This is a genomic window from Falsiroseomonas sp. (assembly GCF_041690465.1).
Classification (GTDB): domain Bacteria; phylum Pseudomonadota; class Alphaproteobacteria; order Acetobacterales; family Acetobacteraceae; genus Falsiroseomonas.
In genome coordinates this window covers 1-100,402 of the sequence record NZ_JAWLHG010000019.1, presented here as the reverse complement: position 1 = coordinate 100,402, position 100,402 = coordinate 1, and the positions used below count along the sequence as shown (strand labels likewise).

Below are 100,402 nucleotides of genomic sequence, written 5' to 3'. Positions count from 1 at the left end.
ACCCTCCACGGCCGGAAGCTCTTCCTCATGCCGAAGAGCGAATCACCCCGCGCCCTACCTGTCGAGCCTCATCACCCGTTACAAGGACAGGCTCCTAGGCAACCGCCGGCCGCCCGTAGCCGCGCGCGCGGATCAGCAGCGTCGCGATGATCGCCACATTCGCCGCGTTCCACGCGATGCCGTTGAGGAAGGCGGCGAGATAGCTGCCGGTCAGGTCGAACACCAGGCCGGAGAGCCAGCCGCCCAGCGCCATGCCGATCAGCGTGGCGAACAGCACGATGCCGACGCGCGTGCCCACCTCCTTCGCCGGGAAATGCTCGCGCAGCGTCACCGCGTAGGAGGGGATGATGCCGCCCTGCACCAGGCCGAACAGCGCCGAGAGCAGGTAGAGCGAGGTCAGCCCGTCGAAGAACAGGAACAGCGACAGCGCGAACATCTGCAGCACCGAGCCGAGCAGCACCGTGGAAAGCCCGCCGATCCGATCGGCGATGAAGCCCGACGCCAAGCGCGAGACGATGCCGCAGGCCAGCATCAGCGAGAGCATCTCCGCCCCCCGCGCCACGCCGTAGCCGAGGTCGCCGCAATAGGCGACGATGTGGACCTGCGGCATCGCCATCGCCACGCAGCAGCCGATGCCCGCGATGGCCAGCACCGCCGTCAGCCCGTTGCGCGACAGGCCGAGCGGCCGGTCGCTGCCGCCTTCCGCCGGCATCGCCGCACCGCCGCGGGAGCCTGGCGGGCGGGCGCGCAGCAGCAGCGAGAGCGGCAGCATCGTCACCAGGCAGATCACGCCGATCACCACATGGGCGGTGCGCCACCCATGGTCGGCGATCAGCCAGGTGAGGATCGGCGGCCAGACCGCGCCGGCCAGGTAGTTGCCCGAGGCCGCCAGCGCCACCGCGATGCCGCGCCGCCTTCGGAACCACAGCGAGGCATCGGCCATCAGCGGCCCGAAGGCGGCGGAGGAGCCGAGGAAGCCGATCATCACGCCCTGCACCAGGGCGAAGACGGCAAGGCTCGGCGCCATCGCCGCGGCGACGTAGCCGGCGGCGAGCATCACGGTGCCGCCCAGCAGCGGCACCATCACGCCGAAGCGGTCGGCCAGCCTGCCCATCATGATCCCGCCCGCGCCGAAGCCGAGCATGGTAAGCGTGTAGGGCAGCGAGGCGCCGGCGCGCGTGGCGCCGAATTCCGCCTGGACATGCGGCAGCACCACGACCACCGACCACATGCCCACGCCGCCCACGGTCGCAAGCGCCACCACCGCGGCGAGGCGGATCCAGGCGGTGCGCGAATCGATGAGCTGTTCGCCGGTCATGCCTCGGGTCCGAACGTCACGAAATCCTCGAGCGGCTCACGCGCCGTCACCAAGCGGTTGGCAGGCTCGTCCGGATCCGCGTGCCCGAGCGACATGCCGCAGACCAGGATGCGGTCCTCCGGCAGCGACAGCTCCCGCCGCACGATGTGGTGGTAGTCGCAGAAGGCGGCCTGCGGGCAGGTGTCGAGGCCATGCCCGCGCGCCGCGAGCATCACGTTCTGCAGGAACATGCCGCAATCGAGCCAGGAGCCGATCTCCATGTCGCGGTCCATGGTGAAGAACAGCCCGACCGGCGCGCCGAAGAACTCGTAGTTGCGCCCATGCTGCGCGCTCATCCGCGCCGTGTCGCCCCGGCCGATGCCGAGCAGCGCATAAAGCCCCCAGCCCGTCGCGCGGCGCCGCGCCAGGTAAGGCTCCCGCCAGGCGCGCGGGTAGTAGTGGTATTCGCGCGCGCCCTTCTCGCCGGCCGCATGCGCGGCGCGCAGCGCAGCGGAAAGCCGCGCCTTCTCCGCGCCCATGGTCACCCGCACATGCCAGGGCTGGATGTTGGAGCCGGACGGCGCGCGGGACGCGGCGGCGAGGATTTTCTCCAGCGTCTCGCGCGGCACCGGGTCGGGGCGGAAGCCGCGGATGGAGCGGCGCGAGGCCATCGCCTCCAGCACATGCATGGCGCGGTTCAGCCCGGGATGCGGTCGGCGATGGCGCGCGCTACGTCGGCCGTGCCGGCGCCGCCGAATTCGGCGCTGACGAGCCCGCCGGCGAAGGCGGCATCCACCGCGGCGTCCAGCTCCGCCGCCGCATCGCTCCAGGCCTGCCCGGCGCCGCGGCTGCCCAGCCAGTCGAGCATCAGCGCCGCCGAGAGGATCGTCGCCGTCGGGTTCGCCAGCCCCTTGCCGGCGATGTCGGGCGCGGTGCCGTGGCTCGGCTGGAACACCGCGTGGTCGTCGCCGATATCGGCCGAGGGCGCATAGCCCATGCCGCCGATCAGCCCGGCGCCGAGATCGGAGAGGATGTCGCCGAACATGTTCTCGGTCGGCAGCACGTCGAACTCCCAGGGGCGTCGCACCAGGTCGAGCGCCATCGCGTCCACGTAGTGCGCGTCCGCCGCCACGCCGGGGAAGCCCTGCGCAACCTCGGAAAAGACCTTCCGCATGAAGGCCATGGAGGTGAAGACGTTGGCCTTGTCCACCAGCGTCACCTTCCCCGGCCTGCCGCGCCGCTGGGCGCGTCGTTCGGCGAGCCGGAAGGCGAAGCGGGAGAGACGTTCGGTGGTGGCGCGCGTGATCACCATGGTGTCGCGCGCCTCGCGATCCTCGATCACCTCGCCGCGGCCGCGCGACCAGAACAGGCCCTCGGTGCTCTCGCGCAGGATCACCAGGTCGATCTCCTGCGCACGGGGATGGGCGAGGGCGAGCGGCACGCCCGGTATCGCGCGGATCGGCCGCACCCCCGCGTACAGCCCGAGCCGGAAGCGCAAATCGAGCTGCGGCGCGATCTCGGTCCCGTCGGGGTAGCGGATGCCGGGCCAGCCCATGGCGCCGAGCAGGATGGCGTCGGCGGCTTCGGCGCGGCGGAAGGTCTCCTCGCTCATCGCCGTGCCCGTCGCCTGATAGCAGAAGGCGCCGGCCGGCAGCGTCTCGGTGGCCAGGCCCAGCCCATGGCGGCGGGTGAGCTTCCCGAGCACGCCGAGCGCGGCCTCGGTCACCTCCACGCCGATGCCGTCGCCGGGCAACACCGCCACCCGGACCGCATTGCCCGTCACTGCCATGGTTGCTCCGTATGGCGCCCTCGGCGCGCATGAAGGCATGGGTGGAGGGGGGCGGCAACTCGTCAGCGATTGCACGCGCAACGGGCAGTCTTAAAAATTGGATTTCCTCTTCCGGTTGATAGAGGATTCGTTCATACTCGCCACCATGGGTCGCACGCTCCGTCCGCTTCTTCTCGCCACCACTGCGCTGCTGGCGCCGGCCCTCGCGCAGGCCCAGGCGCCGGATGCCCGCCCGCAGGGCGGATCGGTCGTCGCCGGACAGGCGACGATCAGCCAGACCGCCACCCGCACCCAGGTGAACCAGGCGACCGACCGCGCGGTGATCGAGTGGCGCGGCTTCGACATCGGCGCCGGCCACCAGGTGGATATCCGCCAGCCCGGCGCGGCCTCCTGGTCGCTGCAGCGGGTGACCGGGCCGGACCCCTCCGCCATTGCCGGGCGGCTGACCTCGAACGGCGGCGTGGCGATCGTCAACCGCGCCGGCATCGTGTTCCAGAATGGCGCGCAGGTGGACGTGGCGGGGCTGATCGCCACCACCTCCGACACCACCAACCAGAACTTCATGGCCGGGCGCATGGCCTTCGACGGCGCGCCGCGCCCCGGCGCCCGCGTCGAGAACCGCGGCACCGTCACCGTGCGCGAGCAGGGCCTTGCCGCCCTTGTCGGCCCGGTCGCCGCCAATTCCGGCACCATCCGCGCCCGCCTCGGCCGCGTCGCCGTGGCGGGCGGCGAGGCCTTCGCGCTCGATCTCGCCGGCGACGGGCTGCTCTCGCTCGACGTCACGCGGCAGGTGACCGCCGCCCCCTCCGGCGCCGCCGCGCTCGCCACCAACAGCGGCACCATCGAGGCCGAGGGCGGCCATGTCCTGCTCACCGCCCGCGCCGCCTCCGGCGTGCTGGAGACGCTGGTGGAGGCCGGCGGCCGCATCACGGCGGCCGCCATCACGGCGAATGCGCCGGGCGGCGGTGTGCGCGTGCCCGCCGGCGCGGTGCTGGACGCCTCGGCAGCCAATGGCGGCGGCCAGGTCACGGTCGGCGCCGGTGCCACCAGCCGACTCGGCGCGCCCACGCAGCTCGCCGCCCGCACCACCGTCGCGCGCGGCGCCACGCTCCGCGCGGATGCGACCCGGCGCGGCACCGGCGGCCGCGTCATCGTGCACAGCGACGCCCGCACCGAGATGCGCGGCGCGATCTCCGCCCGCGGTGGCCCCGAAGGCGGGCGCGGCGGCGCGGTCGAGGTCTCCTCCCGCGGCGGCCTGCTGGTGGACGGAACGCTGCGCGCCGGCGCCGACGGCGTGGTGCTGATCGACCCCGAGGAACTGCACATCGTCGATTTCCCCTCCGGCGCCACCGAGCCGGAGGAGATCGCGGCCTCCACCGTCGCCACCACCGAGGGCCACCTGATCCTGCAGGCCGAGCGCCGCATCCGCGTGCTTGCCGCAGTGAACCGCGATGCCGGCCCGCTGACGCTCGAGACCACCAACGCCACCGCCGAGCCCGGCGACGGCATCTCGATCGAGGCGCCGCTCTCCGTCCTCGGCGACCTGCGCCTGCGCACCGCAGGCGACATCACCCAGGCCGAGTTCGGCGCCGGCATCAACGCCACCACCCTCTTCGCCGAGGCGCGCGCCGGCGCGGTGCGGCTGGAGGCCTTCGACAACCTGATCCTCGGCCTCGATGGCGGCTTCGCTGCCGGCCGCTTCGACATCGCCTCCGTCACCGCGATGGCGGTGGATGCCCCCGTGCAGGCCGAGGCGATCCGCCTGACGTCGCTCGAAGGCCTCTCGCTCTACGCCCCGCTCGCGGCCGGCAGCGTGGAGCTGGTCGCGCTCGGCGCCACCGGCATCACCCAGGCCGGCTTCGGCGCCGGCATCGCCACCGATCTGCTGCGCCTGGAATCGCCCTTCGCGGAGATCCGCCTCGACGGCGCCGGCAACCGCATCGCCGCCCTCGGCGACACCACCGCCATCGCCGGCCTGACGCTGCGCAATGCCGGGGCGCTGCACATCGCCGGCACCATCAACGGCTTCGACGCCAGCATCGCGCTGACGCTCGATGCCGGCGACCTGACGCAGGATGCCGACGTCTCCCGCGTCTATGCCGAGCGGCTGAACCTCGCCACGCCCGGCGGCTCGGTCCGGCTGGACGCGCCGAACAACCTGGTCTCCCGCCTCTCTGGTTCCGCGCGCGACACCTTCGCGCTCGATGCCGGCCGCACGCTGCTGCTGGAAGGCCCGGTCAGCGCCGCCGCCGTCACGCTCACCGCCCGCGGCGACCTGCTCCAGGAGACCGACGCGCTCGTCATCACGCCGCTGCTCTCGGCGCGCGCCATCGGCGGCTCCGTGCGGCTCGAGGACCCGCTGAACGAAATCGCCGCGCTCGGCGCCTCGGGCGCGGACGGCGTCTTCGCGCTGGCCACCTTCGGCGGCCTGTCGCTCACCGGCGCGCTGTCAGCGCCGGAAGTCTCGCTCCTCGCCGGCGGCAGCGTGACGCAGGCCGGGGGCAGCGTGCAGGCCGGGCTGCTGCGCGCCACCGCGCTGACCGGGGAGGTCGCGCTCGGCGGCGCCGGCAACGTCGTCGCGGAACTCGGCGCCTCCGGTGCCGCCGCGGGCTTCGCGCTGGCGAGCGATGGCGCGCTGGCGGCAACCGGCGCGCTTGCCGCCGGCGGCGCGCTGCTGCTGGAGGCAGGTTCGCTCCGCCTTGCCGCACCCGTCGCCGCGCCCTCGGTCACCTTGCGCGCGCTGGCCGGCGGCATCGCGCAGGAGGGCGGCACGATCGCCACCGCGGCACTGCGCGCCGAGGCGACCGGCCCGGTGCAGCTCGACGCCGCCGGCAACGCCATCGCCGCCGTCTCCGGCACCGCCGCGCCGCTGTTCCGCGTGGCGACCTCCGGCGCGCTGGCCGCCGACGACATCGCCGCAGCCGAGGTCGCGCTGCTGGCCGGCGGCGCCATCACCCAGGATGCGGCCGGGCCCGGCATCGCCGCCGAGCTGCTCTCGGTGGAATCGGGCGGCCGCGTGGAGCTTGCCGCCGCGGCCAATGCGGTGCGCGCCCTCGGCCGCGTGGTGGCGCCAGGCGGGTTGCTGCTGCGCACCACCACCGCGCTGCAACTCGCCAATGTCGCCGATCCGATCAGCGTTCCCTCGGCCGAGCTGCATCTCGGCGGCGACCTCACCCAGCTCCCCGGCGCCGCGCTCGCCGCCGGCACGCTGCGGCTCGCGGCCACCGGCGCGGTGACGCTCACCGATCCCGGCAACGACCTGCCGCGCCTGCTCGGCGCCGAGGCCGCCGGCGCGCTCGCGCTGACCACCTCCGGCGCGCTGGCGCTGGAAGGCGTCGTGCGCAGCGGCGATGTCGTCACGCTGACCGCGCTCGGCGGCATCACCCAGCCCGCCGGCATCATCGAGGCGCCGGTGCTGATCGCCCGCTCGGTGTTCGGCGGCGTGGCGCTGGAGGGCGAGAACCTGCTCGGCGCCGCGGGCGGCGGCGCCGCCGGCACCTGGCGCCTGCGCCATGCCGGCACCGGCGCGCTGCGCCTCGCCGGGCTGATCGCGGCGCCGGAGGTGCTGCTCGACCTCGGCGGCGGGCTCGACCAGGCGGCGGGCGCGCTGCGGGCCGATGTGCTGGGCCTCGATGTCGCAGGCACCGTCATGCTCGACGGCGCCGACCACCGCGTGGCTGCGCTGTCGGGCCGTGCGGGCGAGTTGTGGCTGGCCGCCGGCGGCGAGCTCGACGTGACCGGGGCGCTGGAGGTCGGCGGCCCGCTCGGCCTCTCGGCCGACCGCATCGGGCTGGCCGCGCCGGTTTCGGCTTCCGGCGCCGCGGTACTGGTGGCGCTCTCCGGCGATATCGCCCAGGCGCCGAGCGGCGCGGCGCTCCGCCTCGGCGGCGGCTTACAGGTGCATGCCGCCGGCGCCGTGGCGCTGGACGGCGCCGGCAACCAGCTCGGCCGGCTCGCCGCCGGCACCGCGGGCGCGGGCTTCGCGCTGGCCAGCGACAGCGCGCTCACCGTCACCGGCCCCGTCGCGGGCGAGACCGTGCTGCTGCGCGCCGGCGGCCAGATGACGCTGGACGGCGCCAGCTTCGAGGCCGGGCGCGCGGTGCTGCTGGCCGCGCCCGCCGGCATCGCCGCCGGCGCGCAAACCACGCTCGCGCCGCTCGATCCCACCCGGCTGCCGGTGCTGATCCTCGACACCCGCCGGACCGGCGGCCTGGCCACGCTGCCCGATGCGGTGCAGCCGGACCTGCCCGGCCTGCCGGCGGGGTCGCAGCCGACCCAGCTGGCGGCCTTCGGCCCGGCCAGCAGCGCCGCGGCCGGCGGCGCGGCCTTCGACATCCAGGCTGGCGCCTCGCCGGTGTTCCTGCTGCTCGATGGCGGCCCCGCGGTCGGCACGCTGGAGGCCGGGCGGCTCGGCGTGCTCGGGCGCGGTGCCTCGGCCTTCCTGGCCGGCGTGCTGGGCGGTGTCGGCGGGGCGGAGGCGGCGGCGCTGGTGACGCTCGCGGCCAGCGACACCGGCTACCGCTTCAACGACTGCCCGATGGGCGTCGCGAATTGCGGCCAGACGCCGCCCCCGCCCCCCGCGCGCGCCCCGCCGCCCCCGCCCCCGCCCGCCCCGCCACCCCCCCCCCCGCCACCCCCGCCGCCGCCTCCACCCCCGCCCGACCCGCCGCCGCCCGGGCCAGGGCCGGCGCCCACGCCCAGCGGCGAGGCGCCACCCGCGCCGCCCTTCCGCGTCGGCCTGTCCGGCCTCGCGACACCGGATGCCGCCGGCGGGCCCGTGGGCGAGGCCGGGCTGCCGGTCGCCTGGCTCCCCTGGCCCCCGGCGGCGCCGCTCCGCCTGGAGGAATAGCCCGCGGTCGGGGGCGTGCATTGCCGGGTCCTGGTCTGGTCCCCCGCCCGAACCCGGGCCGGCGCGGCACGTTGGTGCGACCAGATACCAAACACCGGGGGAGCCACCATGCCGCCCAACGGCCAGCGCAAACCGAACAACGAGCAGGACATTGCCAGCGCGGACAGCTTCCCCGCCAGCGACCCGCCCTCCAACACCGCCGAGCGCGGCACCCGCGCGGTGCCGATGTCCGAGTTGGTCGGCGAGCACCACGCCGCGGTGCCCGGCGCCGTCATGCTCTCCCGTCGCTTCCCGGACGGCGAGGCCGCCAAGCTGATGCTCGAGACGCTGGTGCGGCAGGTTCCGGTCGATCGCGACGCCGCCACGCTTGCCGAGCATGGCACCGAGGTCGAGCTGCGCATCGCCGCACCGCCCGGCGACGCCGCGCGCATCCGCGCCCTGCTCGATCGCGCCTGAGGGGCGCCGTCCGCCGCATCGCTCACGAGAGCGTGTGCGATGCACGGACGCCACAACCCGAACGAAAAGCGAACGTTCGATCGGTTCACCCTTGAGTCGATCGGCTCCGTCCTCCTAGCCTCGCCTGGCAAGCGAGGGAGGGGCGGCCCATGCAGGCATGGCGCGAGCGGGTCCATGGTCTGACGCAGGGCGCCCTCAGCGTTCTCGCCTGGATGGCGGTCGCCCGCGGCGCGGTGGCGCAGGTGGCGCCGCCGCTGCTGTCACCCGACGCGGCGGCGCTGGCGGAGCGGCTGGCTCTGCTGGAAGCCAGGGGGGCGACCGGCAATGCCCGGACCTTCGCGATGCTGCTGATGATCGGCGTGCTGGTCGCCTTCATGGTCGGGTCGTATTTCCTGATCCGGCACCTCGCGACCCAGGCGGCGGCGACCGGCCAGAAGCCGGGCGAGGCGAGCAGCTTCTCCGGCCGCTACTTCGACCTGCCGCTCGGCGCGCCGGAAGGCTCGGTCCGCGCGCTGGTCTCGATCTTCATCATCACCTTCGGCTTCCTGCTGCTGGCCTTGCAGAACGAGCTCGGCCTGACATCGGGCGAGGCGGTTGCCGGCTTCCTCGGCACCGTCATCACCTTCTATTTCTCGTCCCGCAACGCCGAGCAGTCGCGGCAGATCGTGGAGGGCGCGCGGGAGGCGGTGGAGCGCGCGACCACGGCGGCGCAGAATGCCGGCACCGCGGCCAGCAACGCCTCCGCCGCGGCCACCGATGCCGGCAGCGCGGCGCGCAGCGCGGCGGGCACGGCGGTGGTGGTGGCCGGCACCGCCGGGACCACGCCGGAGCAGCAGGCCCGGCTGGCCACGCTGCGCGACGCGCAGACGAAACTCCAGGCGCTGCGCGGGCTGATCGCGGTGGCCGGCACGCTCGGCGTCGGCACCGGCGCGGTGGCCGGGGCGGACCGGGCGCTCGCCCGCGTGGACGGGCTGCTGGCGCGCATCGGCCCGGTGGTCGGCGGCAGTGCCAGCGTCGAGAGCATCGGCAGGCTGGCCGAGGAGGCCGGCAGCGCGCTGCGCGAGCTCGGCGATCTCGGCCCGGTCGGCAATGCGGTGTCGGATGCGATGGCGACCGTCGGCCGCGTCGCGGCGCAGAGCACGCCGATCGCCAATGTGCTGACCGGCATGCTCGGCGGCGGCGCGGTGGCCGGGCCGGCCGGGTTGGTGGCCGCGGTGGTCGTCGGCGGGCTGCAGCTGGTGAAGGAGAAGGAGAAGTTCGACCGCTGGAAGGCGGCGATGCTCGACACGCCGCTCGATCTCGGGCTGCTGCCGACGACGGTGGATGCCGGGCTCGCCACCGCTGCGCTGCGCCGCGCGCCGCTTTTGTCCGAAAGGCTCGGCACCGCCGAACCGGCCATCGCGCTCGCGGTGTGGGAAGCGGTCGGCACCCGGGCCGGCCAGGTCCCCGCCCCGGCGCGGGAGGTGGCGGAGGCGGTGCTGGCCGGCGGCGGCGGGGAGGGCGGTGCCGCGCTGCGCGCGCAATTCGCCGGCAACCCGGAGGTGCTGGCCGATGCGATCGAGGATCTTCGCGCCGCCATGACCGGCGTGGCGGCGTTGCAGGGCCTGGACCTGCAACGCATCACCGTGGCGGGGGCGGAGGTCTCCACCATGGCGCTCGCCGGCGCGGTGCGCGCCGCCCGCCAGGACAGCCGCGTCGCCGCGGAGCTGGAGCGGATGGTCTATCTGGTGGAGGCGCTGGGCAAGGCCGATCCGGCGACGCTGGAAGCCGTCTCCGCCCGCCTCGGCGCCACCGACTTCCTGCGCGGCGCCGAGGCCGAGGCCGCCGCCAAGGCCCGCGCCGCCGAGCAGGCCTCCACCACGCCGGAAGAGGGAGGCTGACGCCATGCGCCGGATTTTGTCCGAAACCCGCAGGCGGCGCTGGTCGCCCGCCCTGCTGCTGCTGCTGCCCCTGCTGCTCGCCGCCTGCGGCGGCGGTCCCTCGCGGGAGGCGGTGCAGCTGGCCGGCGAGCTGCGCCGCACCCCGCCCGGCCCGGCCACCGATGCCATGGCCGACCGCATGTTCGACTGCTCGGAGGTGGACCGCGCCTGCGTGACGCTCTGGCTCTATCGCGGCGCCGCCTGCGCCCGCCTCGCCGAGGCGCCGGAGACGGCGGAGGGCGCGCGCCCCCTGCGCCGCACCTGCGCGGTGGAGGCCTTCACCCGCGCCCGCGCCCTGCTGCCCAGGGACGCCACCCCGCAGGAACGGCAGGAGGTGGCGATCCGCCTTGCCGATGTGCATGAGCGCCGCCGCGACCGCGCCACCGGCGATGCGCGCGTGGCGGAGAATGCGGCCATCCTCGCTGCGGTCGCGCCGCTGCGCGGCACGCCCGCCGCGCCCTACGCCGACCATTACGAGGCCGGCGTCGCGCTGAACCGCGTGCAGGCCGGGGAGGTGCTGCCGCCGGCGCGCTGCGCCGTGCTGCGGGAAGCGAGCCGGCAGGCCGCCGGCACGCCCGGCGGGCCCGGCCTGCCGCCGCTCGGCGACCGGCTCGACCAGCGCCGCGCCGCGATCGCGGCGCAACTCGCCCAGGAAGGCTGCACCTGATGTCCGCCGCGACCGCCGATCCCGCCACGCCCGTGCTCACCCGCACCTGGTGGTTCACCCAGCCGATGATGCGCGGCGAGGAGGTCTTCCTCGCCCAGCGCCTGCTGAACGAGCGTGCCGGCGCCGGCCTCAAGCCCGATGGCCTGTTCGGCGCCGCCACCCGGGCCGCGATCAAGGCCTTCCAGCGCCGCCGCGGCCTGGTGGAGGATGGCGTGCTCGGGCCCGTCACCTGGGCCGCGCTGGTCGGGGCGGCGCAACCCCCGCTGCGCAGCGGCGTCGCCGCCGTGCTGGACGGCGCGACTCTCGCCGCCCTGCAGGAGCCGCATGGCCGCTACCCCGACAGCGTCACCTGGCGCCTGACCCGGGACGGGCTGGAGGTCGCCGGCAAGATCGAGGCGCCGAGCGCAGCGGAGGTGGCGATGGCGGAGCGGGTTTTGTCCGAATACGCCGATGCCATCGTCACCGCCTCCGTCCGCTTCCCGGTCCCGGCGGAGCTGGTGGTGGCGACGATCTGCACCGAGAGCTCCGGCAATCCGCGCGCGAAGCGGCTGGAGCCGGGCTGCGACCTGGAGGATCCGTCGCGCACGCCGCGCCGCGTCTCGATGGGGCTGATGCAGACGCTGCTCTCCACCGCGCAGGAGGCGCTGGGCGACGAGACGCTGACGCTGGCCGCCCTCGAGAACCCCAGCACCTCGATCCGTGCCGGCATGGCCTATATCTCGCGCCAGGGCCGCTCCACGCGCTTCGACCCGCCGCTGGTGGCCTGCGCCTACAATGCCGGCTCGGTGCGCTACCAGGGCGCGGCGGCGAACCGCTGGAAGATGGCGCAATACCCGATCGGCACCGCGAAGCATGCCGACCGCTTCGTCCGCTTCTTCAACGGCGCGATGCAGGCGGTGGCGAAGGCCGGGCCGGGGGCGATCGCGGATCCGGGCGAGACCTTCGTGGAGCTGCTGTCCTGACCGGCCCCCGCCTCACGCGCCAGCGCCGCGACGTGGGGCCACCTCGGCCGCCACGGCATCGAGGAGTGTCCGGCCGAACGTCGCATCCGGCTCGAGGTAGTTGCCCTCCGCCCACTCGTTCCATGCCTTGAGGAAGACGATCCGATGTTGCGGCGGATAGGCGGCGACCAGATCGGTCGCCTTTCCCAGATACCGCCGCAGGAGTGCGGGCGAGAAGCCCTCGAACACATGGCCGCGCCTGCCTGCCCGGGGTGTGTTGTCCCAGCCCGTCAGCACACCGGGCAGGAAGCGCTTCTCGCGGGGGAGTGTGCCGAACGCCTGCTCCACGACATCGTGGAAATCGAACCTGAGCGGCCCACCCAGGGCCCCCCACAGCCGTCGGGCGATGCGCCGCCGCAAGGGCTGGGTCCGGAGACTGAAGAGATAGTCGGCCGGCCCGAAATTCGTCACCGCGTCGAATTGCCGCAGCGACGGATGCGCCATGTCGTAGCTCATCGCAATGAGGTACAGCCCGCCCAGCCCCGCGCTCGTCGCGAGTTGCCGCCAGTGGGCGGTGAAGGCCTCGGCATCCGGAAGCTCCGCCGGCCGGTAGACGAGGAACACCGGCCTGCCCTCCACCCGGACATGGCGTTCGTCCCGGAACGCCGGCAGGACAGTCTCGAAATGCGCCGCTTCGTCGTCGCGGCCGGGGTAGGTCTGCTCCATCAGCATCTGGCCTGGGGCGCCGTGCCAGACCCCCGTCCAGGAATCGTTTGCCCAGGCCAGGCAGAACGGAAAATCCGGCCTGCCGCTCTCCACGACGTCCTGGAAGGGCCGCTCCAGCAGGCGACGCCCTCGGCCGAACCAATAGTGCCAGTAGCAGAACCCCTCGATACCCGCGCTTCGCGCCAGGTCGGCCTGCCGCTCCCGGATGGCGGGATCGCGCAGGTCGTAATAGCCCAGTTCCCCCGGCACCCGCGGCTGCTGGTGCCCGGGATAGAGCGGCTTGGCCTTTGCGACATTGGTCCACTCCGTGAAGCCCTCTCCCCACCAGGCATCGTTCTCGGGGATCGGATGGAACTGGGGGAGGTAGAATGCGAGCAGCCGCGCGTTCAGATCGCCAAGTTCGCCCCAGAACGGCTGTCCTTCATCTGCAGGGCCGGGCAGGGCGGTCTCGTTCAACGGCGGCCTCCGGGACCCCGGGCGAGGCGGATGAACAGCAGAGCGCCCGATGGCGCAATCGGTTGTGAGGTCCGGAAGGCCAAAGTGCAGCGCAGGACCAGAACAAGTACCCGGCCTTCTTCCTACGGCGCGCGCAACTTGAAGCGGTCAGACCAAAGCTGCCGCAGAGTGGAAGGACTGAATCGTCCGCTCGCGATTCGAAGGTTGGTTCGCAAGCCCGGCGTCAAGAATCTCCCACCCGCGCTCGCTTCGCGGGCGCATCCTTCCCTGAAGAGCGCGCGCTGCAAGACGCCGAACGCAGCCCGGGGTGGGGCCCGCCCCCGCTCAGCCCGCCACCGGCAGCCCCTTGCTGGTGCTGTATTCGAAGTGCAGCGCCTCGCCGGGGAAGACGCGCGGGTGGATCGCATGGGCGGCCATCGCGGCCTCGCTGAACCCCTGAAGGATCAGCTTGAGCTTGCCCGGATAGGTGGCGATGTCGCCGATGGCGTGCACGCCGGGGATGTTCGTCTCGCAGGTCGCGGGCGCCACTTGCACATGCTTGTGCTCGACATCCAGCCCCCATTCGGCGATCGGGCCGAGCTCCATCGAGAGCCCGTAGAAGGGCAGCAGGATGTCGGCCGGCACGGTCCTCACCTCGCCCTTCAGCGTGGCGAGCTCCACCCCCGTCAGCCGCCCGCCTTCGCCCTGCAACCCGTGCAGCTGATAGGGGATCGCCATCTCCACCTCGCCGCGCTCGGCGGCGGCCCTGAGCTGCGCGGCGCTTTCCGGCGCGCAGCGGAACTTGTCGCGCCGGTGCACCACCGTGACCTTGGCGGCGATCTGCTTGAGGCTCAGCGCCCAGTCCACCGCGCTGTCCCCGCCGCCGGCGATCACCACGCGCTTGGCGCGGAAATCCTCCCGCCGCGTCACCAGGTAGCGCACGGCGCCGGTGGCCTCGTACTCCGGCAGGTGTTCCAGCGGCGGGCGGTTGGGGCCGAAGGCGCCGGCGCCGGCGGCGATGATCACCGCCTTGCAGGCGATGGTGTCGCCCTCGCTGGTAGCCAGCTCGAACCCGCCATCCAGCCGCGCCAGCCGCTCGACCCGGCGGGAGAGCAGCATCAGCGGGTGGAATGGCCGCGCCTGCTTCTCCAGCGCCTCGATCAGGTCGGCGGCGGCGATCTCGGGATGCGCCGGGATGTCGAAGATCGGCTTCTCCGGGTAGAGTGCGCTGCACTGCCCGCCGGCGGCATCGAGCGCATCCACCACCACCGTGCGCATCCGCAGCATGCCGCATTCGAAGACGGCGAAGAGCCCAACGGGCCCGGCGCCGATGATCGCCACATCCGTCTCGACCCTGGCCGTCATCGCCTGCGCATCCCTTCCCGCGTCCATCCGGTGTAGCGGCCGGGGCTGCCGCGATCAAACCGCGAACCCGGCGCTTGTGCCCGCCGCCCCGGGGAGGGCAGATTGCCCCCCGATCCCCGCATGCAAGCGCCCGTGACCCTGACACTCGCCGATACCGCCGCGACCGAGGCGCTGGCCGCACGGATCGCCACGCGCGCCCGGCGCGGCGATGCGCTGCTGCTGGAAGGCCCGCTGGGCGCCGGCAAGAGCACCTTCGCCCGCGCCTTCCTCCGCGCGGCCAGCGGCGATCCGGCGCTGGAGGTGCCCTCGCCCACCTTCACCCTGGTGCAGGAATACGCGCTTCCCGCCGGCCCCGCCTTCCACTTCGACCTGTGGCGACTCGACGGCCCCGCCGACCTCGCCGAGCTCGGCTGGGACGAGGCGCGGGAGGGGATCGTGCTGGTGGAATGGCCCGACCGCCTCGGCGCGCTGCGCCCGGAGGATGCGCTGACCATCACGCTCGCCCCGGGCGCAAATGACGACCAGCGCATCGCCACCCTGAACGGTTGGCCCGGTCGCATGGCGGGGATCGCATGAGGGAGGGTGCCGAGGACTTCCTTGCCGCCCATGGCTTCGCCGCGGCAGGCCGCGAGTCGCTGCCCTCGGATGCCTCCTTCCGGCGCTACGTCCGGCTGCATGGCGGCCCGCGCCCGGCGCTGCTGATGGATGCGCCGCCGCCACAGGAGGATGTGCGGCCGTTCCTGCACGTCGCGTCGCATCTCTCAGCGGTCGGTCTTTCCGCGCCCGAGGTGATCGCCGCCGACGCCGCGCGCGGCTTCCTGCTGCTGGAGGATCTCGGCCGCGACAGCATGGCGACGCGACTCGACGCCGGCGCCGATCCGCTGCCCCTCTACCTGGACGCGGCCGAGGCGCTGGCCGCGCTGCACGAGGCACCGCCACCCGACGGCCTGCCGGAATGGGGCGCGGCGCGCATGGCGGAGACGGCGGCGGCCACCTTCCTCGACTGGTGGTGGCCCGAGACCTTCGGCGCCAAGCCCGCGCCCGCGGTGGTGGCGGAGTTCCACGCGGCACTGGAGGAAATGCTTGCGCCCGTCGCCGCGCGCGGCTTCGTGCATCGCGACTACTTCCCCGCCAATCTGATGCCGCTCGACCGCGCGCCGCCGCGGCGCGCCGGCATCATCGACTTCCAGGACGCGGCGTACGGCCATCCCGCCTACGACCTCGTCTCGCTGGTCGAGGACGCACGGCGCGACGTGGACGACGCCGTGCGGGCGGAGGCAATCGCGCGCTACCTCGCGCATCGCCCGGCGCTCGACGCGCGGGATTTCCGCGCCGCCATGGCGGCCTGCGCGGCGCAGCGGCATCTGCGCGTCGCCTCGCTCTGGGTGCGGCTGGCGCGGCGCGACGGCAAGCCGCGCTACCTCGTGCACGGCCCGCGCTGCTGGGCGCTGCTCGACCGCGCGCTGGCGCATCCGGCGGCGGCGCCGCTGGCGCGCTTCCTCGATCGCCACGTGCCGCACGCGCTGCGCGCCAATCCCGCCTCTCTCCAGGAACACGCGGCATGATCGCACCCACCCACGCCATGGTGCTCGCCGCCGGGCTCGGCACGCGGATGCGGCCGCTGACCGATGACCGGCCGAAGCCGCTGCTGCCGCTCGAAGGCCGCTCGCTGCTGCACCATGCGATGGACCGGCTGCGCGATGCCGGCATCGGCAACGTCGTGGTCAACGCCCACTGGTTCGCCGAGCAGGTGGCCGATGCGGCCGCCGCGCATGGCACGCGCCCGCCGCCCATCGTGCTGCGCGAGCCGGTGCTGCTGGAGACCGGCGGCGGCGTGAAGGCGGCGCTGCCGCATCTCGGACGCGATCCCTTCGTTGCGGTGAACGGCGATGCCTTCTGGCTGGACGGCCCCAACGCCGCGCTGCGCCGCATGGCCGCCGCCTTCGATCCGGCGGAGATGGATGCGCTGCTGCTGCTGGTGCGCACCGCGCATGTGGATGGCGAGACGGGGCGCGGCGATTTCCTGCTCGATCCGCTCGGCCGCGCCCGCCGTCCGAAGGAGCGCGAGATCGCGCCCTATCTGTTCGGCGGCGTGCAGATTCTCTCGCCAGTGCTGTTCGAGGATACGCCGGACGGACCCTTCTCGCTCAACCGCGTCTACGACCGTGCGATCGAGAACGGAAGGCTGTTCGGGCTGGTGCATGACGGCGCCTGGTTCCATCTCTCGACGCCCCGCGACCTGGCCCGCGCCGAGACGATGCTGCGCGCCGGGATGCTGCCCGTGCTGTTCTGATGCGCGCGGCATGGATCGAAGGCATGACGGGCGGTCAGCGAAGCTGGCCGAGGCCGCGTATGCGGCCCGCGGCTCATGCCGCGGAGCCAAGCGCGCGGCTTGCGGCACTGCCGCAAGGCCGAAGCGAAGCGAAGGCTCGCCGCCCGGCGTCTGAGGGTCACCCATGAGACTCTACGACATTCCGGCGCATCTGCCGTTCCTGGATTGCCTTGCGGCGGGCGTGCTCGACGGGCTTCGTGATGCGCCGCCGGAGGCGCTGGCGCGCGCTACCATCCTGCTGCCGACCCGCCGTTCCGCGCGCGCGTTGCGCGATGCCTTCCTGCGCGCGGCGAGCCATAACGCCCTGCTACTGCCGCGCATGCGCGCACTCGCCGGCCTCTCCACCGAGGATGCCGACGAACTCGCGCTCCCCGCGCTGCTCGACCTGCCACCGGCGGTCGCACCACTGACGCGGCAGGCGGTGCTGACCGGCTTCGTCATGCGCCTGCCGCCGCGCCATGGCGGCCCGACCACGCCGGAACAGGCCTGGGCGCTGGCCGGCGAGCTCGGCCGTCTGTTCGACGAGGTGGCGCTGGAGGAGAAGGACCCCGAGCTCCTCCAGGCCGCCGACCCGCTGCGCTTCGCCGAGGCCTGGCTCGAGCGCCTGGAGAAGCTGGTGCCGGCCGAGCAGGCGACGCATTGGCAGATCACCACCACCTTCCTGCGCGGCATCGCCAACCAATGGGCCGCCTGGCTGACGGATCAGGGCCTGCTCGATATCGGCCTGCGCCGCGTGCTGGCGCTGCGCGCGCAGGCCGAAGCCTGGCGGCGCGACCCCCCGAGGGAGCCGGTGATCGCCGCCGGCATCGGCGTCGGCGGCACCATCCCGGCCGCGGCCGAGCTTCTCCGGGTTGTCGCGGGCCTGCCGGATGGCGGCGTGGTGCTGCACGGGCTGGACCGGGCCGCGCTCGGCCGCATCTGGGCGGCGGTGGAGGGCGCGCCGACGCATCCCTTCTCCTCCCAGGCGCGGCTGCTGAAGGCGATGGGCGCCGACGAGGCGCGCATCCGCCCCTGGCCGGGCTGCGCGTCCATCGCGGCGCAGCGCGTGCCCCAGGCGCGCGCGGTCCTGATCGAGATGGCGCTGCGCCCGCCCGAGGGGCTGGACGAATGGACGCAGCCCGCGACCGAGCAATGGCGCCCCGGCCTTGCCGGCCTCTCGCTGCTCGCCGCGCCCGATGCGCAGACCGAGGCCGCCGCCATCGCGCTGACCCTGCGGGAGGCGCTGGAAGTGCCCGGCGCGCGCGCCGCGCTGGTCACGCCGGATCGCGACTTGGCGCGTCGCGTCTCGGCCGAGCTCACGCGCCACGGCATCCTCGCCGATGACAGCGCCGGCGAGCCGCTCGGCACCACGCCGACCGGCGCCTTCCTGCGCCTGATCGCGCGGATGGTGGCGGAGGGCTTCGCGCCGGTGCCGCTGCTCGCCGCGCTCAAGCATCCGCTCTGCTGCGCCGGGATGGAGCGCGCCGAGTGGATCGGCGCGATCCGCCTGCTGGAACGCGAGGCGCTGCGCGGCCCACGGCCGCAGGGCGGCCTGCCCGGCCTGCGCCGCGCCGCCGCCGCCGGCCTCAAGCGCGCGCCCGAGGCGCTGGCGCGGGTGGAGGCGGCGCTCGATGCGCTGGACTCGGCGCTCGACGGCTTCGCGAGGATGGATGGCGCCGCGCGCCCGCCGGCCGACCTGCTCGCCGCGCATCTTGCCGCCGCCGAGGCGCTGGCCGCGACGCCGACGCAGCCTGGCGGCCTGCGGCTCTACGCGGCCGAGGAAGGCGAGGTGCTGGCCAGTCACCTGGCGGAACTCGCCCCCGCCATGGCGCTGCTGCCGCCGCTCGATCCGCGCGCCTGGCCGGCGCTGTTCGACGCGACGCTGGAGGGCATCGCCACCCGCACCCGCCGCACCGCGCGCGGCCGCGACGCCGCGGCGCATCCGCGCATCGAGATCCTCGGCCTGCTGGAAGCGCGGCTGCTGTCCTTCGATCGCGTCGTGCTCGGCGCGCTGGACGAGACGGTCTGGCCGCTCGCCACCGATCCCGGCCCGTGGATGAGCCGCCCGATGCGCGCGCAGTTCGGCCTTCCGGAGCCGGAGGCGCGCATCGGCCGCGTCTGCACCGACTTCCTGCTGACCGCCTGCGCGGCGCCCGAGGCGGTGCTGTCGCGCGCGTCGCGGCGGGGCGGCGCGCCCACCGTGCCGGCGCGCTGGCTGACGCGCATCGAGACCTTCCTCGACGGCCAGGCGCTCAGGCTGCCGGCGAGCGCGGCGGCGCATTGGGCCGCGGCGCTGGATCGGCCGGCGCGGGTGACGCCGGTGGAGCGTCCGCGCCCCGCGCCGCCGGCCGCGCTGCGCCCGCGCGAGATCAGCGTGACCGAGGTGGCCGACCTGATCGCCGACCCCTATGCCTTCTATGCCAAGCGCATGCTGCGGCTGCGCGCGCTGGAGGAGCTGGATGCCGATGTCGGCGCGATCGACTACGGCACCATCGTGCATGCCGCGCTGGCGCGCTTCGTGGAGGGCATCGCACCCGCCCCCGGCGGCTGGCCCGGCGAGGATCGTGCGCGGGAGATCTGGGATGCGGCGGCGGAGACGGCGCTGGCCGACCAGGGCCCGCGCCCCGGCCTCGCCGCCTTCTGGCGCCCGCGCCTCAGGCGCATCGGCGAGTACGTGCTGGAGGTGGAGGCCAAGCGCCGCGAGGGCGGCCACATCGCCGCCTCCTACACCGAGCGCAAGGCGGAGATGCGGCTCGCGCGGCCGCGTGGCGAGGTGCTGCTGAAGGCGCGCGCCGACCGCATCGACCGCTTCGGCAACGGCACGCTGGAAGTGCTGGACTACAAGACCGGCGATCCGCCGAAGCCGGCCGCGCTGCTCGACGGCAGCGCGCCGCAGCTGCCGCTGGAAGCCGCACTCGCGCTGGAGGGCTGCTTCGAGAAGGTGCCGCAGGCCGCGGTGCGCGCGCTGACCTACTGGAAGCTGACGGGCGGGCAGGAGGCGGGCGAGGAGAAGCAGATGGTCTCCGAGCCGGAGGATGTGGCGAAGCTGGCGGCGGAGTCGCTCGACCGGCTCGGCGCGCTGGTGGATCGCTTCCTGCTGGGCGACGCGCCCTTCCTCGCGCGCCCGCATCCGGACCGCGCGCCGCGCGGCGGCGACTACGACCATCTCTCGCGCATCGCGGAATGGGCGGATGCGGAGGACGGCGAGTGAACGTCCCCCTTTCCCCCCGCCAGGAAGCCGAGTTCGAGCAGGGACGCGGCTCCGATCCCGCCGCCTCGGCCTGGGTCACCGCCTCGGCGGGATCGGGCAAGACCAAGGTGCTGACCGACCGCGTGCTGCGGCTGCTGCTGGCGCCGGAGTGCCGGCCGAACGCGATCCTCTGCCTCACCTTCACCAAGGCCGCCGCCGCCGAGATGGCCACGCGGCTCGCGCGCGAGCTCGGCCGCTGGGCGGTGCTGCCGGAAGCCGCGCTGGCGGCGCGGCTTTCCGTGCTGCTCGGCCGCGCGCCGGCGCGGGAGGACCTGGACCGCGCGCGCCGCCTGTTCTGCCGCGTGCTGGAACTGGCGGGCGGGATGCGCATCAGCACCATCCACGCCTTCTGCCAGTCGCTGCTGCGCGCCTTCCCGCTGGAAGCCGGGCTCTCGCCGCAATTCGGCGTGGTGGAGGATGCCGAGGCCGCCGCGCTGCTCGCCGATGCGCAGGAGGAGGTGCTGGCCGGCCCGCTGACGCCGCGCGCCGCGCTGGAAGCGCTCGCCGCCCTGGTGCCGCCGAGCGCCTTCGGCCAGCTCGTCGCCGCGCTGACCAGGGACCGCGAGCGGCTGGCCGCGGCGCTGCGCGCGACCGGCTCGCTGGACGGGCTCTCCGCGGCCATCGCGCGGCACCTCGGCATCGCGGAGAGCGCGCATGAGGCGGCGCTGATCGAGGCGGCCGCGGCGGCGCATGACGCGGAGATCGTCACCGCCGCGCGGCTGCTGCAGGCCAGCCGCAACGCCAACGACCAGGCGCGCGGCGAGAAGCTGATGGCCTGGGTCGCGCTGGATCCCGCGCGGCGCGTGGCGCAGTGGAATGGCTGGTGCGAGATCTTCCTGACCAAGGAAGGCACGGCGCGCGCGACGCTCGCGACCAAGCAGGTCGGCGAGCGCCAGGCCGAATGCATCGCGATCCTGCAGCGGGAGGCCGAGCGGCTCTGCGCCGTCGAGGGCAGCCGCCGCGCCTGCCGGCTGCTGGCGGCGACGCGCGCGCTGCTCGGCCTGGGCGCGCCGGTGCTGGATGGCTACCGCGCGCGCAAGCAGGCGCGGGGGCTGATGGATTTCGACGACCTCATCCTCGCCGCCGAGGGCGTGCTGAAGGATCCCGGCAGCGCCTGGGTGCTCTACAAGCTCGATGGTGGCTTGGAGCATGTGCTGCTGGACGAGGCGCAGGACAGCAACCCCGCGCAATGGGGCATCGCCGCCGCACTGACCGAGGAGTTCTTCGCCGGGCAAGGCGTGGAAAAGAGGGGCGCGCCGCCGCTGCGCACCATCTTCGCCGTGGGCGACGTCAAGCAATCCATCTACGGCTTCCAGGGCGCCGATGCCTCCGGCTTCGGGCGCTGGAAGAGGCACTTCGCCGAACGCTGCACCGCGCTGCATGGCGATCTGCGCGACGTGCAGCTCAAGGTCTCCTTCCGCTCCACCGCGCCGGTGCTCGCGCTGGTGGACGCCGTCTTCGCCGCCGGCCCCGCCCGCGCCGGGGTGGTGGAGGATGGCGCCACGCTGGAACACCGCGCCGACCGCCTCGGCCATGCCGGCACGGTGGAGCTCTGGCCGATGCTCGACGCCGCCGAGCGCGAGCCGCCGCCGGCCTGGGACGTGCCCGACGAACCCGCCCATGCCGAGGGGGCCGATGCGTTGCTGGCCGAGGCCATCGCCGCCCGCATCAAGGGCTGGCTCGATGCCGGCGAGATGCTGCCGGCGCGCGGCCGCGCCATGCGGCCGGGCGATATCCTGGTGCTGGTGCGCAAGCGCACCGGCGGCCTGGTGCCGCGCCTGCTGCGCGCGCTGAAGGAGAAGGGCGTGCCGGTCGGCGGCGCCGACCGCCTGAAGCTCGCCGAGCAGATCGCGGTGCAGGATCTGCTCGCGTTGTGCGACGTGCTGCTGCTGCCCGACGACGACCTGCAGCTCGCCGCGCTGCTGAAATCGCCGCTGGTCGGACTGACGGAGGCGCAGCTCTTCGCCCTTGCTCATGGCCGCCCCGGCAGCCTCTGGTCGCGGCTGGCGGCCGAGCGCGGGCGGGATTCGCCGGAAGGCCGGGTGGCCGAGTGGCTCGCGCGGCTGATGAACCGCGCCGATCTCGTCACCCCGCATGCGCTGCTGGCCGAGGTGCTGGGCGAGCATCGCGGGCGGGAGCGCCTGCTCGCGCGCCTCGGCCCCGATGCGGCCGATCCTCTGGACGAGCTGCTGAACGCCGCGCTGGAGCATGAGCGGCGCAACCCGCCGAGCCTGCAGGGCTTCGTCCACTGGCTGCGCCGCGGCGGCGCCGAGGTGAAGCGCGAGCAGGAAAGCGGCGACGTGGTGCGGGTGATGACCGTGCACAACGCCAAGGGCCTGCAGGCGCCGGTGGTGATCCTGCCCGACACCGTCGGCCGCGGCCGCGACGACCGCTCCGTGCGCTGGCATGTCGAGGAGGGCAAGCCGCCGCTGCCGCTCTGGGCGCCGCGGCAGGAGGCCCATGCGCCGGCCTTCACCGACCTGCTGGAGGCCGAGAAGCGCGCCCGCGCGGAGGAGGAGCACCGCCTGCTCTATGTCGCGCTGACCCGCGCCGAGGACCGGCTGCTGGTCTGCGGCTGGCAGCGCAAGCCACCGAAGGGCCGCGACTGGCCGGAAGGCTGCTGGTACGACCTGGTGGAGGCCGGCTTCCAGCGCCTGGGCGCCGCCGCGCTGGATTTCGCCCCGGCCAGCTTCGGCGCGCCTGCCGGCTGCCGCTTCGCCGCGAAGCCCCTGCTGCGCCACGACTGCGCCCAGGCCGAACCGCCAAGGCAGGAGGAGGCGCGCGACGCGATCGCCACCGCCGCCGCCGCGCTGCCCGCCTGGGCGCATCGCCCGGCGCCGCCCGAGGCGGTGGAGGATGCGCTCGCCCCCTCCGCCATCCCGGCGGAGGACGAGACGCCGGCCGCCGCGCCGCATGGCGCCGCCGATCCCAGGGGCGAGCGGTTCCGCCGCGGCCGGCTGATCCACGCGCTGCTGCAGCACCTGCCCGAGCGCGCGCCCGCCGAGCGGGAGGCGGCGGCGCGCGCCTTCCTCGCCCGGCCCGGCCATGGGCTCGACCCCGCCGCGCAGGCGGCGATGCTCGCCGAGGTGCTGGCGCTGCTGGCCGAGCCGGAGCTGGCCGCGGCCTTCGGCCCCGGCAGCCTGGCCGAGGCGCCGATCGCCGGGCGGCTCGGCGACAGGCTGGTGAGCGGTCAGGTGGACCGGCTGCTTGTCGCGCCCGACCGCGTGCTGGTGCTGGACTACAAGACCAACCGCCCGCCGCCGCTCACGTTCGACCAGGTGCCGGCGCTTTACCTGCGCCAGATGGCCGCCTATCGCGCGGTGCTGCGGCTGGCCTATCCGGGCCGGGCGGTGGAGTGCGTGCTGGTCTGGACCTATGGCGCCCGGTTCATGCGCCTGCCTGGCGAATTACTCGACACCCATGCGCCGCGCGCATGAGGGATGGGGCGGAGAGCCATGGCAGGGTTTGCTTGACCGCGCGGGTCCGCGCCACGATCTTGCCACCGATAGGACCGGGCCGACTCGTCCCCCCTCGGCCGGCCGATGGAGAGATCCGATGAGCGAGTTCACCAAGGCGGTCACGGATGACAGCTTCAAGCAGGATGTGCTGCAGGCCCCGGGGCCGGTGCTGGTGGATTTCTGGGCGGAGTGGTGCGGCCCCTGCCGCATGGTGGCGCCGATCCTGGACGAGATCGCCAAGGAGTACGACGGCAAGCTGACCGTCGCGAAGGTCAACATCGACGACAACCCGATGACGCCGAACGATTACGCGGTGCGCGGGATCCCGACGATGATCCTGTTCAAGGACGGCAAGCCGGTGGACACCAAGGTCGGTGCCCTGCCGCGCAGCGCGCTGAAGGAGTGGGTGGCCAGCAAGGTCGGGTGAGGGGGGCGGGTCCGGAGCGGCCGCGGCCGCGGCCCGCTCCGGTCAGGCCCGCTTCCGGCGCAGGATGCCGAGGCCGACCAGCCCCAATCCGAAGATCGCGAAGGCGGCGGGCTCCGCCACGGTGGCGACCACCGTGCCGATCACCTGCGCCGTGGCATAGGTCGCGACGACGCCCGGCGGCGTGAAGTTGAGATACACGGATTCGGCCTGCGGGCCCGCGCCGGTGCAGCCGGCGATTTCGAGGCACCAGTAGTTGGTGCCGGCCCCGATGAAGGGCGCCTGGAACAGGGCGGCACCCGAAGGTGCGGCGAAGTCGAACACCAGCTGCGTGGCCGTTGCGCTGAACGCCTGCCCGTCGATCACGTGCTGGGAATTGGCCGGGGTGAGCACCAGGGTGGCAGCCCCGTCGCTCAGCACCAGGTTCCAGTCCGTGATGTTCTGCGTCGCGAGTGCGCCGATCGTTCCGTCCGTGGTGAGGGTGCCGCTCACACCGCCGAGGCCGATCGTGCGGTTCACGTTGAAGATCGCCGCCTCGGCACCGCCGGTCGGCGCGGCGACCGCGGCGGCCGCGGCTATGGCCAGAAGCAGGGCCGATCCAGAAAGACGCATCCTACACATCCTCCGTTCCTCGTCGGGTCGGGTCCGCTTCGGCACCGGGCCCTCTGCCTGGATGCCACGGGTGCAAGCCGATCCTTCGCGAAGCGTTATCGCGCGCGCCGGTGAAACCGGGGCGTAAGGATTGCTGGGATAATGTGCGAAATCTGGACGGCGTCGTTCGATGCGTCACCGTATGGGCTGGCGGCTCTTCGCGAAGAGGCTGACCGGAGTCAGCCGCCGTCCAGCTTCAGCACCTCGCCCGCCAGATAGAGGCTGCCGCAGATCAGCACGCGGGCCGGCGGGCCGTCCTTCGGCAGGGTGCGCAACGCCTGCTCCACCGTCCCGCCGGGCCGGGCCGCGCCGCCGCTGGCCTCGACGATCGCCTCGACGGGCAGGGCGAGATGCTGACCGGGTTCCTGCACCGCCCAGAGCGTGGTTGCGCGGGGGATGATCGGGCGGAGGAACTCGGCGGCCTGCTTGCCGCCCTTCATGCCGACCAGGACATGCGCCGGCCGGTCGGCAAAGGCCTCGGCGAGGTGCTGGCCGATCGCCGCCCCGCCCGCGGCGTTGTGCCCGCCATCCAGCCACAACTCCCACCCCGCCGGCAGCAGCGCGGCGAGGCGCCCCGCCAGACGCTGCATCCGCGCCGGCCATTCCGCGCGCGCCACGCCCGTGCGGAGCGCCTCCTCCGTCAGCCAGGCCGGGTTCCAGGCGCGCAGCGCGGCGATGGCGATGCCGGCATTGTCCAGCTGATGCGGACCGGCGAGGCCGGGGGGCGGCAGTGCCAGCGCGCCTGCCGCATCGCGGAAGGTGAAGGAGCCATCGGCGTTGCGCGCGACGTCCCATGCGTCGCCGCGCGCATGCAGCTTCGCGCCGGCCCCGGCGGCGACCCGCGCGATCACCGCCATCGCCTCCTCCGGCTGTGCGCCGGTGGCACACGGCACGCCGGGCCTGATGATGCCCGCCTTCTCGAAGGCGATCTTCGCCAGCGTGTCGCCCAGGAACTCCATGTGGTCCATGGAGATGGAGGTGATCGCGGTGGCCGCCGGCGCATCCACCACGCTGGTCGCGTCGAACCGCCCGCCGAGCCCGACCTCCAGTACCAGCAGGTCGGCCGGCACGCTGGCGAAGAGGTGGAAGGCGACGGCGGTGGTCACCTCGAACACCGTGATCGGCTCGCCGGCATTCACCCGCTCGACATGCTCCAGCGCCTCGCTCAGCGCCTCCTCGCCCACCAGCTCGCCGGCCAGCCGGATGCGCTCGTGGAAGCGCACGAGGTGCGGCGAGGTGTAGACATGCACGCGCAAGCCGGCGGCTTCCGCGATGGCGCGCAGGAAGGCGCAGGTCGAGCCCTTGCCGTTGGTGCCGGCGACATGGATCACCGGCGGCAGGCGCCGCTCCGGACTGCCCAGGGCATCGAGGCAGCGCCGCATCCGCCCGAGGCTGAGGTCGATCAGCTTCGGGTGAAGCGCGTGCAGGCGTTCGATGATCGCTTCCGAGCGGGAAGCGGTGGTCGCGTTCACGCGGGCTTCGCGGCCTCGGTCTCCGCGACAGGCTCGGGCGCGGGCAGTGCCGGCAGTTCGGGCGGCCGCTCCTCGACCACCGGCGGCAGCCGCTCGCGCAGCAGCGAGATCAGCCGCGCCAGCGTGGCGCGCATCTCGTGGCGCTTCACCACCATGTCGAGGATGCCGTGCTCCAGCAGGTATTCGGCGCGCTGGAAGCCCTCGGGCAGCTTCTCGCGCACCGTCTGCTCGATCACCCGCGCGCCGGCGAAGCCGATCAGCGCGCCGGGCTCGGCGATCTGGATGTCGCCGAGCATGGCGAAGCTCGCCGTCACGCCGCCCGTCGTCGGGTCGCAGAGCACGACGATGAAGGGCAGCCCGGCCTCCTTGACCAGGCGCGTGGCGATGACGGTGCGCGGCATCTGCATCAGGCTGATCGTGCCTTCCTGCATCCGCGCGCCGCCCGAGGCGGTGAAGACGATCAGCGGCGCGTCCTGCAGCACGGCGAGCTTCGCCGCGGTGACCAGCGCCTCGCCCACGCCGGCGCCCATGGAGCCGCCGAGGAAGGCGAATTCGAAGGCGGCAACCACCGCCTTGCGGCCCTCGATGCTGCCCTGCGCGACCAGGACCGCGTCATCCGCGGTGTTGCGCGCCTGCGCGTCCTTCAGCCGGTCGGAATAGCGGCGCTGGTCGCGGAAGCGGAGCGGGTCGGCCGGGGCCTTCGGCAGCTCGATGCGCGACCAGCCCTCATCCAGCGTGGCCTTGATGCGCGCCTGGGCCGAGAGCCGCATGTGATGGCCGCAGCTGGTGCAGACCATCAGGTTCCGCTCGAGGTCGCGGTGGAAGATCATCTGCTCGCAGGCCGGGCATTTGTGCCAGAGGTTGTCCGGCACCTCCCGCGAGGTGCCGATCAGGCCCTTGATCTTCGGCAGCGCCCAGTCGGTGATCCAGTTCATCTCAGCCTCTTGCCGCCCGGGCGCGTGCCGGGCTGGCAAGGGGAGTAGGCGGTGCCGGGGTCCGACCGCAAGGGGGGCTCCGGCGCCTGCCGCATCCGCCGGACCCGGACCAGCACCTCCACCTCGCCGGGCCGTTCGGCCATCGCCTGGCGGAGGATGGCGAACAGGGTCTCGGGCGAGACGTCGAGATCCACCGTCTGCGACGTCTCCTCATAGACCAGGTGGGAATGCGGCTCCGGCACGGTGTCGAAGACCGGCTCGGCCGCCGTGCTCGGCAGCCGGCCGAGCAGCCCATGGTCGGCCAGCGTTTCCAGCTGGCCGGCGAGCTCGATGGGCGTCAGGGCGAGGCCCGCCTCCCCGGCCATGCGGACCACCTGCGCGAGGCCGAGATGCGTCTCCGGCGCGGCCCGCAGCAGCGCGAGCAGGCGCGCCAGCGCGCCGTGGCCCGGCAGGCCGGCGCGGCGCAGCTCCTCCCGGACCGCGGTCTGCACCGCGTGTGGCATTGGTTGTTCCTCCCCCCGGCGTCCTTGGCGATCGCATCCCTGGGGGATGCGATCGGATCAGGACGCCACGCCCGGGCGCAGCTGGGCTTCAGCTGCGCCCGGCCGCCTCTCCGCCGCGATCAGGCGAGGTCGAAGCGGTCCAGGTTCATCACCTTGGTCCAGGCGGCGACGAAGTCCTTCACGAACTTCGCCTGGTTGTCGGACTGGGCATAGACTTCCGACAGGGCACGCAGCTGGGAGTTCGACCCGAAGACGAGGTCCACGCGCGTGCCGGTCCACTTCACCGCGCCCGTCGCGCGGTCGCGGCCCTCGAACTCCTCGGCCTCCTCCGAGGTCGGCGTCCAGGCCGTCCCCATGTCGAGCAGGTTGACGAAGAAGTCGTTGGTCAGCGTCTCCGGCCGCCTGGTGAGGACGCCGTGCGGCGAGGAGCCGACATTCCCGCCCAGCACGCGCATGCCGCCGACCAGGACCGTCATCTCCGGCGCGGTCAGCGTCAGCAGCTGCGCCTTGTCCACCAGCTGCTCCTCGGCCGCGACCGTGTAGCGGGCCTTGCGGTAGTTGCGGAAGCCGTCCGCCTCCGGCTCGAGCACCGCGAAGCTGTCCACGTCCGTCTGCTCCTGCGAGGCGTCGGTGCGGCCCGGTGCGAAGGGCACCGTCACCTCATGGCCGGCGGCGCGGGCCGCCTTCTCGATGGCCGCGCAGCCGCCGAGCACGATCAGGTCGGCGAGCGAGACCTGCTTGCCGCCGGTCGCCGTAGCGTTGAACTGCCGCTGGATGCCCTCCAGCGTCTCCAGCACGATCGCCAGCTGGGCCGGCTGGTCGGCCTCCCAGTCCTTCTGCGGCGCCAGGCGGATGCGCGCGCCGTTGGCGCCGCCGCGGCGGTCGGAGCCGCGGTAGGTCGAGGCCGAGGCCCAGGCGGTGGAGACCAGCTGGGAAACCGACAGGCCGCTGGCGAGGATCTTCGCCTTCAGCGCCGCGATGTCCGCCTCGTCCACCAGCTTGTGCGTCACCGGCGGCACGGGGTCCTGCCAGATCAGGTCCTCCGCCGGGACCATCGAGCCGAGGTAGCGGGCCTTCGGACCCATGTCGCGATGCGTCAGCTTGAACCAGGCGCGGGCGAAGGCGTCGGCGAACTGGTCCGGGTTCTTGTGGAAGCGCTCCGAGATCTTGCGGTACTCGGGGTCCATCTTCATCGCCATGTCCGCCGTGGTCATGATCGGCGCATGGCGCTTCGTCGGGTCGTGCGCGTCCGGCACCAGCGTGGCCGCGGCGGGATCGGTCGGGATCCACTGCTGCGCGCCGGCCGGGCTCTTCGTCAGCTTCCACTCGTAGCCGAGCAGCATGTCGAAGTAGCTGTTGTCCCACTTCGTCGGCGTGGGCGTCCAGGCGCCCTCGATGCCGCTGGTGATGGCGTGCACGCCCATGCCGCTGCCGAAGGTGCTGAGCCAGCCGAGGCCCATCTGCTCGATCGGGGCGCCTTCCGGCTCACGGCCGACATGGGAGACATCGCCGGCGCCGTGGCACTTGCCGAAGGTGTGGCCGCCGGCGGTCAGCGCCACGGTCTCCTCGTCGTTCATCGCCATGCGCGCGAAGGTCTCGCGGATGTCGCGGCCGGATGCGATCGGGTCCGGGTTGCCGTTCGGGCCTTCCGGATTCACGTAGATCAGGCCCATCTGCACCGCGGCCAGCGGGTTCTCCAGCTGGCGGTCGCCGCTGTAGCGCTTGTCGCCGAGCCAGGTGTCCTCGGCGCCCCAGTAGATGTCCTCCTCCGGCTCCCAGATGTCCACGCGGCCGCCGCCGAAGCCGAAGGGCTTCAGGCCCATCGACTCGATCGCGCAGTTGCCCGCGAAGATGAACAGATCAGCCCAGGAGATCCTGTTGCCGTATTTCTGCTTGATCGGCCAAAGCAGGCGGCGCGCCTTGTCGAGGTTGGCGTTGTCGGGCCAGCTGTTCTCCGGGGCGAAGCGGTGCGCGCCGTTGGAGGCGCCGCCGCGGCCGTCAGCGGTGCGGTAGGTGCCGGCGGCGTGCCAGGCCATGCGGATGAAGAACGGGCCGTAATGGCCATAGTCGGCCGGCCACCAGGGCTGGCTGATCGTCATCAGCGCGAAGATGTCCTGCTTCAGCGCCTCGAGGTCGAGCTTCTTGAATTCCTCGGCGTAGTTGAACGCCTCGCCCATCGGGTTGGACTTGGCGGAGTGCTGGCTGAGGATCCGCAGGTTGAGCTGGTTCGGCCACCAATCGCGGTTCGAGCGGGTCGTGAAGCGCACGGCCGTCGGCTTGCCGTGCATCACCGGGCACTTGCCGGCGCCCTGGCCACCAATTCCGTCCATCTTTCCCTCCTCCTGTGTGACTGCGCTTGATCGGCATGGTCGAGCGAAGACGCTGGTTTTCCCGGAAGAACCGGCCGCGGGCATGCGCCCGTGCCGGCCGGGCCGGGGCCCGCCGTTGCTTCCTCGGATACGTGGTCTTGCGCAACGCTAGCGGCATCGTGACTATAAAGGAAAGTCCCGAGCGTCAACCGCGTTGATAGATACCATCTATGACACCAGCGTGCCCGACCAGATGAACCTTCGCGACCTTCGCTACCTGCTCGCCATCGCCGAGCACGCGCATTTCGGCCGCGCCGCCGAAGCCTGCGGCGTGAGCCAGCCGACGCTCTCCATCCAGCTCCGCAAGCTCGAGGAGCAGCTGGGCGTCGCGCTGTTCGAGCGCGGCGGCAAGAGCGTGATGCCGACCGCCGCCTGCGAGCGGCTGATCGGCCATGCCCGCGCCGCCGTGACGGAGGCGGACGCCGTGCTGGCGGCCGCGCGCGCGCTGCGCGATCCGCGCGCCGGGCGGTTCCGCCTCGGCATCATCCCCACCCTCGCGCCCTATATCCTGCCGCTGGTCTATGCGCCGCTGCGGGAGGCGCTGCCGAAGCTGGTGCTGGAGCCCTGGGAGGACCAGACCGCCGCGCTGGTCGAGCGGCTGCGCGCCCATGAGCTGGACGCCGCGCTGCTCGGCACGGCGGTGGACGGCCCCGACCTGGCGAGCCTCGCCTTGTTCGAGGAGCCCTTCCTGGCCGGCCTGCCGCCGGGCCACAAGCTCGCCGCGCAGCGCCAGGTGGCGCAGGACCAGCTCGCCCCGGATGTGCTGGTGCTGGCCGACGGGCATTGCCTGCGCGACCAGGCGCTCGAGGCCTGTGGCCGGGCCGAGGCGAGCAACGCCCCGCTGCGGGCGGCCAGCCTGACCACGCTGATGAACATGGTCGCCGCTGGCTACGGCACCACGCTGGTGCCGGGGCTTGCCGTGGGCGTGGCGCAGGATGCCGGCATCGAGCTGCGCCCGCTGGCGCGGCCCGCCGGGCGGGTGGTGCGGATCGTCTGGCGCGCCAGCTTTCCCGGCCGGGCGGCGGTGGAGGCGGTGGCCGAGGTGATCGCCGGCCGCCTGCGCGGCTTCGCCGAGGGGGCGAAGCAGGGGCTGTTCTGACGCGAACGGCCCCCCTCGGCGGCTGAGCCGCTACGCCGCGACCTTCCGCGCCGCGCGGATCGCCGCGGAAAGGCCGGCCACCTGCGCCAGCACCTTCGGCGCCGTCTCCGCCGTCGCGCGGCCCTCGGCGTCCAGCGTGGAGGCCAGCGTGTCCACCAGCGCGGTGCCGACCACCGCGCCATCGGCCACCGTCGCCGCGATCGCCGCCTGCTCCGGCGTGCGGATGCCGAAGCCGATCGCCACCGGCAGGTCGGTGTGCCGCTTCAGCGCGGCGACCGCCGGGGCGAGCGACGCATAATCCGCGCTGCGGGTGCCGGTGATGCCGGTGATCGAGACGTAGTAGATGAACCCAGTCGTCGCGCCGAGCACGCGCGGCAGCCGCGCCTCGTCGGTGGTCGGCGCGATCAGGCGGATCAGGTCGAGGCCATGCGCGGCGGCATGCGGCTCGACCTCGTCGGCTTCCTCGGGCGGGACGTCCACGATGATCAGGCCGTCCACTCCGGCGGCCGCGGCATCGGCGCAGAAGCGCGTGACGCCATAGGCGAGCAGCGGGTTGTAGTAGCCCATCAGCACGACGGGCGTGTCCTGCTCCGTCGTGCGCAGCGCGCGCACCAGGGCGAGGATGCCGGCGACCGTCGCACCCGCCTTCAGCCCGCGCTGGCCGGCCTTCTGGACCGAGGGGCCGTCCGCCATCGGGTCGGTGAAGGGCACGCCGATCTCGATCACGTCGGCGCCGGCGGCGGGCAGGCCCCGCAGGATCGCCAGCGAGGTTTCCCGGTCCGGATCGAAGGCGGTGAGGAAGGTGACGAGCGCGCCGCGGCCTTCGGCCCGGAGCCTCGCGAAGCGTGCAGCGATCCTCGACATGGTCAGATCTTCTCGCCCAGATGCCGCGCCACGGTGAAGATGTCCTTGTCGCCGCGGCCGCAGAGATTCATCAGCACGATGCTCTCCGCCGGCATCTCCGGCGCCATCTTCAGCACATGCGCCAGCGCATGCGCCGGCTCCAGCGCGGGGATGATCCCCTCCAGCTTCGAGCAGAGCTGGAAGGCGTCCAGCGCCTCGTCGTCGGTGGCGCCGACATATTGCACGCGGCCGATCTCGTGCAGCCAGGAATGCTCCGGCCCGACGCCGGGATAGTCGAGGCCGGCGGAGATGCTGTGCGCCTCGGTGATCTGCCCGTCGCCGTCCTGCAGCAGGTAGGTGCGGTTGCCGTGCAGCACGCCGGGCCGCCCGCGCGACAGCGCCGCAGCGTGCTCCTGCGTATCCAGGCCCCGGCCGGCGGCCTCGACGCCGATCATCTGCACCTCGCTGTCGTCGAGGAAGGGGAAGAACAGCCCCATCGCGTTCGACCCGCCGCCGACGGCCGCGACCAGCGCATCCGGCAGGCGGCCCTCGGCCTCCTGCATCTGCGCGCGCGCCTCGGTGCCGATCACCGACTGGAAGTCGCGCACCATCTGCGGATAGGGGTGCGGGCCGGCCACGGTGCCGATGCAGTAGTAGGTGTCGTGGACATTCGCGACCCAGTCGCGCAGCCCCTCGTTCATCGCGTCCTTCAGCGTCGCCGCGCCGGAGGTGACGGGGCGGACCTCGGCGCCCAGCAGCTTCATGCGGAACACGTTGGGCTGCTGCCGCTCCACGTCGGTGGCGCCCATGTAGACGATGCAGGGCAGGTCCATCAGCGCGCACGCCGTGGCGGTGGCGACGCCATGCTGGCCGGCGCCGGTCTCCGCGATGATGCGCGTCTTGCCCATCTGCTTCGCCAGCAGGATCTGGCCGAGCACCGCGTTGATCTTGTGCGCGCCGGTGTGGTTCAGCTCATCGCGCTTGAAATAGACCTTCGCACCCTTGCCCGCCGGCGCCGACTTGCGGACATGCGCGGTCAGCCGCTCGGCGAACCACAGCGGGCTCGGGCGGCCGACGTAGTGCGTCAGAAGCCGGCGCCATTCGGCCTGGAAGGCGGCGTCCTTCTTCGCGGCCTCGTAGGCCTTCTCGACCTCGAGGATCAGCGGCATCAGCGTCTCCGCCACGAAGCGGCCGCCGAAGGTGCCGAAGCGGCCCCGTGCATCGGGACCCTGGCGGAGGGAGTTGGGGAGGGCTTGGTTCACCTGACGTTTTCCTGGGCTAGCTGCCGTCATAGCGCGCCCGCCGGGCGCGGTCACGCCGGTGGGGCGGCCTGCGCCTCCGCCGGGGGGTCGTCGGCGGCGAGCAGCGGCTCAGCCGGCTCATGGCCCGGCACCAGGCGCTCCACCGGCACCCGCGCTTCCCAATGCAGCCCGCCCTCAAGCCAATCGGCGCGGACCTCGCCGCCGAGCTGGCGCGTGACCGTGGCGACGATCAGCGAGGAGCCGAAGCCCTGCCGCGTCGGCGGCAGCGCCACCGGCGGCCCCTCCGCCTCATGCCAGCAGATCCGCAACATGCCCTCGCTGATCTCCCATGTCAGCTGCAGCCGTCCCTGCGGCACGGAGAGCGCGCCATGCTTGGCGGCGTTGGTGGCCAGCTCGTGCAGCGCCATGGAGAGGGCCTGCACCGCGGTCGGCGTCAGCGGCAGCGGCGGCCCGTGCAGCGTCGCGGCCGGGCCGGTGCCATCGGCGGCGCGGAACGGGGCGAGCGCCTCCTCCGCGACGATGCGCAGATCGGCGCCGCGCCAATGGCCCTTGGCGAGCAGCGTATGGGCGCGCGAGAGCGCGGCGACGCGGCCTTCCACCGCGCGGGCATAGGCCTCCACGTCGTGCCGCGGGGTCAGGCGCAGCGCCGCCTGCACCACCGCGAGCGTGTTCTTGGCGCGGTGGTCCAGCTCATGCACCAGCACCGCCTGGCGTTCCTCCGCCGCCTTGCGCTCGGTGATGTCGAGGGTGGTGCCGATCAGCCGGGTCGGCTTGCCGGTCAGCGGGTCGTGGCGGGCGGCCCGGCCGTGGCTTTCCACCCAGATCCAGCGCCCATCCGGCCGAAGGAAGCGGAACTCGGCCTGGTAGCTCCGCTCCCGGCCCGACTCCAGCGCGTCGAAGGCCTGCGTCAACCGGTCGCGGTCGTCGGGATGCACGCGGTGGTGCCAGCCGCGGAGATGGGCGGTCTCCTCCTCCGGCAGGAAGCCGAAGATCTCGAGGGAGCGTGGGGTGCGGACCACCCGCCCATCCGCCATGTCCACCTGCCAGGCGCCGAGCCGCGCGGCCTCCAGCGCCAGGCGCAGCCGCTCCTCGCTGTCGCGCATGGCATCCTCGGCCGATTTCAGCGCAGTCACGTCCAGATGCGCGCCGACCATGCGCAGCGCCCGGCCGTCGGCGTCGCGCTCGATCTCCGCACGGGCGTAGATCCAGCGGACTTCGCCATCCGGCAGGACGATGCGGTACTCCTGCTCGTAGTCGGTCTGCGCCGAGCCGTCGGCGATCGCCTCGAGGAAATGGCGCTTCGCCCGCGCCCGGTCCGCGGGATGCAGCCGCGCCACCCAATCCTCGTGCCCGTCGGTGGCCCGCGACGGCGGGATGCCGTGCAGCTCCGCATATTCGGTGGAGCGGCGCGAGAGCAGCTTGGCTTCCGGCCGCAGATCCACCTCGAACCCGCCGACCCGGCCGATGCGCTGCACCCGGCGCAGCGCCGCCTCGGCGCCAGTGACGGCACGGCGCAGGCGCTCGAACTCGGCGACCCGGGCGGGCGGCACCGCGGGGGCTTCGCCGGGGCCGGCCGCGCTGGCGGCCACCGCCTCCGCCCGCGCCACCAGCGCCTCCACCGGGCGGAGCAGGCGGCGCGTGACCAGCGTCCCACCCGCGATCCCCGTCAGCAGTGCCAGTGCCGCGCCGCCGGCGAGCGCCAGCAGCGGGCCGCGTTGCGCGGCAACGAAGGAGGCCTCCGGCTCGTTCACCCAGACATGCCAGCCGGGCGCCGTGGACAGCGCGTGGTAGGCGGTACGGATCGGCGCATCATCGGAAAGGCTGCGCCCGCGCAGCACGCCGCTCTCGCCCAGCGGCCCATCCGTGCGCGGCGGGCGCGGCCGGCCGACCACCTGCTCCGTCTCGCGCGAGCGGGCGGCGAAGACGCCGCGGCTGTCGGTGAGCGCCACGGCGCCGCGGCCCTGCGCAGCCTGGCCGCGCAGCGTCTCCGCGAGATCGGCGGGCACCAGCGGCATGCCGATCACCGCATGCGCCTGGCCGCCGCGCATCACCGGGACGAAGACGAAGGCGGTCGGCTGGCCGGAGACCCGCCCCACCGCGATGTCGGAGACCACCGGCCGGCCGGTGTCGAAGGCGCGGGTGATGGCGACGCCGCCGCCGCCCGGGCCCGGCGCGCCGCCGGGCCCGGGCAGCGGCGCATCCGGCGCCAGCCTCGTGTTGACGATCTGGCTGCCGTCGCGCCGGTAGAGCACGATCCAGCTTCCGAACACCTCGGCAGCGGCGCGGGCATGCACCAGGAACCGCGCCGGATCGGTGGGCGGGTCCGCATAGGGCGAGACGGCGAGGGTCCGCAGCGCGCCGACATGGCCGTCGATCTGCCGGTCCACCGCGGCGGCGAGCGCATGGGCGGTATCCCGCAGGCGGTCCTCGGCCAAGGCTTCCTGCCGGCGCAGCGCCTCCCACGCGGCGGCGCCACCGAAGGCGATCGCCGGCAGCAGGACCGCCAGCACCAGCGCGAAGAGATGTTCGCGCAAGCCCGGGAGTCGTTCTATCCTCGCATCGGATGCGGTCGCCGGCCGACCTTCGACTGGCGCCGCGGGATGCCGGCGGTCGAAGGTCATGGCGCCCGCAGCTAGAGTTGGCGCGGCCGCCTCAGGCCGCCCGGAGAGACATGAAGGATCCGCAAGATCCTGCCAACCAACGAACCGGTGCGGTCGCCGACACGGCGCCGTGACGATCGCGTGAAGGCTAAACCCTTGCGGTCGCGCGCGCTGCGCGGGTGAAGGCGGCGATGCGCGCCGGGTCCTTCACCCCGCGCGCCCGCTCGACGCCCGAGGATACGTCCACCCCCGTCGCGCCGGCGGCGGCGATGGCCTGCACGACGTTCTCCGGCGTCAGCCCGCCGGCGAGCAGCCAGGGGCGGGGGATCGCGCGGCCGGCGGTCAGCGTCCAGTCGAAGGGCGCGGCATTGCCACCCGGCAGCGGTGCGCCGGGCGGCGCCTTGGCGTCCAGCAGGAAGCGGTCCACCGCCGGGGCATAGGCCGCCAGCCGGTCGAGATCGGCCGCCGAGGCGATCCCCAGCGCCTTCATCACCGGCAGGCCGAACCGCTTCCGCACCGCGGCGCAGCGCTCCGGCGTCTCCTCCCCATGCAGCTGGATCAGGTCGAGCGGCAGGGCGGCGAGCACCGCGACGATGTCGGCGTCGGTCGGGTCCACGAACAGCCCGACCTTGCCCGGCCCGGCCCCGGCCTCGGACCGCGCCAGCGCCGCGGCCTGTTCCGGCGTCACCGCGCGCGGGGAGGGCGGGAAGAAGACCAGGCCGACCAGGTCGGCGCCCGCCGCCGCGGCTGCCTCCATCGCCGCCGGGTCGTTGATGCCGCAGATCTTGACCAGCATGGTCAGCCGGCCAGAGCGCGGGCGATGGCGGCCGCCGCGGCGGCGGGATCGGGCGCGCGGGTGATCGGCCGGCCGACCACCACGAAATCGGCGCCGGCCGCGGCCATCTCCTCGGGCGTCGCGGTGCGGGCCTGGTCGTCGGCGGCGCTGCCGGCCGGGCGCACGCCGGGCACCACCAGCACCGGGCCCTCGCCCAGCGCATCGCGCAGCGGCGCCACCTCGCGCGGCGAGCAGACCAGGCCATCGGCGCCTGCCGCGACGGCCAGCCGGGCCAGCCGCAGCACCTGCTGCACCGGGCCGCCGGCCACGCCGGTGTCGGCGAGCGCCGCGGCGTCCAGGCTGGTCAGCACGGTCACCGCCAGGATGCGGATGCGGTCCTGGCCGCCGGCCTTCTCCGCCGCCTCCCGCGCGGCGGCGACCATGGCCGCGCCGCCGGCGGCATGGATGGTCAGCCAGGCCGGGCGCAGCGGCGTGAGCGCGCGCACCGCGCCGGCGACCGTGTTCGGGATGTCGTGCAGCTTGAGGTCGAGGAAGACCGGCCCATGCGCGGCGATGCGCCGCACCGCCTGGCCGCCCTCGGCCGAGAACAGCTCCAGCCCGACCTTGAGCAACGCGGCATGCGGCGCGACGGCGCCGGCCCAGCCCTCCGCGGTCATCAGCTCCGGCGCGTCGAGCGCGACGCAGAGGCGGCAGGCGCGCGCCATGGTCAGTGCCGGCCGCCGATGGCGGAATGCGGGACCGGCTGGGCGGGGATCACCTGCGCTTCCGGGATGCGGCCCATGTCGGCGTCGCGGCGGGCCTTCTCCTCCCGCGCGCGGTAGGTGGCGAGTTCGGCCTCCAGCAGCTTCGCTGCCTGCTCCATCCGCGCGGCGCGGCGGCGGGCGGGCAGGCTGGCGGCCCAGGTGATGCCGGCGCCGAGCAGGAAGGCAAGGCCGGCCAGGATCAGCACCGCCGTGCCGAGCGGCGAGACCCAGGCGAGGTCGAACGGCCACAGCCGGATCTCGACATCCTGCGGGTTCGACAGCGCGAACAGCGCCAGGATGACGAGCAACGGGACGAACAGAACCCAGCGCATGGCGATCCCTCCGGCGGCTTGGCGGGGCTCACCCTCTACGCCGGGCCCGGCGCGGCGTCACCCCACCGGCCGCTCGCGGCGGCCGGGTGGCCTGGTGTTGCCCCTCGATCGCCGGGCGGCCCTTCGCCCGCTCGCCCGCCTGCAGCGGGCGCCAGAAGGAAATGCGGGTCTCACCCCACCGGGGTGGGCGCGCGTGCCCTGCGGACCGGGGCCTGCAGCGGGCCGCCATTGACGCGCTCGCGCAGCTCCTTGCCCGGCTTGAAATACGGCACCGCCTTGGCCGAGACCTCCACCGCCGAGCCGGTGCGCGGGTTGCGGCCGGTGCGCGGGTCGCGCTTCTTGATGGAGAAGGCGCCGAAGCCGCGCAGCTCCACACGGTCCCCGCGGGCCAGCGCCTCGGTGATCTCGTCGAAGATGGTCGCGACGATAAGTTCCACGTCTGGCTGCCGCAGATGCGGGTTGGTTGCCGCCAACTGGGCGATCAGTTCCGATCGCGTCATCGAGGCTCCGTATCCCCCCATCTTCTCATCAGATGAGAGGCTGCCAAAGCGCGCGGACGCGGTCAACGACAAGCCACTCCCCAACCACCGCGCGCAACGCCGCGCCGATCGCCGCGCCGAAGGTTCTCTCGGTGAAGCTGCGCGTCTCGATGTCGCGCAGCGGCAGGCCGGCCGGCACGCCATGGGCCTCGGCAAGCCAGGCCCGCGCCTCCCGCTCGCCGCCGATCGCGTCCACCAGCCCGAGTGCAACCGCCTGCCGGCCGGTGAAGATGCGGCCATCCGCCAGCTCCCGCACGCGGTCGGGCGGCATCTCGCGGCCGGCGGCGACGCGGGCGACGAACTGCTCATGCAGGTCGGCGACGATCCGCCGCAGCTCCGCCCGCCCGGCATCGTCCAGCGGGCGGAAGGGGCTCGGCTGGCCCTTGAACGGGCCGGAGGTCAGCATCTCCACCCGCACGCCGAGCCAGGCCAGCAGGTCCGATGCGTCGAAGGATTGCAGGATGACGCCGATCGAGCCGGTCACCGTCGCCTCGCGCGCGAAGATCCGCTCCGCCGGCAGCGCGGCCATGTAGGCGGCAGAGGCGGCAGTGCCGCCCATCACCGCGACCACCGGCTTGACGGCGGCAAGCTGCGCCAGGCTGGCATGCAGCGCCTCCCCGCCGGCGACGCTGCCGCCGGGGCTGTCGATGGCGACGAGCACCGCACGGACCGAATCATCCCGCCGGACACGGTCCAGCGCTTCCTGCACGTCGCGGTCGTCACCGATGAAACCCGTGACCTCCAGCCGCGCGACATGGGCGGCGCCGGGCAGCAGGCCGCCGGGCTCGCGCAGCCCGGCCAGCGCGAAGATCAGCACCGCGCCCACCAGCACGGCGAGCGCGCGCCAGAAGGAGATGCGACGCTTAAGCCGGCGGCGATCGAGCAGGAGGTCGGCATCAAGGGGCATGCTGCGCATATGGACCGGACCGAGGCGTGCGGCCAAGGGCCCATGCCGCTGCCCGCCAGGTGGCACGATCTTGTGCGTGACACGGAAGGAACCCGGGGCGCGCTGATGGATTGCGGCCGTTAGGATCGCGCAACGGGCCCGTGACGCCCTTGCCGCTGGCCCGGGGGGCCCTGCCATGCTGCGCCTGTCGGTCGCCTTCTTCTGCTCGGGCTTCGGCGCCTTGCTCTGCCAGATCGCCTGGCAGCGCATGCTCGGCATCTTCGCGGGCTCGGACACCATCTCCGCCGCGCTGGTGGTCGGTGCCTTCCTGGGCGGGCTCGGACTCGGCAGCCTGATCGGCGCGCGCATCGCCGACCGGCTGGCGCCGGCCACCGCCCTGCTCGGCTTCGTGGCGTGCGAGGCGCTGGTGGCCGTGTTTGCGCTGCTGTCGAAGCCCTTCCTCTACGACCTGCTGGCGGTGCGGCTGGCCGGCGTGGTGGACAGCCCGGCGGCGATCTTCGCGCTGTGCTTCGCCGGGCTGGTGGTGCCGACGACGCTGATGGGCGCCTCGCTGCCGCTGATCGCGCGCGCCGTCGCCACCACGCTCGACAGCGTGGCGGAGCGGGTGGGCTGGCTCTACGGGCTGAACACGCTGGGCGCCGGGCTCGGCGCGCTGGCGGGGGGCTGGGTCGTGCTCGGCACGGTCGGCTTCACCGGTGCGCTGGGGGTCGCGGCGGTGCTCGACCTCAGCGCGGCGGCGCTGGCGCTGAGCCTGGTGCCGCGGCTGCGCCGGGCGGGCGCGCCGGCAGCCGCGGAGCCGGCCTCCCTGGGCGCGGCCGCGGTGGGGCCCCGGGGATCGGTGCAGGCGCCCGCGGCCGATGCGGGCGGCCTGCCGCTGTGGTGCTTCCTGGTCTTCCTCTCGGGCTATGTGATCGTTGCGCTCGAGATCGTCTGGGTGCGCGTGCTCGGGCAGGTCGGGCAGTTCCACGCCTATCTCTTCCCGACCGTGCTGGGGGTGTTCCTGCTGGCGGACGGGCTCGGCATCGCGGTGGCGTCGCGGCTGGTGCGACGGCTGCGCGATCCGAGGCCGGCCTTCTTCCTGGCCCAGTCGGGCGGCTTCGTGCTGGCCGCGGCACTGCTGCTGGCGCTGTGGTGGGTGCTGCCGCACCGGCCCTTCGCCGTGCTGCTGCCGGACTACTGGCGGCTGGGCGGGCGGGCCTTCCTGATGTCGCTGGCGCTCGTCGTCGTGGTGGTCGGGCCGCCCTCCTTCCTGATCGGCATGACCTTTCCCTTCGTGCAACGCGCCGTGCAGCGGGACCTGGCGCAGGTCGGCGCGCGGGTCGGCTGGGTGCAGCTGGCGAACATCCTCGGCAATGCCGCGGGATCGGTGGTGACCGGGCTGGTGGCGCTGCACCTGCTCGGCACGGCGGGGACGCTGGCGCTGATCGGCGGCGTCTCGCTGCTGCTGGCGCTCGGCTGGGTTTTCTGGTCGCGCGGCGGCGGCTGGGCCGGGCGCGGGCCGGCGCTGGCGGCGGCGGCGGGCTGCGCGGCGGTGCTGGCGCTGCTGCCGGACAACGCGACCTTCTGGCGCCGCGCGCATGGGCTGGCGCCGGGCACCGAGCATGCCTGGGGGGAGGACCGCTCCGGCGTCGCCTTCTGGCGCGCCGGCGCGAAGCGCGGCAGCGAGTCGATGTGGGGCCCCTTCTTCATCATGGGCCACACCCAGGCCACCATTCCCTTCCTCTCCGAGCACCTGATCCTTGGCGCTGCGGGTCCGCTGCTGCACCCGGCGCCGCGGCGCCTCTTCGCCGTCGGCGTCGGCAGCGGCGGCACGCCCTGGGGCTCGGCCGCGGTGCGGGAGCTGGAGGAGATCAGCGCGGTGGAGCTGGTCGCGCCGATCCTCGGCGTGCTGCGGCGACACGCGGCACTCCAGCCCGACGGCCCCGTGGCGCCCTTGCTGGCCGATCCGCGCATCCGGCTGGAGGCGGGCGACGGGCGCCGCGCGCTCGCGCGCAGCGCGCCCGGTTCCTGGGACGTGATCCAGGCGGATGCGATCTACCCGCAGACCTCGCATAGCGGCCTGCTCTACAGCCGCGAGTATCTGGAGCTGGTGCGGTCCCGCCTGGCGCCCGGTGGCCTTGCGGTGCAGTGGGCGCCGAGCTGGTCGGTGGTGGAGACCTTCGTCGCGGTCTTCCCGCATGCCGTGATGCTGCGGCCGCTCAACGTGCTGATCGGCAGCGACCGGCCGATCCCGGATGCGCGCGCGCGGCTGCTACGGCGGCTGGCGGAGCCGGAGCTGCTCGCCCGCCTCACCCACGGGAACCACGAGCAGGCGGCCGGGATCGCGCAGCAGGTCGCGGGCGAGTCGCTGGTCTGGAGCCCGGCAACGCCGCGCGGCCCGGCGCCGCTGACCGACATGTTTCCGCGCGACGAGTTCTTCATGAACAACCTGGTGCGCGACACCTGGAACTCGGCGCCGCCGCCCCAGCTGCATCCGGCCCGGGAGTGAGCGCCTCCCGGCGCAAGGAATAATTTCTTTCTTCTGCCCTCGGACGCGTGCCGGAGGCACGCCTTCGGCCTGACGCGCCAGCATCCGCGGCCCTGGCATCGGTCAACGACCGACGCCGCGCGTATCAGCCGCCCTGCGGGCGCGACCTTCCGGCCGCGCCCTGCGATTCGGCGAAGTCGCCTATTTCCGCCACCAGCCGCGCTTGCGCGGCAGTTCCGCCGGGCCCTCGGCGCCGAGCACGATCGGGGCGACCGGCTGCCCGATCACCGGCTCGGCCGGGGGCACTTGCCCGGCAGGCGGGGCAGGTGGCGCGGCGGGCGGGGTTTCCTGGTCCGGCAAGGCCGCGGCGGGCGGTTCGGCCACCACGATCTCCGCCACGGGCACAGCCGGCGAAGGCGCTGCGGCCTGCGGCGCCTCGGCCATGGGTGCCTCCGGCGCCGGCGGTTCCGCGGCGACCGGCGCGGACGCCAGCTCCGCCATCGGCGCAGCCACCTGGGACGGCGCGGCGGCCATCTCGGCGGGATGCTCCACGGGCGATGCGGCCGGCGCGGGCTCGACCGGCTCCGGCGGCGGGGCGCGTCGGCTGCGGGTGGCGCGCTCCGCGGCCTGCTGCTCGGCCGCCTCCATTGCCATCAGGATCTCATCCATCTGGCCCGCGAAGGGATCGGCCGGTGTCGGCGCGCGGCGCGGCTGCGGCATATGGGCGACCGGCGCGGCCATCGGCGTGGCGGGCGGCGCAGCGGGCGGCGCCGCGGGCTGGCCCTCGGCCGCCTCGGCGCCGGACTCGCCGTCCGGACGCCGGCGACGCCCGCCGCGACGACCGCGGCGGCGGCGACGCGCCTCCTCGGCGCCATCGGCATCGGTGGCTTCGGCCTCCGGCTCGCCCTCGGCCTCGGCATCCGTACCCGCCTCGGCCACGGCTTCGGCCTGCGACTCGGTGGCGCCGGCCTCGGCCTCCTCGGCCTCGTCCTCCTCCTCGCCCTCCTCGGTGGTGGCCTCGCCGGGCAGCGCCTCGCCGCCCTCGCGGCGGCCGCGACGACGCCGACGGCGACGGCGGCCGCGGCCCTGGGCGTCACCCTCGGCATCGGCCCGGGGCTCGGCCCGCGGCTCGGCCTCGGCGCGGGCGGCTGGCGCCCCCACGGGCTCGGCCATGGGCTCGGCCTCGTCCTCCTCTGCCTCCTCCGGCTCCGGCGCGTAGTCCATGCGCAGCGCGGCGGGGCGCTCGGCGACGGCATCCGGGTTCTGCGCCCGCGTGCGCTCGATGCGCAGCGCCGGCGGGATCAGCGTGTCGTCGGCCTGGAACAGCACGGACATGCCGAACCGCTCCTCGATCATGGCCAGCCGCTCGCGCTTGCGGTTGAGCAGCCAGAAGGCCAGCGGCGTGGCGACATGCACCACGATCTCCGCGGCGCGGCGCTTCGCGCCCTCCTCCTCGATGGCGCGCAGCACGGCGAGGCCGCTGCTCTCCACGCTCCGCACCAGGCCACGGCCGCTGCAATGCGGGCAGGTGATGAAGGCGTGCTCGACCAGCGAGGGGCGCAGCCGCTGGCGCGACATCTCCAGTAGGCCGAAATGGCTGATCCGGCCGACCTGGATGCGTGCGCGGTCGAGCTTCAGCGCTTCCTTGAGGCGTCGCTCCACCATGCCGTCATGCTTGGACGACTCCATGTCGATGAAGTCGATGACGATCAGGCCCGCCAGGTCGCGCAGCCGAAGCTGGCGCGCCACCTCGTCGGCGGCCTCGAGGTTGGTGCGCAGCGCGGTGTCCTCGATGTGCCGGTCACGCGTCGCGCGGCCGGAGTTCACGTCGATGGCGACCAGCGCCTCGGTCTGGTTGATGACGATGTAGCCGCCGGACTTGAGCTGCACCGTCGGGTTGTGCATCTGCTCCAGCTGCGAATCGACGCCGTGCTTGGCGAACAACGGGATGCCGTCGCGCGGCGTCCGCACCTTGTTGGCGTGCGCGGGCATCAGCATGCGCATGAACTCGCGCGCTTCCTGATAGGCGTCCTCGCCGTCCACCAGCACTTCCTCGACATCCTTGCCGTAGGTGTCGCGGATCGAGCGCTTGATGAGATCGGCTTCCTCGTAGATCAGCGCCGGCGCGCTGCTCGCGAAGGTGCGTTCGCGGATGCCGTCCCACAGCCGCAGCAGGTATTCGCAATCCTTCCTGATCTCGGGCTTCGGCCGCTGCGCGCCGGCGGTGCGCACGATCAGGCTCATGCCCTCCGGCAGCGCGAGGTCGTCGATCACTTCCCGCAGGCGCTTGCGGTCCGCCGTCGAGGTGATCTTGCGGGAGACGCCGCCGCCGCGCGGGCTGTTCGGCATCAGCACGGAAAAGCGGCCGGCCAGCGAGATGTAGGTGGTCAGCGCCGCGCCCTTGGTGCCGCGCTCCTCCTTGACGACCTGCACCAGCATGATCTGCCGGCGCTTGATGACTTCCTGGATCTTGTAGTTGCGGAGGAACTTCGGCGGGATGCGGCGCTCGCGCATCTCGTCCTCGGTGGTGCCGCCGACCGTCTCCGGCGGCAGGCCGGGCTCGCCGTCGCCGCCATCGCTGTCCTCGCTGCGGGTCTCGCCATCACCGGCACGGTTGGTGTCGCGCGGCGAGTCCTCGGTCGCGGCGGCCTCGCCCGGCAAGTGGTCCTCGCCCTCGGCGTTCGGCTCGGCGGCCGGCTCCGACGCGGCGGAGCGGACGCCCTCGGGCGGCAGGGGCGACGACTCGGCGACCGGCACGCCCTCATGCGGGACGGGCGCCTCCGCGGCCTCGGCCTCGAGGGTGACGATACGCGCGGCGGGCGTTTCCTCGGTGGTGTCGGCGGCGGCGGGAAGCGGTGCGCCGCCCTCTTCGGTGGCGCTCTCCTCGTCGCCGGCGGGTGCCTCTGCGATGGCGGCCTCGATGGCGTCGTTCAGGGCGCCGTCATTGGCGCGGGCGGCGTCCTCGGCCTCCTCGCGGCGGCGTTCCTCCTCCGCCTCGGCGCGCTGCGCCTCCAGCAGGCGCTGCCGGTCGGCGATGGGGATCTGGTAGTAGTCGGGGTGGATCTCGCCGAAGGCCAGGAAGCCGTGGCGATTGCCGCCGTATTCGACGAAGGCGGCCTGCAGGCTGGGCTCCACCCGCACCACGCGGGCCAGGTAGATGTTGCCCTTCAGCGGCAGGCGGTTGGCGGACTCGATGTCGAAGGCTTCGAGCCGGTTGCCGTCCAGCACCGCCACCCGCGTCTCTTCGGGGTGGGATGCGTCGATCAGCATGCGCTTGGTCATGGAAGCGGAAACTCCGCGCCGCAGCGACTGATGGCCGGGCTGCGGCGGAGATGGGTGGCGGGGCCCGGGAAGCGGCGGCGGCGCGGCTGGCAGGTGACCATGCGGCGACGCCCGATCCTCTTCTCGGCGGACCGGCGCCCCGCATGCGGCGGGGGCGCGGCCCTGGTGGGGTCTCTGGACCAGGCGGGGGCGGGGCCTGCACATGTGCCATGGCCGTCGCACCGCCGGTCCGGCGGATGCGCCTCGCGATGCCCCGAAGCCCTCCGGGCGGCGGCCCCGCCCGCGCAGCCGCACGGAATCGTACGGGTCGCGGTCCAGGGGCGCCGATCGCAGGCGCGGTCGGGCGGGCGGCGGGCGTCGGTCATGCCCCGGGCCCGGGCGGAAATGGCCAGGGAAGGGGCGTGTCGCGCGCGCTCCGCGCCGGCGGGGAGGGGCTCGCGGCACCTGACGAAACGCGAGGCGGGCACAATGCCCGTCCCATGCCAGGACTGAGGCCGGCCCCGCCACCGCCCGCCGCACTCTGCGGCCGGATGCGGGGCCGGGCGGCCACGCAAAACCAGAACAACCCTGCCGACGGCGTCGCCGCCGGGGCAACTCACCATAGTTGCACGGCCCCCGCTCCACAAGGCGCTGCGTGACAGGCTCGTGCCGGCGCTCACGTCGGGTTCAACCGCGGTGGGAGGCTTTCCTGGCAAGCCCCGGTCGGCATGTGCTATTGGCTCGCCTCGCCGGGGCCGCGGGGGTGGCCGCCGGATCAGGGGGACCCTTCGCCATGCTCCGCCGCCGCGGACTGGCGAGCCTGCTGCTCGCCTTCGCCATGCTGCCGCCGCCGCGCGCGGCCGACGCCGCCACCACCGCCACCCTGACGGCGGAGGGCAGGGGCGCGCGGCTGACCGTTGCGCTCGCCGCGGGCGAGCGCTGGCGCATCCGCGCCCTGGTGCGGCCCAACCGCCTGCTGATCGACTTCCCCGGCTCGCGCTGGCGCGGCCCCGCGCGCACGGCCGGCGCCGGCCCGGTCAGCGTCATGCGCAACAGCCGCGGCCAGTTGGTGCTGGACCTCACCGGCCCCGTGCAGGTGACGCGCGCCACCGGCCAGCCCGGCCAGCTGGTGGTGGAGATCGCCCCCGGCCCCGCCGCCGCCTTCAACCGCGCCGCCGCCGCGAAGACCGTGCTGGCGCAGGGCGGCGGCACCGCCGGCCTGCCGCTGGTGGTGCTCGATCCCGGCCATGGCGGGCGCGACCCCGGCGCGATCGGCGTGAAGGGCACGCGGGAGAAGACCATCGTGCTCGCCGCCGCGCAGGAGCTGCGCCGGCAGCTGGAGGCGACCGGGCGCTGCCGCGTGGCGATGACGCGCACCGGCGACCGCTTCATCCCGCTCAACGACCGGGTCACCTTCGCCCGAAGGCGGGAGGCGGCGCTGTTCGTCTCCCTGCATGCCGACAGCGCGCCCGGCGCGCGCGGCGCCAGCGTCTATACGCTGGGCGACAGCACCGACGCCTTTTCCACCGCGCTCGCCCGGCGGGAGAACGACTCCGACCGCGCCGGCGGGCTGCGCCTGCCATCGGTCTCGCCGGAGGTGCAGGCGATCCTGCTCTCGCTGATGCGGGCCGAGACAAGGGCGGGCAGCGCGCGGATGGCGGAGATGGTGGTGCAGGAACTCGGCGGGCAGGTGCCGCTGCTGCCCAACACCCACCGCCAGGCCGGCTTCGTGGTGCTGAAGGCGCCGGAGATCCCCTCGGTGCTGGTGGAGCTCGGCTTCCTCTCCCATGCGCAGGACGAGGCGGCGCTGCGCCGGCCCGACCATCGGGCGAAGCTGGCCCGGGCGCTCTCGCGCGCGATCGGCGGCTGGCTCGCCCGCGCACGAACGGCCGAGGTCCTGGCAACCGGTTGAGCGCGCCCCGATATGCTGCGCTAGCGACGTGCTCGCGCTTGCCACGCGCAGGTGGGGCCTGTGTGCGGGCGTCGGGAGTGGTGTAAGGAAGCCGCATGGATACCCCTGAGCTCCGCGCGGAGGAACGCATGGTCGGGCAGCGCCCGGCCGGCGCCGCTTCGCGACCTTCCCGCCGCAACCGGAAGCCGCAGCCCCCGAAGCCGCCGCGCCGCCGCCTGTTCGGCACGCTGCGCTTCCTGGTGAAGCTCGGCCTGATCCTCGCGGTGACCGGCGGCCTGGCCGCCGCCGGGGCGGGCTGGGCGCTCTACCGCTCGGCCGAGGCGGAGCTGCCCGACCATGCCTGGCTGGCCGATTACCAGCCGCCGCAGATGAGCCGGATCTACGCCGGCGACAGCCGGCTGATGGCCGAGCTCGCCCAGGAGCGCCGGGTCTTCGTGCCGATCGAGGCGATCCCGCGCCGCGTGCAGCAGGCCTTCGTCTCCGCCGAGGATCAGAATTTCTGGAGCCATCCGGGCGTGGACCCGGTGGCGGTGCTGCGTGCCGTGGTGACCAATGTCGAGCTGCTCGCCGGCGGGCGCCGGCCAATCGGCGCCTCCACCATCACCCAGCAGGTCGCCAAGAACATGCTGGTCGGCAACGACCGCACGCTGACCCGCAAGGTGCGGGAGGCGATCCTGGCGCTGCGCATCGAGCAGGCGATGCCCAAGGCACGCATCCTGGAGATCTACCTGAACGAGATCTTCCTCGGCTTGCAGGCCTATGGCGTGGCTGCCGCGGCGCAGGGCTATTTCAACAAGTCGCTGGACGACCTGACGCTGGGCGAGGCGGCCTTCCTCGCCGCGCTGCCGAAGGCGCCGAACAACTACAACCCGCTGCGCTTCCCCGAAGCCGCCCGGGCCCGCCGCGACTGGGTGATCGAACGCATGGCCGATGATGGCCACATCACCCGCGCCGAGGCCGAGGCCGCCAAGGCCGAGCCCATCGTCCCGCGGCCGAGCCGCCGGCCGGACCTGGTCGCGGTCGGCCAGCACTTCACCGAGGAGGTGCGGCGCGAGCTGGTGTCCCGCTTCGGCGCCGACCAGACCACCATGGGCGGGCTGGTGGTGCGCACCTCGCTCGAGCCCACCCTGCAGGCCGAGGCGGAGCGCGCGCTTCGCCGCGGGCTCAGCGAGTATGATCGCCGCCGCGGCGGCTGGCGTGGCCCGGTGGCGCAGATTCCCGCCGCCGCCACCGAATGGATGCCCGCGCTCGCCGAGGTGCAGCGCCCGCCCGGCATGCTGGCCGGGTGGCGGCTTGCCGTGGTGCTGGAGGTGCGCGACCGGGAAGCGCGCCTCGCCTGGGTCGAGCGGCCCGACTCCGGCGCCGCGCCGCAGCCGCGCACCGGCACCCTGCCGTTCGACGAGGTCTCGCCCTGGGCTCGCCCCGTGCGGGAGGATGGCCGCCTCGGCCCGGCGCCGCGCCGCCTGCAGGAGGTGCTGTCCGTCGGCGACGTGGTGATGGTGGAGGACCTGCCCGCCACGCCGGCGCAGGGCCGCACGCCGGCCCGCCCGGAGCGGCTTGGCCTGCGCCAGGTGCCGGAGGTCGAGGGCGCGGTGGTCGCGCTCGACCCCAACAACGGCCGGGTGCTGGCAATGGTCGGCGGCTGGTCCTTCGAGCGGTCCTGGTTCAATCGTGCCAGCCAGGCGCAGCGCCAGCCCGGCTCCTCCTTCAAGCCGTTCGTGTACCTGCCGGCGCTGGAGGCGGGCATCCCGCCGAACCAGCTGCTGCTCGATGCGCCGGTGGAGATCATGACGCCGCAGGGCATGTGGCGGCCGGGGAATTACGGCGGCGGCGCGCCGCAGGGCTGGGTGACCATGCGCAACGCGCTGGAGCGCAGCCTCAACCTGGTCACCGTCCGCCTCGCGCAGCAGGTCGGCATGGACGCCGTGGCGGATACCGCGGCGCGCTTCGGCGTGATCGACAACATGCCGCGCGTCCTGGCGATGTCGCTCGGCGCCGGGGAAACCACGGTGCTGCGCCAGGCCGCGGCCTATGCCGGCTTCGTCAATGGCGGGCGCCAGGTGACGCCGACGCTGATCGACACCGTGCAGGACCGCCACGGCCGGCTGGTCTGGCGCACCGACATGCGCCGCTGCGCGGCCTGCGCGACCACCGATCCGGCCGCCGGCCCGCCCGAGCTGACCTCGGAACTGCGCCAGATCGCCGATCCGGTCGCCGCCTACCAGATGGTGAGTCTGCTGCAGGGCGTGGTGCAGCGCGGCACCGGCACCCGCGCCGGCGCCGGGTTGAACCGCCCGGTCGCCGGCAAGACCGGCACCACCGACGACTACAAGGACAACTGGTTCGTCGGCTTCACGCCCGATCTCGTGGTCGCCGTCTGGGTCGGCTTCGATGAGCCGCGCTCGCTCGGCGAGCGGGAGACCGGCGGCACCAACGCCGCGCCGATCTTCCGCGACGTCATGGCCTCGGCGCTGGAGGGCAGCCCGCCGCTGCCCTTCCGCGCCCCCGCCGGCACCGCGCTGGTGCGGGTGCCGCTGGAGAATGGCGGGACGCTGCTGGAAGCCTTCCGCCCGGGAAGCGACACCAGCGGGCGCGGACAGATGGATCCCTTCGCGGGCGGCACCGGGGCGGCCGCCGCCGGCCTCGACAGCGGACTCGGGGGTTTGTACTGAGCCGCCACCATGCGCGCTGATGCCGAGACCCTGAAGACCGAGATCGCGGAGAGCATTGCGCTGCTCCGCCGCCACCTCGACTGGGACGCCGCCCTGGTGCGGCTGGCCGAGCTGAATGCGCGCGCCGAGGACCCCGAGCTCTGGAACAAGGCCGACGAGGCCCAGACGGTGATGCGCGAGCGCAACCGGCTCGCCTCGCAGCTCGAGGGCGTGCAGAAGCTGGAGAAGGACGTCGCCGACGCGCTGGAGCTGATCGAGCTCGCCGAGGCCGAGGGCGATGCCGCGACGGCCGATGCCGCGGTGGCCGACCTCAAGGGCTTCGCCGCCGAGCTCAAGCGCCGCGAGATCGAAAGCCTGCTCTCGGGCGAGGCGGATGCGAATGACTGCTACGTCGAGGTGAATGCCGGCGCCGGCGGCACCGAGGCGCAGGACTGGGCCGAGATGCTGCTGCGCATGTACAGCCGCTGGGCGGAGTCGCACGGCTACAAGGTCACGATGACCGAGCAGAGCGAGGGCGAGCAGGCGGGCGTGAAGAGCGCCACGATCCAGGTCAGCGGCCCCAATGCCTATGGCTGGCTGAAGACCGAGACCGGCGTGCACCGGCTGGTCCGCATCAGCCCCTTCGACGCCGCCGCACGGCGGCAGACCAGCTTCGCCTCCGTGTACGTCTATCCCGTGATCGACGACCGCATCCAGATCGAGGTCAACCCGGCCGACCTGAAGACCGATACCTTCCGTGCCTCCGGCGCCGGCGGCCAGCACGTGAACAAGACGGAATCCGGGGTGCGCTTCACCCACATCCCGACCGGCATCGTGGTCGCGAGCACCCAGGACCGCAGCCAGCACCGCAACCGCGCCATCGCGCTGGACATGCTGAAGGCGCGTCTCTACGAGCTGGAACTGTCGAAGCGCGAGGCGATCAACGCCGCCACCGAGGCCGGCAAGACCGACATCGGCTGGGGCCACCAGATCCGGTCCTACGTGTTGCAGCCCTATCAGATGGTGAAGGACCTGCGGACCGGCGTGGAGAAGGGCAACCCCGCGGCGGTGCTGGACGGCGACCTCGACGAATTCATGGCCGCGGCGCTGGCGCTGCGGGTAGGGACGACGCGCTCCGACGCCAGCGCGCAGGCGCAGTAGCCGCGTGACCGACCGCGCAGCCCTTGTGGAGGCAGCGCGGGCGTTGGATGCGGCGGGCTACATGCCGCAGAAGTCCGGCAATCTTTCGCTGCGCACGCGGGACGGCTTCGTCATCACGCCCTCCGGCCTGGCCTACGCGGCGATGACCGAGTCCGATCTGGTGGAATGCGCGCCCGATGGCGCACCGCTAACCAACGGGCGTCCGTCCTCCGAATGGCGCCTGCATGCGGCGATCTACCGCGCGCGGCCGGATGCTCAGGCGGCGGTGCACACGCATTCGCCGCGCGCCACCGCCCTCTCCTGCGCGCGGCGGCCGATCCCGCCGTTGCACTACATGATCACCCTGGCCGGTGCGGGCGGCCGCCTCGGCATTCCCTGCGCCACGCATGCCACCTTCGGCACCGAGGAATTGGCGCAGGCCTGCGTCGCCGTGCTCGGTGCCGAGCTGCGCGCGACGCTGCTGCCGAATCACGGCGTCGTCGCCCTCGGCGCGTCGCTCGCCGATGCGGTGGCGCTGGCGCGGGAGGTGGAGAACCTGGCTGGGCAATATCTCGACCTTCTGGCGGCGCGGCTCGACCCGGTGCTGCTGGACACGGCCGAGCTCGCCGACGCTGCCGCGCAGCTGAAGGGCTACGGGCGGCCCGCCTGATGTAGCCCGCCGGCTGACGCAAGCCGGAAGAGGGCCGGGCCGCAGCGCCGCGGACAGGGCTATGCAATCTCGGCGACCAGCTTGCGCAGGATGGCTTGCGAGAAGCTGGCGGCGTCGCGGGCCACCACCATGAAGGCGCGCGGTCCGCCGATGACGCTCTGTGCGAAATAGGCGTCCAGGTTCCGATGGGCATCCAGGATCGGCAGGCCGTTCACCGTGACGCCTGCGGCCACCGCGTCGTCCCGCGCCTCGGCGGCAGAGCGCCCATCGTTGTTGGGGCCGTTTCCCGAGATGTCGATGATGCGGCGCGCAGCGGCATGCGGCGCCCGGGCGAGCAGATCGACCGAGAAATCGATCGCCGCGCCGATCGCAGTGTAGCCGGGCATGGGCCGGGGCGCCCGCATCAGGGCCTCGGCGAATTGCGCGGCGCTGCCGGCATCCTCGATCACGGCCCATGGCAAGATCTGGTCCTGCCGGTGCGACCATTCAACGGCGGTTATGCCGACTCGGCCGTGAAGACCCGTCGATACCGCCTCGAGGAAAGCCGGGCTTCGCAACGCCCGCGCATGCCCTTCGCGCTGCAGCATCAGCCGCTCTTCACTCAGGCTGCCCGACGCGTCGATAGCGACAACCAGCAGCACATCGAGCGAAACCTCCGGCCCAGTCGCCGGGATGACGCGTGACAGTCGGTTGTGCCGCATGGCGCGCGGGACTTCGATGAGGCTCGGGCGGCGCACGGGTATCTCCAACGCTTCGGCCGGGGGATCCTGCGTGACGCGACCGCGTGGCGTCCTGAGCGTCTTCCGAAAAATTGTGCGTGAAGTCCGAAACCGTTTAGGCTCCAGACGCAAGGGGCCTGCCGACATGCGACTTGTCTCACCTGCGCAGCAAAGGGCGTGCGTTCTACCGGCCGGGTTCGTGGTGGATCTCGTCTCCGATTCGCTCCGCACCGCCGACGGCGCCTTCGTGGAGTTGCGCCCACGCTCCTTCGCCGTGCTGCGCCTCTTGGCGCAGAACCTTGGCCGAGTGGTGTCCCGCGGCGAGATCATGGCTTCTGTCTGGAACGACGCCGCGGTGACCGACGACGTCCTCACCCAGTGCATCGTGGACATCCGCCGCGCCATCGGCGACACGGAACACAGGACCCTGCGGACAGTGCCGCGGCGGGGATACCTGCTGACGGGCACGCCGGGTGAGCCCGCCCGGCCGGAAGCGGCAGCGCCGGAACCCGCGCTGGCGCCAGCCGGGCGCGTCGTGCCGGAAACGCGCTATGCCCGCAGCGGCGCCATCCACATTGCCTACCAGGTCACCGGCGAAGGACCTGTCGATGTGGTCTTCGTGCAGGGCTATGTCACGCATCTGGAGCTGGAATGGGAAGACCCCCGCCCGGCCCGCTTCTTCGAGCAGCTCTCCTCCTTCTGCCGGCTGATCCGCTTCGACAAGCGCGGCACCGGCCTGTCCGACCGGGTGAGCGGCCTGCCGACTCTGGAGGAGCGGATGGACGACGTGCGGGCAGTGATGGACGCCGCAGGTTCGCAGCGCGCCGTCCTGCTCGGCTGCTCGGAGGGCGGACCGATGAGCATTCTCTTCGCCGCCACCCATCCCGAGCGCGTGCGATCCCTGATGCTGTGCGGTGTGATGGCCCGCATCGCCTGGGCGCCTGACCATCCCTGGGGCCGCACCGCCGAGCAGCTGGCGACGAACGTCCGGATCATCGAGGAGAAATGGGGCAGCGGCCACTCGGTGGACCTGTTCGCGCCGAGCATCGCCGGCGATCCGGCCTATCGCGCCTGGCGTGGGCGTCTCGACCGCGCCGCGGCGAGTCCCGGCGCGGCCATCACCCTGGCGCGGATGAACTTCGACATCGACGTCCGTCATGTGCTGCCGAGCATCGCGGTGCCTACGCTGGTGGTGCATCGCACGGGTGACATAGCCGTGAATGTTGAGCATGGGCGCCACCTCGCGGGACTCATTCCGAGGGCGCGCTATCTCGAACTGCCGGGCCGGGATCACGCCTTGTGGGCGTCCGACACGCAGATCCTTTGCGACACGCTGCGTGCCTTCATCAACGAGGCGGAGGTCGGGCCAGACCGCGACCGGGTGCTTGCCACCATCCTGATCGCCGAACCGGGATCGGAAGCGGACGAGGCCGCCTCCGCCGGCGTGCTGCGGCGGCAGATCGCCCTGCACCGCGGGCGGGAGGTCGGCGCAGGCGGCAACGCGCCGTGGACCGTCATCTTCGACGGACCTGCCCGCGCGGTCCGCTGCGCCCGCGCGATCATCGAGGCGCTGCGGGCCTCGGGCATGCAGGCCCGGGTCGGCGTGCATACAGGCGAATGCGAGCTGCGCGACGGCAAGCTGGAGGGGGTGGCCTTCCGCATTGCGGCGCATGTCGCCAAGGCGGCGGCTCCCGGGCAGGTACTTGTGACATCCACGGTGCGCGACCTGGTCGCCGGCTCGGGACTGCGCTTCGTGCAACTGGGGGAGCGGAGCTTCCCGGGCCTTCCCGGAAGCTGGGTCGTGCTCATCGCGGGGTAGCGCGCGGCGACCCCTGAACGTGAAGAAGGCCCGGCGGATCGCTCCGCCGGGCCTTCCGCATTGCCGGTGGCTTTCGCCGCGGCAGGCCTAGTGACTCGCCCTCGCTGTGGCGATGGCGATGATCCAGGCCGCGGACACGGCGTCGGCCGAAGAGCAATGAGACACTGGATCACCTCCTTTCAGTTGGTTTCGGATGACCGAGCCTGGGGCCGGACAGGTGCAGAACGCAAGATGAAAATTCCTCAGCCGCCCTTCGCCTTCGTTCGCAGGACATGCTTCTGGATCTTGCCGGTGCTGGTCTTCGGCAGCTCGTCGAAGACCACGTGCCGCGGTACCTTGTAGCCGGCCAGGTGCTGCTTGCAGTGGGCGATCAGCTCCTCAGCCGTCGCGGTCATGCCGGGGCGGAGCTCGACGAAGGCGCAGGGCGTCTCGCCCCATTTCTCGTCGGGCTTCGCCACCACGGCGGCGACAGCAACGGCGGGATGCCTGTAGAGCGCATCCTCCACCTCGATCGAGCTGATGTTCTCGCCGCCCGAGATGATGATGTCCTTCGAGCGGTCCTTCAGCTGGATGTAGCCGTCGGGACAGGCCACGGCGAGGTCGCCGGTGTGGAACCAGCCGCCGGCGAAGGCCTTGGCCGTGGCCTCGGCATCCTTCAGGTAGCCCTTCATCACCACGTTGCCGCGCATCATCACCTCGCCCATGGTCGCGCCATCGGCGGGCACCTTCGCCATCGTCTCGGGGTCCATCACCTCGAGGCCTTCCAGCGCGAGGTAGCGCACACCCTGGCGCGCCATCAGCCCGGCCTGCTCGCCGGCGGGCTTCGCGTTCCACGCGGCGTGCCACTCGTTGACCACGGCCGGGCCGTACACCTCGGTCAGGCCATAGACGTGGCAGACGGCGAAGCCGGCCTCCTTCATCGCGGCGAGCACCGCCTCGGGCGGCGGCGCGCCGGCGACGACGAACTGCACCTGATGCGGCAGTGGCCGCTTCTCCTCCGCCGGCGTCGCCAGCAGCGCGGACATGACAATGGGCGCGCCGCACATGTGGGTTACGCCTTCGGACGCCATCAGCCGCCACATGTCGGCGCCGCGCACGGCGCGCAGGCAGACATGCACGCCGGCCTGCGCGGTGACGGTCCAGGGGAAGCACCAGCCGTTGCAGTGGAACATCGGCAGCGTCCAGAGATAGACGGGGTGCTTGCCCATGCCGGCGCTCAGCACATTGCCGATGGCGAGCAACTGCGCGCCGCGATGGTGGTACACCACGCCCTTCGGACGCCCGGTGGTGCCGGAGGTGTAGTTCAGCGTGATCGCGTCCCATTCGTCGCCGGGCATCACCCAGGGCCAGACCGCGTCACCCGTCGCGATGAACGCCTCGTAGTCGGTGGCGCCGTCCAGCCGGTTGGCACGCGCGGCATCGGAGGCCTCCGGGTCATCCACCTCGATCACCCGCGGCGCAGCCTTGCATTGCGTCAGTGCGAGGCGCACCAGCGGCACCAACTCGCGATCCACGATCACCGCCTTCGCCTCGCCGTGGTCGAGGCAATAGGCGATCGTCGCCGCATCCAGCCGCGTGTTGAGCGTGTTCAGCACGCCACCGGTCATCGGCACGCCGTAATGGCATTCGAGCATGGCCGGCGTGTTGGGCAGCAGGGCCGCCACCGTATCGCCGCGGCCGATGCCGGCCTGCGCCAGCGCATGAGCGAGCTTCACGCAGCGGTCGCGCAGTTCGCGATAGCTGCGGCGCAATGCGCCATGCACCACGGCGGTATGGTCGGGGAAGACCTGCGCCGTGCGTTCCAGGAACAGCAGCGGCGTCAGCGGCTGGTGGTTGGCGGGGACGCGCGGCAGGGCGTCGTAATCGGCGGCGGCCATCTAGCGGTCTCTCCACACGGGCTTGCGCTTGCCGAGGAAGGCGCCGATGCCCTCGATCGCGTCCTCGGCCATCAGGTTCTCGGTCATCACGGCAGCGGTCAGCGCATAGGCTTCATCCAGCTTCAGGCCACGCTGCCGGTGGAACGCCGCCTTGCCAACCCGCACCGTATGCGCGCTGCGCGCGGCGATGCGGGCGGCGAGTTCCATCGTCGCGGCGGCGAGTTCCTCGTGCGGCACCACGCGGTTGACCAGGCCGATGCGCTCGGCGTGTTCGGCGCCGATCATCTCGCCGGTGAGCAGCATCTCCATCGCGGGCTTCGCCGGCACGGCGCGGGACAGCGCGACCGCGGGCGTCGAGCAGAACAGGCCGATATCCACACCCGGCGTGCAGAAGCGCGCCTGGTCGGAGGCGACGGCGAGATCGCAGGTGGCGACCAGCTGGCAGCCGGCGGCGGTGGCCACGCCCTGCACCTGCGCGATCACCGGCTGCGGCAGCCCGACGATCGCCTGCATCACCTGCGCGCAGCGCGTCATCGCCGCGTCGAAGAAGCCGCGGCCGGCATCGGCGTCGGCGCGATGCGCGGTGATCTCGCGCAAATCGTGGCCGGCGCTGAACACCGGGCCCTCGGCCGCCAGGATCACCACGCGCACGCGCGCATCCGTCGCCACCTGCGCCAGCGATTCCTGCAGCGCGCCGAGCATCGCGAAGGAGAGCGCGTTGCGCGAGGCCGCGCGGTTCAGCGTCAGCGTGGTGACGCCGCCATCGGTGTCGGCGCGCAGCAGCAGGGGGGACGTTCCATCGGGCATGGGCGCTATTTCTCCGCAGCCTTCAGCACATCACCGATCTCGTCGAGGATCAGCGGATCATCAATCGTCGGCGGCACCGCATAGGTCTCGCCATCGGCGATCCTGCGGATCGTCCCCCGCAGGATCTTGCCCGACCGCGTCTTGGGAAGGCGTGCCACGACGCGGGCATCCTTGAAGGCCGCGACGGGGCCGATGCGGTCGCGCACCATCGCGACGAGTTCCTTCGCGATGTCGGACTCGGCGCGGTGCACGCTGGCCTTCAGCACCACCAGGCCGATCGGCGCCTGGCCCTTCAGCGAGTCCTTCACGCCGACCACCGCGCATTCCGCCACGTCCGGATGCGCCGCCAGCACCTCCTCCATGGCGCCGGTGGAAAGGCGATGGCCGGCGACGTTGATGATGTCGTCGGTGCGGCTCATCACCCAGACATAGCCATCCGCATCCACCATTCCCGCATCGGAGGTGTTGTAGTGGCCCGGGAAGGTTTCGAGATAGGCGCTGCGGAACCGGTCGTCGGCATGCCACAGGGTCGGCAGGCAGGACGGCGGCAGCGGCAGCTTCACCGCCAGCGTGCCGATCTGCCCGCGCGGCACCTCCTGCCCGCCTTCGTCCAGCACGCGCAGATCGTAGCCGGGCGCCGGCTTGCCGCCGGAACCGAAGCGCGCGGGGAACAGGCCGAGGCCGCGGAAATTGCCGGTGATGGTCCAGCCCGTCTCGGTCTGCCACCAATGGTCGATCACCGGCTTCTTCAGTAGCGCGCTGACCCATTCCGCCGTCGGCGGATCGCACCGCTCGCCGGCGAGGAAAAGCGCTTCCAGCTTCGAGAGGTCGTGCCGTGCGACGAAGCTGCCTTCCGGATCCTCCTTCTTGATCGCGCGCAGCGCGGTGGGCGCGGTGAACAGCACCTTCACGCCGTGCTGCGACGCAACCCGCCAGAAGGCGCCGGCATCCGGCGTGCCCACCGGCTTGCCCTCGTAGAGGACGCTGGTGCAGCCCGCGAGCAGCGGGCCGTAGACGATGTAGGAATGGCCCACCACCCAGCCGACATCGGAGGCCGTCCACATCACGTCGCCGGCCTTCAGGCCGTAAAGCATGGACATCGAGTTCATCAGCGCCACGGCGTGCCCGCCATTGTCGCGCACGATGCCCTTCGGCGCCCCCGTCGTGCCGGAGGTGTAGAGGATGTAGAGCGGATCGGTCGCCGCCACCGGCTCGCAGGGCTGGTGCGGCGCCTCGGCCTCGGCTTGCAGGAAATCGGTGTCGCGGTCGGGGGTGAGATCGCAGGGCTGTTCGGGCCGCTGCAGGATCAGGCAGAAATCCGGCTTGTGCGGGGAGAGCGAGATCGCCGCGTCCAGCAACGGCTTGTATTTCACGATGCGGCCGGGCTCGATCCCGCAACTCGCGCTCAGCACCGCCTTCGGCTTGGCATCGGCGATGCGCGCCGCCAGCTCCGCCGCCGCGAAGCCGCCGAACACCACCGAATGCACCGCACCAAGCCGTGCGCAGGCCAGCATGGCGATGGCAGCTTCCGGCACCATCGGCATGTAGACGATGACGCGATCACCCTTGCCGACCCCGCGCGCGGACAGCGCGCCGGCGACGCGTGCAACCCGGTCCAGCAGCTGTGCATAGCTCAGCACCGCGCTGCGCCCGGTGATCGGGCTGTCCCAGATGATCGCCGGCTGCGCGCCGCGCCCGGCGCCGACATGGCGGTCCAGCGCGTTCCAGCAGGTGTTCAGCTCGCCATCCGGGAACCAGCGGCCATAGACGCCGCGCTTGGGATCGAACACCGTCTTCGGCGCGACGGTCCAGTCGATGGCGCGCGCGGCGCGGCGCCAGAAGGCCGAGGGATCCGCCTTCCACGCGGCATAGACCTCGTCGTAGCGACTGCTGCCGGTGTTCGCGTCCATCGCTGGCCGTCCTCCGTGGCGCGGCGGCGGCGCTTGCCGCTTCCGCTGTTGCAACCGAGTGTGCCATCCTCCGCCCCATGGCGGGAGGTATCTGGCAGTCCTGGCGGTCCGTCTTCGTCTCGGTCCGGGTCGGGCCGGAGACCGCGCCGGCGCCCGAACCGCTGCCGGCCGGCCCGCTGGATGCGCAGTGCTACGTCGTATTCGATCTCGAAACCACCGGCCTCAGGCCGAGCCTCGATGACGCCATCGTGCAGATCGGCGCAGTGCGGCTGGAGACCGGCACGGAGGTGGGCAGCTTCGACATGCTCGTCCATCCCGGCCGGAAGATCCCGCCCGTCTCCACCCGCTATCACGGCATCACCGACGCCATGGTCGCCGGCGCGCCGACCGTGCCGGAGGCCCTGGCCGCCTTCCGGGACTTCGCCGCCGGCGCCGTGCTGGTGGCGCACAACGCCGCCTTCGACCTGACCGCGCTCGCGGCCGCCGCGGAGCGCGGCGCGCCACGGCTGCCGAACCCCGCCATGTGCTCGATGCTGCTGGCCCGCTGGCTCGATCCGCGCGAGCCCGACATCTCGCTCGACGGGCTGTGCGGCCGCGCCGGGCTGGTGATCGAGCATCGCCACCGGGCGCTCGGCGATGCGCGGGCGACGGCGGCGCTGTGGATGTCGCTGCTCGCCCGCGCCTCGGCGCGCGGCGTCGTGGACCTGCCCGAACTCGCGCTGCGCACCCGCATGGCGGAGCGCATCGCCGAGCACGCACGGCATTTCTGACCACAGGAGGCCGCGACCCGGCCCGGCCGCCCCGCAAGGCACCATGGCAGGAGGAACGACCCGATGCAGGACAGTACGCTCCGCCCCGCGACGAAGGCGGACAGCCAAGCCATAGCGGCGCTCTTCCTGATCTCCTCCGACGGACTCGCCGCCTATATCTGGAGCCGCCTGGCCGGCCCGGATGAGGATCTGATCGCCGTCGGCGCGCGGCGCTACGCGCGGGAGGACGTGGCCTTCTCCTACCAGAACTGCCTGATCGCGGAGCGGGGCGGAGAGGTGGCGGGGATGCTGCACAGCTTCCCGATGGAGCACACCCCGGACGCACCGCCGGAGGCCGATCCGGTGCTGCGTCCCTACAGCGAGCTCGAGGACCCCGGCAGCCTCTATGTCTCCGGCGTGGCGCTGTTCCCGCAGCATCGCGGGCATGGCATCGGGACGCGGCTGATGGCGGCGGCGGTGGCGCGGGCACGCGATCTCGGCCTGCCGCGCGTCAGCCTCATCTGCTTCGAGCAGAACGCCGCTGCGATGCGGCTCTACCGGCGGCTCGGCTACCGGGAGATCGCCCGCCGGCCGGTGGTGCCGCACCCGACGCTCCACTATGCCGATGGCGACGCCGTCCTGCTGGCGCGGCCGGTGGCCGCCTCCGGCTGAGGCGGTGCTCACCACACCCGCCCGGTCAATTCGGCGGCCGCGGTCCGGGAGAAGCCGCGGATCGCCTTCAGCCCGTCCTTCAACGCCGCGCGTTGCGCCGGCGGCAGCGCCGCGGTGTCCACCAGGTTCCCTGGCGGCAGGCCGGCGGCGAGATCGGCCAGCTGCTGGCGCAGCACGGCATCGAGCAGCATGGCAAAGCCGGCACGCAGACGCTCGGCCTCCGCCGCGGAGATGGTGCCGCGCGCCGCCAGGCCGGCAAGTCGCGCCGGCGTGGCAGGGTCGGGGACGCCGGCGCGCAGCGCCGCCAGCCGCGCCGCGGCGACCAGCGGCATCAGCCCGTGCAGCTTGAGGTCGGTGCGCGTGCCCGGCCCCGGCTCGTCGTCTGTGAAGCCGCCCCAGAAGGTGAGGCCGACATTGAGCTGCGCATCCTGCGCCGCCAGCATCGCACCCCAGGCCGGCTCCTCCTTCAGCAGCGCCATCGCCTGTTCGCGCAGCGCCTCGGCCGGCGCCTCCTCGCCCCAGCCGGCGCGCAGATCGAGGAAGATGTCGGCGAAGAGCAGCGCCGCGCCGTGCCGCTTCCGCGCCCAGAGGCGCAGCTGGTCGCGCCATTGCGTGCGCGTCTTCCGCCACAGCGGGTTCATCGCCATCACGCCGCCCTTGCAGAGCGTGAAGCCGGCCTCGGCCAACGCCAGGCAGAAGCGCTCGGAGACGCGGCGGAACCAGGCATCCACGCGGCCGTGCTCGGCATCGTCGTAGTCGGCCAGCAGGAAGCCGTTGTCCTGGTCGGGCCGCAGCAGCGACTCGCCGCGGCCGAGGCTGCCCATCAGCAGCAGGGTGAAGGGCACCGGCGGCGGCTCCGCCTCGGCGGCGATCGCGCGGTCCAGGATGCGGCGATGCAGATCGGCATTGATGCCGCTGACCAGCGCGACGACCTCCGCCGCATCCAGCCCCTCGGACAGCAGCGCGGTGGCGAGCCCGGCCTGCGCCTGCTTCACCGCCGCATCATCGCCGGCCAGCGCATCGAGATGCGCCAGCATCAGGCCGGAGGAAGCCTCCAGCGCCTCCGCCCGGTGCAGCATGCCGATGCAGCGGCCATCCCGGTCCAGCAGCGGCAGGTGGCGCAGCCGGTGGGCGCGCAGCAGCGCCACCGCGCGCCACAGCCCCCGCTCCGCCGCGCAGCCGATCACCGGCGTGGTCATTGCCGCGGCGAGCGGCGCCTCGGGCGGCATGCGGAAGGCCACGCGGCGGGCGACATCCTGCTCCGTGAGGATGCCGATCGGCCGCCCCGCCGCATCCACCGCCAGCACCGAGGAGGCGCGCGCCGCGGTCATGGCGGCGAGCGCCTGGGTCAGCGGCGTCTCGGGCGGCAGGGCGGGCGGCGCGGGCGCCACCGCGCCGGAGGCGGGGCGGAGCAGTGCGGCGGCGGCGGAGGTCGGGCTCATGGACATGCAGTCTGCCATGGCTGCGCGGCGGAGCGGTTGACCCATCGCAAGCGGTGCCGGGCGGCTCCGCCGAGCATTAATTCGTCTCCAGATCTGCATCGCTGCGGAGAATCTTGTAACACATCCGCCGCCGCCAGCGGCGTTTCCGTTACGCGGCTGTCACCCCTGGACCAGGCGCGCCGTGACCGCCGGCGCGTCGAAGGCGCGCTCGAGCTCCTGCTGGGTGGCGACGAAGTGGAAGCGCAGCGCGCCGCGGATCGAGGGCGTCTCGCCGATCCGCTGGTCCGGGTGGAACGGGATGGTCGCGAGCAGCGGCGCCTCGCACCGCAGCGGCAGCCGGTCGGCGGAAAGCGGCGGCGCATCCTGGAGCACCATGAGATGATGCAGCAGGCCCTGCTTCGCGGCCTCCAGCGTCTCGCGCTCCGGCTCCGGCGCCGGGGCGGCATCGAGCACGGCGCCGCCGATCGCGGCAAGCGCCTCCGCCAGCATCGCCTCGCGGCCCGGGGCATGGGGGCGCAGCCAGGCCTCGGCCATCGCGGTCACGTCGAGCGCGGCGCCGGCGAAGGTCTGCCAGCGGCAATGCAGCAGGGCGGCAGCGAAGTCCGGGTTGGCGAAGGCTTCGCGCTCGGCGCGGCCAGTCTTCACGCGGCAATAATCCAGCACGGTCTTCTGGGTGACGAAGGCGGATTGCCGGGCGACGAAGGCCTCGAGCGCGGCCGGATCGGCCTGGCGGGCGCGGCCGAGCAGGCGCGAGAACAGCATGGACATTACGTAACCTTACCTCCCGCGGTTCATGTTGCGCCGGCTTCTTCGGGCATGATAGCGGCGGTTCTGAAGAAAAATTCACTGCCACGATTCGTGGCGGAACGTGGAAGCTGCCGCGTGCAAGGCCCTGCGCGGCCGTGATGGGGAGAGAGACAGTATGCCACTTGTGGGAGACGTGCAGGAGAAGCGGGGGGATGGCGGCCCCGCCGTGGACAAGGCAACGGCGGATGCCTACTGGAGCAAGACCTCCGGGCTGATGTGGACAATGCTGGTCATCTGGCTGGTCGCCGGCTTCGGCATCCACTTCTTCGCCACCGCGCTCAACGAGATCCGGATCTTCGGCTTCCCGGTCGGCTTCTACATGGCCGCGCAGGGCAGCCTGATCATCTTCGTCGTCATGCTGTTCTGGTTCGCGAGGCGCCAGAACGCCATCGACGAGGAATTCGGCGTCGAGGAGGAGTGAGATGTCCGACGCCAGCAAGCCGCAGAGCGGCGACTTCCTCTCGAACCTCGGCCGGATCTATGCCTGGTACACCGGTGGCTTCGCCGGCTTCGTGCTGGTGCTCGCCCTGCTCGAGCAGCTCGGGGTGCCGAACCGGATCATCGGCTACCTGTTCGTCTTCCTCACCATCGGCGTCTATGCGCTGATCGGCTACCTGTCGCGTACCGCGCAGGTTTCCGAATACTACGTGGCGGGCCGGCGGGTTCCGGCCTTCTACAACGGCATGGCGACCGGCTCCGACTGGATGTCGGCGGCCAGCTTCATCGGCATGGCCGGCACGCTGTACCTGCTCGGCTATGACGGCCTGGCCTTCGTGCTCGGCTGGACCGGCGGCTACGTGCTGGTGGCGATCCTGCTCGCGCCCTATCTGCGCAAGTTCGGCGCCTACACCGTGCCGGACTTCCTCGGCGCGCGCTACGGCGGCAACTTCGCGCGGCTGTGCGGCGTGATCGTGCTGATGTCGGCCTCCTTCACCTATGTGGTGGCGCAGATCTTCGGCACCGGCATCATCGCCTCCCGCTTCCTCGGCATCTCCTTCGAGGTCGCGGTGTTCGTCGGCCTGGCGGGCATCCTGGTCTGCTCGATGCTGGGCGGCATGCGCGCGGTCACCTGGACCCAGGTGGCGCAGTACATCATCCTGATCATCGCCTACCTGATCCCGGTCGTGCTGCTCTCGTTCAAGGTGACGGGCGTGCCGGTGCCGCAGCTGATGTACGGCCAGGCGCTCGAGCAGATCGAGCTGCTGCGCACGACGAAGGAGGCCTTGGCGGGTGCGCCATCGCACATCACGCCGTTCACCACCTATGATCCGCTCAACTTCTTCGGGCTGATCTTCTGCCTGATGGTGGGCACCGCCTCGCTTCCGCACATCCTGATGCGCTACTTCACCACGCCCTCCGTGCGCGACGCGCGGAAATCCGTGGCGTGGAGCCTGTTCTTTATCTTCCTGCTCTACTTCACCGCGCCGGCCTATGCGGCCTTCGCCAAGCTGGAAGTGTTCACCAACGTGATCGGCTCCCCGATCGCGAGCCTGCCGGCCTGGGTCGGCATCTGGAGCGACATCGGCCTGGTGCGGGTGACCGATGCCAATGCGGACGGCATCCTGCAGTTCCGGGAGTTCGTGATCAACGCCGACGCCATCGTGCTGGCGACGCCGGAGATCGCGGGCCTGCCCTATGTGATCGCCGGCCTGGTGGCGGCGGGCGGCCTGGCCGCAGCGCTCTCCACCGCCGATGGCCTGCTGCTGGCCATCGCCAACGCGCTCAGCCACGATATCTACTACCGGATGATCGATCCGCAGGCGAATGCCAGGCGCCGCCTGGTGGTCGCGCGTGTCCTGCTGATCATCGTGGCGATCATCGCCGCCTGGGTCGCGAGCACCCGCCCGGCGGGCATCCTGGCCATGGTGGCCTGGGCCTTCTCCATCGCGGCCTCGGGGCTGTTCCCGGCGCTGGTGATGGGCGTCTGGTGGAAGCGCACCACCTCGGCGGGCGCCATCGCCGGCATGATTACCGGCTACGGCGTCTGCCTGTTCTACCTGATCGGCACGCAGTACTACGGCATGCCGCTCTGGTTCGGGGTGCGCAACATCTCCTGCGGCCTGTTCGGTATCCCGGCGGCCTTCATCGTGACCTGGGTGGTCAGCATGATGACGGCCGCACCCTCGAAGTCCATGCAGGACTTCATCGACAGCATCCGCACGCCGCGCGGCGGCGTCCGGTTGGTGGCGGGCGAGAAGGCACTCGACTGAACACTGCCGCGGCCCGGAGACGGGCCGCGGATCTGCCGATGGGGGGCGGGGCGCCGCACGGTGTCCCGCCCTTTCCATGTCCGGAATTCCGTGCGATGGCGGCCGGCATGGAGGCATCCGGCTTCATCCTCGGCCATCTGCCCTTCTGGGCGGTGACCTATGGCCTGGCGGCCGTGGGCTGGACGCTGATGGGCCGCTTCATGCTGCAGTTCCTGGTGCCGCAGGACAGCGCGCTCTACATCTGGCGCGCCTTCCGGATGCTGACCGACTGGGCGGTGGCCGTCGCGCGGATGCTGGTGCCGAGCTTCGTGGCCCCCGGCTACCTGCCGCTCGTCGCGGCCTTCTGGATCTTCGTGCTGCGCATGGGCCTCGGCATCCTGTTCTGGTCCGCCGGCTGGGCGCCGCGCTTCGCGCCGCCGGAAGGATGAGGCGCCGGCCATGGCACCGCAGACCGTCTTCGTGTTCGTCGTCGCGCTCAGCCTGCTGAACGGGCTGGTGAGCCCGCTGCTGGGGCTGGTCTTCGGCCTCTGGCCGCTCTGGTATCCGCAGGCGATCACGCCGGTGCCGGAGCTGGTGTTCTACGGCGCCAGCCTGATCGTCTCCACCGCCACCCTGCTGGTCTCCGCCGTGCCGGCCGCGGTCGCCGAGCGGGCCGGCCTGCCGCTCGGCACGGCGATGTGGGTGTGGGTCGCCGGCGCGGGCGCGCTGCTGCTGCTCGGCCTCGCCTGAGCCGCCGCAGCCAGGGCCCGGCCACCGCTGCAACCGCAATTGCGGCAGGACCTTGGCAGTTGCGTCCGGGTTGAAACCCAATCCATGCTGCCTAAACCCTTGGTATAATTGAATACCAAAAACCGCATACAATTAGGCTAGACAGCCTACTTATGGTTGTGGCCTCACGCTTCCGCGAGCGCATCACGCCGCCGCGAGCAAGCAGAGGACCACGCATGGGGACCTATAACGACGTCAACCCGACGCCGCTCGACATGACCGGCTGGCAGACCGTCTTCTTCGACGGTTTCAACGGCACGCAGCTCGACTGGCAGAAATGGCCGATCACCTATGGCGGCTCGATGTACTGGAACAACGCCTTCTGGTGGGACAACGGGCAGCTCAGCGTCGGGAACGGCGAACTCACCATCGGCATGGACAAGCAGTCCGACGGCATCTGGACCGTCGGCGGCCTGTCCAATGCACCCTATGCGGGCGCGCCGGAGGGGCATGGGCACGGCTTCACCTATGGGCGGGTCGAGATCCGCGCCAAGACCAGCGAGGAGCTGGAAGGCGCCGGCCCCTGCTTCCTGCTGTGGCCGACCTCGCTCGACAAGTGGCCGCCGGAGGTGGACATCCTGGAGACGCCGAAGAACGGCCAGGGCATGTTCACCAATCACTGGCAGGGCCCCGGCGGCAACGGCGACGACGAGTACCAGACCTTCCTGTTCGATCTCGACCACAGCCAGTGGCATACCTATACGCTTGACTGGCTGCCCGACCGGCTGACGCTCTACATCGACGGCGTGAAGGTGGCCGAGACCTTCGAGAACATCCCGACCGAGCAGATGTCCGTCGGCCTGCAGGGCCATGTCGGCACAGAGAGCGACGGCTGGTACGGCTCGCCCAACAACTCCGGCGTCAACAGCGTGGACATCAGCGTGGATTGGGTGCGGGTGTCGCAGTACACCAGCGGCAGCCCGCCCGCACCGGCGCCTGAGCCCGCGCCCCAGCCGACGCCCGAGCCGACACCCGCGCCAACGCCTGACCCGGCACCCGCGCCGACGCCCGAGCCCACGCCCGCGCCGCCTGCGAACGACCCGGTCGCGCTCAGCGTCGGCAGCGGCCCGGACACCCTGGTCCTGCAGATCGCGCAGGATGCCTACAAGGGTGACGCGCAGTATGTCGTGCATGTGGACGGAACGCAGGTCGGCGGCACCCTCACCGCCTCGGCCTCCCGCGCCTCGGGCCAGGCCGACACCGTCACCGTGAAGGGCGACTGGGCCGCCGGCGCGCACACGGTCGAGCTGTTCTTCCTCAACGACTTCTACGAAGGCTCGGCCGCCGCGGACCGCAACCTGCACCTGCTCTCGGCCACCTACAATGGCGAAGCGGTGCCGGGTGCCAGCCTCACCATCTGGGGCGGTGGCTCCGGCTACAACTTCTCCTTCACCGAGGCGGCGCCGCCGCCGGAGCCGACCCCTGCACCCGCACCAGTCCCGCCCTCCGGCGTCCTGCTGGAAGGCTCAGGCGGCGGCGACACGCTGCGCGGGCGGGTCGGGGCGGATACGCTGAACGGCGACGACGGGAACGATCTGCTGCAGGGTGGCGCGCAGGCCGACATCCTGTCCGGCGGCGACGGCTCCGACAGGCTCCTCGGCGGCGGTGGCGACGACCTGCTGCAAGGTGGCGGCGGCAACGACGTGCTGCGCGGCGGCGCAGGCGACGATCGCATCGTCACCGGCAGCGGCGCGGATCGCGTCATCTTCGGCACCGGCGACGGCGCCGACCGCGTCAGCGACTTCGCCCGCGGGACGGATCGCGTGCAGCTCGTCGGCGTCACCGCCGAGCAGGTGGTGGCCAAGCTCGCCACGCGCGACGGCGTCTCCGGCCTGGAGCTGAAACTGCCGGGCGGGGAGACCCTGTTCCTCGACGGCGTGGAGGCTTCCTCCGCGAGGCAGCTCGGCCTCCAGGGGAGCTTCGCGGCCGGCTCCGACCTGCCGGGCACGGCACCTGCGCCGGCGCCCGTGGCGCCATCGCTGCCGGCCACCACCAGCACGGTCGAGGGCACCTCGGGCGATGACTGGCTGAAGGGCGGCGGCGGGGCGGACCTGTTGCTGGGCGGCGCGGGCTCGGACGACCTGCAGGGCCTGGACGGCAACGACGTGCTGCGTGGCGGCAAGGATCACGACGGGCTCACCGGCGGGGCCGGCGTGGACACCTTCGTCTTCGCCCGCGGCGACGGCGACGATTGGGTGGTGGACTTCCAGCCCGGCAGCGAGAAGATCTGGCTGGAGGGCATCGCGTCGACCGAGGTGCGCCAGACCGTGGAGACCCGGTGGGGCATGGTCGGGCTGGAGCTCGACTTCGGCCAGGGCGACGAGATCTTCCTGCAGGGCGTCGCCCAGAACATCGCGGCGACCGACATGGTGTTCGCCTGAACCAGACCGGGGGAGGCCGCAGGGCCTCCCCCTTTTCCTCGCCAGCCGGTCGTGGCGGGACTAGACCCGACGATTCACGCCCTGGCGTGCCCGCCTGCGGCGTGCACACCCCGGGCGATCGCGGGCTAGAGGATGAAGTCGTCGGCCGTCAGCGTGTGGAGCCCGTTGAGCACCACGGCGAAGTCGACCGCCTTGTCGCCATTGGCATCGGCATAGACCAGGGTGTTGCCGCCCGACTGCACATAGCGCAGCTCCCCGCCTGCTCCGGTGAAGCCGAGGCTGCCGCGGAAGCTGAAGGCCTGCTCGCCGGCAAGGTTGGCGTTGGCGTCGATCAGCGCCAGGTCGATCAGGTCCTCGCCCTGTACGAAGTCGCGGATCTGGTCGCGGCTGGGCGCGCTCGGCGGGCTGTCCAGCAGGTCGCGGAAGACGAAGGTGTCGAAGCCGGCCTCGCCGAACAGGATGTCGCGGCCCAGGCCTCCCTCGAGGATGTCGTCGCCGTCGCCGCCGCGCAGCGTGTCGTCGCCGGCGCCGCCATTGATGATGTCGTTGCCCGCGCCGCCGTTGATCGCGTCGTGGCCGTCGAGCCCGGAGAGGTCGTTGTCGCCGGCGCTGCCGATCAGCAGGTCGGCGTGGTTGCTGCCCCAGAGGCGCTCGAAGCCGCCGAACCTGTCGCCCTGCGCATCGCCACCCCAGCCCTTGCCAGTGACGAGGTTCACGGTCACGCCCGCCGCGGACTGCGCGTACATCAGCAGGTCGGACCCGGCACCGCCATCCATGCTGTCGGCGCCCGCGCCGCCATGCACCGCATCGTCGCCGGCTCCGGCCAGGATCAGGTCCACGCCGGCGCCGCCGCTGACGATCTCGTCTCCCTCGCCGCCCCGGAAGGTGTCGTTGCCGTCGCCCGCGATCAGGTAGCCGTGCAGCTGGCCGAGCCGGCCGTCGTAGCTGTCGTTGCCGGCGCCGAACTCTATGTTGCCCTGTATCGTGCCCTGGTTGACGATCTCGGCCGTCAGCACATGGCCCGACGCGCCGGACACCGTGCGGATTGCGTTGGTCTCGCCGCTGATCGTGCCGGTGTTCAGCAGCTGGAAGGTGGCGACTTCGGAGCCCCAGAAGTTGCTGGCAACCAGGGCCTCGCCTTCCAGGTTCGTGATCGTTCCGCTGTTGTTCACCAGCGCGTTGCCGTTCACTTGCACCGCCTGGTAGGTGCTGCCGCCGCCGATGATGGCGCCGCTGTTCAGCAGCCGCCCATCCCCACCCAGGAGGGCGGCCACGCCGGAACTGGCAATGCTGCCGGTGTTCTCGAGCGTGGCATTGATGCCCGAGAGGTAGATCCCATCCGACCAGAACTCGTCGCTCCCCGTCGTCTCGATGATGCCGTGGTTGCGCACGAGCGTGTTGTCGCCGGAGATGCTGATGGCGCTGCCGCCGCCGACGATCCACCCGGTGTTCACCACGCTGGTGCCGTCGCCATGGAGCGAGATGCTGTAGTGGCCGGTAATCATCCCGGCATTGGTGATGGCGGTGCCGTCACCGATGACCTCCACGCCCATGTAATCGCCGGCCACCAGACCGCCGGAATCCACCTGCAGCCGGAAGCCGTTGAACTCCGGCGCCCACCCATATTGCCACAGGTGGGAGGCGTCCGGGGTCGCGATCGCGGTGCCGGTGGAGAAGATCGCACCGCGGACCACCGCCTCTGCATTGTTCGCCGCGATTTCCACCGCGAGGCTGCCGTCCACCACCAGGTTGCCCGAGCTGGCGACGAAAAGCTGGTCACCGTCGCCGAACGCGCCGCTCGGGTTCAGGGTCTTCTTGATGGTTTCGGTGCCACCCACGAACAGCAGGGCCATCGTCGTCTCCTATTTCCCGATCCGGCAGGCCGGCGCCCCATCGGCTCCGTGCCCGGCGATGGCAGGAGAATGCCGGGCGCACATTTCACCCCTGCGTTGGGCGCGCCCGCGTAACTGTTTCAGTTGTTCCGCCATTCGCCCGATTGTTGCGCGCCGCCCGTCCGTGTTTCGCGGCCCCGCCTCCCCGGCCATTGCGGCCCGTGCTACCCCACCGCCGCCATGTCTGCGCCTGCCCCCGCCACGCCTGATCTCCGCGCCGCCCGCCGCGTGGTGGTGAAGATCGGCTCCGCCCTCGTCGTGGACGAGCAGACCGCTGCCCCGCGCGAGGCCTGGCTGGCCGGCGTCGCGGCCGATGTGGCGGCGATGCGCGCGCGCGGGACGGAGGTGATCCTGGTCTCCTCCGGCGCCATCGCGCTGGCGCGCCGGGCCCTCGGCCTCACCCGGCGCAAGCTGCGGCTGGAGGAGAAGCAGGCCGCCGCCGCGGTCGGGCAGATCCGCCTGGCCGGCGCCTGGGCGGCAGCCCTCTCCGCCGTCGGGCTCAACGCCGCGCAGCTGCTGCTGACGCTGGAAGACAGCGAGGACCGCCGCCGCTACCTCAATGCGCGTGCCACGCTCGGCACGCTGCTGGCGCTCGGCTGCATCCCGGTGATCAACGAGAACGACACTGTCGCGACGACGGAAATCCGCTTCGGCGACAACGACCGCCTGGCCGCGCGCGTCGCCGCCATGATGGAGGCGGATGCGCTGGTGCTGCTGTCGGACATCGATGGCCTCTACACCGCCGACCCGCGCAAGGACCCCGCGGCGCGCCACTTGCCCGCGGTGGAGCACGTCACCGAGGAGATCATGGCCATGGGGGGCGAGCCGCCGCCCGGCTATTCCTCCGGCGGCATGCGCACCAAGCTGATCGCGGCCCGCATCGCCACCGGCGCGGGCTGCGCCATGGCCATCGCACTCGGCAAGCAGGACCGGCCGCTGCGGGCGATGGAGGCGGGCGCGCGCTGCAGCTGGTTCCTGCCGGAGCCCGCAGGGCGTTCGGCGCGCAAGCGCTGGATCGCCGGCAGCCTCGCGCCGCTCGGCGCGCTGGTGGTGGATGAAGGCGCGGCGCGGGCCTTGGCGCGCGGCTCCTCGCTGCTGCCGGCCGGCGTGCGGGCGGTGGAGGGCGAGTTCCGCCGCGGCGATCCGGTGAGCGTGAAGGACCAGGCCGGGCATGAGGTCGCGCGCGGCCTGTCCGCCTATGATGCAGCGGATGCGCTGAAGATCGCCGGCCATCGCAGCGAGGCGCTGGAGGCGCTGCTCGGCTGGCGCGGCCGGGACGAGCTGATCCACCGCGACGATCTGGTGCTGCTCTGACGGCGCCGCGCCGGTGGCTTCAGCGCACAGGCGACCCGTGCGACACTCCACCCGCACAAGAATAGCCGACAGGGACGAAACAGCATGAGCCTGCCACCCATCCACCGCCGCCACCTGCTTGCCGCCACCGCCGCCGCCGCCGTGCTCGCCCGGCCCGCCCTCGCCCAGGGCAGCTTCCCGGACCGGCCGGTGCGCCTCGTGGTCGGCTTCACGCCCGGTGGCGCGACCGACATCTCGGCCCGCGCCATCGCACCGAAGATGGGCGAGGTGCTTGGCCAGCCGGTGGTGGTGGAGAACCGGCCGGGCGCCGGGTCCAACCTGGCTTCGGAGATCGTCGCGCGCAGCCCCGCGGATGGCCACACCATCCTGCTCGCCACGCTGGGCGCGCTGGTCATCAGCCCGATGATCATGCGCCTGCCCGTGGATCCGGCGAAGGACCTGGTGCCGATCTCGACCGGGGTGAACCTGTTCAACATCATGGTCACGCCGGCTGACCGGCCCTGGCGGAGCCCGGCGGATGTGATCGCCGCGGCGAAGGCCAGGCCGGGCCAGCTCTCCTGGGGGCATAGCGGCATCGGCAGCGCGCCGCAGCTGGCCGGGCTGCTGTTCAGCCAGATGGCCGGCATCGACACCATCGGCGTGGCCTATCGCGGCGGCGGCCTCGTGGTGACGGATCTCATCTCCGGCCGGCTCGACTACGGCTTCCCCACCGCGCCTTCGGTGCTGCCGCAGGTGCGGGAGGGCAAGGTGCGCGCGCTGGCCGTGCCGACGGCACGCCGTTCCCGCCTGCTGCCGGATGTGCCGACCGTCGCCGAAAGCGGCCTGCCCGGCTATGACGTGCCATCCTGGTATGGCCTCGTCGCGCCGGCCGGCACGCCGCAGGCGGCGCTCGCCCGGCTGAACCAGGCGGCGGTCGCGGCGCTGAACGACCCCGGCGTGATCGCGATACTCGAGCGCGCCGGTCTCGAAGCCCTGCCCTCCACGCAGGAGGAAATGGCGAGCGCCTGGGCCGCCGAGCGCGCGAAGTGGGAGCCCGTGATCCGCAACAGCGGCATCCGCATCGAGGGCTGACGCCAATGCACCCGGCAGGCCACCGGCCCTGCCGGGCTGCGCCGAGGCGCGCGTGGCGAGCGCCTCCACCAAGACGATCCCACGGTCGGTTGTAGCGCCCGGCGGAGTGCGGCAGGCTTGCCCCTCGCTGCAGGAGACCCGCCATGCGCCACCTACGCCTTGCCGCCGCGATCCTTCCGCTGCTTGCCGCGCCCGTTGCCGCGCAGACCACGCTGCGCATCGGCATCGGCGCGGATCCGAACGTGCTGGATCCCGCGCAGTCCGGCAGCTTCGTGGAACGCGTGGTGTTCTCCGCCCTCTGCGACAGCCTGGTGGATGTCGCGCCCGACCTCTCCTTCCGGCCGGAGCTGGCGACCAGCTGGGAATGGTCGGCCGATGGCCGGGCGCTGACTCTCACGCTGCGTGAAGGCGCGCGCTTCCATGACGGTGCGCCGGTGGACGCCGCCGCCGTGAAGGCCAACCTCGACCGCTACCGCACGGCGCGGGAGAGCCGCCGCCGCAGCGAGCTGCGCTCGGTCAGCGCGGTGGAGACGCCGGATGCACGCACCGTGCGTCTGGTGCTGAGCGAGCCCTTCGCGCCGCTGCTCTCCGTGCTGTCCGATCGCGCCGGGATGATGCTCTCGCCCGCCGTGCTGCCGATGGCCGAGCGCATCGGCGAGAATCCGGTCTGCTCCGGCCCCTTCCGCCTGACGCGGCGCATCGCGCAGGACCGGATCGAGATGGAGAAGCACGAAGGCTACTGGGACGCGGCCAACATCCATTTCGACCGGCTCGTCTTCCTGCCGATCACCGACAACAACGTCCGCCTGCTGAACCTGCGCTCCGGCCAGCTCGACCTGATCGAGCGCGTGGCGCCGGTGGATGCGCCGCAGGTGGAGCGCGACAGCCGCCTGCGCCTCGTCACCGGCCCCTCCATCGCCTACCAGACGATGAGCATCAATGTCGGCAACGGCCCGATGGCGCAGCGCCCGCTCGGCAGCGATCCGCGCGTGCGGGAGGCGCTGGAGCTCTCGATCGACCGCGCCATCATCAACCAGGTCGCGCTGGAAGGCCGCTTCACGCCGAACAACCAGCCGGAGGCGCCGGGCACGCCCTATCACTTCGCCGACCTCGCGCCGCCCGCCCGCGATCCGGCGCGCGCACGGGCACTGCTGCGCGAAGCGGGGCATGACCGCGTGTCCTTCACCCTGAAGGTGCCGAACCAGCCGGTGGAGTCGCAGGTCGCGCAGATCATCCAGGCGATGGCCGCGGAAGGCGGCTTCGACATCCGGCTCGAAATCCTGGAATCGGCGGCGATGGTCGCGGCGACGCGGCGCGGCGACTACGAAGCAGCGATCGCCATCTGGTCAGGCCGCCCCGATCCGGACGGCAATGTCAGCTTCTGGCTGGCCTCGGACGGTTTCATCAACTGGGGGAAATACAGCAATCCGCGCCTGGATACGCTGCTGGCGCAGGCGCGCGGCGTGACCGCCACGGCGGAGCGGCAGCGGCTGTATCGCGAGGCGGCGCGCATCTGGATGGCCGAGCGGCCGCACCTGATGCTCTACCATCACCGCTGGTTCTGGGCGATGCGCAGCGACCTGCAAGGCTTCGAACCGAGCCCGGACGGCATCATCCGCCTGTCCGGCCTGCGCCTGCAGCAGCGGTGAGGCGCGGAGCGGGGCGGCCTGCCTGCCGCCCCGCCCATCCGCGGGCCATTCAGCCCGCCGTGCCCGGCCGTGCCGCCTGCATGGTCACCGGCGGCGCGTCCTCGTAGACGACGCTCAGGTTCTCGCCGCTGCCGGTCACCGTCGCGATGCGGCCGGCCTGCGCGTTCTGCGTCCCGATCGTGCGCAGCGAGTCGCCCTGGCCGCTGCCATCGGCCTGCGCGTAGATCGCGCCGCCGACCACGTTGGCGCTCGGCGTCGGATAGACGACCGAGAGGTTCTCGCCGGAGCCGACCAGGTAGGGGCCAAGCTGCTCGGCCGAGGCGGCGGAGGTGAAGCCGATGCCGATCAGGGCGGCCGCGGCGATCCGGGTGAAGGTGTTCATGACTGCATTCTCCTCGTCGTGGTTCGTGTTGCGTGGTTGCCGTGGGGTGCTGCGTGCCGGGACGCGGCTGCGTCCGCGGCACGCGCAGCACCTGATCAGCCCTGCGTCGCGCCCTGGGCGGCCTGCACCGTCGCCGGCGCCGCGTCCTCGTAGACGACGCTCAGGTTCTCGCCGCTGCCGGTCACCGTCGCGATGCGGCTGGGCTGCGCGTTCTGCGTCCCGATGGTGCGCAGCGAGTCGCCCTGGCCGCTGCCGTCGGCGCTGGCGTAGACCGCACCGCCGACCACATTGGCGTTCGGCGTCGGATAGACGACCGAGAGGTTCTCGCCGGAACCGACCAGGTAAGGGCCAAGCTGCTCGGCCGAGGCGGCGGAGGTGAAGCCGATGCCGATCAGGGCGGCGGCGGCGATCCGGGTGAAGGTGTTCATGACTGCATTCTCCTCTTCGTGTTTCGAACAGGCGGTGCCGGGGATCCGGGCCGCCGCGGGGATGTGCCTGTGTGAGGCGGTGCATCCCCGTTGAGCGGAAACTGGGCCCGCTGCGTTTCCGCGTGATGTCGCCAATGGCCTCGTGTGCGACGGGGGACCGTTGCGCGTGCTTCGCGCGTCTCCGCAGCGGGGCGTCAGGTTGCATCTGCAACGCGCGCTGCCGCGTGCGTCACGCGCGTCCTGTGATCCTGAAGCCCTGCATATCCGCTCTCCTTGCTTCGCATCCGCGGGGTTCGCCGCGGCCGATGCCCTCTGTTCGACGAGGTGGCCCCGGCGTTACGGCGCGGATGCGACATCAGATGCGGTGATGTGCCGGGATTTCCGATGCGAAGAGCGGATGGGCGCCATTGAGCAGGCCGATGACACGGCCGCGTGTGCGCAAGCTTGCAGGCCGCCGTACGGCGCCCAGGGGCGCCGCATCGCGTTGCAGCTCGGCGTCTGCCGGCGGCGGCGCCCGTCGCGCCGCCGCGCCGCGGATCAGACCTTGCCGCCGTCCACCACGAAATACTGCGCCGTCACCATCGCGCTGTCGTCGGCGGCGAGCCACAGCGCCATGCGCGCGATGTCGGCCGGCATCACCTTGCGATGGATGGATTGCGCGGCGAGATGGCTCGCCACTGCGTCCGGCGTCGCCCAGAGCTGTTCCTGCCGCTCGGTGAAGACCCAGCCGGGCACCAGCTCGTTCACCCGTATCCCGTCGCCGCCGAGGTCGCGCGCCAGGCCGCGCGTGAGGCCGCGCACCGCGCTCTTCGCCGCGGTGTAGGCTGGCATGCCGCCCTGGCCGCTCATCCAGCTCACGCTGCCCATGTTGATGATCGAGCCCGCCTTCGCCGCGCGCATGCCTGGTGCGACCGCCTGGGCGCAGAAGAACATGTGGCGCAGGTTGGTGTGCATCCGCTCGTCCCAGTACTCGGGCTCCACCGTCTCCAGCCCGTGCCGGTCGTCGCGCGCGGCGTTGTTGACCAGCACCAGCACCGCGCCGAGCTTCGCCGCGACCTCCGCGACGGCGGCGCGCAGGGCGGCGATGTCGCGCAGGTCGCATTGCAGGAACAGCGTTCCGGTCGCCTGTGCCAACTTCGCGCCGTTCGCGGCGTCGAAGTCGAGGAAGGCAACGCGCGATCCCTGCCGCGCGAACTGCGCCACCAGCTCCGCGCCGATGCCGGAGGCGCCGCCGGTGATCAGGACCACCTTGCCCTTGAGGCTGGGATAGATGGCGTAGGCGTTGTCGGCCATGCGTATTCTCCTGCTGCGCGCGGCGGCGTGAACGCAGGGCGGCGGCGCCTGTTCCTAACCGTCCAGCAGCGGCTGCGGATCGAGCCAGGTGAGATACCAGGACAGCGAGAAATGCAGGTGCGGGCCGGTCACGCGGCCGGTCGCGCCGATCTCCCCGATCGGCTGGCCGCACGTCACCGCCTCGCCCTCCTCGACCAGCCGTTCGGAGAGATGCGCATAGAGCGTGTTCACGCCGTGTCCGTGGTCCACCACCAGAAGCTGCCCGAAGAAGAAGAAGTCACCAGAGAGCGTCACGCGCCCGGACAGCGCGGCGGCGACCGGCGTGCCGGTTGGCGCGGCGACGTCGAGCCCGTAATGCGGCTGGCGCGGCTGGCCGTTCAGCACGCGCTGGCTGCCGAAGACGCCGCTTATCCGCCCGCGCGCGGGCCAGGCCATCGGATCGGCGAAGTGCGTCAGCGTGCTGTCGGTTCGACGCGCCGCCAGCAGCCGCTCGCGTTCCGCGGTGATGCGGCGCAGCGCGGCGGCGTCGGGCGTCACCTGCGCCGGCGGCAGGCCGGTGATGTGCTGGACATTCCATTGGCGCGGCCGCACCGCGATCTCGCGGCGCTCCGCGCGCCCGTCCGGATGGGTGATGGCGAGGGTTGCGTTCTCGGCCTGGTCGCGGCCGAAGCCGAGAGCGAAGCGGCCCGCCGGGCTGACGCGCACCGCGCGCCCTTCCAGCGCCAGGCGCGTGCCGGGTTCGGCCTGGCCGAGGATCAGCGCGCCCTGTGCCGGCTCGCCGCGCAGTTCCACCGCCTGCGCGCGGCGCGCGAGCAGCAGCGCCGGCGCGGCGAGCAGCAGCCTGCGCCCAGGGGAGAACCGCATCACAGCAGCGAACCCTGTGCTGCGAGGGATTTCGCCTTCCCTCGCTTCGGCGCCTCGCCCTCCGCCGTGGCGAGGACCTGGCCATCCGCGAAGTTCAGCGAGAGCCTGGCGCCGGCCGCGACATCCGCCGCGCGTGTCAGCGGCTCGCCCGCCGCGTCGCGCACCAGGGCGAAGCCGCGCGCCAGCACCGCGTTGTAGGACAGCGCCTCGAGCCGCCCCGCGGCACCGTCGAGCCGGGCGCGGCGTTCGCGCAGCATCGCCAGCAGCGGTGCGCCCGAGAAGGCCTGCAGGGCGCGCGCGCCGCGGGCACGCTGCAGGGCGCGCGCGAAGCCCGCCGCCTTCCGGCCGTCCAGCAGTTCCAGCGCATGGCGCCGCGCGGCGATGGCGGCGCGGGGATGCGGCACGGCGAGCGGTGCGAGCGCGTCGCGCTTGCCGCGCACGAAGTGGCGCAGCGAATCCGGCAGGCACTCGCCCGCCTCGTCCAGCCGCCTGCGATACTCCGTCACGCGCGCGGGTATGTCCGGCAGGCGGCGTTCCAGCCGCAGCAGCACGGTCTCGGCGGCGCGCAGCAGCCGCGTGGCGGCGCCGCGCAGCCTTGCGCCGGTCTGGTCGAGCGCGGCCAGCATCTCGGCGCGTGCCGGCACCGCAAGCTCGGCGGCTGCTGTCGGCGTTGGCGCGCGGCGGTCGGCGGCGAAGTCGATCAGCGTTGTGTCGGTCTCGTGGCCCACGGCGGAGATCAGCGGGATCGGGCAGGCGGCGGCGGCGCGCACCACCACCTCCTCGTTGAAGGCCATCAGGTCTTCCAGGCTGCCTCCGCCACGCGCGACGATCAGCACGTCCGGCCGCGGCACCGGGCCGTGCACGGGCAGCCTGCCGAACCCCTCGATGGCGGCAGCGATCTTCTCCGCCGCGCCCTGGCCCTGCACCGGCACCGGCCAGAGGATGATCCGGCGCGGGAAGCGGCGCGCGATGGTGGTGCGGATGTCCTGGATCACCGCGCCGGATTCGCTGGTCACCACGCCGATGACGCGCGGCAGCAGCGGCAGGCGGCGCTTTCCCGCCTCCTCGAACAGCCCTTCGGCGGCGAGCTTCGCCTTCAGCTTCTCGATCCGTGCCAGCAGTGCGCCGGCGCCGGCGTATTCCAGCCGCTCGATGACCAGCTGGTATTTCGAGCGGTCGGCATAGGTGGTGAGCTTGCCGGTGGCGATGACCTCCAAGCCGTTCTCCGGCTGCACCGAAAGCCGCGGCACGGCGGATTTCCACACCACCGATTCCAGCTTCGCGCTCTCATCCTTCAGCGAGAGATAGATGTGGCCGGAGGGGTAGCGCTTGCACTCGGTGATCTCGCCGCGGATGCGCACGCGGCCGAAGGCGCCCTCCAGCGTGCGGCGGATGGCACCCGAGATCTCGGAGACGCTGAATTCGGGAACGTTGTTGGCGGCCGGCGTGTCCATCGCCCGACCCTATGCTAGGACGCGCCGGCGCGGAACAGGCCGCGCGCCATGGTTGCGGAGACGCATGGGATGCGGGTTCTGGTGGTCGGCGGGGGTGGGCGCGAGCATGCGCTGTGCTGGGCGATCGCCGCCTCGCCGCTGCTGACGAAGCTGTGGTGCGCGCCGGGCAATCCCGGCATCGCGGAGCTGGCGGAATGCGTGCCCGTGGGTGCGACGGACATCCCGGCCCTCATCGACTTCGCCCGCGAGAGGCAGGTGGAGCTGGTGGTGGCCGGGCCGGAGGCGCCGCTGACGCTCGGCCTGGCCGATGCCTGCGCGGCTGCCGGCATCAAGTGTTTCGGGCCGAGCGCCGCGGCGGCACAACTTGAAGGCAGCAAGGCCTTCTGCAAGGCGGTCGCGGATGCCGCCGGCGTGCCGACCGCCGCCTGGGCGCGCTTCGACGATCCCGGCGCCGCCCGCGCCCATATCCGCGCGAAGGGCGCGCCCATCGTGGTGAAGGCGGATGGCCTCGCGGCCGGGAAGGGCGTGGTGGTGGCGCAGACGCTCGCCGAGGCCGAGGCCGCCATCGCCGAGATCATGGAAAGCCGGGTGCATGGCGCGGCCGGCGCCAGCGTGGTGATCGAGGATTTTCTCGAGGGCGAGGAGGTCTCCTTCTTCGCGCTCTGCGACGGCGCCACGGCGCTGCCGATGGCCGCCGCGCAGGACCACAAGCGCGTGGGCGAGGGCGACACCGGCCCCAATACCGGCGGCATGGGCGCCTATTCCCCGCCGCCCGCCTTCACCGATGCGGTGCGCGACGAGGTGATGGCCCGTATCGTCAAGCCGACGCTCGCCGAGATGGCCGGGCGCGGCACGCCGTTCCGCGGCGTGCTCTTCGCCGGGCTGATGCTGACGCAGGCCGGCCCGAAGCTGATCGAGTTCAACGTCCGCTTCGGCGATCCCGAATGCCAGGCGCTGATGCTGCGCCTGCGCTCGGACCTTCTTCCCGCGCTGCTGGCCGCCTGCGACGGCGAATTGTCCCGCTTCGACCTGCGCTGGGAGCCGACACCAAGCCTCGTCGTGGTGATGGCCGCCGAGGGCTATCCCGGCACGCCGCGCAAGGGCAGCGAGATCCGTGGCCTGGAGCGCGCGGCCCAGGTCCCGGGCGTGCAGGTCTTCCACGCCGGCACCGCGCGGCGGGAGGATGGCGCGCTGGTGGCCGATGGCGGCCGCGTGCTGGCCATCGGCGCCATCGGCGCGACATTGCGCGCCGCCCGGGATGCGGCCTATGCCGGCGTGGATGCGGTGGAGTGGCCCGGCGGCTTCTGCCGGCGCGATATCGGCTGGCGAGCGTTGTAGGCCGACAGGGGGAACACGCAGTTGGACCGGCCGCTCATCGCGATCGACGGCTACAATCTCTCGCTCGAGCAGGGCACCGGCGTCGCTACCTACGCCCGCGGCCTGTCGCGACGGCTGAAGGCGCTCGGCGCCGAGGTCGGCGTGCTCTACGGCCACCGCTCCTCCGCCGGCAAGGACGGGCTGCTGCGGGAAGTCACCTTCTTCGACCCGCGCGGCGACCTGCCGGGCTGGCGCAAGCCGCTCGACGACTTCTCCCGCATGCTGCGACTGCGCGCGGGCGTGGATGCGGTGCCGGTGCCGGTCGGCAGCGTCGAGACCACCGCCATCGAAGCCCGCCTGCCCGCCTTCGACCGGCTGTGGAACGTGCCGAACCTCTACCGCGCCGCGGTGCTCGGCTTCGGCGCCAGCCACCGCTTCGGCAAGGTGCGGCTGCCCGGCGCGCCGCGGCTGATGCACTGGACCTATCCGGTGCCGCTGACGGCACAGGGGCCGAACAGGGAAGCGCTGCCGAACATCTACACCATCCACGACCTGGTGCCGCTGCGCCTGCCCTTCACCACGCTCGACAACAAGAAGCGCTACCTCGGCACGGTGCGCGGCATCGCCGAGCGCGCGGCGCATATCGTGACGGTGAGCGAGGCGTCGAAGCGCGACATCGTCAACCTGCTGGGCGTGCCGGAAGAGCGGGTCACCAACACCTTCCAGGCCGTCGAGCTGCCCGACCTCGCCACGCTGAAGCCGGAGGCGCTGGTGCGCGCGGAGCTGGAAGGCTTCTTCGGCCTGCACTGGCAGAAATACTTCCTGTTCTTCGGCGCGATCGAACCGAAGAAGAATGTCGGCCGGCTGATCGAGGCTTATCTCGCCTCGGGCTGCGAGCATCCGCTGGTGATCTGCGGCAAGCAGGCCTGGAACTCCCACCAGGAGCTCGCCCTGCTCTACGAGGACGACCGGCGGGATTTCGTCCCCCGCGGCCCCATCGAGGGCGTGCAGGGCATGGCGCGCCGGCTGCGCGACCGCGTCATGCTGATCAACTACGTGCCGGGCCGGCTGCTGACCGGGCTGATCCGCGGTGCGCGCGGGGTGCTGTTCCCCTCGCTCTATGAGGGCTTCGGCCTGCCGGTGATCGAGGCGCTGCATCTCGGCACCCCGGTGATGACCTCCAACACCTCCTCGCTACCGGAAGTGGCGGGCGATGCCGCGCTGCTGGTGGACCCCTACGACACGCGCATGATGGCCGAGGCGATCCAGAAGCTCGATTCCGACGCCGAGCTGCGGGCGGAGCTGGCGGCGCGCGGCCCGAAGCAGGCGGCGCAATTCGGCGCCGAGCACTACGCGAAGCGGCTGCGGGCGATGTATGCCCGGCTGGGGATCAGGCTGGAGGGCGAGGGGTAGCTTCGCGCAGGAACACCAGCCGCGCCGCACCATGCGCGCGCTCGGCGACCTGTTCGAAGCCGGGGACGTCCAGCGCATCCGCCTTCGCCACCTCCGCCGCGACCAGCGCGCCGGGCGCAATCCAGCCGGCCGCCCCCAACGTCGCCAGCGCGCGGGCTACCAGATCCTTGCCATAGGGCGGATCGAGCAGGAGCAGCGAACAGCGGGCGTCGGCCGGTGGCGGGCGGGTGGCGTCGCCGGGGATGACCCGGCACCGCTCCGCCTCGCCCAGCGTCTCGATGTTCCGCCGCAGCGCGGCGAGCGCGGCGCGGTCGGGCTCGATGAACACAGCGCGTGCGGCGCCGCGCGACATCGCTTCCAGCCCGAGCGCGCCGGTGCCGGCGAAGGCGTCCAGCACGCGCGCGCCCTCCACCGCCTGGCGTCCGGCCCAGGGCGCGTGCCACAGCATGTCGAACAGCGCCTGACGGACGCGCTCGGCGGTGGGGCGGGTGGTCGCGCCTTCGGGCGCGAGCAGCCTACGGCCGCGATGGCGGCCGGCGACGATTCGCAGCACGGGCGGGGCGCCGCGGCGCGGCATTGCGCGCCCTGGGAATGGTATGGCCGCGCCCCGGCGGGCCAGGGGGCTTAGGATCGGGCTTCGGGTCCGGCTTCGGCTCGGGCGGCGGCTCGGCGGGCGCTTCGGCGGGTGCTTCGGCGGCAGCGCGGCGGCGCTGCGGCCTCTCGCCGATGCCGAGCTGCTCGCGCATGATCCGCGGATGCACCTCCTCCACGCCGCCGCGCGGCAGCGCGCCGAGCTGGAAGGGGCCGTAGGCGACGCGGATCAGCCGTGTCACCTGCAGGCCGAGATGCGCCATCACGCGCCGCACCTCGCGGTTCTTGCCTTCCTTCAGGCTCACCGTCAGCCAGGCATTGGCGCCCTGCCGGGAATCGAGCCCCGCCTCGATCGGGCCGTAGGCCACGCCCTCGATGGTGATGCCGCGCGAGAGCCTGGCCAGCGCGCGCTCATCCACCGTGCCGAACACGCGCACGCGGTAGCGGCGCAGCCAGCCGTTGGAGGGCAGCTCGAGCCGCCGTGCCAGCTCGCCATCATTGGTCAGCAGCAGCAGCCCCTCGGAGGTGATGTCCAGCCGGCCGATCGAGACCACGCGCGGCAGCGCGGCCGGCAGCTTCTCGAACACCGTGGGGCGGCCCTCGGGGTCGCGATGCGTGGTCACCAGCCCTTCGGGCTTGTGGTAGCGGAACAGCCGCGTGCGCTCGGGCGAGGCAACGGCCTTGCCGTCCACGCTGACGCGGTCGCCCGGGGCGACGAAGGTGGCGGGGCCCTCCACCTTCCTGCCGTTGAGCTTCACCTTGCCCTCGGCGATCAGCTTCTCGGCGTCGCGACGGGAGGCGACGCCGGCGCGGGCGAGCCATTTGGCGATACGCTCGCCACGCGGCGCCTCGGGCGCTTCGTCCTCGTCGCTCATCGGGTTGCGGCCTGGACAAACGCGCGAAAAATCGCCGGGTCGCGCGGGTCCACCGCGTATTCCGGGTGCCACTGGACACCGAGGGCGAAGCGGTAGCCGGGGTGCTCGACCCCTTCCACCACGCCGTCCGGCGCGCGGGCGTTCACCACGGCGCCGGCGCCCGGCGTCGCCACCGCCTGGTGGTGCGCGCTGTTCACCGCCAGGCGCGGCGCGCCGACGATGCTCGCCAGCAGCGTGCCGCCCGCGACTGCGACCTCGTGCCCCGGTTCGGTGCGCGGGTTTGGCTGTTCGTGGGGCAGGGCGTTCTCCACCTCGTCGGGGATGTGCTGGATCAGCGTGCCGCCGAAGGCCACCGCCAGAAGCTGCTGGCCGCCGCAGATGCCGAGCACCGGCATGTCCCGCGCCAGCGCCGCGCGCACCGCGGCCAGCTCGAAATCCGTCCGCCCGGGCTTGAGCGTGACCTTCGGATGCGGCGCGCCGCCGCCCCACAGCGCCGGGTCCACGTCGAAGGCGCCGCCGGTCACCAGCAGGCCGTCCAGCGCGTCCAGGTACTCCGCCGCCAGATCGGGATGGTGCGGCAGGGCCACCGGCAGGCCGCCGGCGGCGATGACGCTCGAGAAATAGTTCTGGCGCAGCGCGTACCAGGGCAGCTTCGACCAGCCGCCGGCCGGTTCCGCGTCCAGGGTCACGCCGATCATCGGACGCTTGGGCATGGCTGGTTGCTAGACCTGCCGCCCGTGTCGCGGCAAGCATCCCGCATGAGCCCCCCCGCATGAGCCCCATGGAAATCGCCCTGGCCGAAGCCCGCGCCGCCGCCGCGCGCGGCGAGGTGCCGGTGGGCGCGGTCGTCACCGCCGCGGACGGCACCGTGCTGGGCCGCGCCGGCAACGAGGTGGAGGCGCGGCGCGACCCCTCCGCCCACGCCGAGATGCTGGCGCTGCGCGCCGCCGCGGCCGCCACCGGCGACAAGGTGCTGCCCGATGCGACGCTCTGGGTCACGCTGGAGCCCTGCGCCATGTGCGCCGCCGCCGCCAGCCTGTTCCGCGTCAGGCGCCTGGTGTTCGGCGCCTACGACCCCAAGGGCGGTGGTGTCGAGCACGGGCCGCGCTTCTTCGCCCAGCCGACCTGCCACCACGCGCCAGAGGTCGTCGGCGGCGTCCGCGAGGGAGAGGCGGCGGAACTCCTGCGTGGCTTCTTCACCGCGCTCCGCCAGGGGGGCTGAGGCTTCACGTTCCCTCCATTGGCAAAGCGAGGCCTCCGTTCGGCCGTTGGCCCGCCATGCCAGATCGGCCGAGCCTCGCCCACATGCTGCAGCGCACGCGTCGGCTTTCGACGCCGCTCCGCTACATCATCACCACCGTCATCGTGCTGGTGCTTTTTGCGGTTCCGGAATTGTTGGTGGCCGGGATACCGTCCTCCTATTCGCTGACCCATCTGCTCATCGCCGTGCTGCTCGCCGCAGCTTTGTTCGACCACGGCACCGGCCTGTTCGCCACGCTGCTCTGCGCCGCGCTCGGCTATTGGCGCAACCTGGGCCCGGCACCCTCGCTGGGCGTCCAGGACCCGGACGTGCTGGTGGAACTCGCGCTGTTCATCGTGGTCGGGGTCACCATGTCGCTGGTGCTCGAGGCGCTGCACCGGGCGGTGGCGCGGCAGCAGCAGGCCCAGGACGAGCTGCGACGATCCGAACGCTCCCAGGCGCTGCTGCTCCGCGAGTTCCGCCACCGCACGCGCAACGACCTGGGCTCCCTGGTCGGGCTGCTGATGCTGCGTGCCCGCCTTGCTCCCTCGGCCGCGGCGCGGGAAGCGTTGCGCGAAGCAGCCGACCACGCGCTGGCCCTGGCGCGGGTGCATGCGCGGCTGGCACTGGATGACGGGCTGGACCAGGGGGCGGAGCGGCCGGTGATCGATTCGCGTGAGTTCATCACCGGCCTCTGCAGCGACATCGAGACATCGCTGACCAGTGCCGGGCTGCGCCCGGTGCGCCTGCTGGCGGAGGCGGAGCCGCATCCGCTCTCCGCCGAGCGCGCGGTGCCGCTCGGCCTGGTGCTGAACGAGACGGTGACCAATGCGCTGAAATACGCTTTCCCCGAGGACCGGCCCGGCACCGTTCAGGTGCGGTTCGCCCGCGACGGCGAGGAGTTCGTGCTGGTCGTCACCGACGATGGCATCGGCGTGCCGCCGGAAGGCGAGCTGGAGGGCGCGCCGCCGGCGTCTCCGTCGCGCGATGCCGGCCTCGGCACGCGCCTGCTGCGCTCGCTTGCGGCGCAGCTGCGCGGCCGCTTCGCACGGCGCCCGGGCCCGGATGGCGCCGGCACCGTCGTGGAACTCCGCTTTCTCGTGGCAGAGCCCGGCGGCGCCAGGGCGTCCGCGGCCGCGTGAGCGCGGCGACCGGGCGGCTCAGCCGCGCCCCTCGACCACGCCGCCGAAGTGCGGATCCCAGCGCCAGGGTGCGCGCGGCGCGATCGTGACGCCGCCCTGGAAGCGTGGCGCGGGCGCCTGGCGTGCCTCGCCGCGCAGCAGCGCCTCGCCCTGCGGCGAGAGCCGCCAGGGCACACCGCGGGCAATGGCACGGCGCGGCCCTTCGGAGAGCCGCGCATGATGGTCCCGCACGATGAGGTCCGTCACCTGGAACACCGGATCGGCCGCCTGCAAGGCGCGGCAGGCGGCCGAGAGGTCGCCGGCGCCCTCGGCCACCGCGCGCAGCAGCAGCCGCTCCGTCAGGGAGAGACCATCGGTGGTCCAGGGCAGGTCCTGCAGGTGCCGGCGCAATGCCGGCGCCAGATGCGGCAGCGCCAGCGCCCGGCGCCACAGCGCATCGAGCGGGCGCGGATCCTCGGCTGCGAAGGCCGCCCAGGCCTCGGCGCCGACCTCGATCTGCGCACGGGTGAGTTCCCGCGGCGCCAGCGCGGCGAGCTCCGCATCGGACAAGGCGGCGAAGGGGCGCTGCCCATCGGCGGGCACCAGGAACAGCTTGCCCGCCAGCCCGCGCCGTTCCGCCAGCAGGCCGAGCACGCGGATCAGCGCCGCCTGGTCCCAGAGATCGTGCTCGAACCACAGCAGCACGCGGTCGAAGCGGTCGAGCCCGTTGAGCGCCGCATACTCCGCGCCGAGGCGCAGCCGCACCGCCTGCAACTCGGCCCCGTAATGCGCGGCGACGAAGCGGGCGCGGCGGCCGAGATAGGCCATCAGCCCGTCCTCGCCGACCGGTCCCTGGCAGACCGGGTCGGCGAAGGCGAGGTACTCGCCCTCCCACCCCGCCGCGGGCAGGCGATCGCGCAGATCGTCGCCGCAGCGGAGGTGGGCGGTGGTCAGAGCCGCAGGCCCAGGCGCCGGATCATCTCGCCTTCCTCCGCATAGGTCTTCCGCGCGAAGGCGGTGTACTCCTCCGGGCCCATGTGCCAGGGCGCCATGTCGAAGCGATCGAGGATGGCGATATGCGCGGGGTCCATCAGGGCCTCCCGGAAGGCGTCGTGCAGCCGCTGCACGATCGCCGGGTTCATGCCCTTCGGGCCGGCCAGGCCGTAGGGCGAGGCGGAGACGATGTCGATGCCGCTCTCGCGCAGCGTCGGCACCTCCGGGAAGCGCTTGGCGCGCTCCGCGCTCCACACCGCCAGCAGGCGCAGCTGGCCACCCTTCACCAGCTCGGCCCAGCCGGAGCTGTCGGAGCTGGCATGGATCTGCCCGCCGAGCAGCGCCTGCGCGTTCTCCGCCCAGCCGCGGAACGGCACATGGGTCCATTCGATGCCGCGGGTGCCGGCGATCTGCTCCATGGTGATGTGCAGCGAGGTGCCGACGCCCGGGGTGCCGTAGTTGACCTTGCCCGGATTGGCCTTGGCGTGGTCGAGCAGCTGGCCGAGCGTCTGCCAGGGCGCATCGGCCCGCACCACGGTGCCGAACAGATAGCCGGTCAGGTGGATGACGTAGGTGAAGTCCTCGAGCGGGTTGAACAGCGCCCGCTGCGCCATCTGCGGGTGGCGGAACACGCTGATCGGCATCTGCGACAGCACGTAGCCGTCGGGCCGTTCCTGCAGGAGCTGCTGCGGGGCGAGCACGCCGCCGGCGCCGGGCTTGTTCTCCACCACGATCGGCTGCCCCAGGCGGCGCGAAGCCTGCTCGGCCAGGACGCGCATCTGGATGTCGGTGGTGCCGCCGGCGGCCCAGGGGACCAGCAGGCGGATAGGCTTGTCGGGGAACCGGGCCTGCGCGCGCACCCCCGGCGCGGCCAGCACCCCGGCCCCCAGTCCGAGCAGCGCGGCACGGCGCGGAATCGAGATCGTCATCGGCGAAACCTCCCTGGATCCGGCGGGCTTTCGGGGCCCGTCCAGCGTACAATGCCGACATGGGTAGCCCGCAACGGCCGCCATGGGCAACGGCCCGCGACGGGTGGGCTTAACCGAGTTTTCAGGATGAATTCGTAACGTTGCCTTCATGGCAATCCGGCTGTCCCAACACCGGCTGCAGGCGACCCTGCTGGCCGGTGCCCTGCTTCTCGCAACCGTCATCGGCGCCGCATCGGCTCTCCACAGCCACGCGCAGCTGCGCCGGCAGCAGGGGGCGATCGTCGGTCTCCACCAGGAGGCGGCGGAGGCGGAGCGGCTGCTGCTGCTGCTGGCCGACGCGCAGTCGGCAATGCGCCACTGGCTGCTCTCCGGCCGGCTCGAAGACCGCGACGGCGCGATCCGCAGCGGCGCGGCGCTGCGCGACCAGGGGCGCGAGGTGGTGCGCCGCCTGGAACCGCCGCTCGCCGCGCGCGGCCTGGCGCCGCTCGGTGCTCCGCTCGAGCACGTGTTGCGGATCCACGAGCATGCGCAGGACCTGTTCGAATCGAGCGCCGACAACAGCGCGCCGCAGGCCGTGCTGCGCTCCGAGGCGGAAAGCGTGGTGCAGCGCATCCACGGCGTGCTGCACGAATTCCGCCACAAGGCGCAGGCCGAGCTGGCGATGCGCGAGGCTGCCCTGCAGGAGGGGCAGATGGTCGGCCTGCTGCTGATCGGCGGATCCTCCGGCGCCACGCTGGTGCTGCTGCTCGGCGCGATCGCGATGCTGGGCCGGCGGCGCAGCGCGGCGGAAGAGGCCAGCGCCGCGATGGATGCGCGCGGGCGCGAGATCGCCACCCTGTTCCGCATGGGCGAGCTGCTGCAGAGCAGCCTCTCGCCGGAGGACATCCGCCGCGTCGTCTCGCACACCGCGCGCGAACTGCTGCCCAAGCTCGGTGGCGCCTTCTACGTGTTCAACAATTCCCGCGACCGGCTCGACCTGCTCGGCGCCTGGGGCGCCGGCGAGGCCGCAGTGGCCGCCCTGCCGGAGCATTTCGGGCCGAATGAATGCTGGGCGCTGAAGCGCGGCCGGCCGCATGGCTGCGGGCTGGGCGGCGGCCTGCTCTGCGAGCACGCCACCGGCACCGGTACCTGCGGGCTATGCGTGCCGATGCACGCGCGCGGCGAGGTCTATGGGGTGCTGAAGTTCATCCCGCCGGCGGACCACGACATTCCCTCCACGGCGCGGCGCGAACTGGCCTATGCGCTGGCCGACGGCGTCAGCCTGGCGCTTGCCAACCTCGCGCTGCGGGAGAAGCTGCGCAACCAGGCGATGCGCGACGAGCTCACCGGACTGCAGAACCGCCGCTTCCTGGAGGAGATGCTGCCGCGCTTGGTGGCGCATGCCGAGCGCCGCGGCGCGCCGATCGCGGTGCTGATGCTCGACCTCGATCACTTCAAGCAGGTGAACGACCGCTACGGCCACGCCACCGGCGACGCCGTGCTGCGCGAGGTCGGCGCGCTGCTGCTGGCCAGGTTGCGGCGGATGGACATGGCCTGCCGCTATGGCGGCGAGGAGCTGCTGGTGGTGATGCCGGACTGCACCGCGCAGGAGGCGCTGGTGCGCGCGCAGGAGCTGTGCGGCAACATCCGCGCGCTGCGCGACCGTGCCGACAACGGCCTGCCGCCGGTCACCGTCTCGATCGGCGTCGCCGCCTGGCCGGAGCATGGCGAGCAGCTCGGCAAGGTGATCGAGGCCGCGGATGCCGCGCTCTACGCCGCCAAGCGCGGCGGCCGCGACCGCGCCATGCCGGCCGAGGCCACCATGGCCGCCCTGCCCATGCCGGGCTGAGGCGCCCGCCATCCCGTTGCCAGACGGCTGCCTTTCTTTTTCCCGGGTGGTGCGACACAACCGGCCGTCACGCCTTCTGCCAGGACCCTCAGAATGCCCACCGCGCCCGCCGACCGGATCGTACCCGTCATCCTCTCCGGCGGTACCGGCACGCGCCTCTGGCCGCTCTCGCGGGAGGGCTACCCGAAGCAGTTCTGGCCGCTCGCCGCCGCGGGCACCATGCTGCAGGAAACCGCCGCCCGCGCCGCCGGCCCGCTGTTCGCCCCGCCGGTCGTGGTCTGCGGCGAGGCGCATCGCTTCCTGGTCGCCGAGCAGCTGCGCGAGGCGGGCCTCGCCGAGGCGCGGATCGTGCTGGAGCCGGTGGCGCGCAACTCCGCCGCCGCGATCGCCGCCGCCGCCGCGCTGGTCGGCGAGGCCGCGCCGGAGACGGTGCTCTGGATCATGGCCGCCGATGCCGCGGTGGCCGACGTGCCCGGGCTGCTCGCCGCGCTGGCGGCCGCCGCGGTGGCCGCGCGCGCCGGGCGCATCGCCACCTTCGGCATCCGCCCGACCCGCCCCGAAACCGGCTACGGCTATATCGAGGCCGGCGCCGCGCTGCCGGGCGGCGAGGCCGCCGGCCATGCCGCGCGCGCCGTCGCCCGCTTCGTCGAGAAGCCCGATGCCGCCACCGCCGCGGCCATGGTCGAGGGCGGGCGCCATCTCTGGAACAGCGGCATGTTCGTGGCCACGGCCGGCACCCTGCTGGCCGAGCTGGCCACGCACGCGCCGCAGGTGCTGGCGGCAGCGAAGGACGGCGTGGCCGGCGCGGCGCGCGACCTCGGCTTCGTCCGCCTCGGTGCCGGCTTCGCCGAGGCGCCCTCGATCTCGATCGACCATGCGGTGATGGAGCGCACCGCGCTCGCCGCCGTGGTGCCCTGCGACCCTGGCTGGTCCGATGTCGGCTCCTGGGATTCGCTGTGGGAGATCGCGGCGAAGGACGCGGATGGCAACGCCACCGCCGGCCCGGTCACCACGCTCGGCGCGCGCAACTGCTTCGTGCGTTCGGAGGGCATCCTCACGGCCGTGGTCGGCCTGGAGGATGTGGTGCTGGTGGTCACCGACGACGCTGTGCTCGCCTGCCACCGCGAGCGCGCGCAGGAGGTGAAGCAGCTTGTCGAGAAGCTGAAGGCCGAGGGCCGCAAGGAGGCCACCGAGCATCGCCGCGTCTACCGCCCCTGGGGCAGCTACGAGGGCGTGGCGCATGGCGCGCGCTTCCAGGTGAAGCGTATCGTCGTGCGCCCTGGCGCCAAGCTCAGCCTGCAGAAGCACTACCACCGCGCCGAGCATTGGGTGGTGGTGGCCGGCACCGCCATCGTCGAGCGCGACAAGGAGCGTATCCTGCTGCGCGAGAACGAGAGCGTGTATCTGCCGCTCGGCTGCGTGCACCGGCTGGAGAATCCGGGCATGATCCCGCTGACGCTGATCGAGGTGCAGTCCGGCCCCTATCTCGGCGAGGACGACATCGTGCGCATCGAGGACACCTACGGCCGCGCCTGAGCGCGCTGCGAGCAGGGGGGCGGATGGACCGGGCGCGCGAACCGCTCGCCGAGGCCGAGGCGCGGCGGGCCGCCGGCGATTGGCGCGGTGCGGCGGCCGCCTATGCCGCGCATCTCGCCCGCGCCCCGGAGGACTGGGCGATCTGGGTCCAGCACGGCCATTGCGTGAAGGAGGCCGGCGATCCTTCCGCCGCGCTCGACTCCTACCGCCGTGCCGAAGCCGGCCTGCCCGGCGATGCCGACCTGCAACTGCAGATCGGCCATGCCCTCAAGCTGGCCGGTGATCTCGCCGGCGCGCGCGAGGCCTATGCCGCCGCGCTGGAGCTCGACCCTTCTGGCGACGCCGCCTGGCAGGAACTGACCGCGCTGCGCGATCCCGCCGCCGGGCTTCCGGCGGAACAGCCCGCCGGGCTCAGCCTGATCGGCGACCTGCGCGTGGTCTTCGACCTCTCCGACCTGATGTCCTGGTTCGGCTCCGCGCGCGCGCCGAGCGGCATCCAGCGGGTGCAGATGGAACTCGCCGGCGCTGCGCTGGCGCGCGACATCGGGCTCGCGGAAGCGCGCCTCGCCGTGTTCCGCCCCGCCACCGGCAGCTGGCGCGAGCTGCCGCGCGAGGCCTTCCTTCGCCTGGCCGCATTGGCCCGCGCCGGCGCCGACCCCCTCGACCCAGCCTGGACCGCCACCCGCGCGGCCGCCGAGGCGATGCTGGAGGCGGCGCCCGACCTCGCCTTCCCGCAGGGCGCGTGGCTGGTGAACCCCGGTTCCTCCTGGTGGCTGGCGGGTTATCACCAGGCGGTGCGCGAGGCCCGCGCGCGCCACGGGCTGCGCTACGCCGCGCTGGTGCACGACACCGGGCCGGTGAGCATCCCGGAACACAGCGAGCCGGCCGTCTCGGCCCGCTTCGCCCGCTGGTTCTCGGCTGTCGGCACCCAGGCCGATCTGGTCCTGGCGATCTCCGAGGCGACCAGGCAGGACGTGGAGCGGCTGGCCGCGGAGCGCCTGCCCGGCCTGCCCTTCGCGCCGGTGCAGGTGCTGCGACCCGACGCCGCCCTGCCGCCGCCGCCCGCCGCCGCCCCGCATCCACGCGCCGCCACGCTGGCCGGCGAGCCCTACATCCTCTTCGTCGGCACCATCGAAAGCCGCAAGGACCACCTCTTCGTCCTGAATGCCTGGCTCGAATTGCTGCGGCGGCATGGCGAGGCGGTGCCGCGGCTGGTGCTGGTCGGCCGCGCCGGCTTCAACGCCGGGCCGGCGCTGGCGCTGCTGCAACGCGCCCCCGCGCTGGAAGGCCGCGTGCTCTGGCTGGACGACGTGGCCGATGGCGCGCTGGCGGCGCTCTATCGCGGCGCGCTGTTCACCGTCTACCACTCGCGGCACGAAGGCTGGGGCCTGCCGGTGACCGAAGCGCTGGCTGCCGGCAAGGCGGTGGTGGCGCCGGCGCATTCGGGGCTGCTCGAAGCCGGGCAGGGGCTGGCGCTGCATGTCGCGCCGGGCAGCGAGCCGGATTTCCTCGCCATGATCGAGAAGCTGCTGTTCGAGCCCGGCTTCCGCACGGCCACGGAGGCGCGCATCGCCACCGGCCTGCGCCTGCGCAGCTGGCGCGCGGTGGCGGAGGAGTTGATCGCCGCACTGGACTCGGCACCGGCCGGCCCGTCATCGCCGCCACCGGCGCCGCCGCTCGGCCTGGTGCATCGCCTGGCCGAGATCGAGGCGCCACGTCCCGAGCCTGCCATGGCCTGGGCCGAGCTGCTGCGCGCCGGCCCAGCCTGGCACGCGCCGGAGCCCTGGGGCTGCTGGACCCGGCCCGGCCGGGCCTTGCTGCGGCTGCCGGTGCCGGAGACGCGGTCGGGCCCGCTGCGGCTGCACATCGCGTTGCGCGGCGCCGCGGCGGCGCGCCGGGTCACCCTGCGCGCCGGGCGTGGCCCGCGGCGGCTGCTGGAACTGGCCGCCGAGTCGCGCCCGGTGGTGGTGCTGGACCTGCCCGCCCCCGCCGCGGTGGCAGAGTTGGCGATCGAGGCGGATCCGCCGTCGGACGATCCGGTGCCCGGGATCGGCGTGGGCGTCGTCGCGCTGATGGCCTGCGCGCCGGAGGATGTGGCGGCGCGGCTCGGCTTCCTGGAGCGGCTCACCTTCACCTGGCCGGAGCCGGCCTGAACGGCGCCGCCGGGCAGCCGTCGCATCCGCCTCTACGGTCTGTAGGAGGCCGGGCCCGCCGTGCTGAACGGCACGCCGCTGCTGTCCGGGTCGCTCTCTGGCTCGGGCCGGCGCGAGTTCGCGGCGGAGGTGTCCTGGGACCTGCCGAGCCTCGCTGCCGGTGCAACGGCGAACGTCGACGTCACCCTGCCTGGCGCGCGGCGGGGCGACTTCCCCGACGCCTCGCTCGACACCAGCAGCATCGCCTTCGTGCTCGATTGCGATGTACGAGCGGCCGGTGGATTGCCGCAGGTGAGTGGATCGTGGAGATGCCCCGCGTACCGAGTTGGGCCCACGGCACACTCGATACCGTCGCCCGAGCGGACGGCCCGATCTCCTCCGCAGTACCGAACTCGACCAGCTCGCCGAGATACTTCCGGACGGGCCGATCAGCGCGGTCACGTGGCGGTCCTTAAGCGACAGGCTGACGTTCTTCAGTGCCTGGGAACGACCTTAGAAGAAATCCAGATTCCGGATATCGACCTTCGTGCGATGCGCCGGCGCCGTGGCCTCGTCGGCCGCTCGCGCCGCCAGCATGCCGCGCATGTCCTGATGCGCGCCACCTGACCCGGCTCGCTCCCGTGGCAGGATCATGTTCATGGTCCGCCTCTCCGCTGTCCGGCGGAGCTTGCGGCATGAATCGGCTCGCCGATGGCGGCGGCCGCTACAGCGACATGATCATGCGCCAGGATAGCAGGCGCTTCACCTCGGCGCGCGGCAGCATCACCGCGATCTTGCGTCCATCCGCGGAGGAGAGGAGGACCGTGACATGCGCCGGGTCGTCGGTGGAGACGGAGACCTCTTCGAATTCATGCGTCGCCTTGGTGCGCCCGAGCGAGAGCATCACGGTCGCGGCGACCTTCGCCGCCTCCGACGCACCGGCTTCGCCTTTCGGCTTCCTGCTCATCGGCCACTTGCCCCTTCCGCCCAATGATCGCCCGACGCTACCTTCATGCACGGTGAACGGGCAACGCGCCCCGACGCACCCATGGGCAAGGAACAGGATCGCGCCGATGCCTCCTCTTCTCGTGTTTCTCGCCGGTGTCGCCGCAGGCGCGGGGGCCGCCGTGCTGGCGCCTGCGCTGGCGCCGGAGGCATCGCGCAATCTCCGCCCCGTGCTGCGCGCCGGGCTGAAGCTCGCGATTGCGACCGGCACCGCGCTGCGCACCGCCGCGGCCGAGGCAGCCGAGACGGTCGAGGACCTCTATGCGGAGGCGCAGGCCGAACTCGCCGAGGCGCCGGAGCCCCAGCCGCCGCCCGCGCCGCCCGCCCGCGCAAGACGGGCGGCACGGGCGCCCGCCAAGCGGACGCGCAAAGTTGCGCGGGCGCCGGCCGATGCCTGAAGCCCCGCGCGCCATCATCGTCTCCGCCGTGGCGGGGCGGATGCGGCTGCGGCTGCCGGGGCACCGCGACGACGCGGCATTCTTCGCGCTGCTCGCGCAGCGCGCGCTGATGCTGCCGGGTGTCGTCGGCGCCGCCGCGAACCCGACCACCGCAGGGCTCTTGCTTCGCTTCCGCGGCGCGGCGGAGGCGGTGCTCGCGGCCGCGGCGAAGGAAGGCATGTTCCGCGCCACGGCGCAGGCGCCCGCGACGCGCACGCCCTCGGCGGCGCAGTTTGCACCGGTCGGCGCAGCGGCCTTCGGGCTCCTGGCGGCCCTGCAGGCCTCGCGGGGCGCCGTTCTGCCACCGGCCATTACGCTGCTTTGGTACGCGGGCAGCTTGTTGCGCGGCTCACCTGCGTCCGACCCCCAGGAGTAACCTCGATGGCGGCCGCCCCCAGGCGCCCCGCCACGAAACGACAAGTCCCCGCCCGCAGGCGTGCCGGCAAGCCGCGCGACCCGCAGCAGGCGCTGGCGCAGGCGGCCGCCGCGACGCACGCTACTGCAGCAGCGCCGCCTCGCTGGTCTCCTCCCAGGGCACGGCGAGATCCTCGCGCCCCATCTGCCCGTAGACGGCGAGGGGGCGAAAGAATCCCGCCTCGCCGGCGGCCTGCGCACGGCTGCGCAGCGCGAAGCGGCGCTCGATCGCGGCGGGGCGGAAATCGAAAGTCGCGGCGACGCGCCGGGCAATCTCCTCCTCGGCGACCGAGGCGGTGCCGAAGCATTCCACAGCGACGCTGACCGGCCGCGCATGGCCAATGACGTAGCCGAGATGCACTTCGCAGCGCCGCGCCAGGCCCGCGGCGACCACGCATTTCGCCGCGTGCCGCGCCGCATAGGCGCCGATCCGGTCGATGCGCGACGGGTCCTTGCCCGAGAGTGCTGCGCCGGATTGCCGCGCCGCCTCGCCATAGGTGTCGATGCCGTTCTTGCGCCCGGTGAGCCCCGCATGGCGCGACGGGCCGCCGATCGCGAAGGGGCCGCCGGCATTCACATGGACCTCGGTATGCGGCGACAAAGGCAACGGTGCATCCGCCAGCGCCGGGACCACCACCTGCTCGCGCAATGCCGCCGCGAGCGGGCCGGCCTTTGGCGCGCCAGGAAGCGTCGCCACCGTGAGGGCGACGGTCGACAGTGCTGCGGCGCGGCCTCCGCCGTACAGGACGCCCGCCTGTGTCTTGCCGTCCGGCGCCAGCCACGGCAGTTGCGCCCGCGCCGCATCCAGGGCGCGCGCCAGGCGATGCGCGATGACCAGGGGTGCCGGCATCAGCGTGGCCGTCTCGTCGGTGGCGTAGCCGAAGACATTGGCCTGCTCGGTCGCACTGAGCGCTTCGACCTCGTGCTCCTCGTCGGTCGCCTCCTCATCCGGGGCGCGTGCCGCCGCCGGCAGCTCCGAGATGCTGGTCAGGATGGAGCAGGTGCGGGCGTCGAAGCCCTCGCCGACATAGCCCGCCTCGGCGATCACGCCGCGCGCGAGGGAGGGAAGGTCGACCACCGCCTCCGCCGCGAAGCGCGCGGCGATGAAGACGATGCCGGTCGCCACCGCGCATTCCACCACGGCGCGCGCCCGCGCATCCTGCTGCAGGAAGGCGTCCACCGCCGCGTCGCTGATGCGGTCGCAGAGCTTGTCCGGATGGCCCGGCGTCACCGATTCCGAGGTGAAGATCGTGCCGTCACGCATCCGGCCCCTCCTCCCGCCGCCGCCGCTGCGACGCGGCCGAGATGATCCCGTTCACCACCAGCGGCGCAACCGCCGTCGCCGCCGTTGCGGCGAAGCCGGCCGGCCCGAGCGGTCCCAGACCGAGCAGCCGGCGTAGCGGCCCCACCCCCTGCGCCGCGCCCTGCAACGCCAGGCAGATGCCGATGGCGCCGACCAGCCTGGCATTCATCGGCGGCCGGTGGGGATCGAGCAGGCCATGCGTCTCCGACCGGCAGACGAAGGCATGCGCCAGCTGCGCCAGGGTCAACCCGTGGAAGGTCGCCGCCGGCGCCGCGCCGAAGGTGGAAGCGAGCGCCGCAGCGCCGATCACCGCGCCCTCGCGCAGCAGTCGGCGGAAATCCGCGGGGGAGAGGATCGGCGCGCGCGGATCGTGCGGCAGCTGCTCCAGCACATCGGGCTCCGGCGCCTCGAGCCCCAGCGCCAGCGCGGGGAGCGGATCGGAGACGAGATTGAGCCAGAGCAGCTGCATCGGCGTCAGCGGCGCCGGCAGTCCGGCGATCGCCGCGCCGAGCATCACCATGGTCTCGGACGCATTGGTGCCAACCAGGTAGCGCAGCACCTTGCGGATATTGGCGTAGGTCGCGCGGCCGAGCCCGATGGCGTCGAGCAGCCCGCCCAGATCGTCGGTGGCGAGCACGATGTCGGCGACCTCGCGCGCCACATCGGTGCCGCCGCCCCCCATCGCGATACCGATCTCGGCGGCGCGCAGCGCCGGGCCGTCGTTGATGCCGTCGCCGGTCATGGCGACGATCCGCCCCGAAGCCTGAAGCGCGCGCACGATCTGCAGCTTGTTGGAGGGGCTGACGCGGGCGAAGACATCGGCCTGCGGGGCAAGGGCCGCCAGCGCCTCGGGCGGCAGGTCGCGCAGCGCGCCGGCTTCCAGCACGCGCACCTCGCCGTCGCGCGGCAGCCCGAGTTCCTTGGCGATGGCGTAGGCGGTCGCACTCTGGTCGCCGGTGATCATCATGGTGCGGATGCCGGCAACGTGCAGGTCGTGGATCGCCTCCGCCGCACCCGGCCGCAGCGGGTCCGCAAGGCCGGCCAGGCCGAGCCAGGTCAGGCCGTGCTCGTCCTGCGGATCGCCGCCGCCCTCCCGCCGCGCGACGCCGAGCACGCGCAGCGCCTGCGCCGCCATCCGGTCATTGGCGGCAATGATCGCCTGGCGCGCCGCGCCGTCGAGCGGCACCTCGCCCGATGCGGTGAGGCGCTTCGTGCAGCGCGCCAGCACTTCGGCCGGGTCGCCCTTCACCGCCAGCAGGGCGCCGCCACGGCCGCGGTGCAGCGTCGTCATGCGCTTGCGGCCCTCGGCCCTGGGCACCGCCTCCTTCCTCGGCCAGCGCGCGCGCAGCCTGGCGAGGTCGAGGCCGAGATCCTGCGCGGCGCGCACCAGCGCCGTCTCGGTCGGCGACCCGGCGAGTCCGTCGGCGGCCTGCTCGACATCGCTGCACAGCGTCGCAGCCTCCAGCAGCGCCGCGGCCACGCCGCGCTGCTTGCCGGCGGGCGCCGGTGGCGCCAGCAATGCGCCATCCACATGCAGCGCCGTGGTCGCCATGCGGTTCGTGGTCAGCGTGCCGGTCTTGTCGAGGCAGACTACCTCCACGGCGCCCAGCGTCTCCACCGCGTCCAGCCGGCGGACCAGGATCTGCTTGTCCCGCATGTCCTGGATGCCGAGGGCGAGGGTGGTGGTGGCGACCGCCGGCAGGCCTTCCGGCACGGCGGCAATGGCCAGGCTGATGGCGCTGCGCAGCACCGCCGGCCATGGCTGGCCGCGCAGCAGCCCGATGCCGCCGACCGTCGCGCAGATCACGCCATTGATCAGCACCAGCTCGCGCCCGACCTCGCCAAGCTGGCGCTCGATCGGCGTCTGCGGCGGGCGGACGTCGCCGAGCAGCGCCTGGATTCGGCCGATCTCGGTCGCCGTTCCGGTCGCGGTGACGATCGCGAGGCCTGAGCCGCCGGTCACGCCGGTGCCGCGGAAGACCATGCTGCGGCGCTCGGCGAGCGGCGCCTCGACCGGCACGCGCGCCGCAGCGTCCTTGGTGACGGGCAGGCTCTCGCCGGTCAGCGCGCTCTCGTTCACCGTCAGGTCCGTCGACGCGATCAGCCGGGCGTCGGCGGGCACCAGGATTCCGGGCTCGAGCTGGATGAGGTCGCCCGGCACGAGGCCCTCGACCGGCAGCAGGATGCGCTTGCCGCCGCGGATAGCCGGCACCGGCGCGGGGGAGACGTCGGACAGGCCGCGGATGGTGCGCTCGGCGGAGCGTTCGGTGACGGTGGCGATGCCGGCGTTCAGCAGCACCACCGCACCGATCGCCACCGCATCGGCGATCCCACCCGTGGCGATGGAGACGACCGCCGAGGCGCCCAGCAGCGCCACCGGGACCGAGGTGAGTTGCTCGGCAAAGATGGCGGCGAGGGAACGCGCCTCGGCGCGCGCCAGCAGGTTCGGGCCGCCCGCGGCCAGCCGCGCCGCGGCCTCGGCGGGCGGCAGGCCGCGCTTGGGGGCACAGCCCAGCGCGGCCGCCGCGGCAGGCACCGGCATGGCGTGCCACGCATGCGGCTCGGCGGGCGGCGCCGCCGCGGGCGCGGCGGAGAGGCTGCGTGCCCGCGGCGGACCGCCGAGCGCCGCCCCCAGCACGGCGCAGAGGCGCGATGGCGTGACCGCGGCCGCGCAGTGCACAAGCGCGGTTCCGGTCACCGCCGAGGCGCTCGCCTGCGTCACGCCCGGCACGCCGAGCAAGGCCAGCCGCGCCGCCTCGGCGCGATCCGGAGCCCCGCGCAGCCGCGGGTCGGCGAGGCGGTAGCGGCCGGGCAGTGCGTGCACGACGGTGGCGCCGCGCGCTCGGCGTGGCCGCGACGGCAGGTTGCCGCTGACCGTCATGTCAGCAGCAGGCCCACAAGGCCGAGATAGACCGCAAGCGACAGCACGCCCTGCACGACCGTTGCCACCGGCCCGGAGCCGAGCGCCGGGTCCAGGCCGCCGCGTTGGAAGACCCGGGCCAGGAGGAAGCCGACACCGGTCGCAATGGTTCCGGCCGCTGCCAGCGCGGCTGCCACGGCCGGGGCGAGGCGCGGATCACCGAACACCGACCAGACCGCAACGAAGGACAGCGTGGCCAGGGTGAGGCCCAGCAGCGCGCCGGTGCCGAGTTCGCCGAGCAGGAGCCGTAAGGGGCCGCCATCAGTGAACGAGAGTCCGCGGACGGCGACCGCCTCCGCCTGCGTGCCAATGGCGTCCGCCAGGTAGACGATGGCCGGGATGAAGAATGCGATGGCGATATGGTTCGAGAGTTGCGCCTCCGCCCCGGCCATCAGCGCCGTCGCGGCAGCCGAGCCCGCCAGGCCGACCAGCAGCCAGGGCAGGCGGTACAGCGCGCGCCGGTGCGGGGGTGCCGTCAGCGCCGCCTTGGCCTGGTCGATATGGGCGGAAACAGAGCGGGCGATCCGTCCGTCTGGAGCGCCACTGCTGGGTGGGATGCCTTCATTCATGCTGGATCACCATACCGCATGGATGAGACAATTCCGCGACGCCCCTTGATCTCATGAGCGCCACCACTTTTCCGCAGGCACGGCGGATGAGGGCGCGCTGCACGGGATGGGAGCTACACCGCGCGCCCTTTGGACGGCACTTTCGACGATCTTCCATGCGTCGTGATCCTTCGAAGGTGCTAGCTTCGCTGCTGATCTCCGAGGCCGTCGCGGCAGCAACCAGCCTTGCGCCCAGCGGTGGCAAGGGCGCGGCCACGGACGAGGCGGCTAGAAGAAGGCGAAATCCGCAAGGGCGCCGGCCAAGGAGCGGACGGAGCCGCTGAACTTCCGCGTGACGCCCGACTTCCGCCGCGCCTTCAAGCGCGCAGCGGCAGCACAGGACTGCAAGAAGGTCGAGCTGCTTGAACGCATCTTCGCGGAGTGGAGCGCCCGCAATCCAGCCTGATTGTTGCCGCAACGCCGGAAGCGGCAGGCGGGAACACGCATCACTGCAGTTCCCGGCGGGGACCGGCAGACGGGTCTTCATCCGCCTGGTACCAGGCCCGCCTCACCGCCGTCGGCCGATCTTGGTATGATACAGCCGACATGTGGCAAGAGATGTTCGGGAGCGAATATGGCGGCGAACAGGTTGCATGTGACCTCCGGCCAAGTGGTCGCGCTGCGGCTCGTGGACGTTGCCTACGGCATCGATCTGCAGCGCGCCGAAGAGCTCTGGGCGCGCAGGGCGGCGGGCGCGAGCGCGCGCAGCCGCCTCGGCGCCACGCCTGCGAAGGCCGTGTCCTTCGGGGTGCCGCCGCTGGCGCTCGAACTCGGCCAGGTTCCGATCACCGTTGAGGGCAGGGAGGTGGCGGCCGCGGCCAGCGTGCGGCTCTACGACTTCGGCGTCGCGGCCTTCGCGCTGCGGGTGCCAGCGCAGGAAACCGACTGGGCCGGCTTCACGCAGCTCGTCAACGGCGTCGATGCTGCCATCGGCCCGGCTTCGGAAAGCCCGGTCTGGCACGCCCTGCTCCGCAAGCTGCGCGAGCTGCTTGCTGAGGCGCTGGACCGCCCGAGCACGGCGCTGCTGCAGGAGGACTACCTGCTCGCGATGGTGGACGCGCTCGACCCGCCGATGAGGGCTGAGGAAGTCATGGCGGGCGTCGACCTCGTGCCGCTGCTGTCGGGCGAGACGCGGGAACTGAGCGAAGGGGCGCGCCGCGATCTGCTGCGGCACCGCTTCTCCTATTACCCGGACGACCTGGTCGTGCTGACCTGGGACCGTGCGCTCATCCTGGAACCCCGTCGCGAGACCGACGTGGCCGACGTGCTCGAAATGGCCAATGCGCAGCTGCTGGAGATGCGCACCTACGACGAGATGCTCGACGAGGAGCTGCCGCGCATGCGCGCCCTGGTGGAGGCGGCGCGCAACAGGACCAGCATGCTGGCGGCGCGGCGCTACAGCCGCCTGGCGCAGCGCCTACACACCCTTGTTGGCGAAGTAACGGAGCTCACCGAGCGCGTAGACAACGCGCTGCAGGTGACGGAGGACGTCTACTTAGCGCGGGTCTATGCGGCGGCGATGGAGCTCTTCCGGGTCGGCAGTGTCAGCGCCGCGGTGGACCGCAAGCTCGCCATCATCCGCGACACCTACACGGCACTCCACGGCGAGGCGGCGGGGGCGCGGGCGGAACTGCTGGAGATCGCGATTGTCGTCCTGATTGCGGTCGACATCGCGCTGTCGCTCGTCAAGCCCTGACCGCCAGAGGTCGGCCGCGGGGCGATGACCAAGGCAGTCGCCCGTGTCGAAAGGTGGCACCCTGTCAGGCCGGGAGGTCTTCTCGTGCAGCGGACGCGATGCGTCCATGTCAGGCCGTGCGGGTCGTTCCGGATGGCGGTCCGCGACGAGATGGCCGGCGCCTGGTCCCTCCGCATCTGTCCGCGGCCGGACGCGACCGGCACCAGGGCGCACGTGTTGAGCGAGCCCGCGATGGACGGCCTGGGCGCGCTGCTGGCCCGCGCGCAGGGATGGATCGACATGCGGTCCGGGGCAGCGCCTGGCGCCGGCCGGTTCAGGGGGCCGGAGGGCAAACACAGGAACAGCAGGACCACCACAAAGCAGTTCGAACCCCGGTCGACCCACGCCGCAACGGCAGCGTCAGGTGTATTAGCCAGGACTTGATCTGACAGACGGCGCTGGCTGTTCGAGCCGTTGGGCGTGTCTGTTGTGGTCAGTGGCGCATGATCTTCTCCCTG

The 100,402-nt window shown here is 72.8% G+C and carries 79 protein-coding genes; 38 read left to right on the top strand and 41 right to left on the bottom strand.

Translation table 11 applies throughout. The annotated features are described in order from the left end of the window. Window positions 1-94: 94 nt before the first annotated feature. The 3 genes from ACESM1_RS18210 to ACESM1_RS18200 are packed head-to-tail and all read right to left on the bottom strand — an operon-like array spanning window position 95 to window position 3,086. Entirely contained in the window at window positions 95-1,318 is a 1,224-nt protein-coding gene (locus ACESM1_RS18210) for an MFS transporter (protein WP_372622468.1), read from the bottom strand. Beyond that, entirely contained in the window at window positions 1,315-1,986 is a 672-nt protein-coding gene (locus ACESM1_RS18205; RefSeq protein ID WP_372622466.1) for a nitroreductase, read from the bottom strand. The genes ACESM1_RS18210 and ACESM1_RS18205 overlap by 4 nt, the downstream gene beginning before the upstream one ends. 8 nt (window positions 1,987-1,994) lie before the next feature. Then, a complete protein-coding gene (locus tag ACESM1_RS18200; protein WP_372622464.1) occupies window positions 1,995-3,086 on the bottom strand; it encodes an isocitrate/isopropylmalate dehydrogenase family protein in 1,092 nt (363 codons plus the stop codon). Between the two features lie 145 nt (window positions 3,087-3,231). On the opposite strand from ACESM1_RS18200, the gene ACESM1_RS18195 reads away from it, so the two are divergent. The 5 genes from ACESM1_RS18195 (at window position 3,232) to ACESM1_RS18175 (ending at window position 11,939) form a co-directional block, all read left to right on the top strand. Continuing rightward, window positions 3,232-7,935, top strand: a complete 4,704-nt coding sequence (locus tag ACESM1_RS18195; RefSeq protein WP_372622462.1) for a filamentous hemagglutinin N-terminal domain-containing protein — start codon at window positions 3,232-3,234, stop codon at window positions 7,933-7,935. A 108-nt stretch (window positions 7,936-8,043) separates the two neighbouring features. Then, entirely contained in the window at window positions 8,044-8,391 is a 348-nt protein-coding gene (locus ACESM1_RS18190; RefSeq protein ID WP_372622460.1) for a hypothetical protein, read from the top strand. A 149-nt stretch (window positions 8,392-8,540) separates the two neighbouring features. Next, window positions 8,541-10,271 (top strand): hypothetical protein, encoded by a 1,731-nt coding sequence (locus ACESM1_RS18185; protein ID WP_372622458.1) that lies wholly within the window; start codon window positions 8,541-8,543, stop codon window positions 10,269-10,271. Between the two features lie 4 nt (window positions 10,272-10,275). Next, window positions 10,276-10,977, top strand: coding sequence for a hypothetical protein (locus ACESM1_RS18180; protein WP_372622456.1), 702 nt, complete (start codon window positions 10,276-10,278; stop codon window positions 10,975-10,977). Then, window positions 10,977-11,939 carry a peptidoglycan-binding protein gene (locus ACESM1_RS18175; RefSeq protein WP_372622455.1) on the top strand — a complete coding sequence of 321 codons (963 nt, stop codon included), beginning with the start codon at window positions 10,977-10,979 and terminating at the stop codon, window positions 11,937-11,939. The genes ACESM1_RS18180 and ACESM1_RS18175 overlap by 1 nt, the downstream gene beginning before the upstream one ends. A 12-nt stretch (window positions 11,940-11,951) precedes the next feature. Here the strand turns inward: ACESM1_RS18175 and ACESM1_RS18170 are convergent, their stop codons facing one another. Together ACESM1_RS18170 and ACESM1_RS18165 are read right to left on the bottom strand one after the other, a co-directional pair. Next, complete coding sequence (locus ACESM1_RS18170; protein ID WP_372622453.1) at window positions 11,952-13,100, bottom strand: glycoside hydrolase family 99-like domain-containing protein; 1,149 nt, start codon at window positions 13,098-13,100, stop codon at window positions 11,952-11,954. Window positions 13,101-13,424: 324 nt separating this feature from the next. Next, complete coding sequence (locus tag ACESM1_RS18165) at window positions 13,425-14,444, bottom strand: NAD(P)/FAD-dependent oxidoreductase (RefSeq protein ID WP_372622452.1); 1,020 nt, start codon at window positions 14,442-14,444, stop codon at window positions 13,425-13,427. A 120-nt stretch (window positions 14,445-14,564) separates the two neighbouring features. Here ACESM1_RS18165 and tsaE point away from each other — a divergent pair, with 120 nt between their 5' ends. The 6 genes from tsaE (at window position 14,565) to trxA (ending at window position 23,890) form a co-directional block, all read left to right on the top strand. Next, a complete protein-coding gene (gene tsaE, locus ACESM1_RS18160; protein ID WP_372622450.1) occupies window positions 14,565-15,020 on the top strand; it encodes a tRNA (adenosine(37)-N6)-threonylcarbamoyltransferase complex ATPase subunit type 1 TsaE in 456 nt (151 codons plus the stop codon). Then, entirely contained in the window at window positions 15,017-16,009 is a 993-nt protein-coding gene (locus ACESM1_RS18155) for an aminoglycoside phosphotransferase family protein (RefSeq protein ID WP_372622448.1), read from the top strand. Before tsaE ends, ACESM1_RS18155 begins: the two co-directional genes overlap by 4 nt. Continuing rightward, entirely contained in the window at window positions 16,006-16,737 is a 732-nt protein-coding gene (locus ACESM1_RS18150) for a nucleotidyltransferase family protein (RefSeq protein WP_372622446.1), read from the top strand. Before ACESM1_RS18155 ends, ACESM1_RS18150 begins: the two co-directional genes overlap by 4 nt. 163 nt (window positions 16,738-16,900) lie before the next feature. Next, complete coding sequence (gene addB / locus ACESM1_RS18145; protein WP_372622444.1) at window positions 16,901-19,966, top strand: double-strand break repair protein AddB; 3,066 nt, start codon at window positions 16,901-16,903, stop codon at window positions 19,964-19,966. Continuing rightward, window positions 19,963-23,442, top strand: coding sequence for a double-strand break repair helicase AddA (addA, locus tag ACESM1_RS18140; RefSeq protein WP_372622442.1), 3,480 nt, complete (start codon window positions 19,963-19,965; stop codon window positions 23,440-23,442). The genes addB and addA overlap by 4 nt, the downstream gene beginning before the upstream one ends. 118 nt (window positions 23,443-23,560) lie before the next feature. Continuing rightward, a complete protein-coding gene (trxA, locus tag ACESM1_RS18135) occupies window positions 23,561-23,890 on the top strand; it encodes a thioredoxin TrxA (RefSeq protein WP_372622440.1) in 330 nt (109 codons plus the stop codon). A gap of 42 nt (window positions 23,891-23,932) precedes the next feature. Here the strand turns inward: trxA and ACESM1_RS18130 are convergent, their stop codons facing one another. The 5 genes from ACESM1_RS18130 to katG all read right to left on the bottom strand — a co-directional run bounded on the left by ACESM1_RS18130 (window position 23,933) and on the right by katG (window position 29,778). Next, the gene (locus ACESM1_RS18130; protein WP_372622439.1) at window positions 23,933-24,499 is read right to left on the bottom strand and encodes a hypothetical protein; all 567 of its coding nucleotides are present in this window, start codon (window positions 24,497-24,499) and stop codon (window positions 23,933-23,935) included. A gap of 218 nt (window positions 24,500-24,717) precedes the next feature. Then, a complete protein-coding gene (locus tag ACESM1_RS18125) occupies window positions 24,718-26,010 on the bottom strand; it encodes a bifunctional folylpolyglutamate synthase/dihydrofolate synthase (RefSeq protein ID WP_372622437.1) in 1,293 nt (430 codons plus the stop codon). After that, window positions 26,007-26,945, bottom strand: a complete 939-nt coding sequence (gene accD, locus ACESM1_RS18120) for an acetyl-CoA carboxylase, carboxyltransferase subunit beta (RefSeq protein WP_372622435.1) — start codon at window positions 26,943-26,945, stop codon at window positions 26,007-26,009. Before accD ends, ACESM1_RS18125 begins: the two co-directional genes overlap by 4 nt. After that, complete coding sequence (locus ACESM1_RS18115; RefSeq protein WP_372622433.1) at window positions 26,942-27,448, bottom strand: hypothetical protein; 507 nt, start codon at window positions 27,446-27,448, stop codon at window positions 26,942-26,944. Before ACESM1_RS18115 ends, accD begins: the two co-directional genes overlap by 4 nt. A 119-nt stretch (window positions 27,449-27,567) precedes the next feature. Then, on the bottom strand, window positions 27,568-29,778 hold the full coding sequence (katG, locus tag ACESM1_RS18110; protein ID WP_372622431.1) for a catalase/peroxidase HPI: 2,211 nt from the start codon (window positions 29,776-29,778) through the stop codon (window positions 27,568-27,570). A 193-nt stretch (window positions 29,779-29,971) separates the two neighbouring features. On the opposite strand from katG, the gene ACESM1_RS18105 reads away from it, so the two are divergent. After that, window positions 29,972-30,916, top strand: a complete 945-nt coding sequence (locus ACESM1_RS18105; protein ID WP_372622430.1) for a LysR substrate-binding domain-containing protein — start codon at window positions 29,972-29,974, stop codon at window positions 30,914-30,916. Between the two features lie 30 nt (window positions 30,917-30,946). Here the strand turns inward: ACESM1_RS18105 and trpA are convergent, their stop codons facing one another. From trpA to sppA, 8 genes are all read right to left on the bottom strand, one after another. Continuing rightward, entirely contained in the window at window positions 30,947-31,780 is an 834-nt protein-coding gene (trpA, locus tag ACESM1_RS18100; protein WP_372622428.1) for a tryptophan synthase subunit alpha, read from the bottom strand. A gap of 2 nt (window positions 31,781-31,782) precedes the next feature. Continuing rightward, window positions 31,783-33,021: a tryptophan synthase subunit beta gene (gene trpB / locus ACESM1_RS18095; protein ID WP_372622426.1), complete on the bottom strand. Its 1,239-nt coding sequence runs from the start codon at window positions 33,019-33,021 to the stop codon at window positions 31,783-31,785. A 50-nt stretch (window positions 33,022-33,071) separates the two neighbouring features. Further along, a complete protein-coding gene (locus ACESM1_RS18090; RefSeq protein WP_372622424.1) occupies window positions 33,072-35,555 on the bottom strand; it encodes a sensor histidine kinase in 2,484 nt (827 codons plus the stop codon). 214 nt (window positions 35,556-35,769) lie between these two features. Further along, complete coding sequence (locus ACESM1_RS18085) at window positions 35,770-36,417, bottom strand: phosphoribosylanthranilate isomerase (RefSeq protein WP_372622422.1); 648 nt, start codon at window positions 36,415-36,417, stop codon at window positions 35,770-35,772. A gap of 2 nt (window positions 36,418-36,419) precedes the next feature. Then, on the bottom strand, window positions 36,420-37,121 hold the full coding sequence (gene pyrF, locus ACESM1_RS18080; RefSeq protein WP_372622420.1) for an orotidine-5'-phosphate decarboxylase: 702 nt from the start codon (window positions 37,119-37,121) through the stop codon (window positions 36,420-36,422). A 2-nt stretch (window positions 37,122-37,123) separates the two neighbouring features. Continuing rightward, window positions 37,124-37,492 (bottom strand): lipopolysaccharide assembly protein LapA domain-containing protein, encoded by a 369-nt coding sequence (locus ACESM1_RS18075; RefSeq protein ID WP_372622418.1) that lies wholly within the window; start codon window positions 37,490-37,492, stop codon window positions 37,124-37,126. Window positions 37,493-37,662: 170 nt separating this feature from the next. After that, on the bottom strand, window positions 37,663-37,992 hold the full coding sequence (gene ihfB, locus ACESM1_RS18070) for an integration host factor subunit beta (protein ID WP_372622417.1): 330 nt from the start codon (window positions 37,990-37,992) through the stop codon (window positions 37,663-37,665). 28 nt (window positions 37,993-38,020) lie between these two features. Next, window positions 38,021-38,938 carry a signal peptide peptidase SppA gene (gene sppA, locus ACESM1_RS18065; protein ID WP_372622415.1) on the bottom strand — a complete coding sequence of 306 codons (918 nt, stop codon included), beginning with the start codon at window positions 38,936-38,938 and terminating at the stop codon, window positions 38,021-38,023. A gap of 175 nt (window positions 38,939-39,113) precedes the next feature. Here sppA and ACESM1_RS18060 point away from each other — a divergent pair, with 175 nt between their 5' ends. Further along, on the top strand, window positions 39,114-41,426 hold the full coding sequence (locus ACESM1_RS18060; protein ID WP_372622413.1) for a hypothetical protein: 2,313 nt from the start codon (window positions 39,114-39,116) through the stop codon (window positions 41,424-41,426). A 180-nt stretch (window positions 41,427-41,606) separates the two neighbouring features. Here ACESM1_RS18060 and ACESM1_RS18055 read toward each other — a convergent pair whose 3' ends face one another. Next, complete coding sequence (locus tag ACESM1_RS18055; RefSeq protein WP_372622411.1) at window positions 41,607-44,687, bottom strand: ribonuclease E/G; 3,081 nt, start codon at window positions 44,685-44,687, stop codon at window positions 41,607-41,609. 772 nt (window positions 44,688-45,459) lie between these two features. Here ACESM1_RS18055 and ACESM1_RS18050 point away from each other — a divergent pair. The 4 genes from ACESM1_RS18050 to ACESM1_RS18035 all read left to right on the top strand — a co-directional run bounded on the left by ACESM1_RS18050 (window position 45,460) and on the right by ACESM1_RS18035 (window position 51,039). Next, a complete protein-coding gene (locus tag ACESM1_RS18050; protein ID WP_372622409.1) occupies window positions 45,460-46,578 on the top strand; it encodes an N-acetylmuramoyl-L-alanine amidase in 1,119 nt (372 codons plus the stop codon). A gap of 95 nt (window positions 46,579-46,673) precedes the next feature. Further along, window positions 46,674-49,250, top strand: coding sequence for a penicillin-binding protein 1A (locus tag ACESM1_RS18045; protein ID WP_372622407.1), 2,577 nt, complete (start codon window positions 46,674-46,676; stop codon window positions 49,248-49,250). A 9-nt stretch (window positions 49,251-49,259) separates the two neighbouring features. Further along, on the top strand, window positions 49,260-50,390 hold the full coding sequence (gene prfB / locus ACESM1_RS18040) for a peptide chain release factor 2 (RefSeq protein WP_372622406.1): 1,131 nt from the start codon (window positions 49,260-49,262) through the stop codon (window positions 50,388-50,390). Between the two features lie 4 nt (window positions 50,391-50,394). Continuing rightward, window positions 50,395-51,039, top strand: coding sequence for a class II aldolase/adducin family protein (locus ACESM1_RS18035; protein WP_372622404.1), 645 nt, complete (start codon window positions 50,395-50,397; stop codon window positions 51,037-51,039). A 59-nt stretch (window positions 51,040-51,098) separates the two neighbouring features. Here ACESM1_RS18035 and ACESM1_RS18030 read toward each other — a convergent pair whose 3' ends face one another. Continuing rightward, window positions 51,099-51,776 carry a DUF1194 domain-containing protein gene (locus ACESM1_RS18030; RefSeq protein ID WP_372622402.1) on the bottom strand — a complete coding sequence of 226 codons (678 nt, stop codon included), beginning with the start codon at window positions 51,774-51,776 and terminating at the stop codon, window positions 51,099-51,101. Between ACESM1_RS18030 and ACESM1_RS18025 the strand changes: the two genes are divergently transcribed. Next, window positions 51,757-53,577, top strand: coding sequence for an alpha/beta fold hydrolase (locus tag ACESM1_RS18025; protein ID WP_372622400.1), 1,821 nt, complete (start codon window positions 51,757-51,759; stop codon window positions 53,575-53,577). The two genes, ACESM1_RS18030 and ACESM1_RS18025, sit on opposite strands and share 20 nt — an antisense overlap. 242 nt (window positions 53,578-53,819) lie before the next feature. Here the strand turns inward: ACESM1_RS18025 and ACESM1_RS18020 are convergent, their stop codons facing one another. The 3 genes from ACESM1_RS18020 to ACESM1_RS18010 are packed head-to-tail and all read right to left on the bottom strand — an operon-like array spanning window position 53,820 to window position 58,171. After that, entirely contained in the window at window positions 53,820-55,454 is a 1,635-nt protein-coding gene (locus ACESM1_RS18020; RefSeq protein WP_372622398.1) for an acyl-CoA synthetase, read from the bottom strand. Then, on the bottom strand, window positions 55,455-56,261 hold the full coding sequence (locus ACESM1_RS18015) for an enoyl-CoA hydratase (RefSeq protein WP_372622396.1): 807 nt from the start codon (window positions 56,259-56,261) through the stop codon (window positions 55,455-55,457). 5 nt (window positions 56,262-56,266) lie between these two features. Further along, entirely contained in the window at window positions 56,267-58,171 is a 1,905-nt protein-coding gene (locus ACESM1_RS18010; RefSeq protein ID WP_372622395.1) for an AMP-binding protein, read from the bottom strand. A gap of 77 nt (window positions 58,172-58,248) precedes the next feature. On the opposite strand from ACESM1_RS18010, the gene ACESM1_RS18005 reads away from it, so the two are divergent. Then, window positions 58,249-58,941 (top strand): PolC-type DNA polymerase III, encoded by a 693-nt coding sequence (locus ACESM1_RS18005; protein WP_372622393.1) that lies wholly within the window; start codon window positions 58,249-58,251, stop codon window positions 58,939-58,941. A gap of 63 nt (window positions 58,942-59,004) precedes the next feature. Then, entirely contained in the window at window positions 59,005-59,592 is a 588-nt protein-coding gene (locus ACESM1_RS18000; protein ID WP_372622392.1) for a GNAT family N-acetyltransferase, read from the top strand. Between the two features lie 8 nt (window positions 59,593-59,600). Here ACESM1_RS18000 and ACESM1_RS17995 read toward each other — a convergent pair whose 3' ends face one another. Then, window positions 59,601-61,034 carry a DUF294 nucleotidyltransferase-like domain-containing protein gene (locus ACESM1_RS17995; RefSeq protein ID WP_372622390.1) on the bottom strand — a complete coding sequence of 478 codons (1,434 nt, stop codon included), beginning with the start codon at window positions 61,032-61,034 and terminating at the stop codon, window positions 59,601-59,603. Between the two features lie 159 nt (window positions 61,035-61,193). Next, window positions 61,194-61,802, bottom strand: a complete 609-nt coding sequence (locus ACESM1_RS17990; RefSeq protein ID WP_372622389.1) for a hypothetical protein — start codon at window positions 61,800-61,802, stop codon at window positions 61,194-61,196. 154 nt (window positions 61,803-61,956) lie between these two features. Here ACESM1_RS17990 and ACESM1_RS17985 point away from each other — a divergent pair, with 154 nt between their 5' ends. The 5 genes from ACESM1_RS17985 to ACESM1_RS17965 all read left to right on the top strand — a co-directional run bounded on the left by ACESM1_RS17985 (window position 61,957) and on the right by ACESM1_RS17965 (window position 67,200). Next, window positions 61,957-62,262 (top strand): DUF4212 domain-containing protein, encoded by a 306-nt coding sequence (locus ACESM1_RS17985; protein WP_372622387.1) that lies wholly within the window; start codon window positions 61,957-61,959, stop codon window positions 62,260-62,262. A 1-nt stretch (window position 62,263) separates the two neighbouring features. Continuing rightward, window positions 62,264-64,051 (top strand): sodium:solute symporter family protein, encoded by a 1,788-nt coding sequence (locus ACESM1_RS17980; RefSeq protein WP_372622385.1) that lies wholly within the window; start codon window positions 62,264-62,266, stop codon window positions 64,049-64,051. 95 nt (window positions 64,052-64,146) lie between these two features. Continuing rightward, the gene (locus ACESM1_RS17975) at window positions 64,147-64,479 is read left to right on the top strand and encodes a YggT family protein (protein ID WP_372622383.1); all 333 of its coding nucleotides are present in this window, start codon (window positions 64,147-64,149) and stop codon (window positions 64,477-64,479) included. Between the two features lie 10 nt (window positions 64,480-64,489). Then, a complete protein-coding gene (locus tag ACESM1_RS17970; protein ID WP_372622381.1) occupies window positions 64,490-64,780 on the top strand; it encodes a hypothetical protein in 291 nt (96 codons plus the stop codon). Between the two features lie 215 nt (window positions 64,781-64,995). Continuing rightward, window positions 64,996-67,200: a family 16 glycosylhydrolase gene (locus ACESM1_RS17965; RefSeq protein WP_372622379.1), complete on the top strand. Its 2,205-nt coding sequence runs from the start codon at window positions 64,996-64,998 to the stop codon at window positions 67,198-67,200. 125 nt (window positions 67,201-67,325) lie between these two features. Here ACESM1_RS17965 and ACESM1_RS17960 read toward each other — a convergent pair whose 3' ends face one another. Further along, complete coding sequence (locus ACESM1_RS17960) at window positions 67,326-69,053, bottom strand: calcium-binding protein (protein ID WP_372622377.1); 1,728 nt, start codon at window positions 69,051-69,053, stop codon at window positions 67,326-67,328. A 219-nt stretch (window positions 69,054-69,272) separates the two neighbouring features. On the opposite strand from ACESM1_RS17960, the gene proB reads away from it, so the two are divergent. The 3 genes from proB (at window position 69,273) to ACESM1_RS17945 (ending at window position 73,126) form a co-directional block, all read left to right on the top strand. Continuing rightward, the gene (proB, locus tag ACESM1_RS17955) at window positions 69,273-70,406 is read left to right on the top strand and encodes a glutamate 5-kinase (protein WP_372622375.1); all 1,134 of its coding nucleotides are present in this window, start codon (window positions 69,273-69,275) and stop codon (window positions 70,404-70,406) included. 84 nt (window positions 70,407-70,490) lie between these two features. Beyond that, a complete protein-coding gene (locus tag ACESM1_RS17950) occupies window positions 70,491-71,477 on the top strand; it encodes a Bug family tripartite tricarboxylate transporter substrate binding protein (RefSeq protein ID WP_372622373.1) in 987 nt (328 codons plus the stop codon). A 143-nt stretch (window positions 71,478-71,620) separates the two neighbouring features. After that, on the top strand, window positions 71,621-73,126 hold the full coding sequence (locus ACESM1_RS17945; protein WP_372622372.1) for an ABC transporter substrate-binding protein: 1,506 nt from the start codon (window positions 71,621-71,623) through the stop codon (window positions 73,124-73,126). 49 nt (window positions 73,127-73,175) lie between these two features. On the opposite strand, the gene ACESM1_RS17940 is transcribed toward ACESM1_RS17945, so the two are convergent. The 5 genes from ACESM1_RS17940 to xseA form a co-directional block, all read right to left on the bottom strand. Then, a complete protein-coding gene (locus tag ACESM1_RS17940; RefSeq protein ID WP_372622370.1) occupies window positions 73,176-73,508 on the bottom strand; it encodes a hypothetical protein in 333 nt (110 codons plus the stop codon). Between the two features lie 95 nt (window positions 73,509-73,603). Next, window positions 73,604-73,936, bottom strand: a complete 333-nt coding sequence (locus ACESM1_RS17935; RefSeq protein WP_372622368.1) for a hypothetical protein — start codon at window positions 73,934-73,936, stop codon at window positions 73,604-73,606. A gap of 537 nt (window positions 73,937-74,473) precedes the next feature. Beyond that, a complete protein-coding gene (locus ACESM1_RS17930; protein ID WP_372622366.1) occupies window positions 74,474-75,229 on the bottom strand; it encodes an SDR family NAD(P)-dependent oxidoreductase in 756 nt (251 codons plus the stop codon). 54 nt (window positions 75,230-75,283) lie between these two features. After that, entirely contained in the window at window positions 75,284-76,093 is an 810-nt protein-coding gene (locus ACESM1_RS17925) for a M23 family metallopeptidase (protein ID WP_372622364.1), read from the bottom strand. Further along, the gene (gene xseA, locus ACESM1_RS17920) at window positions 76,093-77,547 is read right to left on the bottom strand and encodes an exodeoxyribonuclease VII large subunit (protein ID WP_372622362.1); all 1,455 of its coding nucleotides are present in this window, start codon (window positions 77,545-77,547) and stop codon (window positions 76,093-76,095) included. The genes ACESM1_RS17925 and xseA overlap by 1 nt, the downstream gene beginning before the upstream one ends. Before the next feature lie 69 nt (window positions 77,548-77,616). Here xseA and purD point away from each other — a divergent pair, with 69 nt between their 5' ends. Next, the gene (gene purD, locus ACESM1_RS17915; RefSeq protein WP_372622360.1) at window positions 77,617-78,885 is read left to right on the top strand and encodes a phosphoribosylamine--glycine ligase; all 1,269 of its coding nucleotides are present in this window, start codon (window positions 77,617-77,619) and stop codon (window positions 78,883-78,885) included. A 21-nt stretch (window positions 78,886-78,906) separates the two neighbouring features. After that, entirely contained in the window at window positions 78,907-80,277 is a 1,371-nt protein-coding gene (locus ACESM1_RS17910) for a glycosyltransferase family 4 protein (RefSeq protein ID WP_372622358.1), read from the top strand. Here ACESM1_RS17910 and rsmD read toward each other — a convergent pair. Genes rsmD through ACESM1_RS17895 form a run of 3 tightly spaced genes read right to left on the bottom strand, consistent with a single transcriptional unit; the run spans window position 80,255 to window position 82,456 of the window. Continuing rightward, on the bottom strand, window positions 80,255-80,830 hold the full coding sequence (gene rsmD, locus ACESM1_RS17905; RefSeq protein WP_411278373.1) for a 16S rRNA (guanine(966)-N(2))-methyltransferase RsmD: 576 nt from the start codon (window positions 80,828-80,830) through the stop codon (window positions 80,255-80,257). The two genes, ACESM1_RS17910 and rsmD, sit on opposite strands and share 23 nt — an antisense overlap. Further along, on the bottom strand, window positions 80,793-81,743 hold the full coding sequence (locus ACESM1_RS17900; protein ID WP_372622356.1) for a pseudouridine synthase: 951 nt from the start codon (window positions 81,741-81,743) through the stop codon (window positions 80,793-80,795). Before ACESM1_RS17900 ends, rsmD begins: the two co-directional genes overlap by 38 nt. Next, entirely contained in the window at window positions 81,740-82,456 is a 717-nt protein-coding gene (locus ACESM1_RS17895; protein ID WP_372622355.1) for a gamma-glutamyl-gamma-aminobutyrate hydrolase family protein, read from the bottom strand. The genes ACESM1_RS17900 and ACESM1_RS17895 overlap by 4 nt, the downstream gene beginning before the upstream one ends. A 68-nt stretch (window positions 82,457-82,524) precedes the next feature. On the opposite strand from ACESM1_RS17895, the gene ACESM1_RS17890 reads away from it, so the two are divergent. Both ACESM1_RS17890 and ACESM1_RS17885 read left to right on the top strand, forming a co-directional pair. After that, window positions 82,525-82,965, top strand: coding sequence for a nucleoside deaminase (locus ACESM1_RS17890; RefSeq protein WP_411278374.1), 441 nt, complete (start codon window positions 82,525-82,527; stop codon window positions 82,963-82,965). Between the two features lie 83 nt (window positions 82,966-83,048). Beyond that, on the top strand, window positions 83,049-84,125 hold the full coding sequence (locus ACESM1_RS17885; RefSeq protein WP_372622351.1) for a sensor histidine kinase: 1,077 nt from the start codon (window positions 83,049-83,051) through the stop codon (window positions 84,123-84,125). Window positions 84,126-84,143: 18 nt separating this feature from the next. On the opposite strand, the gene ACESM1_RS17880 is transcribed toward ACESM1_RS17885, so the two are convergent. Further along, entirely contained in the window at window positions 84,144-84,932 is a 789-nt protein-coding gene (locus tag ACESM1_RS17880) for a hypothetical protein (RefSeq protein WP_372622349.1), read from the bottom strand. A gap of 122 nt (window positions 84,933-85,054) precedes the next feature. Beyond that, the gene (locus ACESM1_RS17875; RefSeq protein WP_372622347.1) at window positions 85,055-86,026 is read right to left on the bottom strand and encodes a tripartite tricarboxylate transporter substrate binding protein; all 972 of its coding nucleotides are present in this window, start codon (window positions 86,024-86,026) and stop codon (window positions 85,055-85,057) included. A 148-nt stretch (window positions 86,027-86,174) separates the two neighbouring features. Between ACESM1_RS17875 and ACESM1_RS17870 the strand changes: the two genes are divergently transcribed. The 3 genes from ACESM1_RS17870 (at window position 86,175) to ACESM1_RS17860 (ending at window position 91,543) form a co-directional block, all read left to right on the top strand. After that, window positions 86,175-87,854 (top strand): diguanylate cyclase, encoded by a 1,680-nt coding sequence (locus ACESM1_RS17870; protein ID WP_372622345.1) that lies wholly within the window; start codon window positions 86,175-86,177, stop codon window positions 87,852-87,854. A 93-nt stretch (window positions 87,855-87,947) separates the two neighbouring features. After that, entirely contained in the window at window positions 87,948-89,390 is a 1,443-nt protein-coding gene (locus tag ACESM1_RS17865; protein WP_372622343.1) for a mannose-1-phosphate guanylyltransferase/mannose-6-phosphate isomerase, read from the top strand. 23 nt (window positions 89,391-89,413) lie between these two features. Continuing rightward, entirely contained in the window at window positions 89,414-91,543 is a 2,130-nt protein-coding gene (locus ACESM1_RS17860) for a glycosyltransferase (RefSeq protein ID WP_372622341.1), read from the top strand. 492 nt (window positions 91,544-92,035) lie between these two features. Here ACESM1_RS17860 and ACESM1_RS17855 read toward each other — a convergent pair whose 3' ends face one another. Next, window positions 92,036-92,182, bottom strand: coding sequence for a hypothetical protein (locus ACESM1_RS17855; protein WP_372622339.1), 147 nt, complete (start codon window positions 92,180-92,182; stop codon window positions 92,036-92,038). Window positions 92,183-92,246: 64 nt separating this feature from the next. Then, the gene (locus ACESM1_RS17850) at window positions 92,247-92,489 is read right to left on the bottom strand and encodes a hypothetical protein (RefSeq protein ID WP_372622337.1); all 243 of its coding nucleotides are present in this window, start codon (window positions 92,487-92,489) and stop codon (window positions 92,247-92,249) included. 106 nt (window positions 92,490-92,595) lie between these two features. Between ACESM1_RS17850 and ACESM1_RS17845 the strand changes: the two genes are divergently transcribed. Next, the gene (locus tag ACESM1_RS17845; protein ID WP_372622335.1) at window positions 92,596-92,925 is read left to right on the top strand and encodes a hypothetical protein; all 330 of its coding nucleotides are present in this window, start codon (window positions 92,596-92,598) and stop codon (window positions 92,923-92,925) included. 40 nt (window positions 92,926-92,965) lie between these two features. Then, complete coding sequence (locus ACESM1_RS17840) at window positions 92,966-93,340, top strand: hypothetical protein (RefSeq protein ID WP_372622333.1); 375 nt, start codon at window positions 92,966-92,968, stop codon at window positions 93,338-93,340. Window positions 93,341-93,460: 120 nt separating this feature from the next. Here the strand turns inward: ACESM1_RS17840 and metK are convergent, their stop codons facing one another. Genes metK through ACESM1_RS17825 form a run of 3 tightly spaced genes read right to left on the bottom strand, consistent with a single transcriptional unit; the run spans window position 93,461 to window position 98,170 of the window. After that, window positions 93,461-94,642: a methionine adenosyltransferase gene (gene metK / locus ACESM1_RS17835; protein WP_372622331.1), complete on the bottom strand. Its 1,182-nt coding sequence runs from the start codon at window positions 94,640-94,642 to the stop codon at window positions 93,461-93,463. Then, window positions 94,635-97,562, bottom strand: a complete 2,928-nt coding sequence (locus ACESM1_RS17830) for a cation-translocating P-type ATPase (protein ID WP_372622329.1) — start codon at window positions 97,560-97,562, stop codon at window positions 94,635-94,637. The genes metK and ACESM1_RS17830 overlap by 8 nt, the downstream gene beginning before the upstream one ends. Further along, the gene (locus ACESM1_RS17825; protein WP_372622327.1) at window positions 97,559-98,170 is read right to left on the bottom strand and encodes a magnesium transporter; all 612 of its coding nucleotides are present in this window, start codon (window positions 98,168-98,170) and stop codon (window positions 97,559-97,561) included. Before ACESM1_RS17825 ends, ACESM1_RS17830 begins: the two co-directional genes overlap by 4 nt. 613 nt (window positions 98,171-98,783) lie before the next feature. Between ACESM1_RS17825 and ACESM1_RS17820 the strand changes: the two genes are divergently transcribed. After that, on the top strand, window positions 98,784-99,905 hold the full coding sequence (locus tag ACESM1_RS17820; RefSeq protein ID WP_372622325.1) for a hypothetical protein: 1,122 nt from the start codon (window positions 98,784-98,786) through the stop codon (window positions 99,903-99,905). Window positions 99,906-100,402: the final 497 nt, after the last annotated feature.

Excerpts from the sequence above, each read along its gene's own strand:
- ACESM1_RS18210 (WP_372622468.1), bottom strand. The coding sequence starts at position 1,318 with ATGACCGGCGAACAGCTCATCGATTCGCGCACCGCCTGGATCCGCCTC.
- ACESM1_RS18205 (WP_372622466.1), bottom strand. The coding sequence starts at position 1,986 with ATGCATGTGCTGGAGGCGATGGCCTCGCGCCGCTCCATCCGCGGCTTC.
- ACESM1_RS18200 (WP_372622464.1), bottom strand. The coding sequence starts at position 3,086 with ATGGCAGTGACGGGCAATGCGGTCCGGGTGGCGGTGTTGCCCGGCGAC.
- ACESM1_RS18195 (WP_372622462.1), top strand. The coding sequence starts at position 3,232 with ATGGGTCGCACGCTCCGTCCGCTTCTTCTCGCCACCACTGCGCTGCTG.
- ACESM1_RS18190 (WP_372622460.1), top strand. The coding sequence starts at position 8,044 with ATGCCGCCCAACGGCCAGCGCAAACCGAACAACGAGCAGGACATTGCC.
- ACESM1_RS18185 (WP_372622458.1), top strand. The coding sequence starts at position 8,541 with ATGCAGGCATGGCGCGAGCGGGTCCATGGTCTGACGCAGGGCGCCCTC.
- ACESM1_RS18180 (WP_372622456.1), top strand. The coding sequence starts at position 10,276 with ATGCGCCGGATTTTGTCCGAAACCCGCAGGCGGCGCTGGTCGCCCGCC.
- ACESM1_RS18175 (WP_372622455.1), top strand. The coding sequence starts at position 10,977 with ATGTCCGCCGCGACCGCCGATCCCGCCACGCCCGTGCTCACCCGCACC.
- ACESM1_RS18165 (WP_372622452.1), bottom strand. The coding sequence starts at position 14,444 with ATGACGGCCAGGGTCGAGACGGATGTGGCGATCATCGGCGCCGGGCCC.
- tsaE (WP_372622450.1), top strand. The coding sequence starts at position 14,565 with ATGCAAGCGCCCGTGACCCTGACACTCGCCGATACCGCCGCGACCGAG.
- ACESM1_RS18155 (WP_372622448.1), top strand. The coding sequence starts at position 15,017 with ATGAGGGAGGGTGCCGAGGACTTCCTTGCCGCCCATGGCTTCGCCGCG.
- ACESM1_RS18150 (WP_372622446.1), top strand. The coding sequence starts at position 16,006 with ATGATCGCACCCACCCACGCCATGGTGCTCGCCGCCGGGCTCGGCACG.
- addB (WP_372622444.1), top strand. The coding sequence starts at position 16,901 with ATGAGACTCTACGACATTCCGGCGCATCTGCCGTTCCTGGATTGCCTT.
- trxA (WP_372622440.1), top strand. The coding sequence starts at position 23,561 with ATGAGCGAGTTCACCAAGGCGGTCACGGATGACAGCTTCAAGCAGGAT.
- ACESM1_RS18130 (WP_372622439.1), bottom strand. The coding sequence starts at position 24,499 with ATGCGTCTTTCTGGATCGGCCCTGCTTCTGGCCATAGCCGCGGCCGCC.
- accD (WP_372622435.1), bottom strand. The coding sequence starts at position 26,945 with ATGAACTGGATCACCGACTGGGCGCTGCCGAAGATCAAGGGCCTGATC.
- ACESM1_RS18115 (WP_372622433.1), bottom strand. The coding sequence starts at position 27,448 with ATGCCACACGCGGTGCAGACCGCGGTCCGGGAGGAGCTGCGCCGCGCC.
- katG (WP_372622431.1), bottom strand. The coding sequence starts at position 29,778 with ATGGACGGAATTGGTGGCCAGGGCGCCGGCAAGTGCCCGGTGATGCAC.
- trpA (WP_372622428.1), bottom strand. The coding sequence starts at position 31,780 with ATGTCGAGGATCGCTGCACGCTTCGCGAGGCTCCGGGCCGAAGGCCGC.
- ACESM1_RS18085 (WP_372622422.1), bottom strand. The coding sequence starts at position 36,417 with ATGCTGGTCAAGATCTGCGGCATCAACGACCCGGCGGCGATGGAGGCA.
- pyrF (WP_372622420.1), bottom strand. The coding sequence starts at position 37,121 with ATGGCGCGCGCCTGCCGCCTCTGCGTCGCGCTCGACGCGCCGGAGCTG.
- ACESM1_RS18075 (WP_372622418.1), bottom strand. The coding sequence starts at position 37,492 with ATGCGCTGGGTTCTGTTCGTCCCGTTGCTCGTCATCCTGGCGCTGTTC.
- ihfB (WP_372622417.1), bottom strand. The coding sequence starts at position 37,992 with ATGACGCGATCGGAACTGATCGCCCAGTTGGCGGCAACCAACCCGCAT.
- sppA (WP_372622415.1), bottom strand. The coding sequence starts at position 38,938 with ATGCCCCTTGATGCCGACCTCCTGCTCGATCGCCGCCGGCTTAAGCGT.
- ACESM1_RS18060 (WP_372622413.1), top strand. The coding sequence starts at position 39,114 with ATGCTGCGCCTGTCGGTCGCCTTCTTCTGCTCGGGCTTCGGCGCCTTG.
- ACESM1_RS18055 (WP_372622411.1), bottom strand. The coding sequence starts at position 44,687 with ATGACCAAGCGCATGCTGATCGACGCATCCCACCCCGAAGAGACGCGG.
- ACESM1_RS18050 (WP_372622409.1), top strand. The coding sequence starts at position 45,460 with ATGCTCCGCCGCCGCGGACTGGCGAGCCTGCTGCTCGCCTTCGCCATG.
- ACESM1_RS18045 (WP_372622407.1), top strand. The coding sequence starts at position 46,674 with ATGGATACCCCTGAGCTCCGCGCGGAGGAACGCATGGTCGGGCAGCGC.
- prfB (WP_372622406.1), top strand. The coding sequence starts at position 49,260 with ATGCGCGCTGATGCCGAGACCCTGAAGACCGAGATCGCGGAGAGCATT.
- ACESM1_RS18025 (WP_372622400.1), top strand. The coding sequence starts at position 51,757 with ATGAGGCTCGGGCGGCGCACGGGTATCTCCAACGCTTCGGCCGGGGGA.
- ACESM1_RS18020 (WP_372622398.1), bottom strand. The coding sequence starts at position 55,454 with ATGGCCGCCGCCGATTACGACGCCCTGCCGCGCGTCCCCGCCAACCAC.
- ACESM1_RS18015 (WP_372622396.1), bottom strand. The coding sequence starts at position 56,261 with ATGCCCGATGGAACGTCCCCCCTGCTGCTGCGCGCCGACACCGATGGC.
- ACESM1_RS18010 (WP_372622395.1), bottom strand. The coding sequence starts at position 58,171 with ATGGACGCGAACACCGGCAGCAGTCGCTACGACGAGGTCTATGCCGCG.
- ACESM1_RS18005 (WP_372622393.1), top strand. The coding sequence starts at position 58,249 with ATGGCGGGAGGTATCTGGCAGTCCTGGCGGTCCGTCTTCGTCTCGGTC.
- ACESM1_RS18000 (WP_372622392.1), top strand. The coding sequence starts at position 59,005 with ATGCAGGACAGTACGCTCCGCCCCGCGACGAAGGCGGACAGCCAAGCC.
- ACESM1_RS17995 (WP_372622390.1), bottom strand. The coding sequence starts at position 61,034 with ATGAGCCCGACCTCCGCCGCCGCCGCACTGCTCCGCCCCGCCTCCGGC.
- ACESM1_RS17990 (WP_372622389.1), bottom strand. The coding sequence starts at position 61,802 with ATGTCCATGCTGTTCTCGCGCCTGCTCGGCCGCGCCCGCCAGGCCGAT.
- ACESM1_RS17985 (WP_372622387.1), top strand. The coding sequence starts at position 61,957 with ATGCCACTTGTGGGAGACGTGCAGGAGAAGCGGGGGGATGGCGGCCCC.
- ACESM1_RS17980 (WP_372622385.1), top strand. The coding sequence starts at position 62,264 with ATGTCCGACGCCAGCAAGCCGCAGAGCGGCGACTTCCTCTCGAACCTC.
- ACESM1_RS17975 (WP_372622383.1), top strand. The coding sequence starts at position 64,147 with ATGGCGGCCGGCATGGAGGCATCCGGCTTCATCCTCGGCCATCTGCCC.
- ACESM1_RS17970 (WP_372622381.1), top strand. The coding sequence starts at position 64,490 with ATGGCACCGCAGACCGTCTTCGTGTTCGTCGTCGCGCTCAGCCTGCTG.
- ACESM1_RS17965 (WP_372622379.1), top strand. The coding sequence starts at position 64,996 with ATGGGGACCTATAACGACGTCAACCCGACGCCGCTCGACATGACCGGC.
- ACESM1_RS17960 (WP_372622377.1), bottom strand. The coding sequence starts at position 69,053 with ATGGCCCTGCTGTTCGTGGGTGGCACCGAAACCATCAAGAAGACCCTG.
- proB (WP_372622375.1), top strand. The coding sequence starts at position 69,273 with ATGTCTGCGCCTGCCCCCGCCACGCCTGATCTCCGCGCCGCCCGCCGC.
- ACESM1_RS17950 (WP_372622373.1), top strand. The coding sequence starts at position 70,491 with ATGAGCCTGCCACCCATCCACCGCCGCCACCTGCTTGCCGCCACCGCC.
- ACESM1_RS17945 (WP_372622372.1), top strand. The coding sequence starts at position 71,621 with ATGCGCCACCTACGCCTTGCCGCCGCGATCCTTCCGCTGCTTGCCGCG.
- ACESM1_RS17940 (WP_372622370.1), bottom strand. The coding sequence starts at position 73,508 with ATGAACACCTTCACCCGGATCGCCGCGGCCGCCCTGATCGGCATCGGC.
- ACESM1_RS17935 (WP_372622368.1), bottom strand. The coding sequence starts at position 73,936 with ATGAACACCTTCACCCGGATCGCCGCCGCCGCCCTGATCGGCATCGGC.
- ACESM1_RS17930 (WP_372622366.1), bottom strand. The coding sequence starts at position 75,229 with ATGGCCGACAACGCCTACGCCATCTATCCCAGCCTCAAGGGCAAGGTG.
- ACESM1_RS17925 (WP_372622364.1), bottom strand. The coding sequence starts at position 76,093 with ATGCGGTTCTCCCCTGGGCGCAGGCTGCTGCTCGCCGCGCCGGCGCTG.
- xseA (WP_372622362.1), bottom strand. The coding sequence starts at position 77,547 with ATGGACACGCCGGCCGCCAACAACGTTCCCGAATTCAGCGTCTCCGAG.
- purD (WP_372622360.1), top strand. The coding sequence starts at position 77,617 with ATGCGGGTTCTGGTGGTCGGCGGGGGTGGGCGCGAGCATGCGCTGTGC.
- ACESM1_RS17900 (WP_372622356.1), bottom strand. The coding sequence starts at position 81,743 with ATGAGCGACGAGGACGAAGCGCCCGAGGCGCCGCGTGGCGAGCGTATC.
- ACESM1_RS17895 (WP_372622355.1), bottom strand. The coding sequence starts at position 82,456 with ATGCCCAAGCGTCCGATGATCGGCGTGACCCTGGACGCGGAACCGGCC.
- ACESM1_RS17890 (WP_411278374.1), top strand. The coding sequence starts at position 82,525 with ATGGAAATCGCCCTGGCCGAAGCCCGCGCCGCCGCCGCGCGCGGCGAG.
- ACESM1_RS17885 (WP_372622351.1), top strand. The coding sequence starts at position 83,049 with ATGCTGCAGCGCACGCGTCGGCTTTCGACGCCGCTCCGCTACATCATC.
- ACESM1_RS17880 (WP_372622349.1), bottom strand. The coding sequence starts at position 84,932 with ATGGCCTATCTCGGCCGCCGCGCCCGCTTCGTCGCCGCGCATTACGGG.
- ACESM1_RS17875 (WP_372622347.1), bottom strand. The coding sequence starts at position 86,026 with ATGACGATCTCGATTCCGCGCCGTGCCGCGCTGCTCGGACTGGGGGCC.
- ACESM1_RS17870 (WP_372622345.1), top strand. The coding sequence starts at position 86,175 with ATGGCAATCCGGCTGTCCCAACACCGGCTGCAGGCGACCCTGCTGGCC.
- ACESM1_RS17865 (WP_372622343.1), top strand. The coding sequence starts at position 87,948 with ATGCCCACCGCGCCCGCCGACCGGATCGTACCCGTCATCCTCTCCGGC.
- ACESM1_RS17860 (WP_372622341.1), top strand. The coding sequence starts at position 89,414 with ATGGACCGGGCGCGCGAACCGCTCGCCGAGGCCGAGGCGCGGCGGGCC.
- ACESM1_RS17855 (WP_372622339.1), bottom strand. The coding sequence starts at position 92,182 with ATGAACATGATCCTGCCACGGGAGCGAGCCGGGTCAGGTGGCGCGCAT.
- ACESM1_RS17850 (WP_372622337.1), bottom strand. The coding sequence starts at position 92,489 with ATGAGCAGGAAGCCGAAAGGCGAAGCCGGTGCGTCGGAGGCGGCGAAG.
- ACESM1_RS17845 (WP_372622335.1), top strand. The coding sequence starts at position 92,596 with ATGCCTCCTCTTCTCGTGTTTCTCGCCGGTGTCGCCGCAGGCGCGGGG.
- ACESM1_RS17840 (WP_372622333.1), top strand. The coding sequence starts at position 92,966 with ATGCGGCTGCGGCTGCCGGGGCACCGCGACGACGCGGCATTCTTCGCG.
- metK (WP_372622331.1), bottom strand. The coding sequence starts at position 94,642 with ATGCGTGACGGCACGATCTTCACCTCGGAATCGGTGACGCCGGGCCAT.
- ACESM1_RS17830 (WP_372622329.1), bottom strand. The coding sequence starts at position 97,562 with ATGACGGTCAGCGGCAACCTGCCGTCGCGGCCACGCCGAGCGCGCGGC.
- ACESM1_RS17825 (WP_372622327.1), bottom strand. The coding sequence starts at position 98,170 with ATGAATGAAGGCATCCCACCCAGCAGTGGCGCTCCAGACGGACGGATC.
- ACESM1_RS17820 (WP_372622325.1), top strand. The coding sequence starts at position 98,784 with ATGGCGGCGAACAGGTTGCATGTGACCTCCGGCCAAGTGGTCGCGCTG.